This is a genomic window from Nocardia sp. JCM 38205, from assembly GCF_058222935.1.
The window spans coordinates 1-113,827 of record NZ_JBYHFL010000012.1 but is presented as its reverse complement, the minus strand read 5'-3'; the positions used below and the strand labels follow the sequence as shown (position 1 = coordinate 113,827).

Here is a 113,827-nt window from a genome sequence, read left to right as displayed (position 1 = left end):
GACGTGTGCGCGGCACCTCGATCTCGCTAGCATCCGCGCCATGATTCGACTGGCGGCGGTAGTGATCAGCGCGGGCATCCTGGTGACGGGATGTGGTTCGGACGAGGCCGAGACGCCGGCGGCGCCGTCGTGGGATCCGTGCACGGTCTCCGATCAGCTGATCACCGAGGCCGGGTTCGCCGCCGCGTCCAAACGCAAGGATGTCGCGGCGGATACCGGCGACGCCTGGACCGGCTGCGGATGGAGCAGCGCCGACGCCGCCGTGCGCATCCAGTTCGCCGACGACACCGAACTCGCGCAACTGCGCGAGGAGCCGGGCATCGCCGACGTCACCGACACCACCGTCGCCAACCGGCCCGCACTGCGCTTCCACCACTACGGCGACGGCCAGGACACCAACTGCTCGCTCGCGCTCGGCACCGCCGCCGGCGGGGTGGTGCGGATCCGGGTGGACCGCAGCGCCGATCCCGCGGGCGAGTCGAGCTGCACCCGGGTCGAGCACATCACCGCGGTCCTCGCGCCCGGCCTACCCGGCTGAGCGCCTTCGGCGTCACCAGGAAGAATTCAGCTGTGACCGCTCACAAACAATGTTGTTCACAGACCCGCGCCCGCCCAATCCACTCGGAAAACTCCCCGGTTGCGGTCATGGGCTGGCTAGCGTGTTACCGCACAGTCGCAATCGGGGGGTAGAAGGAGTCACCATGGCCGTCGACAGCGCGATGCGAGCAGCACTCACGGTTTCCGGGCAGCCGATGTCGGCGCCCCTGCAGGACGTTCGCAGCCTATCGCGGCAGATGGTCGGCCATTTCGTGGAGAACGTGGTGCCGTGTGGCACCCTGCCGGGCGACGCCATCTACGGCGACGTCACCACGATCACCCGGGTCTGTCTCGAGCTGGCCGTGAGCATGCTCGACGGACGAGATATCCCGGAGAAGACCCGGCGCCTGGAGAACGCCGCGGCCGGCTGGGCGCGTGAGGGCGTCCCGATCGACACCATCCACCACGCCATCCACGAGGGTTTCAAGCTCGGGTTCGACCTGGTGGTGTCGAACGCCTCGGTCACCGACTACTCCAACCTGGTCGACGGCGCCAAGCTGGTGGTGGAGATGCTGGACCGGATGACCTCGGCGATCTCGCTGGCCTATGTGCGGGAATTGCGCGCGGTCGTCAGCGAGCACCACACCGCGGTGCACACGCTCACCTCCGCGCTGCTGGGCGGGCACAGCACCTCGACCATGGCGCGCGAATGCGGGATCGAGATCGCCGAGTCCTACACAGTGCTGGCCATGGCGATACCGGCCCACCCCGACGAGGCGGACCCGACCCTGGACGGCAAGGTGGTGGCCCGGCGCAAGCTGCGCCGCGTGCAGGCGGAGCTGGCCACGCGCTGCGGGGAACGGGCGCTGTCGCTGTTGAGCGTGGACGGCGGCACCATCCTGATCCCGAGCTCGACCTTCGCCGATGACGAACTCGACGAGCTCGTCACCCAGCTGTCGCGCGCCGCCCAGGTACCGATCACCGCCGCGGTGGTGGAATCGCCGACCGCGAATATCCCCGGTGCCGCCGACCAGGCGCACGAACTGCTGGACATGGTGCAGCGGCTGCGCTGCGTGCGCGGGCTGTACCGCTTCGACGATATGGCGCTGGAGTATCAGCTCACCAGACCCGGGCCGGGCCGGGAGTATCTCGGCTCGCTGCTCGACCCGCTCGACGACCACCCGGAACTGCTGGAGACGTTGCAGCGCCACATCTCCAACAACCTGAACCGCCAGCGCACCGCACGGGTCATGCACATCCACACCAACACCATCGACTACCGGCTCAAGCGGATCGCACAGCTCACCGGCTTCGACCCGACCCAGCCCTCCGGTCTGTGGTACCTGCGTTCGGCCCTGGTGGCGCGCACCTACCGTTCGTCCTGATATCCGTCGAACACCGCATGCGCCCGGCTCAGCGAGAACCGGGCGCCGAGCGCAGCTGCGCCACGTAGGCGCGCGAGACGGCCGAGGTCAACGTATCGAGCAGGTCGACGATGAGGCATTCATCGCTGCCGCCCATCCCGAACCCGAGCCGCCGACGGCCCGGATCGCCGAGACCGAGCCCGGTCTTGACGCTGTCGTGGATCACGTGCTGGATCGCCTCCAGCGGCACCTGCTCCCTGGCGCAGCGCGCGGCGGCCCGTTCCAGCCTGGCCATCACCCGCCGCGACGATGGATCCGAGTCGTCGAGCAATACCAACGCCATATCGAGACCGAGTCCGAGCGCGGTACCGAAATCGCTTGCTGCGCGCCGCGCTACCGGGGAGTCCCGCGCCGCCGTGTCGTACGGGACGTCCTCGCTCATCGCATTCCCTCCACCGAATCACCATCGACACCGTCGAACGTATCCCGGTCTATCCGCCGATCCGGCCACATCCCCCGTACTTCGGCAATCCGCCGAATCGACGCGCCACGGAATTGTGAAACGTCCCATTCACACATATCTCGCTTCGTGGTGGCGACAGTGCGGCAACCATCGCTGCCCGGTCGCGGGCGGGCTGCGGGCTCCGGTCGCGTCGATTAGGGTGCGGCGGTGGATACAGCCGAATTGGTCGACCGTGGCAGCTCGATCGCGGATCGACTGACGACGACGCAGGCGGCGCCGCCGTCGTGGTTGGTGCTCGGCGCCGCCGCGGTGGCGCTGGTCCTGGTGGGATACGGGCCGCTGTGGCGGCTGACGCGCAACGTGGTGACGATCGCCCACGAGGGCGGGCACGCGCTGGTGGCGCTGCTGACCGGACGCAGGCTCACCAGCATCACCCTGCACTCGGATACCTCGGGGCTCACCGTCTCGAGCGGCAAGCCCTATGGCCTCGGCATGATCTGCACCGCGCTGGCGGGATATCCGGCTCCGGCATTGCTCGGTCTCGGCTTCGCCGCCCTGCTCGGCGCGAATCGGATCACGCTCATGTTGTGGATCGCGATCGCCGCGCTGGCCGCGATGCTGATCATGGTGCGCAACGTCTACGGCGTCGTGTCGGTATTCCTCACCGGCGCACTGGTTTTCGGCGTGTCCTGGTTCGGCTCGGACACCTTGCAGGCCGGGTTCGCCTATCTCGCGACCTGGTTGCTGCTGCTCGCAGGCATCCGGCCCGTCATCGAATTGCAGCGCACCCGGTCCGGGCGGCGGTCGGCCGAGCTCACCACCGACGCCGACCAGCTCGCGCGCCTGACCCGACTGCCAGGGCTGCTGTGGGTGCTGGTGTTCGCGGCGATCAGCCTCGGCGCGCTCGCGCTCGGGGCGGGATTGCTGCTGTCGGCCACCGCGGGCATCTGCCTGCCGGTGCCGTCGGGAGGCGCCTGCCCCGCCCGTTGATCAGGCGTTGTCCCCCGCTTCGGCGGCGGCGAGTTCGCGCTTCCAGACCCGGAAGCTCTCTTCGGTGCGGCCGCGCCGCCAATAGCCCGAGATCGAGGCGAACTCGGCGGGCACCCCGCGTTCCTTGCGGATGTAGCGGCGCAGATTGTGCATCACCGCCTGCGCCTCGCCGTGAATGAACACACCGGCCCGGCCCGGCAGCCACTCGGCGTCACGGACCGCTGCGATAATCGGGGCGTTATCGCCTGCCCGGTCCTCACCGACCTCGTGGGCCGCGCCACCGCGGTGGATCCAGTGCACCTCGAGCTGGGCCTTGGAAACGAAGGCGATCTCGTCGGCGGCGTCGGCGACCTCCACGAAAACCTTGGCGGTCGCGCCGTCGGGCAATGCCTCCACGGCCGCCGAGATGGCGGGCAGCGCCGATTCGTCGCCGGCGAGCAGGTGCCAGTCCGCATCGGCGCGCGGAGCATACGCGCCACTCGGACCGAACATCGTGATCTGTTCGCCCACAGTCACATTCGCCGCCCACGGGCCCGCGATGCCCTCGTCGCCGTGCACCACGAAATCGATCGCGATGCGGCGGGCGATCGGGTCCACCGAGCGCACGGTGTAGGTGCGCGCCACTTCGCCGTCGGGGCGGTCGAAGAGCAGTTTGACGTAGGCATCGGTGAATTCGATCGGGGTGAAATCATCGAAGCCGGGATCGCCGAGATGGACCCGGACGAAATGCGGGCCGATCTGCTCGGTCCCGACCACGGTCAAGGTCGTGCGCTTCCTGGCCATCCAGCCTCCCTCGACGAGTTAGGTTTACCTAACCGAACGATACACGAGCCGTCGATCGACCCCGATGTGACTGTATCGCGGCCGTGAAATTCCCGGCGACCACAGGGTTTTGGGATAGTCTCACAGCAGGTCACCGGGGAAGGCGTTGATATGACCGCAGCCACTGTTTTGCGTCCGTTGGCGCCGAGTGAGCAAATTTTCGCATTCGCGGAGGTTTTCGTCGGATATTCGGCGCGGGTGCGCGGCCGGCTGGATCCGGGTGCGCTCGCGGTGGCCTTCGAGGCGGTGCTGCGGGCGCATCCGATGCTCGGAGCGCGGCTGGCGCCGGTCGACGAGCTCGGTCACGTCCTGCTCGCCCCGGACGGCGACGCTCCCGAGCTCACGGTGGCCGACGGGGTGCCCGAGCAGTTGCTGACCGGCGCGGATCCGGATCAGCGGCGGGCAGCGGGCGCATTGTGCGTGGTGCGCGACGGCGAGCACGCGAGCGTCACGCTGCTGACCCATCACAGCATCGCCGACGCCGTGCATTCGCTGGCGATCTTCGCCGAGCTGTGGCGCTGTTACCGGGAGGCGGCCGCCGGGCGCACGCCGGTGCTGCCGGAACGGCCGTATCCGGCGTCGGTGGAAGGCCTGCTGACCGCGCGCGGGATCGTCAAACGTGCCGTGCCGGACGCATTGCTGCGTCCGCCCGCGCTCTCGGTCCCGACCTCGGCGGCCGACGACCCCTACCCCACGCTGATCACCACCCGATGCCGGCTCAGCCGCACCGCCACCGCGGCGCTCGTCGACCTGGGCCACCGCACCGGGGTCACCGTGCACGGGCTGGTGTCGGCGGCGCTGCTGCTCACCGAAGCCGCGACCCGCGGCGTGCCGGTCGAGCAGCTGCATTACGCGTATTCGGTCGATCTCCGGCGCCGGCTGAATCCCCCGGTGGGGGCCACCGAGGCGACCAACGTGCTCGGCTACACCTCCTACCGGGCCGGCCCCGGCACCGCACCCGGTCTGGTGGGGTTGGCCCGTGGAATCGGCGCCGCCTTGCGCGCGGGACTGGATTCGGGATTCATCCAGCAGACGCCGTTGCAGATCCCCGAGATGCCCCCGACTCCACAGGGCACGGTGATCGCCACCAACTGGGGCCGCATTCCACCCCTGGCCGCCCCGGACGGGCTGCGCATCACCGATTTTCGTTCCACCATGATCGCCAAACGCGACCGCACCGGGCGACGATTACCGCAGCCGGGTGGCGGCACCATCATCATCAGCACCTTCGATGATCAGCTGAGCGTCGAGGTCCATCACCCGCCGTCGTACCGCGAAGAGCAGTTGCCGCGCCTGGCGCGGATCGGCGCGCTGCTCAACGAGGCGACGGGTTGACCCGGTCCCGCACGGTGCGTAATTCGAGCACGGTGATGTCCGACGGCGCCGCCACCCGCACCGGCGGACCCCACGCGCCCGCGCCGCGGGTGACGTAGAGCTGGGTGTCGCCGTACCGTTCGAGACCGGCCAGCGTCGGATTGGCCAGATCGGCGATCAGGTTGCCGGGAAAGAGCTGGCCACCGTGGGTGTGGCCGGATAGTTGCAGGTCGACGCCGTGGTCGACGGCGTCGTGGATGACGACCGGCTGGTGGGCCAGCAGCACGCACGCGCGCGTGGCATCCCGGCCCGCCAGCGCCGCCGCCACATCGGGACCGCGACCCTCGGCCTCGCCTTCGACGTCGTCGACGCCGGCCAGGTCGAACCCCGGCAGCTCGACGCGACTGTTCATCAGCACCCGCATGCCCAGCTCCTGCACATGCTCGACCCATTCGTCGGCGCCGGAGTAGTACTCGTGGTTGCCGGTGACGTAGTAGGTACCGAGGCGCGAGCGCAGCTCGGCCAGCGGCGCGACCGTCGCGCGCAGGTCGGCGACCCTGCCGTCGACGAGGTCACCCGCGACGGCGATCAGATCCGGGTCGGTCCCGTTGACGGCCTCGACCACCCGCCGGGTGAACGAGCGGCCGAGCGCAGGGCCCACATGCAGATCGCTGACCAGGGTGATCCGGAATCCGTCGGCGTCGGCGGGCAGTTTCGGCAGCAGGACCGTCATCCGTTTCACGGCCGGTCCGCTGAGCACGTTGTAGGTGCCGAGCCCGACGGTGCCGACCGCCGCGGCCACCACCGCGCCACCGAGGACGCGGGAGACGAACAACCGCCGGGAGAGGGGATCAGCCGTATCCGTTCCGCTCTCGACGGCGGCCTGCGGGACCGCGGATTCCGCGGGCGCCGGCCCGGCTGCGCCCGCCGGCTCCCCGCCGTCGCCGCGTACCCCGTCGTACCAGCGCATCACCAGCGGCCGCAGCAGTTCCCCGATCAGCACACCGATCAGCAGATAGATCACCAGCGCGGCCCACAGGAAGCCGGGCCAGGACACGATTCGCACGACACTCATTGGGGCGCGGGCGAATTGCGCGACCAGCGCCGCCACCATCAACACCGCCCCGATGACGATGACGCCGGTGCCGAGCCACCAGCCCACCGATCCCGGCCGGGTGGTATCGCGAACCAGACGCCGCCACAGATACCAGTGCAGCGCACCGAGCACCGTCAGCGCGAGCAGACCCATGAGAACCGAGACGACGATCACTGGCGCCTTTCCAACATGCCGGGCATTCGCGTAGAAGAACCTACGCGATGGCGCCGCATGCTCGAAGGGGCACCTACCGCGCTTACATCGAACCCGGCAGCGCCAGCCCACCGATCGCAGGCGGGCGTCCGGGGCCACCGGCATCGGTCAGCAGGCGCTTGAGGATTTTGCCGGTCTCACCGCGCGGGAGCGCACTCAGGAAGGTGACGTCGCGTGGCACCGAGAATCGGCTGAGCCGGTGCCGGATGTAGGTGCGGATCATGTCCGGATCCAGGCCTGCGCCTTCGCGTTTGACCACGAAGGCCGCGAGCCGCTGGCCGAATTCGTCGTCGGGGACGCCGACCACGGCGACCTCGCTGATCTGCGGCAGGTGCGACAGTGCTTCTTCCACCGGACGGGGGAAGACGTTCTCGCCGCCGGAGATGATCATCTCGTCGTCGCGGCCCGCGATGAACAACCGACCGGAGACATCGAAATAGCCGAGGTCACCGGTGTCGAGCATGCCGTCGGCCTCATCGGGCGGTGCGGCGTTGACGTAGCCGTCGAAGAGCATGTGGTTGCCGACGAAGATGCGCCCGGCGGCACCGATCGGCACCGGTTTGCGATCCTCGCCGAGCACCGCCACCTTGGTACCGAGCGGCGGCCTGCCCGCGGTGGTCGGTGAGGTGCGCAAATCCTCCGGTGTGGCCACCGACGCCCAGCTGACCTCGGTGGATCCGTAGACGTTGTAGAGGATGTCGCCGTAGAGATCCATGAATCGCAGCACGGTGGCCCCTGCCAGTGGCGCACCGCAGCTGACCACGTGACGCAGGCTCGAGGTGTCGTATCGCGCGCGCACCTGCACCGGAAGATCCATGATGCGTTTGACCATCGTCGGCACCACGATCAGGGTGACGACGCGATGTTGTTCGATCCGGCGCAGACAGTCCTCGGCGTCGAACTTCTCCGGCAGCACCACCGTGGAACGCAGCGCGGTGCTCAATTGCAGACCGGCCAGACCCCAGGTGTGGAACAGCGGCGCGGGGATGAGCATGGCCTCGTCCATACCCAGCGGGATCCGCGACAGCAACGCGGCGATGGTGCCGAAGCCTTTCGGATGTGGGCGGCGCGCGCCCTTGGGGCGGCCGCTGGTGCCGGAGGTGAGCACGATCAGCCTGCCCGGTTGGCTCGGGCGACGGAACTCGTACTGCCCCATGGCGATCAGTTCTTCGATGGTGGTGCGATCGGGCACCGGCGGCCTGCCGTCGGTGTTGTAGCGCGGGACGTCGGTGTGCAGGTAGCGGACCAGTTCTTCGAGTTCACCGTCGACGAACAGCGCCGAGAGCCGATGCCGCTGCACGATCTCTTCGATGCGCCGCCCGGACAGTCCCGAATTGAGCAGGGCCACATCGACGCCGAGCTTGCCCGCGGCGACCATGGTTTCCACCATGCCCGCGTGGTTGTTCGACAGCAGCCCGATGGCGTCGCCGGAGGTGAGTCCGAGCGATCCCATGGCGCCGGCCAGGGCATTGGTGCGTGCGTGCATCTCGGCGAAGGTGCGGCTGCCGCGATCGTCGGCCACCGCGATGCGGTCGGGCGAATGGACCGCACCCGCGGCGTAGCCGCCGGCCAGATTAAAGCCCCACTTGCTCAGCGACCGAAGCTGTTTCATGGCCACGTCCGGGCGTCCGGTGTTCACCACGCCGGTGGTCATGACCTGGCGCAGCACGCCGACCTGACGCCGGACCGGCGAGTTCTCCCCGTTGACGACCACCGAGGTGCGCGCGCCGCGCACGATGTCTTCGATGCGACGCAGCCCGGCCTCGGTCCACGCGGTGATCGCACCGTTGGACAGCTTCGCCAGCTGCGGATGCATCCGTCCGGGGCTGAAGTAGGTGACCGAGACGCGGGTGCGCTCCCCCTCCCCGCTCAGCCGGACCGAGGCGAAACTGCCCTGCATCGGGCTGTGCAGCTCCATGCTCTCGTACCAGCGGCCGATCGCCACGCGGATCTGGTGGATGCGAATGCCGGTGTCGGGGGTGCCGACTCGCAGTTCCAACAGCGGGTTGCGGTCGGGCACGTCCAGGCGTTCGGCGGCGCCTATGCCCGCGAACACTCGTGGATAGGTTTGCGCGTCGAGCAGCAGATCCCATACGGCTGCCCGGCTTGCCGCCAATTCAGCGACCACATCGATGACGTCGGTAACCAACTGCGTACATCTTCTCGTCGGCCCGCAACGAACAACTCGGGTCGGCGGGTAGCTACTGTGTAACGTCAGTCACAATACAGCGGGGTTGTGGTTCCCACCACTACCTTTCGGCGCCACCGCAGCCGCCGGCGAGGGCCCCCGAAACCTGTTGCCCGAAGTTCACCACGGCTTTTACGCCGATCCCGGATCGCGCGCTTGGCCGTTCCCCCAAACCCGCCCGACCAGCCCTATGACAACTCCCAACCGAATCCGGTGTGACGCCAGCCACATTTTCGGCACACTGGACGTGCCGACCATCGACAAAGGAGAAGCGATGACGAAACCCGATCGCCGCGTGGCGATCACCCACACCGAGGAGATCCTCAACTACTTCGGCAAATGCGGCGCCTGTGGCTATCCCGCACGTGCCGCCACCACCAAGCACATTTTCGACAACGGCGACGAAGAGACCTGGGTGACGGCCACCTGTTCGCTGCCCTGCGGCTGGGCCGATCGGGTCCGGCCCACCACGATGACCGCCGGTCAACGCCGCGGCTGAGCACCCGGCGCGGTGCCGGCCGCGCCCGCCGCCCGCCGGTGCGGCACGATGACGATATGGAACTGCGTATCTTCACCGAGCCACAACAGGGCGCCGATTACGACACGCTACTGAGGGTCGCCAAGGCCGCCGAAGATCTCGGCTACGGGGCGTTCTTCCGATCCGATCACTATCTCGCGATGGGTGATGCCAGCGGTTTGCCCGGGCCGACCGACGCCTGGATCACCCTCGCCGGGCTGGCCAGGGAGACCGAGCGCATCCGCCTCGGCACCCTGGTCACCGCCGCGACGTTCCGTTTGCCCGGACCGCTGGCCATTCAGGTCGCACAGGTGGACCAGATGTCGGGTGGCCGGGTCGAGTTCGGGCTCGGTACCGGCTGGTTCGCCGAAGAGCATGCCGCGTATGGCATTCCGTTCCCCGACGACAAGTTCGCCCGGTTCGAGGAGCAGCTCGCCGTCATCACCGGTCTCTGGGAAACCAAGCTCGGTGACACCTTCAGCTTCGAGGGCGAGCACTACCAGCTCACCGATTCCCCCGCGCTGCCCAAACCCGCGCAGGACAGGGTGCCGGTGCTGATCGGCGGCAAGGGCGCGCGGCGGACGCCGCGCCTGGCGGCCCGCTATGCCTCCGAGTTCAATGTGCCGTTCTCCTCGCTCGAGGAGACCGCCACCCAATTCGAGCGGGTGCGCGCCGCGGTCGCCGAGCGCTGCCGCCCCGCCGACGACATGGTCTATTCCAGCGCGCTGGTAGCGTGCGTCGGCAGCAGCGACGCCGAGGTCGCGCGCCGGGCCGACGCGATCGGCCGCGAGGTCGACGAACTGAAGGCCAATGGTCTGGCGGGCTCCCCCGCCGAGGTGGCCGACAAGATCGGCCGCTACGCCGAGATCGGCGCCGAACGGATCTACCTGCAGATTCTCGACCTCGCCGATCTGGACCACCTCGAGCTCATCGCCCAGCAGGTGAGAACCCAGCTCTGAGTGCCGCCCGGCTCCTCATGGAACGCGGCTGCGCCGCAGGCTGAACGGATAGTAGTGACCGCAAGACCCTCCGGCTCGACCGTCGCGCCGACTCACCGCAAGGTCGCCGCGGCGACCCTTGTGGGCACCACCCTCGAGTGGTACGACTTCATGCTCTACGGCACCGCGTCGGCGCTCATCTTCGGCAAGCAGTTCTTTCCGTCGATGAGCCCGGCGGCCGGCACCCTGGCCGCGTTCACCACGTTCGCGGTCGGTTTCGGTGCGCGTCCACTCGGCGGGCTGCTGTTCGGGCACTTCGGTGACCGCATCGGCAGGCGCGCCACGCTGGTGGTCTCGCTGATCCTGATGGGTGTGAGCTCGACGCTGATCGGCGTGCTGCCCAACTACGACAGCATCGGCTTCTGGGCGCCGGTGCTGCTGGTGGTGCTGCGGCTGATCCAGGGCGTCGGCCTCGGCGGCGAGGGCGCGGGGGCGGTGGTGTTCTCGATGGAGCACGCTCCCGGTGGGCGGCTCAATCGCTACGCGAGCTTCCCGCAGATGGGCACGCCGGCCGGGCTGGTGCTGGCCAACGCGGTGTTCCTCGGTACCAGCGCGCTGATGCCGGAGGATGCGTTCCTGTCCTGGGGCTGGCGGATTCCGTTCCTGCTGAGTGCGACGCTGGTGGTGGTCGGGCTCGCGGTGCGGCTCACCATCACCGAATCGGCGCAGTACGCGGCTCTGGTGCGGCGCGGGGAGATCGCGGCGTTCCCGCTGCGCGAGGCGCTGCGGGTGGGCCCGGTGCGGCTGCTGCTGATCCTCGGCGCGGCGATCGCGACGTCGGCGGTGGTCTACATCTTCATGGTCTTCACGCTGACCTATGGCACGAAGTCGCTCGGCTTCAGCAGGGATTTCCTGCTGTCCGGGGTGATCGTGTCCTCGGTGCTGTGGTGTCTGACCATGCCGCTGTGGGGTGCGCTGGCCGACCGGGTCGGCACCGCGCGGGTGTTCCTCGCGGGGACGGCGGCGCTGGTGGTCTGGTCGGCGGTGTATTTCCCGCTGCTGAATACCGGCAATGCCGGGGTGGCGTGCGTGGCGCTGCTCGGCATGGGCCTGGCGCTGCCGGTCAGCCACAGCGTGGGCGGCATCATCGTGGCCGAGCTGTTCCCGCCCGGTGTCCGCTACTCCGGCACCTCGCTGATCGTCCAGGTGTCGGTGATCCTCGGTGGCGGGCTGGCTCCGATGATCGCCACCGCGTTGTGGACCGCCGGGTCCTCGTCACTGGCGGTCAGCGTCTACGCCGTCGGGATCTGTGCGCTGAGCCTGATCTGCACGTATGTGCTGTTCTGGATGGTGCCGGGGATGCGGGGCGACCGGGTCGGCGCGGCCGGCGAGGTCGGCGAGGATCGGCAGGCCGTGCACAGCTGACGCCGGATCGGCGAGTCACCGGCCGGACCTGGACGACGGCTCGGCGGCCCGGGTGTTCATCGGTGACCGATCGCCGACCCGGCGGTAGTCGACCGGGAGCGCGGCGACGGGCACGATCGAAAGGGACCGCTACCGACCCGGAGGTCAGCATGCGCAAGCATCAGACCGGACTCATCCCGCCAGTGCGGTCGTGCCGCACCACGGCGACCCGTGGGGCGGCGGCTCTGCTGCTGATGTGCGGCCTGGCGTCATGCGGTGATAACGAGTACGCCGACCGGCCCGGCACCCCACCACCGCCGCTCGCGTCCACGACCGACGTCAGCCGACCGGCGGGCGCTCCGGATCTGGCCGCGGGCGAAGAGGTGGTGCGCGGGATACGGACGCCGTGGGGGCTGGATTTCCTGCCCGACGGCGCCGCCCTGGTCTCCGAGCGCGACACCGGACGGATCCTGCGCGTCGTGCCGGGGCGGCCCGCCGAGCAGGTCTATCAGGTGCCGGGGGTGGTCGCGGGCGGTGAGGGCGGGCTGCTCGGGATCGCGGTGTCGCCGCGATACACCGAGGATCGTTACGTGTACGCCTATTTCACCGCCGACTCGGACAACCGCATCGTCCGGTTCCGGCTCGGGGAGGCGCCGCAGGTCGTGTTCGATGGAATCGCCAAGGCGGGCAACCACAATGGCGGCCGGATCGCGTTCGGGCCGGACGGCATGCTGTATGTGGGCACCGGTGATGCGGGCAGGCGCGCCGCATCGCAGGATCCCGGCAGCCCCAACGGGAAGATCCTGCGCCTCACCCCGGACGGCACCCCGGCACCCGGCAATCCGCGCCCCGGCTCCCCCGTGTACTCGCTCGGCCACCGCAATGTGCAGGGCCTGGCATGGGATTCGACAGGCCGGTTGTTCGCCGCCGAGTTCGGCCAGAACGACGTCGACGAGATCAACCTGATCGAACCCGGTCGCAACTACGGCTGGCCCGAGGTCGAAGGCACCGGCGGCGCGGGCCGCGGATTCACCGATCCACTGGTGACCTGGTCCACCACCGACGCCTCACCGTCCGGAATCGCCATCACCGCGAACACGCTGTACGCGGCCGCCTTACGGGGCGAGCGCCTGTGGACCGTTCCGGTGACCGCCACCGGAACCGGCGCACCGGCCGATCATTTCCGCGACGGTTACGGCCGCCTGCGCACCGTGGTGGTCGCGCCCGACGGTGCGCTGTGGCTCACCACCTCCAACACCGACGGCCGCGGCGATATCCGCACCGGCGACGACCGGATCGTGCGGTTCCCGGCGCGCTGACCGCGCCGGGTTCCGCGAGAAACGTGACGAGACAACACCTGCCGATCAGTTGTAGGAGTTCGCTACACCGTTGAGCAGGTTCTCGAGCGTTTCGTAGGCCGGAATGTCGACCACGTCGATGAGGTCGCGTGCGACCGGCACATCGTTGGCCTCGGCCACCGCGGTGAACTTCGCGGTATCGCCGGTGCGGAAACCGTGTTCGGCGGCCAGTGCCTGCAATTGCGGGTCGGTGGACAGCAGCTGCCCGACCCGGTCGCCGTCGTCGTTCAGCGGCACCAGCGCGTGCCGGGACAGCACCGTCGGCGACGGGTACAGCAGCACCATCTCCGGCGTGATCCGCTTGTCGACGGCGGCCGCCACATACTGCGCCTCATACGCCCACACCATCGGCGCGGGCCCCATGCCCGCGGCGAGGTACTCGCCGAACGGGCCCTCGGAGGAGTTCTCGGTGTAGCCCTGGGCCAGGAACAGCCGCGAAAGCAGCGGCAGCACATGCGCTTCGGCCGCACCGCCGCGCACCACCGCATCGCCGTTGGCGACATAACTGGCGACGGCCAGGTACATGGCGGCGGAGTTGGAGCTGCGCGGATCGGTGGTGGAGACCAGCACGTTCTTGCGCACCGCGTAGGTGGTGTTGCCCTCGATCTGATCCCATTGCACGCCGCGGGCGACCATGTCCAGGTAGGCCGACATATCGAAGGTCGGCACCGGGCCGGGCTTCACCACACCCGCGCGGGTGAGCAGGTCGACGATGGGCTGGAAGGTCGCGATCACCATCGGAGACGAGAACGGCGTGTACTGGCGGCTCGCGCCCGTTTCACGCTGAATACGTTCCGCCGCAGGAAGGCTCGATGGAAAGGCGAAATCCAGATTATCGAGTTCCACCGAGGTCGCGATCTGCCGGGAACCGGCGGGCCGCACATTCACGTCGATGCCGTGCTGGGCGAGCGCGTCCACCACCCGTGGGTCGTCGAAGAACGCCATTTTCTCCGAACCGACCACGCCTTCCACCACTGTCAGCGGTGCGGCGGCCGCGGTGGCCGGAGCAGGGTCGGAATCGCGGACCGCGGCGACCGCCACCGCCGCGACGACCAGCACGCCGACGGCACCGAGGACCGGCACCAGCCGTCCACGCGAGAACAGCGCGGCACGCAAGGTTTCCGGCAGATGACGAGAATCGGAATTCGAATCGACAATTTCGTTATCGGATTTCTCCGGCGCGGTTTCGATTCGCGTGACGACCTTTTCCACGACCGGTTCGGGATCGAGTTCGCGGCGTACGATCCGCTCCACCAGAATGGGCACGAAATCCCTGATCGGTAGTCCGTCGAATCGTTGGTGCGCATTCTGCACCGCACTGCCGACCTGCTCGGGCGTGGCCTCTGGCAGGCTGTCGACCAGGCGATTCTCCAAGTCCCGTATCGCTTTTTCCTCACGGACGGTATCGAGCTCCACCTGTTCTCCTCGGCGCCGGATCAACGGAACGGACGGCATCGGCGCCGCCACGGGCGCCAACCCTACCGCTATATTCGCAGACTCGACACTCGGGCCGAAACAATAGGAGGAAACCTCTTCCCACCGAATTATCTTCCGCCGCTGGTGGCTTCCAGCACCGCCATCGCCGCATTGTGACCGGGGATACCGCTGACTCCCCCACCGCGCTGCGCGCCTGCCCCGCAGAGCAGGACGTTGCGGTGTGCCGTGGCTACACCCCACCGGGCGGCCGGATAGTCGTGCTGAACGCCGTCGGCCAGGTACGGGAAGGCGAGGTCGCGGTGGAAGATGTGGCCGCGGGGAAGGCCGACCTCGGCCTCGAGGTCCAGGGGCGATTTCGCTTCCAGGCACGGTTTCCCGTCGGCGTCGGTGGCCAGGCAGTCCCGGATCGGTTCGGCGAAGACCTCGTCCAGCTGGGCGAGGGTGGCGGCCACCAGGTCGTCCTTGGCCGTCGGATCGTCGTCGAACAGTCGTGCGGGCGCATGCACACCGAACAGCGTGAGGGTGTGCAGGCCCGCGGCGCCGGACCCGAGAATGCTGGGGTCGGTGAGGGTGTGGCAGTAGATCTCGGCGGGCGGGGCCGCCGGGATGCGGCCCGCGGCGGCTTCGGTGTAGGCGTGCTCGAGCTGCGAATACGACTCGGCCACATGGAATGTCCCGGCGAATGCGTCGTGCGGATCGACGGCCGTATCGCGCAGCCGCGGCAGGGAGCGCAGCACCATGTTCACCTTCAGTTGCGCGCCTTCGGGTGGCGGCTCGGCCGGCTCAGCCAGCAACCGGGCCAGCTCGGCGGGAGCCGCGTTCACCAGCACATGCCGGGCACCGACCGCGCCCCCGTCCCACCGGATCTCGGCACGGTTGCCGTCGGTGTCGATGGCCGTCACTCGGCAGTCAGTGCGTAGCTGTGCACCCGCGGATCGGGCGGCGGTGGCCAATGCCGTGGTGAGCGCACCCATTCCGCCGATCGGGACGTCCCAGTCGCCGGTGCCGCCGCCGATCACGTGGTAGAGGAAGCAGCGGTTCTGGAGCAGGCTCGAATCGTGGGCGTGGGTGAAGGTGCCGATCAGCGCGTCGGTGAAGACGACACCGCGCACGGTGTCGTCGGCGAACCACGCCTCGATCGTTTCACCGAGCGGGCGCTCGAAAATCGCTTCCCACGTGCGGGGGTCATCGACCGCGCGTTGCAGTTCCGCCCTGGTGGGCAGCGGGCGGGTCAGGGTCGGGAAGACCCGGCGCGCGAGGGTGCCGGTCATCGCGTAGAACCGCTGCCACGCCTCGAATTCCCGGTCCGAACCGGTCAGGCGGGCGAAACTGTCCCTGGTGCGTGCCTGCGAGCCGGTGTCGACCAGCAGTCCGGAATCGCCGACCGGCGTATAGGAGGAGATCCGGCGTCGCCTGGTCTCGAATCGCAGGCCCAGATCGGTGACGATCTGGCGGGGCAGCAGGCTCACCAGATACGAGTACCGCGACAACCGCACATCGACGCCGGGGAAGACGCGCGCCGACACCGCCGCCCCGCCCACCTGAGCGCCCTGTTCGAGCAGCAGCACCGAACGGCCCGCTCGGGCCAGATAAGCGGCGGCGACCAGTCCGTTGTGGCCGCCGCCGACGATGACCACGTCATAGTCGGAGCGCGTCGATGTCATGGGTCACTCGATAGCACGGATAGGGCGTCGCGGGAAGCGTCACCGCACCGCGCGCCGGTTCCGGCGTTCGCGCCGAATCGGCCGCGCCGGAAAGTCCGGCACCTACAGTGAGACCGTCGGACCGCACCGGTCCGATCGGCACACGGTGCAGCGACGCACGGAATGCGTTGGCGCACTGCCTGTGTGCCGGCACTCGACGAAGGGGATACGCGTGACAGAAGGGCTCCGACAGCACCAGCTCGTGCCGATAGCCGTGGAGAGCCTGGTGATCACCGCGCGGTCGGCGCTGCCGGCGCATCTCGCGGCGATTCTGCTCGGGCCCGATGGCGCCATCCATGACGAGACCGATTTCGTGTTCGGCACCCAGTCCGAGGCACGGGGTCTGCGGCTGGCGGGTCCCGGCATGGCGCCGGCACCGACGCTGCACGTCGAGCTGTCGTCCATCCCGCACGCGGCGACCACCGTTCGGGTCGTGCTGGCATTGGACAATCCGCACCGCACCTTCGCCGAGGCGGACGCACCCGCGGTCACGGTCGCCGACAGCCTGGGTGGCGAGCTGTATCGCAACGACTTCGACGGATTGGGCGCGGTCTCGGCGGTGGTGACGATCGACATCGAACGCAGCGGCGCGGGCTGGGGCATCACCGCCGTCGGACGCGGTCATGCCGGCGGATTCGCCGCGGTGCTGGCCGAGAGTCACGTCCAGGTGGGTTCCCGTCCCGGTACCCGTGAGCAGGTCGACGCCACTGTGCTGTCCGAGGACCGCCCGCTCGGTCTCCTGCCGGGCCAGGTCGTGCGCCTGCGCACCGGCACCGGGCCCACCCTCGATATGGTGCGGCTCGGCCTCGGCTGGGATCCCGTGCCCGGCCACACCCTGGCCGGAGGTGCCGCCACCCCCGCCGACCTCGACGCCGCCGCGCTGATGTTCGACCGCGACCATCACCTGCTCGACGCCGTCTACTTCGCCCAGCTCAGCTCCAACGACGGCGCGGTGCGTCATCTCGGCGACAGCATGACCGGGGAAGGCGGCGGCGAGAACGAGATCATCACCGTCGACCTGTCCCGGATCCACCCGCAGGTGGCGACCGTGATCCTGGTCGTCACCAGCTACCACGGTCACAGCTTCGACAGCATCCGCAACGCCTTCTGCCGCCTGGTCGACGCGGGCACCGGCACCGAACTGGCCCATCTGGACCTGCACGGCGGCGGCCCGCACACCGGCATGGTGATGGCCAAGCTGTACCTGGCGGCCACCGGCTGGAAGATGCAGGCCATCGGCGAACCCGTCTACGCCACCCACCCGGGCGAGGCCGTCCACCAGCTCACCCATCACCTCGCCTGAGTGCTGGCTATCCGGTCACTGCCGCACCGGGCTGCCGGCGCCGGACCACACCGGTAACCGCTCGCCGGACCGGTCCGTCCGGAGCAGCGGCGACCGCCGTGAACGCGGCGGCGACGAACGCGATCTGCTCGGGGATGCGGAACCACAGCGGCGTCGCGGGATCACCGTTCAGCGGCACCGATTCCATCGCGGCATGCACATTCGCCGGGAGCATGACCACGAACAGCACCGCCAGCCCCACGCCCGCGGCCGCACGGGTGGGCGGGTACACCAGCGCCACGGCGCCCAGTAGTTCCAGCACGCCGGTCAGGTACACGAGGAAATCGGCGAACGGCAGGTAGGGCGGCACCATCGCGGTCAGGTCGGCATGGCTCGGCATCGCCTCGACGCTGTCGGGCAGGAAGTGCGCTACACCGGTGAACAGCAGCATCACCGCCAGCCCGTGCGCCAGGCACACGGCCCAGCCGGCGAACCGGGTGACGCCGAACCGGCCGAGCAGCCGGAACACCAGCGTCGGCACGAGCAGGAGCAGGAGGGTTTCGAACATGTCTTCCTCGCATGGGTTGGTGCAGGTACCTTGCCGATCCTGCGGAGCGCCCGGCGCCACGTCAGCGCCGCGCGGACGATGCGGCGGATTACGACATCCGCCTATGGTGTTGTGGTGGATTCGGTCACGCTCGATGCCGTCGACTTGGGCTTGGTGCACGCGCTCCAGGTGGACGGGCGGGCCCCGTTCAGCCGGATCGCCGAGGTCCTCGATATTTCCGACCGCACTGCCGCGCGCCGCTATGCCCGGCTGCGCGCGCACGGCGCGGTCCGGGTCACCGGTGTGGTCGACAGCCGGCGCACCGGCGACGCTGAATGGGTGGTGCGGATCCGGGTGCGGCCCAATGCGGCGGAGGCGGTTACCCAGATGTTGGTGCGCAGCCCCGATGCCGCGTGGGTGACGATCCTGTCCAGCGGCACCGAGATCGTCTGCGTGTTCCGCACCGACCCCGCCCACCCGGCGCCGATCCAGTCACTGGCCCGGCACCGCGACGTGCTCGACGTCGAGGCTCACCGGCTGCTGCGCAACCTCATGACGCAGGCGTGGCGCGGCCGCACCTCGGCGCTGTCACCGGATCAGGTCGCCGCCCTCGATCCACCGTCGGGTGAACGCTCGGGCCCGGTCACGCTGACGGAGCTGGATCGGCGGCTGCTTCCAGCGCTCGCCGTCGACGGCCGGGTGCCGTATCCGAGGCTGGCCGGTGCCTCGGGATGGTCGGAATCGGCGGTGCGCAGGCGTGTGGACGAACTCCGCCGCGCCGATATCGTGCGGTTCGACGTCGAGATCGATGCGGCCGTGCTCGGCTACACCTTTCAATGCCTGCTCTGGCTGACGGTGTCGCCCGCGCGGCTCACCGCGGTGGCCGGCGCACTGGCCGCCGACCCGGAAGTCGCGTTCATCGGCGCCATCACCGGCAGCCACAACCTGCTGGTCTTCGCGGTCTGCCGGGACGCGAGCGCCCTGTTCGACTACGTCGCCGAGCGGGTCGGCGGGCTGCCCGGGATCGACCGGGTGGACACCGCCGACGTCTCGCGAATCGTCAAGCGCGGCAGTTCGTCCCCGTGGCCGGGGCGTGTGCCACATCGCCCGTGATGTCGGTTCCCCACCCGTAATCGTGAAGGTGTCGGCGATCTCGAGCCCGAGCCGCCGCAACGTTGTCGCGGCGGGCATGGTCAGGCCAGCGACGGCGGGTGCTGTCCACGCACCCTGCGCGAACGCCGGGATCAGCAGGCCGGTGTGAAGAACAGTCCGGCCCCACACGCGTCGCGACCGGAGACGAAGAACCCCGCGCTGGTCGTGCGGGTTCGAGTTCTGCTGTCCTCGAAGAACTTTCGGGCGTGATCGAGGTCGCCGACGCGGATGGTCAACGCCGCCAGATATGAAGGCGCCGGCGCCGTTTCGCCCGGCAGCACGCGGGCCGCCGCCGAGGCGGGCACGATCTCGATCCGCGCGCGGCCCCCTTCCAGCACCGTCACCGGTCCGGCGGTCCGGGGCTCGGTGCCGAGGATGTCGCGGTAGCGCTGCGTGATCGCGTCCAGCCGCGTGTCCTCGGCGACGATCACGACCGCCGCCAGGCCGAGGGCGCCATTGGGGTGGTCGAGGTATCGCGGCTGGAGAACGTATTCACGGGTGAGGTGTTGTGCGACACCGACGTAGCCCTCGGCGGTCGAGCGCGGATCCAGGTGCACCGACCGGGCGCGCAGCGTCGCGGGACCGTTCTCCGTGTCGACGGGACGTTCCAGTTCCAGGACGCCGGAGGTCCGCAGTCCCGCCGCATCGAGCCTGGTATCCGTCGCCGCAGCATCGGCGGTATCCAGGCTCAGGATCCGCAGCCCTTCGAACCGCTCCACCATCTGCTTGGTGTGCCAGGGATCCGGCGCGGATTCATCGACGATGCCGAGTAGCTCGATATACGAGTCGCCGAACAGCACACACATATTCGCGGTGCAACCCGCCGTCAACGGCGCGCCGGGGCGCTCGCTGAGCATATGCCGCGACAGTGGGCTGAGGGTGAAGCCGAACGAGCGGTAGCGCGCCGCCATGGCATCCAGATCGCGGTTGACGATGCCGACGTGGTGGAATCCGGTGATGTCGTTTGCCATGGTCACCATGGTCGGAGCGGGCCGGTCCGCAGTCGCGGCGCCGGGGCACGGACGCCTCGATCCGACACCGAAGAGCCGTCGAGCGACGGAATCGGACGCCGCATCGTCGAACGCACTCACCGCCGCTCGAACGACAACTCACGACCGGAACCTACGGACGACACAGGCGAGTGCGACCACCGGTGCTCGCCGTCGGCATCGATCAGCGATGTGCGCGCAGATACTCGTCGTGCTGAAGATCCTCGCGGTAGAAGCGCCGCGTGAGCCCGGCCAATCGGGTGATCTCGTTGGTGAGGGCGGTGGGGCCCGCGGGTTTGGCGACGATGGGGTCGCCGGTGCGCACGTAGTAGCGGCCGTCCTCGTAGTCCATCCACCAGAAGCTGCGGCAAAAGGCCGGGCGGGCGTCGACGGCGGGGCCGGGGAAGATCATGATCTCGCCCAGTGAGCGGCGTTGCCGCTGGAATACGCGATCCAATTGCTGGGTGAGGCTGAGTTCGCCGACGTTGCGTACGTAGCGGGAGCGGTCGGCGCTCAGGTCCGCGCGGCGCACCTCGACGGCGGGTCGGGTGCCCGCCTTCGCGGGCGGCAAGGCGGCGACGGCCTGCGCGGGCACCTGGTTCGCCGCGCAGTTGGTGACGATCACGTCGCCGCCGATATCGGCGGACGTGCCCGGCAGCTGCACCAGCGTCGCGCCGGCGGTTCCGCGCATCGCGCCGTGAAAGCGGTAGGTGCGGGCCATATCCCGGCCGCCGTACCCCTTGACCTCGATGCGCACCTCGGGCTCGCGCAGGAGGGTGAGCACATCCACCAGTTCGGTGGAGTAGTACTTCTCCAGCAGTACGTCGACGGCGGCTTCGCGTTGGCGCCGCAGATCCTCGAAATCGTCGGCGACCGGTCGATAGCGCAGCGGGTACGGCAGCCGGTCGTGGCCGTATGCGGACCAGAGGATCTCGAACTCCAGGCCGGTGAACCGCCAGGTAGCCATGTGCTCACCTCCCCAGCTGACCTTCAGCGCACCCTACCGCCCGGTTCCGGGCGCGGCAACAGTCCCGCGTAGCCGCTGCCCCGTCACTCCTCCACCGGATCCGGGACCGGCTTGGGCCGTCCGGTAATGAGCCCGACCACCGGTTCCACCACCCGCGCGGCCACCGGGCCGAGCACCGCCATCAGCAGCACGTAGGTGGTAGCCAGCGCGGCGAAGCCGTCGGGCACCGCGCCCGCGGCGACCGCAAGTCCCGCGATGACGATGGAGAATTCACCGTGCGCGACCAGCGCGGCGCCCGCGCGGGCCCGGCCGAGTTCGGTGGCGCCGGAGCGCGCCGCCGCCCACCAGCCGGTCGCGATCTTGGTCGCGGTGGTGATCACCGCCAGCAGGACCGCCCAGCCCAGGACCGGCGGGATGCTGGCCGGGTCGGTGCTGAGCCCGAACAGCACGAAGAACATGGCCGCGAACAGGTCCCGCAGCGGTTCCAGGATCTTGGTGGCATTGTGCGCGGTGGAATCGGAGATGGCGATGCCGAGCAGGAAGGCGCCGACCGCCGCCGACACCTGCACCGCGGAGGCGACTCCCGCCACCAGGAGCGCGGCTCCGAGTAGCTTGAGCAGGAAGATCTCTCGATCGTCGCTGGCCACCACCGCGGAGACGTACCGGCCGTAGCGCAGCGCGACGACGAGCACGACGGTAATGGCGATCAACGCGATACCGAGGGTTTGCAGCCCCGCGACGAATCCGACGCCGGCGAGCACCGCGGTCAGCACCGGCAGGTATCCGGCCATGGCCAGGTCCTCGAACACCAGGATCGACAGCACGACCGGCGTTTCCCGGTTACCGAGGCGCCCGAGATCATTGAGCACCTTGGCGACGATCCCCGACGACGAAATGTAGGTGACGCCCGCCATCGCGATGGCGCCGGTGGCGCCGAGGTCGAGCAGCAGGGCCACGATCACGCCCGGTGTCGCGTTCAACGCGATGTCGAGCAGCCCGGCGGGCCAGGATTTGCGCATGCCGGTGACCAATTCCGCAGCGCTGTACTCGAGCCCGAGCAGCAACAACAGCAGCACCACACCGATCTCGCTGGCCAGGTGAATGAACTCGTCCACCTCATGGAGTTCGACCAGCCCGCCTTCGCCGAAGACCAGACCACCGATCAGATACAGCGGAATCGGCGACATGCCGATCTTCGCCGCGATCCGCCCGAGCACCCCGAGTCCGAAGAACACCGCCCCCAACTGGATCAAAGCCAGCGCGGTTGCACTCACCTGCACCGGTCAGCCGTCGGTCAGGATCCGGGCGGCGGCATCGAGCCCCTCACCGGTACCGACCACTACCAGCAGATCTCCCGCGGTCAACGCGAAATCCGGTCCGGGTGAGGGGATCACCTGACCGGCCCGCATCACCGCGACGATCGACGACTTGGTCCTGGTGCGCATCCCCGTCTCGCCCAACGTCCGCCCGTCATACGGCGAACCCTCCAGGATCGGTAGTTGCCGGGTGTTGACGCCGACCATTTCGCGGTGTTCTTCCCGCAACTGCGCCACCAACTGCGGCGCACCCAGCAGATTGGCCAGCACCCCCGCCTCGTTCTCGCTCAGCGGGATCTGCACCGTGGTATCGGGATCACCGACCTTGGTGAAGATCAGGTCGATACTGCCGTCTTTGTGGTCGATCACACCGATACGGCGACGGACACCCGTCAGCTGAAAATCTTTGCGCACACCGATTCCCGGCAGCGGGGTCACATCCACGTTCACACCATCAACCCTAACGGGCGCAATGCTTACGGAGCCGGGCCCGCCCACGCGCTCGGCCGCCGGGACGACGAACGACCTGACCAGCGCCGGCGGCGGCGGTCAGGTCATCGTCTACCCCGGTTTCACTCCAGGAGCGCGGCTCCGGCGATCACGACACACACGATGACGAAGTTGATCAGCATCAACGGCCAGATGAAGCGCAGATACTTGTCATAGCCGACCTTGGCCATCGCCAGTCCGCCGACGACCACCACATTGGTCGGTGCGATCAGCATGGTCAGACCGTGCCCCATCTGGAAGGCGGTGATCACCAGCGACCGGCTCACCCCCGCGAAATCGCCGAGCGGAGCCAGCAGCGGCATCGCCAGCGTCGCATGGCCGGACGAGGACGGGATCAAGATCGCCAGCGGGATGTTGACGATCACCACCAGAATCGCGAAGATCCCGGCCGACGCACCGCTGACCAATTCCTCCATCGCGTTGAGCACGGTGTCGAGGGTCTGGGTGTTGGTCATGATCACCGAGACGCCGCGCGCCAGCAGAATCACGATGGCAGGGCCGACCATATCGCCCGCGCCACGGCTGATCAGCGAGACGATCTCCTTCTCCCCCATCCTGGCCACCACACCGACCACGATGGCCGCGATGATGAACAGCATCGCCAGCTGCGGGAACCACCAGTTGAGTTCGAACCAGTAGGGCTCGGTGGTGGTTTCGTGGTAGACGTCGTACTCGGCGGGGGTGGTGGTGGCGCCGAAGATGGCCGACCACGGGATCACCGAGAAGATCATCAGTCCGAAGGTGAAGGCGGTGATGGCGAGCACCCATTTCTGGGTGCCGGTCAATCGCTCCTCGCCCTGGGGAGTGTCGGCGGCCTCGGTTCCCGCCTCGTCCTCGTCTCCGTCGAACCCGACCAGCGACCGCGACTTGTCCTGCTGCACGCGCCGGGCGTAGCGCACCACGAACACCACCGCGACCGCGGTCAGCACCACCCACAGCACGAACCGCAGCACGATGCCGTCACCGATCGACACCCCGGCCTCGCCGGAGGCCACACCGATCGAGAACGGATTGACCGTCGAGGCCATCGTTCCGGTGAGCGCGCCGACGATGATGGTCGCGGCCGCCACCATGCGGTCGTAACCCATCGCCAGCATCAACGGAATGATCAGGGCGTAGAAGCCGAAGGTCTCCACCGAAAAGCCCATGGCGGTGCCGAGAACCGAGAACAGCACCATGATGACGGCGATCAGCACCCAGCCCTTGTCCTGCAGCTTGGCGCCGAGACCACCGACGGCGACCTCGAGGCTGCGGGTGGCGAAGCTGACGGAGATGAACGCGCCGAGCGCCATGATGAACAGCACGACACCCACCGACCCGAACAGCCGGCCCATGTTCTCGGTGTCGACGAATCCGCTGGCGGTGTCCTGTATGCCGTAGAGGCCGTTGACCGGAGCCAGGATCAGCTGCTGAACTCGCTCCCAGAAGGTGAGCGGGGAATCCACCCGATCGAAGGACCCGGGGATCGGGGCGCCGTCGGGGTCGGTGCGGTAGGCGCCGGCCGGGATGAACAGCGCCGCCAGCCACACCAGCACCATGACGATGGCCAACACCGTGACGGCGCCGGGGAATTCGAACTTCGTGCGCTGCTTACCACCGGGCCCGGTGGTGGTCTGTGCCGTTTCACTCATCGCGAGATATCCGATCGACCGGCCGCGTATCTCGCGGCGTACTCCTGCAGGAACAGCGCCTTGGCCACGGTGGCCCTGCGCATTTCGTCGATGAGCACCCGCTCGTTCGGTCCGTGGATATTGGCGTAGCCGTCGGTGGCGCCGAACAGTAGCTTCTCCGCCTCGGGTATCCCGGTGTGCAGAGCCATGACCAGCGGAATCGAACCACCGCCTGCCATCTCGCCGGCCTCGGCGTCCCATGCCGCGCCCAGCGCCGCCTCGGCGGCTTCGAAGCCTGGACCGCTGGTTTCGGCGGCGAAACCGTTGCCGACCTCGCCCGCGGTGGCGGTCACCTCGAGGCCGAACGGCCGCTGCGCCTGTAGATGCCGGATCACCGCGGCCTGCGCTTCGGCGGCGTCCTGGGCCGGGTGCACCCGCACGTTCAGCACCGCGCGGGCCGAACCGGCGACCGCGTTGACCGGTCCCTCCACCGCGGGTGCGTCGAACCCGATGACGGTGATCGCCGGGCCGGACCAGATGCGCTCGCCGAGACCGCCTGTCCCCATCAGTGGCTTCCCCTCGAGCACCTCGGCCAGATCCCGGAACTCCTGGTCGGTGTAGGAGGTTCCGGTCCATTCCTCGCGGCGCAGACCCTCGACCGCGACGTCGCCGGCATCGTCGTGCAGCGAGGCGAGCGCGCGGATGAGCGCAAGCCGGGCATCAGGCGCGGCGCCGCCGTAGAGGCCGCTGTGCTTGTCCGCCTTCAGCGTCTGCACCGAGACGGTGACCTGCGCCGAACCACGCAGGGCCACGGTGAGCGTCGGCGCGCCCGGGCGCACATTGCCGACGTCGGCAATCACCATGGCATCGGCGCGGAAGGGCTCGGGATGAGTGGCCGGATAGAAGTCGAACGGGCTGCCGAATTCCTCCTGCCCCTCGAACACCAGCTTCACCGTCACGGGCGGACGCGCGTCGAAAACCCGTAGCGCACCGATGATGCCGACCAGATTGGCCTTCGAATCGGCGGTACCGCGGCCGTAGATCGCGCCGTCACGTTCCTGCGGTTCGAACGGCGGCGAATCCCAGAGTTCGACATCGTCGGCGGGGACGACGTCGTAGTGGGTGTAGAACAGCACGGTCGGCGCGCCGGGCGGCCCGGGAACGGTCGCCATCACCACCGGCGCCGTCTTGCCCGGAATGGTGAGCTCGTCGATCTGGGTTATCCCGCTGTCGCGCAACAGCTCCACCACGGCGTCGTGGGCGCGCATCAAGGGTTCGGTGGGGTAACCGTCCAACGCGATCGACGGGATGCTCACCAACCGGTTCAGGGCAGACTTCAAATCGGGCAGCAAGGCGGAGACTGCGTCCTCCACTTCGCCGACGGGTCGAATCACAGGCACGGACATCGCATTCCCTCGCCACTCGCTGGGTACCAGGTGGGCCTACATCTGCTTGCTCGATAGTTGCACAAACATCGTTGCCGCGAACCGAATTCGCGTGGTGACGCGCTGGCGGCCCACCTGGTTGAGCCGCGCACGCTGCCCGTCGGACCGCACGCCTTTGTTGCGACATGCGGTGACGGACCGAGTTTCGACTAGTCATCGCCGATCTTGCCGCACCCGGGGCCGGCAAGCCGGGTCTACAGCGGGAAATAGCCGATGTGATGTGAATCACTCTCGCTTCAAACGTGGCTGTGATCTAATGCGCGTAGCCAGCCGGATGCCGACCGCCGATCCAGCGACCTCAGGGGTGTCATGCGCACTGCCCTTTTCGAACCCGCAATCGCGTTCGACTCCCCCCGCCCTCCTCACTCCCCGGACCTCGACGGCGCGGCCTGCGTTACCGGCCGTATCTCTTGCCCGGGTAGAGCTTGCCGACGTATGAACCGCGCGGGTGAACCGCGCCCACATCCGCCCCGCCACCCCGCGGTGAGCTCCGGCACGGCGGAGGTTCCGTGATGGCCGAGTCGACCATCACCTTTGTGATCACCGGCGGCGCGGTCGTCCTGTTCGTGTGGAACCGGCTGCCCGTCGGCATCGTCGCGCTCGCGGTCGCGCTGAGCCTGTACGCGACCGGCATCCTGACCGTCGATCAGGCGCTGTCCGGGTTCGGTGATCCCACCGTCGTTTTCATCGCCGCACTGTTCGTGGTCAGCGAGGCCCTGGACGCGACCGGCGTCACCACCTGGGCCGGCCAGCAGTTGATGGCGCGCGTCGGGACCAGCCGCACCCGGCTACTGGTGTCGATGATGCTGCTGTGCGCGGTGCTGACCGCGGTGATCTCCGTCAACGGCGCGGTGGCGGCGCTGATCCCGATGGTCGTGGTGCTCGCGGTGCGGTTGGGCCGCTCGCCCGCACAGCTGCTGATGCCGCTGGCCTTCGCCGCGCACGCCGGATCGCTGCTGTTGCTCACCGGCACCCCGGTCAACATCATCATCTCCGAAACCGCCGCCGACTCGGGCGCCCGCGACATCGGCTTCGCCGAATTCGCGTGGGTGGGCGCGCCCTTGGTGATCGGCACCATCGCCATCGCGGTGCTGTTCGGCGGCAAGCTGCTGCCCGACCGCACCGCGGCCGTGATGCCACCGGATCTGAGCAGGCTGGCGACCACGCTGGCAAAGGAGTACACCATCCACAGCGGGCTCGTCCGGTTGCGGGTGTGCGCGGCATCGAGTTTCGACGGCGCCGCCCGCGGCGCGGTGGTCGATGCCCTGCCTACGGGCGCGGAACTGCGCGGTGTCGAACGCGACGGGCAGGATCCGGGCGATTCACCATTACGCGCCGGTGATGTACTGGTGGTCGACGCCGGGGACGCCCAGCTCGCCGACTTCGTCGACGACAACGCCGTGACCCCGTGCCGACGTCTCGATGGGCCGGACCCGGACGAGCTGATCGGGGCCGAATACGGTGTCGCCGAGGTGATCATCCCACCGCGCTCGGAATTCGTCGGGCATCTGGTCTTTCCCGGAATGGCCACCAGCAGTGGCGATCTGGTGGTGCTCGCGGCCCAGCGCGGCGGCCGCGATCTCGGTTCCCGCCCGCAGCAACTCCGGGTCGGTGACACGCTGCTGCTGCGCGGCACCTGGAGCGCACTCGATCAGCACATCGCCGCCCCGCAGGTGCGGGTGGTGCACGAACCGGAACTCATTCGCCGCCAAACGCTTCCGATGGGCCCCGGTTCCCGTCCGGCGCTGGTGATCCTCGCGGTGATGGTGCTGCTGCTCGCGACCGGATGGATTCCGGCGGCGGTGGCCGCGCTGCTCGCCGCGTGCGCGATGGTGGTGTGCCGAGTGCTCACCGTCGAGCAGGCGCACCGCTCGATTTCCTGGACCACCCTGATCCTGGTCGGCGCGATGATCCCGCTGTCGACCGCGATCCGGGAGACCGGCGCCGCCGACCGCCTGGCCTCGCTCTTCATGACCGTTCTCGGTGACGCCGACCGTCACCTGGTGCTCGTCGCCCTGTTCCTGGTGACGGTTACCCTCGGCCAGCTCATCAGCAACACCGCCACCACCCTGATCATCGCCCCGATCGCCGTCGTCATCGCCGCCGACCTCGGCGTCTCCCCGCTACCACTGCTGATGACGGTCTGCGTCGCCGCCGCCGCATCCTTCTTCACCCCCGTGGCCACCCCCGCCAACATGATGATCATGGGCCCCGGCGGCTACCACTTCGGCGACTACTGGAAACTCGGCTCCGCCATGATGCTGTGGTACCTGCTGATCACCGTACTGGTGGTGCCGGTGGTGTGGGGGTTCTGAGCGAATCGCCGGGCACGTTTCGGCATGCCTGCGGCGCACGTGAACTGCGTGCGCGTCGTTGCGCCCGGCCATGCGTCAGGTGAAGATCTCTTCCACGGCGCGGGCGGTAGCGGAGGTCGAGCCAGTGGTGGAGCGTTTCCAGATCTGTGCATGACCGGATCCGGGCTCGGGTCGAATCGGTGACAGGGAGACCGCGACGTTCCAGGACTCGGATGATGCTGCCGGCTGCCTCTTCCGCGCGGCCCTGGTCGCGGCCTTGCTCTCGGCCCTCCTCGCGCAGACGTTCGGTGGTGACAGTGCGGATCATCGAAGAGCTCGAGGTCAGGTGCCTTCAGGCGTCTCCGGCTTGTGTGGTTCCGAGGCCGGCTTCGGTGAGTATGCGACACCTCCCACAAGCGCAAGCTGGTTCCGTAGCCAGGCTCGATAGTCGTCGTCGGACCAGCCGCGTTCGATAACGAAGTGCTGGTACGCAGCGGAATCGGTGATAAAGGCAAGGACGTCGGAAACCATGGTCTCATCGCCGGGCTTCGCCAGCCCGTGAGCGCTGAACCATCCGGCCGCCTTCAGTAGTTCTCCGCTCCGGCGGTGTTCGAGCTCTGCGACCCGGTTCGCCACGGTGGCGTCGATCGCCGCGGCAGTGTGCACAACAGCCCATAGCCGCGCCGACCGGGCATGCGCTGCGGTGAGGAAGGTGGCTGCGGCATCGAGAGCGCGGCCGGTATTCGGGTCGGAGAATGCTGCCGACAGCTCGTCGGTGTCGAGAACCGCTCCACCGCCGGTGAATTCGCGCATCACCGCGTCGAGTAGGAGGGTGCCTTTCGTGCCGGCCGCATGGACGGTGGCTGCCGCGACACCGGCGTGGTCGGCAATGTCGGCCACGGTCGTGGCGACGAATCCTCGGGTTGTGAACAGATCGCGGGCGGCATCCAAAATTCGTGCGCGGGTACCGGCGGCCTGGGCAACGCGCCGGGTTGTGTCGTAGCGGCGTGGCATATGTCCTCACTTTGGATATAGTCGACTATATCGAAAAGGAGTGGGATGGCTCGTTACTTGTTGTGTGCTACTCCGGCGGGTGGACACGTACACCCGGTTCTGGATGTCGCGGGCGGCCTTCGACAGCGGGGCCACGATGTCACGGTTCTCACCGGATCGCGGTTCCGATCCGCTGTCGAAGAGGCGGGAATCGCCTTCCGCTCCTTAACCGGAGCCGCGGACATCAACGACCGCGAACCCGATTCCTTCCTGCCCGACCGCGGCCGATATCGCGGGCTGCGACTGGCCCGGTACCAGCTGCGGCGAATGTTCATCGATCCAATTCCGGCCCAGGCGAAGGACGTCGCCGACGCAGTCCGGGATATCGCGGCCGACGCTGTGATCGTCGATTCGATGTTCCTCGGGGCGCTTCCCATGCTGCACCGTCCCGAACGACCGCCCGTCGTCGCGTTGGGAGTGTCGCCGCTGTCGATGCCGGGACCGGAGGTCCCGCCGTACACTTCGGGCCTGATTCCTGTCGCCGGTGCCTTCGGACGCATCCGCAATCGCGCCCTGAACGCGGCCATGATGGCGGCATTCAAGGGCCTGGAGCGCGCAGTCGACGAGGCCGTCCGATCCGTGTCCGGTCAGGGGCTGGACGGCGGGCTCTTCGGGATCGCCCGGCATTACGACCGCTACCTACAGCTGGGGCCCGCGGAGTTCGAATATCCGCGCGGCGACTTGCCGGCAGGCTTCCGTTTCGCCGGTCCCCTCGGGCTGGACCGCACACGGCCCTCGACGGACCTGCCGCAGTGGTGGCCGGAGCTCGACGGGCGACGCGTCGTCCATGTCACTCAGGGAACCGCGGCGAACGCCGATCCGTCCGCATTGATTCGCCCGACCATCGACGCGCTCGCCGGAACCGATCTTCTCGTCGTCGTCTCGACCGGCGGCGAACCGGTCGAGCGTCTCGGCCGGCTGCCGCGCAATGTGCGGGCCGAACAGTTCATCCCGCACACGGCGTTGTTCGCCCATGTCGACGCGTTCGTCACCAACGGCGGGTACGGCGCGGTGACGAACGCGCTCTGCCACGGCATCCCGATCGTCATCGCGCCCGGTGGCGAGGACAAACGCGAGGTCGCGGCACACGTTCGCTACTTCGATGTGGGTATCGACTTACGCCGCGAACGCCCTCCCGCGGAGGCGATACGCGCAGCCGTCCATCGAGTCCTCGACGAGCCTCGGCACCGTGACGCCGCACGCGCCATCGCACAGGCGTGCGGCCGGTATCGTCCGCACGACATCATCGCCGACGAACTGAGGGCGGCGGTCTCGGAACGACGAACCAGCAGGCTCGGCTAGCGGGATCCAGGCCATCCACCGACGTGCAAGGGCGTAACGCCGGGCCTGGCGAGCGTCAGGTGAAGATCTCCTCCGCGGTGGCGGCGGTCGTTGCGAGGTCGAGCCAGTGGTGCAGCGTTTCCAGGTCCGTGCACGACCGGATCCGGGCGCGGGTCGAGTCGGTGACCGGGAGACCGCGACGCTCCAGGACCCGGATGACGCTGCCGGCCGCCTCCTCCGCGCGACCTTGATCGCGCAGGCGCTCGGTGGTGACAGTGCGGATCATCGATGAGCTCAGGGTCATCAGGTGCCTCCAGGTGTCTCCGGCTGGTGTGGTTCCGAGGCCGGCTTCGGTGAGCAGGGCGAAAACTTCGGCGTCGTTGTCGTCGATGCTCTGCAGCGCTGCGGCCAGCGCTTTCAGTATGGCACCGATGTCGGGGTCGTTCACATGGGTGATGGCGGAGAGCGCGGCCAATGGGACGTTGACGGCGGCTTCGGCCGGGTCGGTGACGATGGGGACGTTGTGCGGGCCGAGGACCAGCGGAAACGCGGCGAAGCTCGTGCGGCCATGTGTAGCGGCGGTGATCGGGTTATCGGCCCAGCGGGCGATCGTCTCGTCCTGGCAGATCACGAGTAGATGCGGGACCTGCTGATATCTGTTGTGCAGATACGTGAGGTAGTAGGGCCAAGAGGCAAGCTTGCCGCGGTCCTTGCTGCGCTGGGCTTCGACCACCAGCAGGAAGGTTTCCTCCCGCGTGGTGATACGCAGCAGGGTGTCGATGCGGCGTTCGAGCGGTTCGATCTCGGTGACGTCGGTCGGGAGTAGTTCAACCACGGTGGGCTCGCCGAACGGGAGGTCCAGGATCTGGATGGTTTGGGTGAAGACACCGGGTTGATTCTCGAAGATCCGGTGCATTGCCTCATGCTGTGCTCCGACCATGCGGCGACGCTATCGGCCGGGCGACGCGCGGCCATATCGCGCACGGCGTGTGCAGTGGATATCGGTGTGTCGGGGTGACGACGCGACTGCTGTGGGCGGTGTGCCGACCAGCACCGGCTCGATGCCATCACTTGGATCGGCCGGTCGACGCACCAAACGGAACGAGTAGTGCACTACTCGTGGCAATGCCGGTTTGCAACACCAGAATCGGCCCGTGTTACGCCGTTGTCTCACACGGCGATTCCATCGGATATCCATAGGTCGAGGGGTTGGTGTATGGCGCAAGGTCAGGAGCGGGAGACGGTTTCGACGCCTGGGGCGGTGACGCTGCTGGGCGGAGCGGGAGCTCGGAGGCGAGGGCTAGGGGACCTCAGGGCTGCGGGGTGCGGGACCCGGCGCGTCGGACCGCCGCGCTCCCGACGACCGATCCCCGCGACCCCGCCTCCTGACCGAACACCCGCCACCGCACAGAGATTCGCGGATCACGTGGTCCGTGCGACGCTCGAGATCCTCGACCGGCGCCGGCCGATTACTCAGCTCGACGCGGTGGCGAGTCCCGATGTCGTCGCCCGCATCCACACGCTGGCTGCCGGTGATCTGGCACCTGGTCGTCAGCTGGGACCTGCTGTGCCGATGCGGGTGACCGTTTCGATGGACGAAGGTCCCGATGCCGAGGTGTGCGCCCGCTATCGCCGGGGTCCCAGACTCCTCGCGCTGGCTGCCCGAATCACCTACACGCGACGCCATGGTTGGCGGTTGACGGCGCTACGAATCGGATAACGCGGTGTGGCGTCAGCCCGGCGGTCGGGACGGCACGCGGGCGAAATCGTGGCCGGTGCGGTGTGGCCAGCAGGCGTAGCAGCTCGGCTTTGAAGGGGCAGGGGGCGCAGGTGGTGTGGTAGGTGAGCATGGATTCGAGTTCGTCGCGGAAGAAGCCGGAGCCGGGTTTCGGGGCTTCATGATTGACGGGGATATCGTCGGGGAAGGCGCGGTCGGCGTTCGGGCCTGTCACCTACCACCGCCTGGGGTGCGCAGGGCCAGACGGGTGCCGCGGGGCAGGTAGCCGGCGGGGTGGACGACGAGCAGATCGCACCGGTCGAGGACGTCCTGGGCGCGGTGAGCGAGATGGTGCAGGCTCGGAGTCACGATGGCCGACACCTCGAGCTGCTTCACCTTCACCAGCAACCACGGCAGGATGTCGGACTCGGATTCGATGACGGTGCGCGCGACCGAATACCCGCGCCGGGCCGCGAAGGCCCGCGCCTCCATCTCGAAACCCGCCCGCCGCTTCGCGCAGCATGACTTGTTCAGATACACAACGGCTTTCATTGCTTCTCCCCTGCTGATATGCGATGGTGGGGCGCACGACGGCGAGGTTCAGGGATTCAGGGGCAGGAGAACCCGGCAGAACCATCCGCGGCCCGAGCGCTCCAGGCTCGGCAACGGATGTGCGGCGAGGCTTTCCCGCCGTCGTGCGCTGGGACCAGTAGACAGGGACCGCCCAGGTCACGGAAGCTTTCGCAGGGCCGATCGCCGGACTTTCTCGCAAGATTCCATGGCCGGAAGGTTCCGCATTCCAATCCGGTGCACGTTCGCATTCCAATCTGGAATCAACACCGCGTGAAGGGGACTCGATGGAGACAGGGGACAGTACTTTTGCCCGACGCCAGATCGGCAAACAGCTGCGGTACCTACGCGAGACGTCCGGGGTGAGCGTCGATGTGGTGAAGAAGGCGCTCGGGGTCTCCACCCAGACGATCTGGAGGATGGAGACCGGGCAGCCGACGAAGATCGGGCGGTTGCACATCAAGGAGCTGTGCAGGTTGTACGGCGCGCCGGAGAGCACGACGCTCGTGCTGTTGGAACTGTTGGAAGGCGCGGCCCGGAAATCGTGGTGGCACGCGTACGGCGATGCGGTGCCGCGACACTTCGACCTCTATCTCGGCTTAGAGTCAGCTGCCGCGAGGCTGGTCACACATCAACCATCAATGCTCCCGGGCCTCGTGCAGACCGAGGAGTACCGGCGTGCGTTGACCTGGGTTACGAATCCGGACATGCCTCCAGCGGAGGTCGAGCGTCGAATTGAGCTGGCCACGCGCAGGCAATCTCGCTTAGCCGATCCCCATTTCGCCGTCGAGATCCTGCTGAACGAAGCAGCCATCCGGCACCGTGTCGGCGGCGGTGCAGTTATGGCCGAGCAACTGCGTCACCTGGCTAAGGTCGCAGACCTTCCCAACGTGCAGGTACGGTTGCTTCCGCTGACCAAATGCCATCTCGGTTTAGTGGCAGGGGTTTTCAACCTGCTGGAATTCCCACCGTCTCCAACGGCGTGGCTGAGTGAGCCTCCCGTTGTGTACATTCAGGGACATGCTTCGGCGCAGTACCTCGAGCGACCGGCAGAGGTCGAACTTTACTCGTCGACGGCAAGCAGCATCCGAAAAGCTTCGCTGGACGTGCAGGCTAGTCGAAGCTTGATCGTTCAGATAGCGGAGGAACACCGGCATGAGCGCTGATCGAGTCTGGTTTAAGAGCAGCTACAGCAGCCCGTCGCAAGACTGTGTGGAAGTAGCTCACTTCGACGGTGGGCAGGTCGGCGTCCGCGACTCCAAGAACCCGAGCGGCCCGGCACTCGCCTTCACTCCCGCCGCATGGGACAGTTTCCTCACCCGCGCGCGCAGAGGAGAATTCACCCGCCCCTGACCACTTGAAAGCCCCCGCGGGCCGCCAACCGGCGGCAGCGGGGGCTTCCCGCTATCAGCGGACCGGAATGCACACCGAATGGCACATGAGGACGGCGAACATCGAAATAGCCCTACCTCATGTGCCACTCGGGAAGTCGGTCAGGCGGTGCGCGCCTTCTCGGCGGCGACGACCACGTGGCGCATCAGCAGGGCGGTGGTGACGGGGCCGACGCCGCCGGGCACGGGGCTGAGTCCTTCGGCTTTCCCGCGCACGGAGTCGGCGTCCACGTCGCCCACGATGCTGCCGTCGGCGGCTTCATTGGTACCGACGTCGATCACGACGGCACCCTTACGCACGTGCTCGCCGGTGACCAGCCCGATGCGGCCGGCGGCGGCGACGACGATGTCGGCGGCGGAGGTCACCGCGGGTAGGTCGGTGGTGCGGGAATGGCAGACGGTGACGGTGGCATTCTCCGCCAGCAGCAGCTGGGCCAGGGGTTTGCCGACGACGTTGGAGCGGCCGACGACCGCGACATGCCGACCGGACAGCGGGATCTGATGATGCTTCAGCAGCTCGACCACGGCTTCGGAGGTGGCGGGCACGAAACCTTCCAGGCCCGTGGCGAGCAGGCCGAGCGAGAGCGGGCTGACGCCGTCGACGTCTTTGGTGGCCGCGATGGCCGAGCTCACGTCGTCCAGGGTGACGCCCGAGGGCAGCGGGGTCTGCAACATGATGGCGTCGGTCGCGGCGTCGGCGCTGCGGTTCGACAGTTCGGCACGGATCTCGTCCGCGGTCGCCTCGGCACCGAGATCGACAGTGTCGCAAGCGATTCCGAGCCGCTCGGCGGCCTTGCGGAGCGAGTTGACATACCAGGCGCTGGCCGGGTCTGCGTTGGCGACGATCAGCGCGAGTTTCGCGGCGGCTCCGCTGTCGGCGAGTGCCGCGGCACGCTGCTTGGTATCGGCATTGATGGCGGCGGCAAGTTCCTTGCCGGTCAGCGAAACGGTCTCCACGGGGCCTCAGCATAACCGGGCAGCCGGGATCGGCTGCGCGCCGGAGGGCGGCGCCGCGCGGATCGGAGGGCACCGGCGGCGGATTTCGGCCGCAATTCCCGCGCTCGCGGGCTCACCGGCCGTATCGTGATGAGTGTTTGCCACCGGCTAACTGCCAGCTGACGTACCGAAAACCCGTGTCACACGTGGAAAGGTGTCGACTGTAGTGAAGATCTCGAGGCATATGAAGAACCTGGTCGCGGCGATGTTCGCCGCGACGACCATTGCCGGGCTGGCCGCCGCGCCCGCCCAGGCGAGCCCGGAAACCGACGCCCTCTACAACTCCGCCCAGCGCCACTTCACCGCCGGCAACGACGCCGCGGGCCGCGATGATCTGCGCAGGCTCATCGGCGCCGACCCCAACGATGCCGAGGCGTTGTCATTGCAGGCCATCTGGTCCCATTACGCGGGCGATGTGCCCGCGTTCGCCGATGCGATGGGCCGGTTGCGCGCGGTCGACGCGGGAATGGCCGCCGGTACCGATCAAGTGGTGAACGCGATCGGGGCGGCGGTGGCGACGCTGCCCAATCCGCTGCCCGCGCTGGTCGGCCCGCAGACCGGCATCGTGGTGCTCGGCTACGGCCTGCTGCCCGACGGCTCGCTGCGGCCCGAGCTGGTGAACCGGCTCACCGCCGCCTGGATCCAAGCCGTCGCCTCGCCCTTCTCGCCGGTGATCGTGACCGGCGGCAACCCGCAGAACGGGGTCGCCGAGGCCGATGCCATGTTCCACTGGCTGGTCGGGCGCGGCCTGCCCGCCTCGCGTATCCATGTGGAGAACCGGGCCGGGTCGACGGTGCAGAACGCGCTGTTCAGTTCGCGGATGCTGCGTGATCTCGGCGCCACCAGCGCGGTCGTGGTGACCTCGCCGAACCACATCCGCCGCGCCGTCGCCGACTTCATCGTGGCCGGAACCCATGTGGTCGGCGCGATGACGTCGCTGGAACAGCTGGTCTCGCAGCTGCCGCCGCCGAACCGCCAGGCCCAGCGCGGCATCTACCTCGACGCCACCCGCACCTTCCAGCTGGCCACCGCCCGCTGAGGGCGTTGGAAAAGGGGCGGAACGCATCGAGCCGCCGAGACCCTCCAGGCCGTCACATCACCTGGCCGGCAGGCACACTGAATTCCGCCCCGACCGCCGGCGGACAGTCGCGCTGTCCACCGGATAGCCGCCCTGCGCGGCGGATATTCGCGTGCAAGGTGATCGCCGGCCGAATAGAACTGGACCGGTGAACGATCTGACCTTCGACGCCGTCGTCGGCCGTTTGCGCGCGGCCGGGTGCGTGTTCGCCGAGGACGAGGCGCGGCTCCTGCTGGACGCGACCAGCTCCGCGGACGAGCTCGACCGGCTGGTCGACCAGCGGGCTTCGGGAGTTCCGCTGGAGCACCTGCTCGGCTGGGTCGAATTCCGCGGCATCAGGGTCGGGATCCGGGCGGGCGTGTTCGTGCCGCGGCAGCGCACGGCGTTCCTGGTGGACGAGGCGGCGGCCCGGGCGCGCGCCGAGGGCCGGACCGAACTCGTGGTGGTCGATCTGTGCTGCGGGTCGGGTGCGCTCGGGCTGGCGCTGGTCACCGAGCTGGCGGAGATGCGCATCGAGCTGGACGCCGCCGATATCGACCCGGTCGCGGTCGCGTGCGCGCGGGAGAACCTCGCGCCGATCGGCGGCCGCGCTCACGAAGGTGATCTGTTCGCGGCGCTACCGCCGGCTCTGCGCGGACACATCGACATCCTGCTGTGCAACACCCCGTACGTGCCCTCGGACGAGATCGCCCACATGCCACCCGAAGCTCGCGATCACGAACCCGCCACCGCGCTCGACGGCGGACAGGACGGACTCGACATCTTCCGCCGCGTCGCCGCCGAAGCCTCCGAATGGCTCGCTCCCGGCGGCCATCTGCTGGTCGAGATCAGCGAAGAACAACGATCCACCGCCACCGCGATCGCCACCGATGCCGGACTCACCCCGAGGATCGCCCACTCCCCCGACTTGTACGCGACGATCATCGTCAGTACTCGCTGAACCGCCGCAACTCAGGTCCCCCGGTCCGCGAGCGTTTCATCGGATGGTGTCGCGTCGACGTCGAATGGACGCCGTCTGCCGGGAGGGTAGACCGGATCCGGGTGGTGCCCGAACAGGTAATCGCGGAAGGTGCGCAGATATTCGGCGAACTGCGTGTGATCAAGGAACGCCGTCGTGTCCGGGTCGAACCAATCGCTCGGCATCGGCCGTCGGGCAATGACGTAGTCGAGCGCTTCGCGCACCATGTCCCCATAGCTCGGCACCTCGATGATGGCGCGGCGCAATTCTGGTGCGTAACGCCACATCTGATCGCCCAGGTAGGTGTAGGGCATGCGCCCGACCGGCCACAGTAGGCTATCGACATGCGGTATCTCGTCCCACCACTCCGGCAGCGGGTCGGGGCGCATGCAGGCCCCCGGCCGTTCGGGGGAATCGGTGAGGCGTTCCGGGGTGGAGCCGGGCGCAGCGGGGTTTCGGCCGACGCCGCGAGGACGCCATATCGGCCCGCGCCGGAGGTTGCTCGGCGGATACCAGACACCGCGCCACACAGAAACTCCCAGATGGCAAGGGTTCACCGAAAGTTTCTCCGCGAGCGAGATATCGACCGTGATGTGCCGCACCGGAGGTAGCTCTGCGCCCTCGGGAAGCAGATCCGCCACCATCGACAAGCAGTCCCGAACGTCGAATCCGGTCACGCCCACGCCTTGGCTCAGCGGCCAGGCAGGTCGTTCACTCCCCAGATCGAATTCGATCCAGAATCGCCGCACCGTGGACATTCGCCCACCGTGCCACATCACCGTGCCGAGAGCTAACCGACGATTCCCCTCGAATCGTCGGTCCCGAACCCGGCGATCGGACCGCTCCCGCCCCACATGGCTCAGCATGCGACTCGCCACCGGTGTTCAGCCCCGACCGGCGTCCCGCGCAGCCAGGGGCCACCGGCGGCGAGCGTCAGTCCGCCCACAAACGAGTGTCGTGGGCCTGGACCAGCGCTCGAATACGAGCGATCGCGTCGCCTACGGTGTAGCCCGGCAAGCGACGCCCGTCGCGCAGTCGAATTGCCACCTTCGCGTCGGAGACTTCGGCCGGGCCGAGGATGAACTGGTAGGGCACCAAACGGGTTTCGCGCACCCGCGCCGCCAGGCTCCCTGCCTCCGAATTCACCACCCGCACACGCAGATCCGCCTCGCGGCAGTGCTCCCGGAGCTCCGCGGCCGCGAGTTCCTGGCCCTCGGATACCGGCAGCACGACGACCTGAACAGGGGCCAACCACGCCGGGAAGGCCCCGCCGTGTCGCTCGATGAGATGCGCGACCGCACGCTCGACGCTGCCGATGATGCTGCGGTGCACCATCACCGGCCGGTGCTCGGCTCCGTCGGCGCCGATGTAGTGCAGATCGAACTGCTCGGGTTGATGGAAATCGACCTGCACGGTGGACAGGGTCGATTCGCGTCCGGCATGGTCGCTGACCTGGATATCGATCTTCGGGCCGTAGAACGCGGCTTCACCCTCCACCGCCTCATAAGGCACACCCGCCCGATCGAGCACCTCGCTCAGCATCTTGCTCGCACGCTGCCACATCTGTGGTGCCACCACATATTTCCCGCCCGCTCCGGGCAGGGAGAGCCGGTACCGAGCGCCGGTGATTCCCAGGGCCCGGTAGGCCGAACCGATCAGCGCCAACGCGGCACCGGCCTCGTCTGCGACCTGGTCGAGGGTGCAAAAGATGTGTGCGTCGTTGAGCTGGATGCATCGCACCCGGGTCAGCCCGCTGACCACACCGGACAGTTCCGACCGGTACATCGCGCCGAGCTCGGCCATGCGCAGGGGCAGGTCACGGTAGCTGCGCGAACGGGACCGGTACATCAGCGCGTGATGCGGGCACAAACTGGGGCGCAGCACCACCTGCTCACCACCGATGTCCATCGGCGGGTACATGTCGTCGTGGTAGTGCGCCCAATGGCCAGAGATTTCGTAGAGTTCCCGCTTGCCGAGCACGGGCGAGTACACATGCTGGTAACCCGCACTCCGTTCAACGGCGCGGATGTATTCCTCGAGGCTGTGGCGCACGATCGCGCCATCGGGCAGCCAGTACGGTAGTCCGGCCCCGATCAGCGGGTCGGTATCGAACAGGCTCAGTTCCCGGCCGAGTTTCCGATGGTCGTGCACGTGCGTCTTCCTTCCTTTCGGAGGCGGATGACCACGTGCGAAAGCCCCGGGCATCCGCCCGGGGCTTTGATCAGAACAACGGTCAGCGCGCCGGGACCTCGTCCGGCGTCGTGGTGCGGAAGGCGCGCTGCATGCCGAGCACCCTACACCCGCGCAATTGCCCAGCACAACAACACAACACGCTGGAAGGTACCTGCCGATCGCGACCCCACGCGGGCGAACTGCCCGGTCGACGCCGCGCCGCGGCGCGCGAGAACCCCGATGCGGCGCGCTCGAGCCAGACCGGGGAATCGCATCACTTGCGCCCGGTGAACTCCTCCATCGAGCGGTACACACCCACCGTGTCGAGGAACAGGTCGCGCAGTTTGATCGGCAGCAGGCCCGACAGTGCCTTGTTCAGTCGCGAGGTCCACGGCAGGATCACCAGGGCGCCACCGTTCTTCATCTCCTGCCAGGAGGTATCGACGACCTCTTCCTGCTTCAGGATCGGGGTGAGCAGGAAACCCTTGGCGCCGTCGAACATGCCGGTGTCGATGTAGGTCGGGCACACGGTGGTCACCTTGACGTGGTCGTGGCCGGCCTGTTCGAGTTCGATGCGCACCGAATCCGACCAGCCCAGCGCCGCCCACTTGGAGGCCGCGTAGACGCTCATCCGCGGGTTCGACACCAGACCGGCCGAGGACGCGATGGTCAGGACCCGGGCCTGTCCGGTGCCGGCCACCATGGCGGGCAGGAACTCGAGGGTGACATACATCGGCGCCAGCGAGTTGATCGCCATCGTCTTGTCGATGTCGGCGCGGTTGGTGGTCTCCCAGAAGTAGGTATTGCCGCGCACGATTCCGGCGTTGTTGACCAGGATGTCGATATCGCCGACCTCGTCACGCACCGCCTGTGCGGCCTCGCTGATCTGGTCCGGGGCGGAGACGTCGACGATGAAGTGGTGGATGGTGCCGCCGAGGGCGGTCAGCTCGGCGGCGGTGTCCTTCAGCGCGGCCTCGTTGATATCCCACAGCACCACCGCCGCGGCGCCCTCACGCACGGCGCGTTCGGCGAACAGCTTGCCCAGCCCCATGGCGGCACCGGTGACCAGGACCTTCTTGCCCGCGACCGTGTCCAGTTTCATGATTGTCGTCCCTTGTTCGATGGATGGTGGTCTGCGGTCACTTCTGGCGCAGCGTTTTCATGACGCCGAAGTACAGCGTCATGGTCTTGGCCCACAGCTCTTCCGACATTCCCGGCAGCGGGGCGACGGGCAGCATCCGCTGCACCGCGATGGTCTGGGTGTCGATGTATTTGAGCAGGCCCTCGGGGCCGTGGCGGCGGCCGGTGCCGGAGATCCCGAGCCCGCCCGAGGGCGCGTCGACACTGCCCCAGGCCGCGATGAAGCCTTCGTTGACGTTGACCGACCCGGCATTGATCCGCGCCGCCACCTCACGTCCACGGGCGGTGTCCCTGGTCCAGACACTGGCGTTGAGTCCGTAGGCGGTGTCGTTGGCCTGTTCGACGGCCTCGTCATCGCTGGCGACCCGGTACACCGACACCACCGGGCCGAAGGTTTCCTCGCGGTAGACCGTCATACCCGGCCGCACGCCGGCGAGCACGGTCGGCTCGAAGAAGTACGGGCCGAGATCGGGGCGGTGCTTACCGCCGGCAAGCACCGTCGCACCCTTGGCGACCGCGTCCTCGACGTGCGCGCGCACCGTGTCCAGCTGCCGCTGGAAGGTCAGCGAACCCATATCGGCGCGGTAGTCGAGATCGGCCCCGAGCTTCACGGCCTCGACATTGGCGACGAACTCGCGCACGAACCGGTCGTAGACGGCGTCGTGGACATAGATGCGTTCCATCGATTCGCACAGCTGACCGGCCGAGGCGAAGCAGGCGCGCACCGCGGTCTTGGCGGCGGCCGAGACGTCGGCGTCGGCCAGCACCAGCAGCGGGTTCTTGCCGCCGAGCTCGAGGGAGTAGCCGATGAGCCGCTCGCCCGCCTGGGTGGCGATGGTGCGGCCGGTGGCGCTGGAACCGGTGTAGTCGACGTAATCGGCGCGGCCGATCACCTCACCGCCGATCACCGCGCCGCGACCGAGCACGATCTGCCACAGGCCCGCGGGCAGGCCGGCGCGCTCGGCGGCATCGACGGCCCACAGGGCGGTGAGGGCGGTCTGGTTGTCCGGGCGGCCGACGACGGCGTTGCCGGCCACCAGGGCGGGCAGCGCATCCGAGACGGCCAGCGCCAGCGGGTAGTTCCACGGCGAGATGACCGCGACGACGCCCTTGGGCCGATGCCGCACGTCGACCTTGGTCAGCACCGGCAGCACACCGCGCGGCTTGCGGGTGGCCAGCAGCTTCTCCGCGACCGAGGCGTAGTAACGGGAGTTGACCGCGACGTCACCGACCTCGTCGAAGGCGTGTACCCGGGACTTGCCGGTCTCGGTCTGCACGATGTCGAGGATCGCGTCCTGTTCCTTCAGCACGATGTCGTGGAAGCGGCGCAGCACCGCGACCCGCTCCCGGATCGGGCGCGCCGCCCACTCGCGCTGGGCCTGCCGGGCACGGTCGAAGGCCGCGTCGATATCGGCGGTCGAGGACTGCGGTAGGTCGGCGATCTTGCGGCCGGTCGCCGGAGCGAAGACCTCCACCGATGGCGCACCGCCCGCGGCGGCACGAGCGAGCAGCGGTTTCACCAAAGCCGGGGACAGCGCTTCGGCGTCGGCGTGCCGGGCAGTCGTCATGAGCGGCCTTCTCCTGCGGATCGGTGGATTAATTTGAACAGTGGTGTTAGATTAATATGCGTGACGAGCTCCATGTCAAGCTCTCCGATGTGCAGCACAGCCGTGAACTGATCCGCGCGATGATGGCAGGCCATGTCTGAGACCACCGCACGGCGCGGCAGGCCGCCGCAGACCAAGCAGCAGGCCGAGCAGGTGCGGTCGCGGATCGTGCTCGCCACCGCCGAGGTGTTCAGCAGGACCGGCACGCGCGGATTGAGCGTCGCCCAGATCATCGAGCAGGCCGGTATCGCCCGGCCCACCTTCTACCGCTATTTCGCGAATGCCACCGAGCCGCTGCTGCTGGTGCTCGACGCCTCCAACGAGGGCTTGGTCGAGGGCATCCGCACTGCGCTCACCGTCACCGCCGAAGGCGTGGAACTCGGCATCCGCCTCATCGACGCGTTCCTGGATTGGGCCCGCGGCCACGGCCCCATGCTGCGCCCACTGTTCGCCGAACTGCACGATCCGGCCTCCCCGGTATCCGGCTACCGCGAGCGGGCCCTCGACGAGATCCGCGCGACCGTGCGGGAGAAGTTCAGCGAGCTCGGCCGCCCCGTGCCGTCACCGCTGGATCTGGACGCCGCACTGCACGTCTGCGAGTACGTGGTCTACCGCATTTCGGCCGGCGCCGAGCCCGGGTCCGAGCCCGACTCGGAGACCGTCGCCGCCGCCCGCGTCACCATGATCCGCGTCGTACTGGCAACTCTCGGCAATACCGACGATCTGAACTACGCGATGGAGTTGCCCGGCATATTTCCGGCCGCGCCACGGTGACCGGCGGGCCTTACCGCGCAGGCCCGGACCCGCACGCGCAGTGAAGTCACTCACAGCGGAGCACGAATCCGACGGCACCGCACGGCCTTCCGCGACGATAGCCACGTGTTAGCCGGAGCGCGATGAACGGCCAGTGAGGAACTGCGGCGTTCCCGTCAGCAGGGTGGCCGATCGCCAACGGGTCATAGCCACGGGGTGTCCAGATTAGTGATACCGCACGATACAGGAACTAGAAAGCGCTGAGCCGCAGCATCGTTCGTCACTTCGTCGGATTCCGGCGCTAGTTACCGTCGGGTAATGTCCGCGGCGTCGATCACCCAGGAACGATCCCGAACGCATTCGTCATCGATTTCAGGAGCCCACGTGCTGCATTCTCGATTCGAATCCATCGGCGCCTATCTGCCTTCACATACCGTCACCACCGATGAGGTGTTGTCCCGGTTGGCAATTCCGCCGTCATTCGATCTGGAGCGAATCACCGGCGTGAAAGAGCGCCGTGTCCGCGACACCCGCCCTGGCCACGAGGAGGATTCGTTCACCTTGGCCATGGCCGCCGCGAACGACTGTTTGTCCAGGTCACGTTATGCGGCAACAGAACTCGACGTCATCATCTCGACCTCGATCACGCGCAGCAAGAACGCGACCCGGATGTACATGGAGCCCTCGTTCGCCTCGGCGATCGGGCGCGCACTCGGCGCAACCAACGCCATCACATTCGATATCTCGAATGCCTGCGCCGGAATGCTCACCGGTACCTACATTCTCGACAGAATGATTCGGTCGGGCGCGGTCCGCAATGGTCTCGTGGTGAGCGGTGAAGCCATCACACCTATTTCCGATACCGCGGTGAACGAGATCTCGGAGAAATACGATCTGCAATTCGCCTCGCTCACCGTCGGCGATTCCGGCTGCGCGCTGGTGCTCGATCAGGCGGTCGACGATGCCGACAAGATTCATTACATCGAGATGATGACGGCCTCGGAGTACTCGCACCTGTGCCTCGGCATGCCGAGCGACAAGACCCAGGGCGTGGCCCTGTACACCGATAACCGCAAGATGCACAACGAGTCCCGGTTCCTGCTGTGGACCGACACCCAGCGCAACTTCCTGGCCGAGCGTGGTCGCAGCTTCGCCGACGAGGAATTCGACTACATCATCCACCACCAGTTCGGCGCCGCCGCCGTGCCGTACATGAACGCGATCGGTGAACGGGAGTTCGGCACCCCGATGCCGCCGGACCTCAATGTCATCCACAAGTACGGAAATACCTCCACCACATCGCATTTCATCGTGCTGCACGATCAGCTCGGCGAGGACAACATTCCGGCCGGGTCGAAGCTGCTGATGATTCCGGCGGCCTCGGGGGTCGTCACCGGTTTCCTGTCCACCACCATCTCCTCCCTGAAGGTGTGATCATGGGCGTACGTATCACCGCCACCGCTGTCAGCCGGGCCGAGGACACCCGCAGCGTCGTCGAGAACAGCGGCCGGGCCGCGCGGCACTGCCTGGAACGGGCCGGGGTGCGGCCCGAGCAGATCGGGGTGCTGATCAACGCGGGCATCTTCCGCGATTCGAACACCGTGGAGCCGGCCGTCTCCGCGCTGATCCAGAAGGCCGCCGGTATCGGGCTCGAGTACGGCGTCGACGACCCGCGCACCTTCTCCTTCGACCTGATGAACGGCGCGGTCGGGGTACTCGACGCGGTTCGGGTGGGCACCGCGATCCTGGAGACCGGCAGCGCGACGCACGTGCTGATCGTCTCCGGCGACACCCATCCCTCGCTGACCCGCACCGCCGCCACCGAGGACTTCCCGTACGCGAGCTCCGGCGCGGCGCTGCTGCTCGAATCCACCGGCGGCCCCGAAGGATTCGGCCGCGTGCACAGCCTCAGCGGCGCCGGCGGGCCCGGAATCGAGGCGTACGTCGATACCGCGACGATGGGCACGGTCGGCCGCACCCTGATGACCGTGGTGCGCGAACCCGACGTCGAGCAGCGGTTGCTGGCACTGGCGACGGAGGCGGCGCTGGCCGCACTGGCCGACTCCGGTCACGCCGATCTGGCCGGCACCGCGCTCATCGCTTCCACGCCGAGCCCGGACTTCCCCGCGCGGCTCGCCGAATCACTCGGCATCGCCGCTGATTCGGTGCTGCTGCCCGACCTCGCCGACGGCGATCCGCATACCGCGGCCCTCACCCACGCCTACGACCTGGCGGCCGCAGGCGATGGCCTCGACCGGCACACCCACGTGCTGTTCGTCGCCGCGGGTGCGGGCCCGTCGGCGGCCGCGGTGCTGTACCGGCTGCCCGATCGCGCGGCGAGCGCCGGAGCGGCGGCGTGAGCACGGCGACCTACTGGCAGGCCATCGATCGCTTCCGCGCGGTGGCGCAGACCGACCCGGAACGCGATGCGGTCATCTTCCCCGCGCACGTGCCCGAGGCCGGGCCGCCCACCTATCGGACGCTGAGCTACCGCGAGTTGGATCGCTGGTCCGACACCATCGCCGAGCGCCTCACCGCCGCCGGGGTCGCCGCGGGCACCCGCACGATCGTGCTTGTGCTGCCGAGCCCGCAGCTGTACGCGATCATGCTCGGGCTACTGAAGATCGGCGCGGTGCCCGTGGTCATCGATCCCGGGATGGGCCTGCGCAAGATGGTGCACTGTCTGCGCGCGGTCGAGGCCGAGGCGTTCATCGGGATACCGCAGGCGCATGCGGTCCGGATACTGTTCCGTCGTAGCTTCCGGCGGGTACGCACCAGCGTCACCGTCGGGCGGCGGTGGTGCTGGGGCGGCGACACGCTGGCCGAATGGGGTCGCGAGCCGAGTGGTGCGGTACCGGACCGGGCACCGGCGGATCCGGGCGAGGTCCTGCTCATCGCCTTCACCACCGGCAGCACCGGCCCGGCCAAGGCCGTCGAGCTCACCCACGGCAATCTGGCCGCGATGGTCGACCAGGTGCACGCCGCGCGCGGTGGCATCGCGCCGGACACCTCCTTGATCACCCTGCCGCTGGTCGGCATCCTCGATCTGCTGCTCGGCGCGCGCTGTGTGCTGCCGCCGCTGATTCCGAGCAAGGTCGGGTCCACCGATCCGGCGCATGTGGTCGACGCGATCACCCGGTTCGGGGTGCGCACCATGTTCGCCTCCCCCGCCGTGCTCATCCCGCTGCTTCGCCAACTGCGGCGGCGGCCGACGCCGTTGCCGACCCTCGACAGCGTCTTCTCCGGCGGCGCGCCGGTACCGCACTGGTGTATCGCGGGGCTGCGCGAGGTCCTGCACGACGAGGCCAGGGTCTACGCCGGATACGGGTCGACGGAAGCACTACCGATGTCCACCATCGAATCCCGGGAACTGCTGGACGGGCTCGTCGAGCGGACAGAGCGCGGGGCGGGCGTCTGCATCGGGCGGCCCGCCGAGGGCATCGCGGCGCGGATCGTCGCCATCACCGACGATCCCTTACCGACCTGGACCGAGGCCGAGAAACGCGCGCCGGAACTGAACGGCACGCGCGGAATCGGTGAGCTCGTGGTGGCGGGACCGAACGTCAGCACCCGGTACTACTGGCCCGAGCGGGCCAACACCGCGGGCAAGATCGACGACGGCGCCCGCATCTGGCATCGCACCGGCGATCTGGCCACCATCGACGAGCAGGGCCGGATCTGGTTCTGCGGACGCAAGTCTCAGCGCGTCGTCACCGCCGCGGGACCGATGTTCACCGTCCAGGTGGAGCAGATCTTCAACACCGTCGCGGGCGTCGCCAGGACCGCCCTGGTCGGGGTGGGCGAGCCGGGTGCGCAACGCCCGGTGCTGTGTGTGGAACCGGAAGCCGGCGCGGACACCGCATCGGTGGTGACGGCCCTGCGGGCGCTGGCCGCGCGGTCGGAACTCACCGCCGCGGTGGACCACTTCCTGATCCACCCGTCGTTCCCGGTCGATATCAGGCACAACGCCAAGATCGGCCGGGAGAAACTCGCGGTCTGGGCCGCGAAGCAGTTACGCGGAAGTGGGGCTCGATGAGAACGGCCGCCTTGCGCGCGATTCCCGTCATCGGCTGGTTGTACCTGGTCGCCGGGCTCATCGCCGCGTCCGCAGGCAGGGCGCCGGCGCATCGGCTACCGCGTGCGCTGTGGTGGATCGACGCGTTCCTGAGCGTCGTCGTGCACGCGGCGCAGATTCCGTTCGCGCTGCGCGCCGCCCGCGGCAGCGGCCGTTCGGCGGGCGAAATAGCGCTGATGACACAGATTTTCGGGCTCACCTGGTGGCGCACGATCGACCACGGGCAGCGGGAGGACACGCGATGACGATTCTGGTGACAGGCGCCTCCGGCTTCCTCGGCGGGGCGCTGGTGCGGCGACTGGTGCGCGAGGGCGGGCACGAGGTATCGATTCTGGTGCGCCGCACCAGCAGCCTCGGTGATCTGGGCGAGCTCGCCGGCGTCCGGGTGGTCACCGGCGATCTGACCGACGAAGCCTCGCTGCGGCGGGCCACCGAGGGCATCGATGTGGTGTTCCACAGCGCGGCCCGGGTCGACGAACGCGGCACCCGCCGCCAGTTCTGGGCCGAGAACGTGCGCGCCACCGAGGTTCTGCTCGACGCCGCCCGCGACCACGGCGCTTCGCGTTTCGTGTTCATCTCGAGCCCGAGCGCGCTGATGGATCGCGACGGCGGCGACCAGCTCGACGTGGACGAATCACTGCCGTATCCGCGCCGGTACCTGAACCTGTACTCCGAGACCAAGGCCGCCGCCGAGCGCGCGGTGCTGGCCGCCGACGCACCCGGATTCCGCACCTGCGCGCTGCGGCCGCGCGCGATCTGGGGTGCGGGCGACCGCTCCGGCCCCATCGTGCGGCTGCTCGGGCGCACCGCCGAGGGCGCGCTGCCCGATCTGTCGTTCGGGCGCACGGTGTATGCGTCGCTGTGCCATGTGGACAATATCGTCGACGCCTGCGTGAAAGCCGCGACCGTCGACGGCGCCGCGGTGGGCGGTAAGGCGTACTTCATCGCCGATGCCGAACGCACCGATGTGTGGGGGTTCCTCGCCGCCGTCGCCGGCGACCTCGGCTACGCCCCGCCGGCCCGCACCCCGAATCCACGGGTGGTGCGCGCCGCCGTCGCGGTGATCGAGGCGATCTGGCGGCTGCCACCGGTGGCCACCCGCTGGTCGCCACCGCTGTCGCGGTATGTGGTCGCGTTGCTCACCCGCTCGGCCACCTACGACACCGCTGCCGCGGCCCGGGATCTCGGCTACCGGCCGATCATCGACCGGGACACCGGTCTCGCGTCCTTCCTGACCTGGCTCGCCGCCAACGGCGGCGTCACCGAACTCACCCGGACGCTGCGCTAGCCCCGCGCACCCGTCCCACCGATCAGCGAGGTAGATATGGCTACCGGCACCGTGTTCCGCCGGATCTCACCGACCGAACGCATGTATTTCCCGATGCGTGATCTGGCGCCGCCGTTCCTCATGCAGCTCGTCTTCCCCGGTGAGGGCGAGATCGACCCGGAGCGGTTGCGGCAGGCGGTCGCGGTCGCTTCGGCCGCGTGCCCGGGATCGCGGTTGGTGCGCCGGGGCCGCGACTGGGTCGACAGCGGTGTGCCCGCCGCGGTGCGGGTGGTGCGGGACCGGATGATCGACTACGACTCGCTCGACGATGATCCGGTGGTGCACAGCCCGATCGGGCCCACCGACGAATCGACCTGCGAGGTGCTGCTGCTCACCGCGCAGCCGGTGACCCTGATCTTCCGGGCCTTCCACGGCGTGATGGACGGCATGGGCCTGGTGACGTGGGCGTTGGCCGTGCTGGCGGCCCTGCGCGGCGAGCAACCGCGGCCCATGCCCGATCCGGTCGCCGACCAGGAGCTGGTGCGGCGCGTCGGCGCCCCGGGCAAGCCGACGTTGATGCTGCCGCGATACCGCGCCGCCGTCGGACATGGTCGCCAGGTCTCCGGCCAACCACGACATCTGTTGCGCCGCCGCACCATCGCGTCGAGCGCACCCGGCGCAGTCGCCAAGATCGCGGCGATCCTGGCCGAGCAGACCCAGGGGACCTCGCGGATCATGATGCCGGTGGATCTGCGCCGTCACGATCCGCAGCTGCGCTCCACCGCGAATCTCGCGCTCCCCCTGTTCTTCGACATCACCGCGGGAACATCGTGGACCGAGATCAACGACATGAAGCGCGCGGGTCTGGCGCAACGGCGCGAGCTGAATCAGATGGACAACAGCGGGTTGGCGCAGATCCCGCAGCCCGCGGGCCGTGCTCTGCTGCGCACCCTGAACTGGCTCGGCGCCGGGTTCGGCCGCAATCTCGCCTCGGCCACCGTGTCGCATATGGGCCGATTCGATCTGGACGAACTCGCCACACCCGGGTTCCGGCCGGTGTCGGTGCTGATCCTGCCGCAGCACAGCGTGGCGATGCCGCTGCTGTTCGGGTTGATGGAATCGGGCGGGAAATCCGAGCTGACGGTCTCGGCCCGCAATGGACGCGGTATCGCCGAGCGGCTGGATGCGCTGCTCGACCGCATCGTGGCGGGCTTGGAAGCCGGAGTACCCGCCGATGACGAGAGCGCGCGATGAGGGCCTGGGCGCGATTGGTCATCGCCCGGCCGCGCACCGTCCTCGCGGTGGTGATCGGGCTGATGCTGCTGTGCGCGGCCTACGGCGCGAGCGCGGCGGAGAAGGTCGGCGCGGCCGGATTCACCGATCCGGGTAGTGAATCCAGTCGCGTGGACGCGCTGGTCCGGGCGCAGGTCGGGCCGACCAGCGCCGACGTCGTCGCCGTCTATACCGCGCCGGACGGGCAGAGCCTCGAGGCGATCGGGCCGCAGATCACCGCGGCCATCGAACGGATCGACCCCGCCCTGCTGGCGCGGCCGGTGGAAAGTTACTGGAACAGCACTCCGCCGCGCACCCAGTTCCTGCGCTCGGCCGACGGCCGCCAGGGACTCGCGGTGGTCTTCCTCGCAGGCAACGATAATCAGCGCATCACTGCCTTCGCATCCGTCGAAGCCGACCTCCAGGTCCCCGGAATCGACACCAGGCTGGCCGGTTTCAGTGCGCTGGCCGATGAGATCACCACCCGATCCCAGCGGGATCTGATCGTCGCCGAGTCCCTTTCTCTCCCGATCACCCTGCTCATCCTGGTGTTGGTGTTCGGCGGGCTGGCGGCTGCGTCGATGCCGGTGCTGGTCGGTGCGCTGGCGGTGGGCGGCTCCTTGGCGGCCATCCGGGCCTTGACCGAATTCACCGAGGTCACCACCTTCGCGGTCAATATCGCGTCGCTGATCGGGCTCGGCATGGCGATCGACTACGGGCTGTTCCTGGTCACCCGATTCCGGGAGGAGAGAGCCGGCGGATGCGACCTGCCCGCCGCGATCGAACGGACCTGCGCGACGGCCGGGCGCACCGTCGCGTTCTCGGCCGCACTGCTGATCTGTGCCTTCGCCGGCACGTTCGTCTTCCCGCAGCCGGTGCTGAGATCGCTCGGGTTCGGTGCGATCGCAGCGGTCGCGCTGGCGGCGGCACTCTCACTGACCGTGCTGCCCGCGATGCTCGCGCTGTTCGGGGCCAGGCTCGGTGCCTCGCGCGAACGCGGCCGTACCGAGCGGTTCTGGGGCCGCGTGGTCGATGCGGTGCTGCGCCGTCCGGGTGCGGTCGCCCTAGGGGTGATGGCGGTGCTGCTGGTACTGGCGACACCGCTGCTGGGAGCGCGGCTCGGCGATATCGACCATCGCGCACTGCCCACGGACAATCCCATGCGCACCACCGTCGAGGAACTCACCGACCGTTTCCCGGCCGCCAACAGCGGGGTGACCGCGCTGCTGCACGGCCTCGACGGTGCGGCTCCGCAGGACGCGGCCATCGCGCAGGTGATGCGCGAGATCGGTGCCGTGCCCGGGGTGGGTCCGGTGTTCCAGGCCGGGCGCGCAGCGGATTTCGTCGTCGTCCACGCGATGCTCGACAGCGCCGACCGCAGCGACGAGGCCATCGCCGTCGTCGAGGCGGTGCGGGCGCTCGAACCGCCCGCGGGCACCGGCCTGCGGGTCGGCGGCGATACCGCGGCGACCATGGACAGCGTGGATTCGATCACCGCCGCCCTGCCCTGGATGATCGCGGTCATGGTGCTGGCGACCCTGCTGCTGCTCGGGATCGCCTTCCGCTCGATCGTGCTGCCGATCAAGGCGGTGGTCATGGCCTTCATCAGCCTCGCCGCCACCTTCGGCATCCTGACCTGGATCTTCCACGACGGACATCTGGCAGGCGCGCTCGGTGTGACACCGGGGCCGCTCGCCGCGGGCATGGTGGTGCTGATCATCGCGGTGGTGTTCGGACTGTCCACCGACTACGAGGTGTTCCTGCTGTCGCGGATGGTCGAAGCCCATCACGCGGGCGCGAGCACCGCCGAAGCGGTGCGCACCGGAACCCTGCGCACCGCCCGCGTCATCACCGCGGCGGCCGTGCTGCTCATCATCGTCACCGGCGCGTTCACCCTCTCCCCGCTCACCCCGATGCGCTTCCTCGGGATCGGCATGATCCTCGCGCTGATCATCGACGCGACCCTGGTACGCATGTTGCTGGTACCGGCGCTGGTTCAGCTGATGGGGCCGGTGAACTGGTGGATGCCCGGATCTCGCCGGCGCGCGGAGCCGAACCCCGATCCGTCGAACACCGCTGCGCGCACACCGATCTCGAGTGCCACAGCAGGAGGCTGACCAGCGCCGAACCACAGCCCGAACGGGGGTCAGCGATCGCCGAGGTCGTGCACGGCGCCCTCGGCGATCGACTGCAGCTTGTCCGGGTTGGCGACGTTGTGGATGGCGATGATGCGGCCCTCGGGATCGAGAGTGACGGTGAGGGTGGCGATCACCCGGTCGGGGCCGCGGAACAGCACACCGGCGGCACCGTTGATCTCGACCAGCTCGACCCGCATGTCGGCCGGCGCCACACCCTGGTAGGGGCGGGTGCCGATGGCCGCGAACCAGCTGGCCACCCGGTCGGCGCCCACCACGGGACGCATCGCCTGACGGACCTTGCCACCGCCGTCGGTCCACAGCGTGACGTCCGGGGCCAGCAGGTCCATCAGCGTGTTGATATCGCCGCCGGTCGCGGCCGCGACGAACCGGGTGGTGACGTCGCGCTGCTTGCCGCGGTCGGCGCTGAACCTCGGCCGCCGCGCCTGCACATGCCCGCGGGCGCGGTGCGCGGCCTGGCGCACCGCCTCCTCGGAGCGGTCGACGGCCTCGGCGATCTCGGCATAGCTGAAATCGAAGACCTCCTTGAGCACGAACACCGCCCGCTCGATCGGACTGAGCGTTTCCAGCACCACCAGCATCGCCATCGACACCGATTCCGCACCGGTGACGTCGTCGACGATGTCACCGGTGGTCAGGATCGGCTCGGGCAGCCACGGACCGACATAGGTTTCGCGTTGATAGCGGGTGGAGCGCAGGCGATCCATGGCCAGGTTGGACACGATCCGAGCGAGATAGGCCTTGGCGTCGGTGACGCGCGAACGGTCCACCGTCGACCACTTCAACCAAGCATCCTGCACCGCGTCCTCGGCGTCGGCGGCGCTGCCGAGGATGCGGTAGGCGACGGCGAACAGCAGGTTGCGGTGTTCGTCGAAGAGCTGCTGAGCGTCATCGGACGCTGTCATCGCGCACCTGCGCGGCGGGTGTAGCGGCCACCGCTGGGCCAGATCGCACCCGATCGCGGGAACTTGGTCATGCGCTGGAAGGTCGGCCACGGCGAAGAACTCACCGTCTCCTTGTACCAGGTCGCACGCTTACCGGTCAGGTACCAGCGGCGCGGCGTGCTGTCCGGCTTGGTGAACTGCACGACGGCGTCGTTGCGGCCGAGGCTCACCGGCGTGTGGTAGTAGCCGAAGCGGAACGCCTTGGGCTGCTTGCCTTTCAGCTCGCGGGCCAGGCAGACCGCGGCGTGCACACCGGTCGGCATGCCGCTCTGGCAGGTGCCGTGCATGAGGCCATATCCCTGTTCGATGGCGGCGGCGTCGCCGACGGCGTAGATGTCGGGGTGCGAGATCGAGCGCAGGGTGGCATCGGTGACGATGCGCCCGCGCTCGTCCACGGCACACCCTGCCGCGGCCGCCACCGGGTTGGCCCGGACACCGCTGGTCAGGAGCACCGCGTCGGCGGCGATGCTCTCGCCGTCGGCCAACTCCACCGAATCGGCGAGCACCTTCACCACCTCGGCGTCGCTGCGCACCTCGACACCGAGCCGGTCCAGCGTCGCCCGCAGGTAGGCGCGCGGCTTATCGGCCATGGCGGCGCCGGGTTCGTCACGTCCCAGCAGCATTACCCGCAGCCGCGGATACTGTTCGGCGATTTCGGCGGCCGCCTCGATACCGGTGAGCCCGGCGCCGCCGACCACGACGGTCCCGGCCTCGAGCCGGTCCAGGCGCGCGGCGAGGGCCGCGGCGTCCGCGGCACCGTCGAGGGTGAAGGCGTGCTCGTCGGCGCCGGGCACCCGGCCGGTGTCGGCGAGGCCGCCCAGGGCGTAGACCAGGCTGTCATAGCGCAGCAGTCGCTGGTCATCGAGGCGAACCGTCTTCGCGTCGGGGTCGATCGCCGCCACCCGGCCCCGGACGAACCCGACGCCGATGCCGTCGAGCAGTTCCGGGATGTCGAACTCGGCCAGCCGCTGCCCGGTCGCCACCTGATGCAGTCGCAACCGCTCCACGAAACGCTCGTCCGCGTTGATCACGGTCACCCGCACATCGTCGCGCCGCTTCACCCGGGCACCCAGGTTCACCGCCGCCGACATGCCCGCGTATCCGGCGCCGAGGACCAGGATGTCCCGCCGCGCCGTTTCCTTGGTCTCGTTGTGCTCGCGCATCGTCGTATCCCTTCTGAACAATCGGTCGATGCACCCGAGACGTAAGGTGGGCCGCCGAACGTGACATCCAGAAAAGTGACGTGCGTCACATGAATTGCGAAGATCCGAAACCGAGAGCGCGGATGACAACGCCTGCTCGGGCATCGCCGTGCGCTGATACGGGGATGGCACGCGTCGAGCCGGGCCCGGCCGGCGTTCACTCCACTCGGTGGCTCAACCCGCTGGCCCGCAGCACCCGACGCGCGGTCGCGGCGCGGATGGCGGCATCGGTGCCGATGATGCGGACGTGGCCGCGGGCGCGGGTGATGGCGGTGTAGAGCAGCTCGCGGGTGAGCAGGGTGGATTCGGGTTCGGGCAGGACGATGGTGACGGCGTCGTACTGGCTGCCCTGGCTGCGGTGGATGGTCATGGCGAAAACGGTGACCACGGAGGGAAATTGGGTGGGATGCACGAGGTAGGGTTCGCTGCCGCGTTGCAGGGCGACTCGCAACGACCCGTCGGGTTGGCGGATGACGACGCCGGTATCGCCGTTGTAGATGCGGGCCTCGTGATCGTTGGCGGTGACCAGCAGCGGTTGTCCCGGATACCAGGTGTTCTGCCCGGATTCGGGGCCTGCCCCCGCGGCGGCGGCCCATTCGCCGGCCATTCGGTCCCAGCGTTCGACGCCGAACGGGCCCTGGCGGTGGGCGCACAGCAGCCGATGTGATTCCAGCGCCGTGAGCGCGGCGGCGGCGTCACCGGCCAGGGCGGCCTCGGTGACCCGACGGGCGGCGGTGATCACGTCGGCGCGGACGGCGGCCACGTCCTCCGGTTCGCACAACGACAGCGCATCGCCGCCTTCGCGCAGCAATCCCAAGGCGGTCTCGGAGTCACCGGCCCGCACCGCCACCGCCAGATCGGCGATCCGGCCGCCGAACCGCCGCCCGCGGGTGAGCCGGACGATGCCGCCGCGCAACCGGGCCTGCTCCAGCTCGGTCAACGCCTCCGGATCCGCCGATGGCTCGGCCGCCCGGCCGATGATCTGGTCGAGCACCGGATTCGGGGCGCCGACCACCGGGCCTGCCACCAGGTCGGCGAGCACCGCGCCCGCGTCGACCGAGGCGAGCTGATCCGGGTCGCCCACCAGCACCAGCCGGGTGTCCGGGCGCAGCGCCGCCATCAGCCTGCTCATCATGGTCAGCGACACCATCGAGGTCTCGTCGACCACGATGACGTCATAGGGCAGCCGATTGAATTCGTGATACCGGAAGCGGGTGCCGCGACCGCGCTGCCAGCCGAGCAGCCGGTGCAGGGTGGAGGCGCTCAGCTCCGGTAGTCCGAGGTCGGCGGCCTGATCACGCACCGCTTCCTGCAACCGTGCGGCCGCCTTCCCGGTGGGGGCGGCGAGCGCGACCCGCAGGGCCGGCGCCTTCGGGTTCGCACGCTGATGGGCGTCGAGCAAGGCGATGATGCGGGCGATGGTGTGGGTCTTGCCGGTGCCCGGCCCGCCCGCGACGACGGTGGTCCAGTGAGTCGCGGCGAGCGCGGCGGCCAACCGCTGCCGGTCCGGCGCTGTGGACCCCGATTCCGTTGCGGGAGTGGCGAACAGCCGGTCGAGTTCGCGACGCACCACGGCCGGGTCGACCACCGGATGCCGGTCCGAGCGTTCGGTCAGCACCCGACGGATGGTCTGTTCCTGCTGGTAGTAGCGATCCAGGTAGAGCAGCGGCCCGCCCGCACGGCGATCCTCGACCAGCCGCAGCGGGCGCAGCGGCCCGGCCGCGCCACCGATCACGAGGGGGCTGACCCGCAAAGCCGCGAGCACGTCGTCGAATTCCGGCCACGGCAGGGAGGCCGGATCGACGGTGGTGTCCCAGGTTTCGTCGGCGTCGATGCCGATCTCGCGCATCCGGGCCAGCTCGAGGCACACCGAACCCGAGCGCACTGCCCGCACCGCCAAAGCCGCCGCGAACAACGCCGATTCGGACTCCTCGCGCCCGAGCCGGCCCAACCGCACGGCGACGTGCACATCGGCGGCCGAGAGCACCCCGGCTTCGTTGAACGCCCGCAGCAGCCCGGTGCCGCGCTGCGCGATCTGGATCGAGGTCACTGCGGCACCTCCCGCATCGGCCCTGCGGCATACCCGGTTCGGGCAGCACCGAATGCTCGCGCACTCACCGCGCACCGCCTGCCAGCAGATCCGAGAGCTCGGTGATCAATGCCGGCGGCGGAGTCCAATCGAACACTCCGCGCCCGGGCGGGGTCTCCGGTCCGATCATGCCGCGCACGAACAGGTACGCCGCACCGCCGAGATGGCGCGCCGGCTCATATCCGGGCAGCCGCCACCGCAGATAGCGGTGCAACGCCACCGAATACAGCAGGGCCTGCAGCGGATAGTGCGAACGCATCATCTCCGCGGCCATCCGATCCCTGGTGTAGTGCTCGACGGTGAGCTCGCCGGTGCCGAGCCGGTTGGTCTTGTAGTCGACGATGACGAAACGGCCGTCCGCGATGCGCAGCACCGCGTCGATGCTGCCGGTCAGGTAGCCGCGCAACGGGTTGTCGTCGAGGGCCTCGAGGTGATCGGCGTAGGTGGCGAAGACGTCGGCGGCGGGCAGATGTGCCCGTAGCAGTGCGGCGATCGCACGCAGGGTCGCGGCGTGCTCGCCGGCCTCGTCACCGCCGGCCAGCGGCAGCTCGAATTCCAGCTCGCACAACCGGTCCCGGGTCGCGATATCGGCGAGGGCGCCGAAGGGGGTCGGCGTGCGCAGCACCGCCAGCAGCGCGGTGGCCAGCAGGCCCGGATCGGCGGCGGCCATCATCTCCTCGATGCTCTCCCGGCAACGCGTCGCGACCTCGGCCGCCAGATCGGCGGCATCGGTGTCGATCCGCTCCAGCACCGCGTGCACCAGGGTGCCGAACTCGGCGCCGTAGGGCAGCTCGTTCATCAGCGACGGCGCACCCGCTTCGGGTTCGGCGGCGAGCACCGGCACGCCGGTGGGCTCGTCGTCGGGTCCGCGGCCGTCCTCGGGTTCGCTGTCCGGGGCGACGGCGTGCGCGGCGGCGGTCAGCGCCGAGTAGGAGGTGCGCCGCCATTGCTGGTCGAGCGTGCGGTCGAAGACGGCGGCGGCGAGTTCGCCGGTCATCGTCTCGACCTGCACTCGCCGCGGCTGCACCTGCTGCTCACCGTCGACGATCTCCACCGCCACCGCCGGTCCGGCAGCGGCGGCCCACGCCGTAAGCCTTTCCGCGACAGCGGTATCCGACGGAACCGGCACCCGCGGCGCGACCTGTTCGGCTCCGCCGGAACGGCCGAGCAGCATCCGGTGCAACGGCGCGTTGTCGGTGGTGAACGCGGGCGCCCACCACGCCACCACCTGACACATGGCGCGGGTCAGCGCCACGTAGAGCAGCCGCAGTTCCTCACCCGATTCCTCGGCCTCGGCGCGGCGTTTGCGCTCGGCGTAGCCGGGTGCGTCGGGGCCGCCCACATCGAGGACGCGGACCTCGTCATCGTGGAACAGCAGCGTCGCGGCCTTGGGATTCCGCGCGCTGTCCCAGGCGAACGGCAGATAGACGACCGGGAATTCGAGCCCCTTGCTGGCGTGCACGGTGGCGATCTGCACCGCGGCCGCGTCCCGATCGAGCCGCCGGCTGCGATCGGTGACGGCACCGGAAGCGGGATCGCGTACCCGGTCGGCCAGCCAGCGGGTCAGCGCGGTCAGGCCGTAGCCCTCGGAGACGGCGAGCTGATCGAGCAGCTGGGCGATATGGCGCAGATCGGTGAGCCTGCGTTCGCCGTTCTCGATGCCGAGCAGGCGCGGCGCCAGCTCGGACTCCGCGGACAGCTTCTCGAAGACCGCCGCGAACCCGGCTCGGGTGAACAACCGGGCGGCTTCGCGCAACTGCGCGCTGACCCGCCCGACCAGATCCGCTCCCCCACTGTCGATCTCGGCGGCGGTGATGCCGAGCAACGGCGTGCAGGCCGCAAGTCGTACCCTGTCACTGCGATGCGGTTGTTCGAGGGCACGCATCACCCACAACCAGTCGGTGGCGCTCTCGGTCGCGAAGACGCTGGTACCGCCCGCCAGCACCGAGGCGACACCCACCCGGTCCAAGGCCTCGCGCACGACGTCGATCTGGGAGCGGGTGCGCACCAGCACCGCGATATCTCCCGGGTCGATCGGCCGCGGCTCCGCGTGCCCGCCGGCCGCGTCGATCGTCGTCCCCGATTCCAGCAACCGCACGATATCGGCCGCCAGATCGGTGGCGACCTTGGCTCGCATCCGGCCAACGGTCGGGAATCCGGTCTTGTTCAGCGGTCCGGCGCCGGTGCGCGGCAGCACCCGCAACCGGAAGGGCGTGGGGTCCTGGTGGGGCCCGGACAGCCGCGACCACGGCCGGGTCGGAGCCACCGGATAGACGGTGATGGCGTGGTGGCCGAGTGCCGCGCCGCCCATCACCTGGTCGACGGCGGCGAGCAGACCGGCATCACTGCGCCAGTTCACCGTCAGTTCTCTGCGGGTCTCGGCATGGCCGACGGCGTCGAGGTAGCTCAGTACCTCGGCACCGCGGAAGGCGTAGATGGCTTGTTTGGGGTCGCCGACCAGCACCATCGTGGTGTGGCCGTGGAAGACGCGGCGCAGGATGTCCCACTGCAACGGGTCGGTGTCCTGGAATTCGTCGACCAGGGCCACCCGGAACCGGTCCCGGATCCGCAGGCACGCGCGACGGCCGTGCTCGGGATCGGTCAGCACCTCGTGTAACAGCACCAGCAGGTCGTCGAAATCACGCAGTCCCGCGAGACGTTTGCGGCGCTCGGTCTCGGCGCGCACCGCCAGGGCGAATGCGACGCGCTCCCCGGCCAGGTCGTCGGTGTCGGGGGCCAGCCGGGCGTGCCGGTCCCGGACCGCGGCCAGGGCAAGCGTATGCGCCTCTTTGATGGTGAACGGCGGTGCGGTGCGTGCGTAGCGGTGCAGGTACAGATCGTCGGCGACGGTCTCGGCCAGCTCGTCGACGTTCTCGACCAGCCGCGAGCGCATATCGTGTTCACCCGCCAGGCCCAGCTCGTCGAGCATGCGCTGACAGAAGCTGTGCGTGGTCGCGATGGCGCCGGCGTCGAAATCCGACAGTGCCGCCAGCAGCCGGGCCCGGCGGCGCCAGACCTCGTCCTCGTCGGCGGCGGCGAGGTACTCGACCAGCTCGTCCCCGCTCGCGCGCGCGGCCACCGGGTCGGCCAGGGCCGCCGCGACCCCGACGAAGCGATTCCTGGTGCGTTCGCGCAGTTCCTGAGTGGCGGCGCGGCTGAAGGTCACCAGCAGCAGCTGCGAGATATCGATCCCGGCCTCGGCGACATAGCGGACCGCGAGCCCGACGATCGCGTAGGTCTTACCGGTCCCCGCGCTGGCCTCGAGCACGGTGGTGCCGGTGGGTAGCGGGCCGACCGGATCGAAGGCGGTGTCCAGCGACGGCGCGGCAGCGGGCGGGGTGTGAATGGTCATGGCTGCCCCTGTTCCTCGGCACGCAGCAGCGGCGCCCACAGCCGGCGCGACAACGCACCGAAGCGGGTGCTCTCACTCGGTTCGCCAGGCGGAGCGGGCGCCGCCGTGAGGTCCTCCAGGCGCGGCGCCGAGCCCCAGATGTAGCGCAGATGACGGTCGGTGTGCTCACCGTAGGGGCCGGGACCGTTGGGCCCGCCGAGGAATTCGCGTTCGGCGGCAGCCAGCGCCTCCTCCACCGTGCCGCCGCGGAACCGGCGCTCGGCGTAGGCGGCGGTGGCCGCGGTGGCGATCGGCAACGGCTCGGTGAGGCCGGCATCACGCAGGGCGACCAGCTCGCGCAGGATGGTCAGCGCTTCCGGAGCCGACGGCGCGGTCAACTCCGAACGCCATGCGGGACGGCGGAATTGGCCCCGGCCGATGGTCACCGCCCGCCAGGGCCGGTCCTCGCCAGCGGCCAGCGCCAGCAGCGACACCCACGCCGTGATCCGGTGCTTGGGCGCGAGCCGGGAGTAGGTGGTGCGCACCAGGGTGTCACCGCGTACTTCGGGCACCGTCCCGGTCAACCGGCGTCCACCGCCGAGATCGAGCGCGATGTCGACCGCCCGCGCGGGCCGCTCGTACTCCGGTTGCGCGATCCGCACCAGGGTGTCGACGGTGTGTTCCACCTCGTCCAGCACGGCGCCGCCGAGACCGAACGGCGGCAGCGTGCCGCGCCGCCATTCCGCAGCCCGCAGCCCGGCCGGATCGGCGCCGGTGAGCCGAGCGGCCAGCATCCGTTCGCCGAGATCCCATTTCGCCAGGCCGTCCAGCTCGATGGGCAGCCGGTCGGCGATGTCGTCTTCCTGGTCGGGCACCCGCAGACCCAGGCGCTGCCACAGGAACGCGCGCACCGGATGTTCGGCGAACGACAGCAATTCGGCCAACCCGATATCCACCGGCTCGGCCGGCGGCAGCGGCTCGGGCAGAAACGGCGGACGCGGCCGCGGCTTTCCACCCGCCGCCCTGGCACCGGCCAACGCCACGGTATCGAAGCTGAACGGGCGCTCGGCATGGAAATTGCGGCGGTCGAACGACTGCAGGGGATGGCGGGTCACCACCTCCGCCATGCCCGCGGGCCCGACGTGCGCGCGCAACACGTCAAGGAGTTCGGCCACCGGAATGGCCGGTGGCCGATGCGTACCGGAGACCGGATCGGACCCGGTGTGCAGCAGCACCAGCCGCTCACCGGCGGCCATGATCGCGTCCAGCAGCAGTTGACGGTCCTCGGCGCGGTGATCACGCTCGCCGAGCAGTGGGTTGCGGGCGAGTACATCGTCACCGTCCACGCCGCCCGCACGCGGGAACACATCGTCGTCGAGGCCGAGCAGCACCACCACCCGGTGCGGCACCGACCGCATCGGCACCATCGTGCACACCGTCAGTTCGCCGGTGCGGAAGTTGGCCCGGGTCGGGCGCGCCGCCAGGCGTCCGGCCAACAGCACCTCGACGTCGGCCAGCCGCAGCGGCACCGCACCGGCGAAGGCGAGCGCGGCGGCGAGTTCGCGGCGGGCCTCGGTGCGGATCCAGGCCTGGGACTCGGGGACGTCGGTCAGCAGATCCAGGGAGCGGGCCAGCGAGGCGGCCCAGTCGTCGGCCGGTCGGGGGCCGCGCAGATCGCGGAGCGCGACGGCGAGCCGGTCGACGAATTCGGCGAAGCGGCCCGCGAGGTCGACGTCGTTGCTGTCCACATCGTCCAGCGGCAACGCGAGGTCGAGCCAGTCCTCGGAGCTCTCGCCTGCGGTGACGCCGAGCAGGATCCGGTCGACCGCGCTGTTGAGGGTGTTCTGCTGGAAACCGGCCAGCCCGAAGCTCTGGCGCTGCCGCTGCCCGATGCCCCAGCGCGCGCCGGTCTCGGCGGCCCATTCGCGCAGCCGCTCGATATCGTCGTCATCGAAACCGCAACGGCGGCGCACGGTTTCGGAGGCGGCCAGATCCAGCACCTGGGTGACGGTGACGCGCCCGTCGGCCAGTTCGAGCAGCACCGAGATCACCCCGAGCAGCGGATTGGTGACCGCCCGTCCACGATCGGCCAACCGCACCCGCAACCGATGCGCCGGATGTCCGGGGCGACCCGAATCCCCCACCGGCTCAACCGATCCCGCAATCTTCTGCCCGAATGCCGCCCGCACCAGCGGAGCGTACGCCTCCACCTCCGGGCACATGATCAGCACATCGCGCGGCTCGAGGGTGGGATCGGCGGCGAACATGGCGAGCAGGCAATCGCGCAGCACCTCGACCTGCCGGGCCGGGCCGTGACAGGCGTGCACCTCGACGGTGCCATCGGCGACGGCGGGAGTCACGGGCCAGCGGTCGGCGCGGATCCCGTCCTGCAACGCGTGCAGCAGGCCCGGCCGGTCGGTCGCCGGCGCCCCACCGCCCTCATGCCGGTCGGTGGCCGCGGCAGGCAACCGCTGCTGCAATTCGCGCACATCGCGAGCCAGTCCCGTGAGCAATGGGTGGTGCACGGCGGCCGCGGTCCGGTCCTCGGCCCTGGTGAGTGCCGGGGCGATGCCGCCGAGCGTGTCCCACATCGCCGGGCTCGGATGCGTCAGCCACAGGTGCACCTCGCGGCCCTCGGCCAGCGCCGCGAGCACCGCGAGCTGATCGGCGGGCAACCGGGTGGGACCGAACAGCGACACCCGCTCCGGCAGCGCCACGATGCCGGGTTCGGCGCGCAGCACCGCGCAGGCGGGCGCGAGCCGCTCGGCCGGGCTCGGCGTGCCGATCTCGGCGCGCAGGCAGCGCCACAGCTGCGGCTGCCAGCGCAGATCCTCCGGCACCTGCGATCCCGCCCCGTCGGTGTCGGCACCGGCCGCCCAGTCGTTGATGAGCTGCGGACGTTGCGCGCCGTAACTGTCGAACAGGGCCGCCAGGTGCGCGGCGGTGGCGTAGCGGCGCCCGGCCCGATGGCTGGATTCGCCGTCGCGCAGACCGAGGTGGCGGGCCAGCACCGCACACCAGGGCTCGGTCACCGACGTATCGATCACCCGCAGCAACGTCCACACCACGCGGTCGTGCGCCCACGGATCATCGGCGGGCGCCACCCCGCCCGCGGCGGCCAGCGCCTCGGCCACCAGCGCGGCGGGAGAGGGAAATTCGATATTGGCCGCGATGCCGTCGCCGGAGGCCGCCGCGGAAACTCCGAGCACACCCGAAAGCCGCTGCGTCAGCCACCGTTCCACCCCCTTGGCCGGCACCGCGACCACTTCGGTGGCGAATGGATCGGGCAGCGGCTGCGCCAGCAGCGCGGCCAAGCCGTCGGCCAGCGCGTCGGCGCGTTCGCCGCGATGGATGTGCAGCGGCATGCGCGCCCTTTCCTCCGATGCGGTCCGCCTCGGCACACCCGGCCATCCTCACCGGCCCCGGGTCGAGCACCTCGGCGCTTCGTGCTCTCGTTATACGCCCAGCGACCGACGCGCAACCGCAGCGGCCCATCGCACCCCACGTGACATAGGCCACACACCCGATCGATATTCGGCCGTGTCGTCCCGGCATCCGGCGGGGGCTGTGCCACAGTCCTTCCCCGGGGAGGAACGGGAGACTGCACCGAAAGGCTGGTTCGCGTTTCATGGATGCGATGGTGATTCCCCTGGTACCGAGAGGCGGCTTCACTGTCCGCCGCATCGGCGACCGCTGGGAGCTCGTCAATTCGCGCTGCTACGGGCGCACCGTCGTTCTACACTCGTGGCCGCGCGATCAGCACGCCGAGGCCTTCGAGCACTGCCATCGCCTCAACGAGGGCGCCACCGCGGCGCGGCAGGTGCAGCACCGCTGATCCGCGCGAAAGTTCTTGCCACACAAGACCACCGCTGCCGTAGCACAGGTGGCCGCTGAGCTCAAGACGTGCGTCGAGCGCACGGATATGCCAATGTGGTCCCTCGTGCGTTTCCCCATGGCCGCTACCGGGGCCAAACCCCGCGTCGCCGCATCCGCCTGTGTCCTTGCCGCCGCCGCCATCGCGCTTCCCGGTGTGCCCGCCATCCTGCCGACCGCCGCTGCCGCGCCGCTGGCCCACAGCCAAGCGTGCCTGCCCGGTTTCGACTGCGATATGAGCAACCGGATCGCCAGTGTGAACGCCTACCTGAAGAACCGGCCCGGCGTCACCGGCTATGTGCTGCGCGACCGGGTGAGCGGCGGCGTGTACGCCAACGAGCACGCCGAGGATTCGGTGTGGACCGCTTCCACCATCAAGCTCGCCATCGCCGCCGACCTGCTCAACCGCGCGCGCGTCGGCGCCATCGGGCTCTCCCCCGAGGACCGCTCGCTGATGGAGTCGATGCTGGCCACCTCCAACGATCAGGCCACCGACGTGCTGTGGAACAAGTACGCGGGCCTGGACCGGATGGCCTACAACAACGCTTTCCGCGCCAACGGCATGACCGGCCTGGTTCCGCAGCCCACCAGCACCGCGCTGTTCCCCGACTGGTCGTTCCAGAAGTGCACCGCCGCCGATCTGGACCGGCTGATGTCGCATGTGCTGGACCGGATGCACCCCGACGACCGCAACTACCTGATCGACCGCATGCGCAAGGTCGACATGAACCAGCACTGGGGTGTGTGGGGCGCCGGTGCCGCGATGCGGCCGGGCCTGAAGAACGGCTGGTCGGCCGAGCAGGGCGGCTGGGTGGTCAACTCCGTCGGCTTCGCCGGCCCGGGTGAGCGCTACACCTTGTCGATCATGACGTCGATGGGCGATCAGGGCGGCTACACCGACGGTGCCGACACCGACACCAAGATCGCCGAGATGCTGCTGGCCGGACGCTGAGCCATGATCCGGCTCCGGGTGCGGTCACTCGGAGCCGGACCGGTCAGTTGATGCGCCGCAACCGCATCGGCGCGTCGTCGCGGGGGAACGGAATCGTGGTGAAACCCCACGGCATGCGGTACGGCTCGGGGATGGACCACTCGTAGTCGCGCACCAGTGCCGCGATCACCGTCTTCACCTCGAACGTGCCGAAGTGCATGCCGATGCACTTGTGCGAGCCAGCACCGAACGGCATCCAGGCCAGCCGATGCGATTTGTCCTCGCGCCGCGCTTCGCTGAAACGCTCCGGATCGAAGACCTCCGGGCTGGTCCACAGTTCCGGCAGCAGGTGATTCACCTGGTAGGCCAGATCGACCGGGGTGCCGGCGGGAATGTAGTGCCCGCAGATCTCGGTATCGCGCACCGCGCGCCGCACCAGCCCCGGCACCGGCGGCATCAACCGCAGGCTTTCCTTCACCACCAGATCCAGATCGCGCATGCGCTCGAGTTCGGCGATGGTCGGCGGGGCGCCGGCACGATCGGCCGCCCTGACCTCCTCCCGCACCCGCTGCTGCCAATCGGGATGTTTGCCGAGGTAGTAGGCCACCGCGGTGGCGGTGGTCGTGGTGGTGTCGTGGGCGGCCATGATCAGGAAGATCATGTGATTGACCACGTCGGCGTCGCTGAATACCGAGCCGTCGGCATCGCGGGCATGGCACAGGCCGGAGAAGAAATCGGCCTCCTCGCTGCGCCGCTTCTGCGGCAACATCGCCGTGAAGTACTCCTCGAGCACCTTGCGCCCGCGCAGCCCGGCCCGCCAGCGGCCGCCCGGCATGGGATGGCGCACGATGGCCAGGCCCGCGTGCGTGCAGTCGACGAATGCCTCGGTGAGCCGGCGCCGCTGCGGGCCGACGTCGGCGGCCATGAACGTCTCGCCGGCGATATCGAGAGTCAGTTCCTTGATGGTGGGAAACAGTTTGACCGTGCGACTGGCGCCGCGGCCGGGCGGCACCCAGCGGTCGACCACCTCGCGGACCACCGGCGTCAGCGCGGCCAGATGCGCCTCCAGCCGTTCTCTGGTGAAGGCCTGCTGCATGATCCGGCGATGGAACATGTGCTCGTCGAATTCCAGCAGCAGCAATCCGCGCCGGAAGAACGGGCCGATGAAATAGTCCCAGCCCTGGCCGAAATCGCGGCGACGCCGGCCGAGCACCTCATCGATGGCTTCCGGACCGGCGGCCAGCACCCGCTCCATCCCGAGCGAACTGTTGAGCGTGACCGGTCCGTAGCGGCGGTAACGATCCATCATCTCGGCCGGACCCCAGCGCATGTAGTGCAGCGCGCGGCCGAGGTACGGCAGCCCGGCGTCGCCGTCGACGGCGGTCGCGGTGCTGCCGGAGGGTGGGTTGGCGAGTACTCGGCGCCGGGCCGGGATCAGGCTCAATGCCCGATCGATCGGATGCGCGCGTGGGATCTCGATCAATGCCGAATTCTCGGATTCGATACGCACGCGGGCTTTTTCGACGGCGGCACGGTCGACGGTGACCATGGCAGACCTCCCTGGGCGAGGAACCTCCATGGTATTCGCTTTCGGGTGTTCTCCGGCGGCTTCGCCGGAATCCGGCCTCACTTCGTACAGTGAACAACGGTGCGCGATCGCACCGACACGCCCCGCCGACGGGGATCTCACCGTGACGATGCCGGGGCCGCCGACTACCGTGTGCCATGTCAGAAACGTTCGGCGGGGTCGACCCCCAGTCTGTCGAGGAGCAGCGACGATGAGCACTGAAACCGTGGAGAACCGTCGTCACCAGGTGGTGGTGATCGGTTCCGGCTTCGGCGGCTTGTTCGGGACCAAGCACCTCAAGAATGCCGATGTCGACGTCACCCTGATCTCCAAGACCTCGACCCACCTGTTCCAGCCCCTGCTCTACCAGGTCGCCACCGGCATCCTGTCGGTCGGCGAGATCGCGCCCGCCACCAGGCTGGTGCTGCGCAAGCAGAAGAACGCCCAGGTCCTGATGGGTGAGGTCATCGATATCGACCTGAAGGCCAAGACGGTCACCTCCCGGCTGCTCAACCAGGACACCGTCACCTCCTTCGACAGCCTGATCGTGGCCACCGGTGCCCAGCAGTCGTATTTCGGCAACGACCATTTCTCCACCTTCGCCCCCGGCATGAAGACCATCGACGACGCCCTCGAGCTACGCGGGCGCATCCTCGGCGCCTTCGAGCAGGCCGAACTGGCGAACACACAGGAAGAGCGCGATCGCCTGCTGACCTTCGTCGTGGTCGGCGCGGGCCCGACCGGTGTCGAACTGGCCGGGCAGATCGCCGAATTGGCCGACCGCACCCTGGAAGGCACCTTCCACAACATCGATCCGCGCGATGCGCGCGTGGTGCTGGTCGAAGGCGCGGGCGCGGTGCTCGGCCCGATGGGCCCCAAGCTGGGTGGTAAGGCGCAGCGGCGGCTGGAGAAGATGGGCGTGGAGATCCAGCTCAACGCCATGGTCACCGATGTGGACGCGCACGGCGTCACGGTGAAGGATCCCGACGGCACCATCCGCCGCATCGAATCCGCATGCAAGGTGTGGTCGGCCGGTGTGCAGGCCAGCCCGCTGGGCAAGATGCTCGCCGACCGCTCCGACGGCACCGAGGTGGACCGCGCCGGGCGCGTCATCGTCGAGCCGGACCTCACCATCAAGGGCCATCCGAACGTCTTCGTCGTCGGCGATCTGATGTCGGTGCCGAACGTGCCCGGCCAGGCGCAGGGCGCGATCCAGGGCTCCACCTACGCCGCCAAGCAGATCAAGGCGGGCCTGAAGGGTCACACCCCCGAAGAGCGCAAGCCGTTCAAGTACTTCAACAAGGGCAGCATGGCGACGGTGTCGCGGTTCAGCGCCGTCTGCCAGGTCGGCAAGCTGGAGTTCGGCGGGTTCATCGCCTGGCTGGCATGGCTGGCACTGCACCTGTACTACCTGGTCGGTTACCGCAGCCGGATCATCACCGTCATCCAGTGGTTCGTCACCTTCCTCGGCCGCACCCGCGGTCAGATGGCGGCCACCGAGCAGTGGGTGTTCGCCCGGTTGGCGCTGGAGGCGATGAACGGCGAGGACGAGGGCGAGGCCGAGGTGGTGATGTCGGCGCTCGGCGACCCCTCGGCGAACAGCTGGAAGGCCGCCACCAGCGGTGCGGGACCGACAACCGAGGTGGCCGCCGACGGAAAGCCGGAGAACGCGCCCGCCGAATCCGATAGGACTCGCGCTACCGGCTAACTTCGGGCAATCGCGGTGGCCCCGATCGGCCCGTGAAACCACCCATCCGGGTGTGCGCCGAGTCCGAATGTCGAACAGACATCGGACTCACTCCGGATGAAAGGCAATCATGGCCACAGCCAAGCACAGGATGATCCACCCGCAGCGGCAGAAGGTCGGGTCGATCGTTGTGGCGGGCGCGGTTCCACTCGTCATGGCGCTCGTCGGCACGGGCACCGCCACGGCCACCACGTCGCCGGCTCAGCCGACGACGATGAGCGGTCACGCACCGAGCACGGCACCACTCGGCGGTACCGCGGCGGCACCGATCGCCGAGCCGAACGCACCGCAGCAGGCCTCCGACGCGCCCGCCACGGCCCCGGAGGCGCTGACGGCGGCTCCGGGCACCGCACGGCAGTCGGCGGCCGAGCCCGGCGCGCACACCACGCTCACCTGGTCGCGCCCGGTCCCCGACAAGTCCTACCTCGCGCCCCTCGGCGATCTGCACGCCCCCACCCAGGTGCAGCCGGTCGCGCCCATCGCACCGCCGCCGGGCCAACTGCGTTTCGGTGACGTCGCCATCGAGTCGCCGGCCTGGCTCGACCCCCAGCAGGCCGCGCAGGTCAACGACGGCGCAGCCAACGCCGAGGCCGGCCTGGCGACCTTCCTCGACTCCGTCGGCATAGAACGCAGCCGCTCGGATCGGGTCGCGAGCCAGACCATCGGCGCGGCCGCGGTCGGCGCGGTGGCCGGGGCGAGCGCGAGCACTCCGCTGGCGGCCACCTCTGCCGTGGTCGGCGCGGTCGCCGGTCTGGTCGCCGGAGTGCCGTTCCTGCCCGCCGGGCTCGTCGCGGGCCCGATGCTCGGCGCCGCCATCGGCGCCGCGGTGATCGCGGTGCCCGCTGCCGCGATCGGTGCCGCTGCCGGCGCCGCCATCGGTGCCGTCGACGCGCTCGCGGCCCCGCCGCACGGTCAGCCGGTCGAGGCCCAGCCCGCGCCGCGCGGGGTCGTCACCTCCTGATCCGGGCGACAACGCCGGAAAGCGACATCCAGCCCCTGCCCGACAGTCGGATTCACCGAGCCGGAGCAACCACTCATCGACAGTGGTGCCCCGGCTGCCTGATCCCGGCTCCGGTCGGGGGCTGGATCGTCGATACCGTCAGCGACCTTTCGGTGTCGCCACCAGGACGATGATCGCCATCGCCACCAGGATGAGGGCGCCGACCGTCGTCGCGGCATGCATCCCGTTCACGAACGATTCCCGCGCGGCCTCGACGATCGCAGGCCGGTCGCCGTCGCGCGCGAGCGTCTCTCCCAGCGTCGACTCGAAGCTCCCGCCCGAGCGGAACACCACCGCCGCCAGTGAGCCGAGCAAGGCCAGACCCAACGCGTTGCCGAGTTCGAAGCTGGTCTCCGAGATCCCCACGGCCGATCCCGCGCGCTCGGGCGGCACCGACGACACGGCCACCTCCGACACCAGCGTGAAGGTGATGCCGTAGCCGATACCCGCGATCGCGGATCCAGCGATATACCAGGCCAATCCGCCGTCCACGCCGACGCCGAGCAACATCAGATTGCCGATCGCCGCGGCGAACAACGCCATGGCGAAGGTGATCCGCACCCCGAAGCGGTGCCCCACCGTCGCGCCCGTCATCGAGAAGATGAACACCGCGATCGCCATCGGAATCCCCAGCAGCGCCGCGACCAGCGGGTCCCTGCCGGTGACCGACTGCAAGTAGATGCTGGCCAGATAGCTCATCGCGGCCAGCGACATCATCCCGGCCAGGCTGGAGCCGATCGCCACCGAGAACTGGCCGCGACCGAACAGCGCCAGATCCAGCAAGGGCTCGTCGAGGTGGCGCTGCCTGCGTACGAACAACGTCAGCACGATCGCGCCGATCAACCCGATCACCGCGGCCTCGGCGTCGGGACCGTGTTCGGCGGCATGCTTGACCGCGTACACCAGCGGCAGGATGCCGCCGATGGACAAGGCCACACTCGGCAGATCCAGCGGGCCGAGCGAGTTGGCGCGATGTTCGGGCAGCAGCACCGGCGCGAGCGCGAGCAGGATCAGCAGCACCGGCACGTTGATCAGGAACACCGAACCCCACCAGAAGTGGTGCAGCAGCACCCCGCCGATGATCGGGCCCACCGCCGAGCCGCCGGCGAAGAACGCCGTCCACACCCCGATCGCGGTGGCGCGCTGTTTGGCGTCGGCGAACAGCGTCGAAATCAGTGACAAGCTCGACGGCAGCAACGTGGCACCACCGATGCCCATGAGCGCCCGCGCGGCGATGAGCACACCCGCGCTCGGGGCGAAGGCCGCCACGGCCGAGGCGATACCGAAGACGGTCGCGCCGGCCAGCAGGATGCGCCTGCGCCCGATCCGGTCGCCGAGATTGCCCATGGTGATGAGCAGGCCCGCGATCAGGAAGCCGTAGATGTCGAGAATCCAGAGTTGTTCAGAGGCCGAGGGGTCCAGGTCGACGGTCAGCGTGGGCAGCGCGAGGAACAGCACCGAGACGTCCATCGACACCAGCAGCACCGGCAATACCAGCACCCCGAGGCCGAGCCAGGCCCGCCGCGGGGCCACGCTCGAATCCGGGGCGGGCCGCACCGCCTCCACGTTCGTCATCCACCGATTCCTCTCGCTGACGCGTACGACGTACGCATGAAGTCCGGGTACAGTGTACGCATCCTGGCCGGACATCGAAAGGCAGTCATGGGATGACCGAGCCGAAGCTCACAAAAGCGGCCATCGTCGACGCGGCGATCGAACTCGCCGACAGCGACGGGCTCGAGGCGCTGTCGATGCGCCGGATCGCCGATCGTCTCGGCGTCGGCGCCATGTCGCTGTATCGGCACGTCACCAACAAGGACGAGCTGATCGCGGCGATGACCGACGAGGTCGCCGGCCGCTACCCGTATCCGTCGACCGCCGAACGCGACTTGACCTGGCGTGACCGCGTCCGGATCGCCGCCGAGATCGATTGGAATCTCTACCAGCAGCATCCGTGGGTGCTGCTGACCTTCGCGGTGCCGCGCTACAGCTTCGGCCCGAGCAGCATGGGGTGCCTGGCGTGGCTGGTCGAGGGCTTCCGCGAATTGAACGTCAGCACCCACGAGGCGACCCAGATGGCTTTCGCGGTCTGGAACTACATCTCGGGCGCGACCCTGCCGCATATCAGCTCGGCGCTGCTGACCAGCAAGGGCCTCGACTCCGATGACGAGAACGGTTTGCGCGCGCTGCTGGCAGGCCGTCCGCTGCATCCGGTGCCGCCCGCGCTGGCCGAGCTCGAGGGCGCCGACGACGGCCGCTTCGCCCAAGTCGACCTGCTCCAACTCGGTCTGGACGCGCTCTGCGACGGCTTCGCCGCACGCGCAGCGGCCCGGGCCGGCCACGCATCGGATTGACCTGAACAACACTTCAGGTTGCAAGCTGGGTTCCGACCCCGATCATCAGGAGCCGCCATGTATGCCATCCGCCTGCACGCTTTCGGTCCGGCCGAGAATCTGCGCTACGACACCGTCCCCGATCCGGTACCGGGCCCGGCCAGGTCCGCGTCGCGGTGGCAGCCGCCGGAGTCCATCTCGTCGACACCGCGCTGCGCCGCGGCGAGCCCGGCCCGTACCCGATTCCCGACCTGCCGACGATCCCCGGCCGGGAGGTGGCGGGCACCGTCGATCGCGTCGGCGCCGACGTCGATCCGGCGTGGCTCGGCAAGCCGGTGGTCGCGCATCTGGGCGCGGTACCGGGCGGCTACGCCGAGCTCGCGGTGACCGATGTCGCCCGGCTCCACGATATTCCGGCGAATCTCGACGCCGCGGCCGCGGTGGCGATCATCGGTACCGGGCGCACCACCATGGGCATTCTGCAATTCACCGATCTCGGCCCGGACGATGTCGCGATCGTGACGGCAGCGGCGGGCGGCATCGGCACCTTGCTGGTGCAGTACGCGAAGAACGCGGGCGCGACGGTGATCGGGCTGGCCGGTGGGCCGGCGAAAACCGAGCTCGTGCGCGCCAACGGCGCCGATATCGCGCTCGACTACCGGCAGGCGGACTGGCCCGATCGGGTGCGAGATCGTCTCGGCGGGCGGCAGGCGACGGTGCTGTTCGATTCGGTCGGTGGCTCGATCACCCCCGCCGCGCTCGACCTGCTCGGCCCCGGCGGAGACCACGTGATCTACGGGTGGTCCAGCGGCGAGCCGGCGCGGATCGGTGACGCGGAGGCCGAGCGGCGCGGTATCCGCTCCGAGACGGTGGTCGGCCCGCCGATGCTCGAACGGGTCGGCGGCGATATCCGGGTGCTGGAAAAGCGCGCGATGGCCGAGGCCGCCGCGGGAAGCTGGAAGCCCGCGGTGACCCGCTTCCCGCTGGCGGAGGCGGCCACCGCGCACCGCGCGCTGGAGAATCGCGAGACCACAGGGAAGGTCGTCCTCGAACCCTGACCGGCGTCGCGCTCCCGGCGGCTCAATAGGCTGCAGGCGTGGGCAGCGCGGCGACTACTGGGCCATCGGGTGGCATGACGGCACGAACGGACGTCGTCGTCTGCGGACTCGGCCCGGCAGGACGGGCGCTCGCCCATCGTTGTCTGGCGCACGGACTCTCGGTCGCGGTGGTGGATCCCGCACCCCGGCGGCACTGGACGGCTACCTACGCCGCGTGGGCGGACGAACTCCCCGAATGGCTCGATCCCGGGGTGATCGCGGCGACCGTCGATCGGCCCGTGGCCTGGGGCGCACGCGAGCACCGCATCGAGCGCCGATACGTGGTGCTCGACTCCGAGCGGCTGCGGTCGGCACTCGATATCACCGGCTCCCGCGTGCTCGCCGATCGTGCGGTGCGACTCACCGCTCACACCGTGACGCTGGCCTCGGGAACAGTGCTGCGAGCCGAGCGGGTCATCGATGCGCGCGGGCTGGCACGGGCCTCGTCGCGAGCCGAGCAGACCGCCTTCGGTGTGGTCGTCGCGGCCGAGCGGGCCGCCGGTGTCGAGCCCCTGTTCATGGACTGGCGTCCGGACAACGGCGCACCGGCCGAGGCGCCCCGATCCTTCCTCTACGCGGTACCGCTGGGCGCGGGCGCGATGCTGATGGAGGAAACCTGCCTCGCCGGGCGCCCGGCCCTCGGCCAGACCGAGCTGGCGGCCCGGTTGCATCGGCGTCTGCGTGCCCGCGGCATTCGCCTCGACGGCGGCGAGCGCGTCGAGCGGGTGCGGTTTCCCGTCACCGGTGCCAGGCCGGGCCGTTTCCGCTTCGGTGCCGCGGGCGGGTTCATTCATCAGGCCACCGGTTACAGCGTGGCCGCGGCACTGACCGCGGCCGACGCCGTGGTCGCGGGCGGTTCGCCCGCGCCGCCGGCAGCGCGCGTGGTCCACGGTTTACGCGAGGCGGGATTGCGGGCACTGCTGCGGCTCCCACCGGCCGATCTTCCGGTTTTCTTCGACACCTTTTTCGACCTGCCCGAGGAATGGCAACGCGCGTACCTGTCGGGCCGCACCGACGTGACCGGGACCGCCGCGGCCATGGGCACGCTGTTCGCGCGGCTACCGGCGCGGCTGCGGACCCGAATCGCGGCAGCGACACTCCGGTTACCGTTTGACGAGCGAGGTCGCCGAGATTCGTCCATGATGGGGTGATGCGGTCAATCTGGAAAGGCTCGATCGCGTTCGGGCTGGTGAACGTCCCGGTGAAGGTGTATACCGCCACCGAGGACCACGACATCCGCTTTCATCAGGTCCACGCCAAAGACGGCGGACGGATCAAATACGACCGGGTCTGCACGGTGTGCGGGAAATCGGTGCAGTACGCCGATATCGACAAGGCCTATGAATCGCCAGAGGGCGACAAGGTGATCCTGACCGACGAGGATTTCGCCAAGCTTCCGGTGGCCGAGAAACACGAGATCCCGGTCCTGCAATTCGTGCCGAGCGATCAGATCGACCCGATCCTGTTCGACAAGACCTACTACCTCGAACCCGATTCGAACACCCCCAAGGCCTACGTGCTGCTCGCGGCGACCTTGGAGCGCATCGAACGCACCGCCCTCGTGCACTTCACCTTGCGCCAGAAAACCCGGCTGGCCGCGCTGCGGGTCCGTGACGGCATGCTCGTCCTGCAGACGCTGCTGTGGCCCGACGAGGTGCGTTCGGTGTCGTTCGAATCGCTGGAGAACGCGACCAAACCGCGTCCGCAGGAAATCAAGATGGCCGAGACCCTGGTCGATTCCATGTCGGAGGATTTCGATCCGAGCGAATTCACCGACGAATACCAGATCGAACTCAAACGGGTGCTCGACGAGGCCATCGCCAGCGGCACCGGCAAGGTCCCCGAACAACCCGAGGCCGAACCCGTCGCCCAGGACGCCGAGGTCGTCGACCTGGTCGCCGCGTTGCAGCGCAGCCTGGAAGCCAGCGGGCGCCGCACCGAGGACGGCAAGAAGCGCGCGCCGGCGAAGAAGACCACCGCCAAGAAGACCGCGAGCAAACGCGCCCCCGCCAAGAAGACGGCGGCCAAGAAGACCTCCACCCGCAAAGGCGCCTGACTCGCGCATACTCCTGGCAAACTGATCGCATGGACCCCGCCATCGCGATCGTCCCCATGGGCCTCGGCCACCTCCGTCAGGTCCTCGACCTCGGACACGAGGTCTACGACACCTCGGTCAAGCCCTACACCTCCTGGTCGCTGACCTCGGTGGCCGAGCATCTGGACAGCCCGGACAACGCGTGCTGGGTGGCGGTCGACTCCGACCGGGTAGTCGGTTTCGTGCTCGGCTCGATGGAATTCGAGCTGCGCGACGACTGGGGCTATCTGGAATGGATCGCCGTGGCCCCGGATATGCAGGGCCACGGCATCGCGGGCAGGCTGGTCGACGCGTGCTGCACCGCGCTGTTCGCACGGGGTGCCCGCCGCATCGTCACCGATGTGGAATCGAGCAACGAGGCCTCGGCGAAACTCATGCAGCGCAACGGTTTCGACGCGGCGACCACCATCACCCTGTTCGTCCGCGCCGATCCCACCGCACCCGAGGTGGACGCCGACTCCCCCGGCCTGTCGCCGTCGACCAAACGCACCCTGGCCCGCACCGGCCGCCTGCGCCGCTGACACTCGGCCGCTGCGCCGCCGACACTCAGCCCTGCGCCGCCGCGCGGCGCTCATATCGCGCCCGCGCCCGCTCGTAGGCGTCGCGAAGCAGCTCGCGTACGGTCTCGCCGGTGCGCGGCCCCGGATTCACCACCGCCACCCAACCGGCGCCGGCGTAGACGGGGTGCGCGAGCACGGTATCGCCGGCGGCGAAGTCGGTATCGGGGTCGATCTCACGCGGCGAACCGCCGGTCCAGGCGGTGAAGGCCTCGCGGCTCACCGCGATATTGACCCGGAACGCCCCCGGCCGGTCCAGGTCCGATTTCTCGTCGCCCGGATAGTTCTTGGTGACGATCGTGGCGAACGGCTGGGTCGTGGCCGGGACTTCACCGCTGGGTGAGTAGTAGAAGAACAGGTCACCCCAGGCGATCTCGGGCGAGCCGTCGCCGGGCCCTGGCCGCAATGTCAGGACACCGTCCAGGCCCGCCACATAGTCGATGATCTCGTCGATGCTCATGCATTCCAGCGTTTCATTAAAGTGCTTGTGGAGACCTGGCCGAGCATCTGCGCTGTTGGACAAGGAACGCATCGTGGAAACCCTGCACTCGCCCTTGCGAACAGTCGACGTCGCGCGCCGCGCGGGCTACTCCGTTCAGCAGGTGCGCAAGCTCGAGCACCACGGCGTGCTGCCGCCGGCGGCTCGCACGGAATCGGGGTATCGCACCTACGACGAGATACACCTCCGCTCGGCGCTCGCGTATCGGGCACTGGCCGCGGGTGTCGGCCCGGTGGAGGCCAAACGGATCATGCGCGCGGTGCACCGCGCACCACTGCCGGAAGCCCTCGCCCTGCTCGACGACGCGCACGCCCGGCTCGCCCGCGAACGCACCGAGCTCCGGTTGGCCCGCGCCGCCGCCGAGGCGATCTCGGCCGAACCGATCGCCGAGGTCACGGAGTCGGATGCGATGTCGGTCGCGGAACTGGCCGATGCGCTCGGCGTCCGCAAGTCCGCCCTGCGCCACTGGGAGGCGGAAGGACTCATCAGTGCGGACCGGAGCACCGCTCGGGGCGCCCGCCGCTACTCGCCCGCTCAGGTCCGCGACGCGCGGATCATCCACCAGCTCCGCAACGCCGGATACCGCATCGACACCCTGCGAACGCTGGTGCCGAATCTGCCACGCGCCCATCACAACGACGCCATCGCCGCCGCGCTCGACGCCCGCGAGGCGAGCATCACAGCACGTTCCCGCGCCCTGCTCGACGCCGCCGCGGCCCTCGCCGACGTCATCGCCCTGGCATAATCCGGTTGACGCGGCAGCTTCGGTTGCTATCGTCGAGCGGAAGTCATCGCATTCAGGGAGTACCGGCATGGTAGGTGAACTCGACATCTCCGGGGTTACCCGGCTCTGACGGCCACCAGCAGGCGCGCGGCGCCGCTGACGTGGCCATGTCGCCGTTCGTCTACTCATCCCTTCACCCGAGGACTCGTACATGTCCGATGCGTTCATCGTCTGCTCCGGCCTGAGCTTCACCTGGCCCGACGACACCCCCGTCTTCACCGACCTGTCGTTCAGCATCCCCCGCGGCCGCACCGGCCTGGTCGCGCCCAACGGCTCGGGCAAGAGCACGCTGCTGCGCCTCATCGCCGGTGACCTGCGCCCGAGCAGCGGCACCATCGCCGTCGACGGCGTGCTCGGCTACCTGCCGCAGACCCTGCCACTGACCGGCGATCTCACCGTCGCCGAAATCCTCGGTATCGCACCGGTATTGGCGGCCCTGGAAGCCGTCGAATCCGGCGACGCCAGCGAGGAACACTTCACCACCATCGGCACCGACTGGGATATCGAGGAACGCACTCGCGCCCAGCTCGACCGCCTCGACCTCGGCGACGTCGCGTTCACCCGCCGCTCCGGCACGCTCAGCGGCGGCCAGATCGTCTCGCTCGGCCTCGCGGCCCAACTGCTGCGCAGACCCGACGTGCTGCTGCTGGACGAGCCGACCAACAACCTCGATCTCGCCGCGCGCCACAAGCTCTACGACGTGCTCGGCGACTGGGGCGGAACCCTGCTGCTGGTCAGCCATGACCGCGCCCTGCTCGACCGGATGGACCGCATCGCCGAACTCCATCGTGGCGACATCCATTTCTACGGCGGCACTTTCAGCGACTACGAGGCCGCCGTCCGCGCCGAGCGCGAGATCGCCGAGAAGAACATCCGCTCCGCCGAACAGGAGGTCAAACGGGAGAAGCGGGAATTGCAGCAGGCCAGGGAACGCGCCGCCCGCCGGGCGAGCACGGCCGCCAGGAATCTGGGTAACGCCGGGCTGCCCAAGATCTTCGCGGGCACCATGAAGCGCAATGCGCAGGAGTCGGCGGGCAAGGCCGACGGCACGCACAGCGCGCGCGTGGCGGCGGCCGAGAGCAGACTCGACGAAGCCGGCCGCGCCCTGCGCACCGAACAGAAGATCAGCCTCGAGCTGCCCGATACCGATGTTCCTGCCGGGCGCACCGTATTCAGCGGGCAAGGGCTGCGGCTGCGGTTGGGCGAGCGGGAGATCTTCGCCGGCGGCGGCATCGACCTGCTCATCCGCGGGCCGGAGCGGATCGCCTTGACCGGCCCCAATGGAGCGGGCAAATCCACAGTGCTGCGGATGATCCGCGGTGACGTGGATCCCGATGCCGGGTCGATCACCCGCGCCGATGGCCGCATCGCGTACCTGTCACAACGATTGGACCTGCTGGATCCGCACCGAAGCGTCGCCGAGAACCTGTCCGCGTTCGCCCCGGACCTGCCCGACGCGCGGCGCATGAACCTGCTGGCCCGCTTCCTGTTCCGCGGCTCGCGCGTGCACCTGCCGGTCGGTGCGCTCTCCGGCGGTGAACGGCTACGCGCCACCCTCGCGTGCGTGCTGTTCGCCGAGCCGGCGCCGCAATTGCTGCTGCTGGACGAGCCGACCAACAACCTCGATCTGGTGAGCGTCGGCCAACTGGTCAGCGCGCTGGACGCCTATCGCGGCGCGTTCGTCGTGGTCAGTCACGACGAACGCTTCCTCACCGATATCCGGGCCCAGCGCAGGCTGCACCTGTCCGACGGCCTGCTGCGCGAAGGCGCCGTCTCCGATTGATCGCTGCCGGGGGCGCGAGGCCGCCGCGCCCCCGGCCACCGGCAGGCGGTCGGAGGTCTGCGACATCCCGCACCACCGGATATCGAGACGTTCGTAAGTGCGCCCATAGGACGGCGACAGTTTGGGAACGCAACGATCCGGGTACTCGTGTGAATGGCGGCAATACGGAGGGTAGGTCCATGAATCCAGCCCCCAGAACGGGTTTCGATCACGCACGCGGCCTTCCCCTCACCAGTGCAGATGAGGATGCCGGCCGACGAGAGAACCAGGCGAACAGGGCGCGCACACTTCTGAACAGGCAGAACACGTCTGCCGGAGGTCGCTGCCGGAGCCGAGAAACGGCCGAGAGATCAACCGATCTCGCACGGCCAAGAGGGGACGAGATTTGTCGATTGCAGCACAGGAACCGAAAGGCCGAAATACCGACAAGGGATACGTTGCCCTGCTGGGCTGGAGTTTGAACGCCGTCGAGGCGGTCGACCGCTTCGACCGGCGATACGTGGTGGTCGCTCCGGAATGGATCGAAGACTACTGCGCAGAAAACGGAATACCGTACATTCCGTGGAACTTCGAACGTCTCAACGACCGTTCGATGGAGATCGCCGAGACGCTGCGCGATATGGGTGTGGACGTGGCGATCCCGATCTTCGAGGAAACCGTCGAATGGGCGGGCGCGATCAACGCGGTGCTGATGGACAATCCGCGGCTGTTCGGCCAGGCCATGCTGCTGCGCGACAAGGCGCTGATGAAGCGTCGCGCCCAGCTCGGCGGCATCCGGGTCGGCATCTTCGAGGAGGCCCATGAGCGCGACGACGTCGTCCGCTTCCTCAAGCGCGTCAACCAGACCCTGCTCAAGCTCGACGGCGATCCGAACGACCCGATCCACATCAAGGCCTTCGACAAGGCAGGCTGCCTCGGCCATCGGGTGATCAGGACACCCGACGAGATCGACACGATTCCCGACGAGGATTTCCCGCTACTGATGGAGTCGCACCTGGACGGGTGGGAGTTCGCGGTGGAGGCATGGATCCACAACGGCAAGATCCGCTTCCTCAATATCTCCGAGTACGTCACGCTCGGCTATTCGGTGTTCGTGCCCGCAACGCCGGAGCTCGAGCGATACCGGCCGGAGATCACCCGGCAGGTCGAAAAACTGATCAAGACCTTCGATATCGAATTCGGCTTCGTGCACCCCGAATACTTCGTCACCAGCGACGGCGAAATGTACTTCGGTGAGGTCGCCTACCGTCCGCCCGGATTCAAGGTCTTCGAACTTCTCGAACGCACCTACGGCTTCAACGCCTACCATGCCCTGGTCCTCGCCTTCGACCCCAAGACCACCGAGGAAGAGATCGAGGCCTTCTTCCCCCGCGAAGTGGTTGATGCCAAAGGGCATGCCGGATGCTTCGGCGTGTATCCGCGACGGCGCGTGGTGAGCCATCTGTCCATGCCCGAGGAAACCGAGGATCATGATTACTTCGAATCACACGAGCTCACCTCCCCGCTGTCGGAGAAGGTCACCAAGCGCACGGCGTTCGGGAACCATTGGGGCCTGTTGTATTTCTTCGGCGACGACCCGTACACCCTGCGGGACCTGCTGAAGCGACAGGAAGAGCTCGACTTCTATATCTGATCCCGGCCTCGGCCCGGATCACGGGAGGATCCTGATTGAATCAGCTCAGCAGCGACGGGGCATCCTTGGAACGGCGTCTGGCCACCTTGGACCATGCCATCCGATCGCTCACCGACGCAGGCGATTTCGGCAAGCAGGTCAAGTTGCCGCGGACCTTCGACGCGCTGCGGCGAGTGCTCGCACTGCCGGGCGGCTGCGCCGCGGTGCGCGCGCGGGCAGCCGAGTTGGAGAACGCGGGCCTGTTCCTCGGCACCGACTGGGCCTCGCCGCAGATCTTGATCCCCTCACTGAGCACCGGCTCGCTGCGCAGCCCGAACGCCGACACCGCGGTGCTGGAGACGGTGAGCAACCTGCGCCTGCTCGCCGTGGCCAAGGGTGACTACTCACACCCGCTGATCACCGCCGAACAGGCCGACAGCCACCTCTCGCAGGTACTGGCGATCAACCTGTCGCTGCTGTTCACCCCGCCCACCGAAGCCGAACGGACCCAACAGGGCCGGATGGCACAGGTGACGCGAGAACTGCTGCACCATCTCGTGGCCGAGGTCGGCTACGAGAAGGTGCTCGAGCATCTGGTCGACGAGATCTGGCGGATCCTGCGCCAACGGCCCATTCAGGTCGACGCGGTCAAACGCATGATCACCCAGATCGCGGTCGCGCGCGCCAACCCCGATATCGACCTCGGCGCCGGCGCGCTCGGCGCGGACCGGCTGATCAGCAGCCTCTACGGAACCACCGACGCGTGCCGGGAAGATCCTGGCGTCGACATCTATCGCGAACGCCTGGAAACGATGGATGACAGCGCTCTGCAGTACGAAGCCTCGGGGTTCGCGCGCTCGATGCACGACACCGGACTCGTCTCGCCCTATCACGCCGTGCTACTGCGTCATCTGCTGGAGAAGGGCGACTATCTCCTCGCCGAGGCGATGGGATTGTCCAGCACCGGCCGCGACTGCCTGCTCTGCTATCACGAACTCGTGCACAGCCTGATCGACGAAGCGGTGCAGGTCGAGACCGCGCAGTGCATCTACGGGCTGGCACTGCTGCTCGAGCGCGGCATCCTCTATCAGCCGCCGGTCGCCCCCGCGCTGTGGCGCCAGATCGGCCTACAGCTCTCACCGACGTCCCGGCAACGGTTGAGCCGGGTGTTCGGGCCCACCCCCGACGCGCGGGTGTGGCTGTTGGCGGGAGTGCTGTCGATGCTCGGCCTGCCGCTGGGCATCGGGCAGGGCGACAACCCCACCTGCCAGTCGGCGCGCGCACTGTCCATGTGGGCCTACAACGATCCCGACTATCTGCTGCACGCGGTGACGTGGGCGGCCCGCGACGACGAGATCGTCATGCACTTCGAGGGCACCCCGATCTCCTCCCGCGACGACAGTGCCGGTGCCGCCGCGGGGCCGCCGATCGACCTCGATCCGGTCTCGGTGCTGGTGGTCCCGCATCTGGACCGCATCTACGCCGAGATGGGCAGGCACTGCCTTGGCCGTGACGGCGATCCGCACCGGTGGATCAATCCCGAGTTCCACGGCTGGTGGTCCGGACGCGGTTTCCGCATCAATGTCGACGTCGCCACCGGCAATCTGACCGACCTCGATGATTTCCTGCGCCACTTCTATGCCAGCTACCACCCCTTCTACAACGGCAACCAGCCCTTGATCCACCCGCAACCGGCCGGCATCGCGGTGACCGACAGCGCGGCCCGGTTCGTCGGCTGGCATGCCATCACGGTGCTACGGGTGAATCTGGATCCGCAGGAACAAATGCGGGTCTATTTCTTCAACCCCAACAATGACAGCGGCCAGGACTGGGGCGACGGCGTCATCGTCGGCACCGCTGGCCACGGTGAGCGTTTCGGGGAAGCATCGCTGCCGTTCGAACAATTCGCCTCGCGGCTCTACATCTTCCACTTCGACCCGCTGGAACCGGGCGAATCCGCCTCCGTCGATCGCGACGAACTGGACCGGGTGATCGGCTATGTCCATCGCAGTTGGGGCGCGGACCGGATCTAGGGCCATAGACAACGCGGGCGAGCCCGTCGACTCACCGCGATTGCCGATCGTGTGCTGATCACCCGGCGCACCCCCGAGACCGGCCCGGGCGGAGAACTCGTGCTCACAGTGCCCCTCGCGGCCTCGGGAGGGTCACCACCGATGGGGAGACCACGCGCCCGAAACCGTGCTATGCGCAAGGCTTCTCGCCCAACACACCGATACGGCTAATCGCCGATCTCCGTCGTTATGCCGGATTTGCCGGTATGTTACTTACAGCAACTAGACGGTCGGGAGCGTTGACGTGGGTGCTGTGTCGGATTCCTATTTCAATGGTCCGTGCCCAGGGGCGGCACAGGCGCAACTCGTCGGCGAATTCTCCGACCCGCATTTCCGGCGGCTGATGCGGCTGACCGTCGACCTGTCCCCGGAATCGCAGGAACTGCTCGCGGGTTTCGCCCGTCGCTTTCGCGCCTCCGAGGGCCTGCTACCCGACCCGCTGGGGGAATAGGCGCGCTCACCCCGCGATCGAGCGCGCCACGTGCTTCATCGTTCGTCGAGTACCTCGCGCAGCTTCTTCGCGAACGCCTCCGGCTGCCCGGCGTAGCCGTACTGACCGCCCATGAAGCCACCGTGATGGCTCGGGAACACCGTCGCCTGCTGGCCGAGCAGTTCGGCCGTCGCCACCGCGGTGCGGCCGGTCATGACTCCGAGCGACTCCTCGCCGACGGCTATCACGATGCGGGTCGGCGCGGCGGCGAGGGCCTCGACGTCGGGACGGTAGCTCGACACCGCCCAGGACCGGTCCGACAGCAGCGGATCCTCGCGCGCACCGTCGTCGTCGGTGGGCAGCCCGAACTGCGCGGGATCGGCAGCGGGTTGCGCGAAATAGTCCTCGGTGAATTCACCCCGCCACGACGTCATCGCGAGGAAATCGGCCATCCCCGCGCCGAAACCCCGCGCCCGGTACGCCTCGAACGTCCGGGCTCGCGCCCGTTCGGCGGCAGCGGCATCGGGCAGCACCGCCAGCAGCGGCGGCTCGTGCGCGACCAGCGTCGACACATCGCCGGGATGGGCGGTCACCAGCGCGAGCGCGGTGATCGCCCCGCCGCTGCTGGCGAAGAGCTCGACCGGGCCGGCGCCGAGGCTCTCGATCAGCGCGTGCACGTCCTCGGCTTGCACCGTCGGCGAATGGTCGATCCGGCCATCCCTGCGGGTACTGCGGCCGAGACCGCGCGGGTCGTAGGTGATCACGGTGCGATCGGGAAACTGTTCGACCAAGGCTGCGAAGCCGGTGGCATCCATCGGCTGAGCGATCAAGACCAGTGGCGCGCGGCCGTCGGCCGTGGGCAGCGGGCCGTGCACTTCATAGGCGATGTCGGCGTCACCGGTGTCGAGAAAACGTGTCGTCATACCGATAGTGACGGCCTGGACCGGGCGAATTCATCGCGGGCCGGCAGCCGAAATCGCGCGTGCACGCCTCAGCGTTCGAACTGCGCTCGCTTGTGGTCGCCGAACGGCTCGTCGCGCTCGCGCACCGCCTCCCGGAACCCGACGGTGGCGGCACGCAACTGAAAGGCGTAGCCCTCACGGGTGTGCCGGGAGATACCGTCGAACACCGTGCTGATCATGCCGGAGTTGGCCACACCCTGCGCGTACAGCGCCGAGTTCAACGCCAGCTTCGCCATCATCAGCTGGTTGACCGGCATCCGGGCGATCCGCTCCACCAGCGCCTCGGTGCGTTCGTCGAGCTCGTCGGCCGGGCAGGATTCCACCGCGAGACCCCATTCCTCGGCCTGCTTGCCGCTGAGGGAATCGCCGGTGAACAGCAACCGCTTGGCCCGCTGGTCACCGAGCCGATGCGCCCACATGCCGCCGGCCGGAATGCCCCAGGTGCGGGTGGGCGGATAACCGATCTTGGTGTCGTCGGCGCAGATGATCTGATCGGCGTACAGCGCGATATCGGTGCCGCCGGCGATGGCGAAACCGTGCAGCTTCGCCACCGTCGGCTTGTTCGCCTGCATGAGGCTGGCGAAGCCCCGGTTGAACCGGCTCATCATCGCGTAGTCGATCATCGGATCCCAGGTGCCCCACGGGTTGTGGTTGACTCCGTTGACCACCGGATCCACCACCGTGCCCGCCACCTCATCGCGCCCGCCGGCCGGTGAGAAGCCCTGTTCGGCGAACATATCGAGGTCATAGCCGCCGCAAAAGCCCTTTCCGCGCCCCGACAGCAGGATGACGTGCACGCGGGGATCCAGATCCGCGCGTTCCACCGCGTCCGCGAGATCACGTGGGGTATCGGGGGTGATGGTGTTGCCCTTCTCGGGCCGGTTGAAGGTGAGCCGGGCGATGCGGCCGTCGCGCTGATAGGTCAGCGTCGGATACTCGTGCTCATCGGCGGGTTCGGGCCTATCCCGCCAGGGTGAGTCCGGCCCTTCGGTCCAGTTCTCGTACCATGCCGCCGGCCGGGTGCCGGAATGTGATTGCTTGTCGGACAAGGCTTTTCCTTTCACAGGCGCGAAACGCTGGCGCCGAGGACGGAGCGTCGAGCATCGGTGTGGGCGATTCGCCGTCACCGAGCAGCCTGACGCACGACCGGGTTGACAGTCAATAGTGACCGTGAAATTCTTGCGTCGACCACCGCACCGAGGGGATACCGCGATGCCCACCCGCGAGCAGCAGCGCAGCGCCACCCGCGCACGCATTTTGGAGGCCGCGACCCGGCTGCTGGTCGAGCGCGGTTACGCGGGTTGGTCCACGCTGGCGGTGCAGCACGCGGCCGGGTTGAGCCGCGGCGCCCTGCTGCACCACTTCCCCACCCTCGACACCCTCACCGCCGCGCTGGTGGAGCATCTGGTCGAGCTCAATGAACACGCCGCGCAACAGGCCGCCGCAGCACCCGGCGCGAGCGCCGACCCCATCGAACGCACGCTGACCGCGCTGCTCGAGACGATGACTCGACCGGCGGCTCGAGCCGAACAAGAACTCTGGGCGGCTGCGCGCACCGACCCCACCCTCGCAGCCGTCCTGCGTGAATCCGAACGGCGCGCCGGGCGCGATCTGCACCGCGTCATCGACACCCTGTTCGGTCCCGAGCTCACCGCGCACCCCCGCTACCCCGCCATCCGCGACCTCACCATCACCCTGCTGCGCGGCGTGACTGCCGCGCGTCCGCTACGGACCGGCGCCCATGGCGAGACCCGCACCCTCGGGTATTGGGCGGACACGATCCGCACCCTGATCGAGGCCGACGCCGGCCCCGGCTGACCAGCCCTACACCGCCTGCAAGAACCAGTCCAGCGTGCCCTCATCCGGATCGTCGGTGGTGTGGTGGTAGGCGAAACCGACCCGGTGCGCGACCGCCACCGATGCCTTGTTGGCCGGGTCGATCCGCAGCACGGCCTCATCGGCCAGATCGCGCGCGGCGATATAGCGGCAGGCCAATACCACCGCGCGGGCGGCAAGGCCGCGGCGGCGGAACTGCGGATAGATGCCGTAGGACACGTTCGCCTGCCGGTCTGCCAGGAAATCCTGATCGACCTGGATGTCGAGCGTCCCCACCAGCACACCGTCGTCCAGTGCCGCGATCGCGAAGGTCTTGTTCGGGCCGTCGGCCTCCCATTCGGCCGCACAACGCCGGAAGTGTTCGGTCACGGTGGCGAGTGTGCCCTGACCACCGTCACGCCATCGGGCCGACTCCGCGTCCTCCCCCGCCAGATGCGCCTGCGCATCGGCCACCGTGATCGGCCGGAGCCCGATCACCCCATCAGATATCAACACGTGATCATGATCAGCGCAGACACGCCGCTCGGACAAGTGCCGAGACGGCGCGCCGCCTCGAGAAGTGCCGAAAGTCCCTTACGGTTTGCGCGCCAGACCGGCGACGATCAACTGATCCCATACCGTCAGTTCTCTTTCCGGCGTACCGATGGTGGAGACCGAGGTGTCGGATTCGCCCGGCGCATCGGGCCGCCACAGCACCGCGGGCACGATGCCCGGCTCCAGGATCTCGAGATCGCCGAACAGGGCACCGATCTCGTCGTCGGTGCGCCAGCGGCCGCGGCCGAACGTCGATTGCAGCTTCTGCTCAGCGGCTTCGGTCTCGGCATTGCCGCCGGATCGGAAGTGCGAGATGAAAATCTGGCTACCGGAGGGGATCTGGTCGCGCCAGTACGACACCACCCCGGTGGGATCCTCATCGTCGTTGAGGTGGTGCAGGATCGCGCTGAACACGACCGCGACCGGTTCGTCGAAATCGATCAGCTGCGCCACCTCGTCGCTGTCGCGGATCCGCTCCGGCTCACGCACATCCGCTTGCACCACGGTCGTGTTGTCATCGGTGGCAAGCAGGGCGCGCCCGTGGGCGAGCACGATGGGATCGTTGTCGACGTAGACCACCTTGGCGCCGTCGGTGTAGCGGGCCGCGATCTGATGCACATTGTCGGCGGTCGGGAGCCCGCTGCCCAGATCGATGAATTGCCGCACACCGCTGCGCGCGATATCGCGCACCGCGCGCACCAGGGCCTGCCGGTTACCGAAGGCGATGGACACCGAGCCAGGCAGATTGATCTTGAAATGGTCGCCGATCTCCTGATCGACGGGGTAATTGTCCTTCCCGCCCAGCAGGTAGTCGTACACCCGCGCGATGCTGGGCGTGTTCGGATCCACCACGCTCGCACTGTCGTTCATCACGCTCTCCCATCAACGGAGATCTCTCCCGTGCGCACATCGTAGGCGCTCGGGAAATCTCGTGCAGCCACAACCCTTTACGCGGTTGCGGGCACCGGATCCGATTGCGGGGCGGGCTCGTCCCGAAATCCGGGCAGCCACCGATCGGCCACCGGAATCAGCACCTGGATCAACGGCCCGATGCCGAAGGCGTAGACCAGGGTGCCGAGACCGACCGAGCCGCCGAGCAGCCATCCGGTGACCAGCACCGTGACCTCGATCGTGGTGCGCACCGCCCGGACCGACAGCCCGGTGCGCCGGACCAGGCCCGTCATCAGGCCGTCACGCGGGCCCGGCCCCATACCCGCTCCGATGTAGAGCACCGTGGCGACGGCGTTGAGCACGACCGCCGCGACCATGGCACCCGCCTGCACGGGCAGTGATTCCCATTCCGGCAGCATCCACAACCCGGCGTCGACCGACACCGCGAGCACCACGACATTGCTCACCGTGCCCAGCCCGGGCCGCTGCCGCAACGGAATCCATGCCAGCAGGACCGCGATCCCCGTCAGCGCGGTGACCATCCCGAAGCTCAGCGGCACGTGCTCGGCCACGCCCTGATGAAACACATCCCAGGGATCCAAGCCGAGCCCTGCCCGCACCATCACGGCCATGGAGAACCCGTACAACCACAAACCCGCGTACAACGCGATCAGCCGACGCACCATCGGTCCAGCTTGACCCACAACTGGACCTATGCCCAATAGCCAGATCTCGGCCACTGGCCCGCCAACTGGATACTTACGAAAGGGCCAGTCCGCCGGCCCCGAGTTGCTACGACGCTACCGGGAATCGACCGACCGCATCGGCACAGGCCGCGGCGCACGCACGCAAACTAGGCTCGCTGCGGTGTCGACTATTCCTGATCCCACGACCCGCTTCCCGCTGCCGCACACCGACCGCACGGTCTTCCTCGCACCGCACATCACCTCCGACAGCATCGAAGTCGGCGACTACACCTATTTCGACGATCCGCACGCGGCCACCGAGTTCGAAACGAACAACGTGCTCTATCCGTTCGGCCCGGAGAAACTGATCATCGGCCGCTACTGCGCCATCGCCACCGGCACCCGCTTCATCATGGCCGGCGCCAACCATCCGACCCATGGGGTGTCCACCTTCCCGTTCACCATCTTCGGCGGCACCTGGGCCGAGCAGACCATGGACATCATCACCTCGATCCCCAGCCGCGGCGACACCGTGGTCGGCAACGACGTCTGGTTCGGCTACAACAGCCTGGTGATGCCCGGCGTGCGGATCGGTGACGGCGCCATCATCGCCACGGGTGCCGTCGTCACCGGCGACGTCGCCCCGTACACCATCGTCGGCGGCAACCCGGCACGCACCGTCAAGCAGCGCTTCCCCGACGACGACATCGACCGATTGCTGCGTGCGGCCTGGTGGAACTGGCCGGTCGAGCTGGTCACCGAGCACGTGCGCACGATCATGGCGGGCACACCCGAGCAGATCGAGAAGATCGCCCGCGAGAACGGGCTCCTGGCCGCAACGGCGAGCTGAACATCCGGATCCGGCGTCCGCCGCTGATCAGGGAGCCTGCAACGGGTCGTGGCCCAGGGACATCAGCCGGTGCCGGAACTGGGCGTCACCCGCGACCGGTTCCAGATCGGCGCGGCGCGCAGCGGTGACTTCATCCACCACGTATCGCATGGTCGCGACGTCGTCGGCGGTGAGGTCGGTCCGGCGTTTACCGAGGATGGCGAGTACCTGCCTGCCGATCTCGGGGCCGGACCGGTCCGGTTCCCGTTCGGCATGCGCACCCGACGCCTCGGTGCGTAGCCAGTCGCGCAGGGCGTGCGACGACATGTTGACCACGCGGTGGAATTCGTTCCAGAGTTCGTCGTCGACCTGAGTCTCGGCCATCGGTCTCACCTCGCTGCTCGGCCTGGCTGAACTTCCGCGGTTGATGCTGCGGCGGTACCCGGTGGAGCGCGCGTGAAACCGCCGGTCCGCATCGAGGCAGCGGTGTCCGGGCGATCACAGCGGCGGCGGCGCGGCCGGTGCGGTGCCCAGATGGCGGAGGAACCAGGCAGCGGCGAGTTCGGCCGCCTGGTCGAGCGTTCCTGGTTCTTCGAACAGATGGGTGGCGCCCGCCACGATCTCCAGTCGCGGTGTGATCGTCATGTGACGCATCGCTTGCCGGTTGAGGTCGAGGACCTGATCGTCGGCGCCGCCGACGATCAGCAGCGTCGGTGCCCGCACTCGGGTGAGCGCATCGCCGGCCAGATCCGGTCGCCCACCCCTGGAGACGACGGCGTGGATGATGGCGGGCCGTTCGGCGGCGGTGAGCAGCGCGGCCGCCGCGCCGATACTCGCACCGAACAGCCCGATCCGGTGCCGGCAGGTGGCCGGCTGCCCCGTCAGCCAGTCGACGGCTCCGGCCAGGCGCCCGGCGAGCAGCGGCATATCGAACCGCAGCGCACGGGTGCGCCGATCGAGGTCGTCCTCCGCCGCGGTCAGCAGATCGAGCAACACCGTGCCGAGGCCTGCCCGCCGCAGTACCGCGGCGACCTGCCGGTTGCGCGGGCTGTGCCGTCCGCTGCCGCTGCCGTGCGCGAAAACCACCACGCCGCCATCGCGTCTCGGCAGCCAGACATGTCCGTCCAGCCCGACCTCGTCGATCGGAATCCGCACCTCTTCGTCGACGAACACGTTTCCTCCTGCGCTGAAGGCCGCCATGCGACGTCGTCATGGCCGCATCCGGGCGCAAAGACCTCCTACCCGCAGCACTACCCGCGATCGTCGGGTCCATGCCGCGGCGGTCATCGCATCCACGGTCTCGTCCGCGGGCGCCGCCAGCCCCGGTTAGCCGCGGGCGGAGAAGGCGGTAGCAGCGGGAACACGCCGTAGCGGGTCGCGAGTTCCTCGGCGGTACGGCCGGCGTTGCCGTGCAGGATCCCGTCGATGCCTGCCCGCCCGGCGCCGTCGATATTGTGCGGCAGGTCATCGATCAGCAGGGCGTCGGCCGGTTCGACACCGAGTTCGCGACAGGCCAGTCGAAAGATCTCGCGACTGGGTTTGCGCAGTCCGACTTCGGTGGACACGACTACCACATCGACGAGGTCGTCCAAGTCATAGCCGTCGAAACAACCGCGGCCTAGGGAATTCGACACCAGCGCGACCGGATGCCCTGCGGCTCGCAGGCCCGCGACGAGCTCGAACATCTCATGGTCGGGGGCGAGTTCGGCCCGGATCCTCCGCAGCAGCCCATCGGGTTCGACTCGGCCCCCGTGCCGGATCAGCGCACCGGCCAGTATCAGTTCGAACTGTTGATCGCTGCACGCGCCCGCCTCGAATGCCGCACAGCTCGAGCGAACCACCGGATCGCCGACGATCAGCCGGATCGGTAGGTCCGGATCGACGCCGATGCGTGCCCCGAAGGCCCGGAAGGCGGCCGCCACACTGGTGGTGAGGACGCCGCCGAAGTCGACGAGAATCGCCTTGCGCCGCTGCGGTTTCGGCATGTGCTGATGAGCTGTCGACAAATCGGTGTTCCTTCCTCGGCGCCCGGCGGGCTCGCCACACACCATCTCCGCGGCTCGCCCGCGCCGAACTGCTCGACGGATTCCGGCGTGCGCGCACGGGGGTTCCTGCCTGCGCGCAGGCGCAGGCGCCGTATCAGCCGACCGCGAGTAGTGATGCCTGGTAGCGGCGCATACCCCCGAGCCAGCGGTCGTAGTCGGAGGCCTTCTGCCGATGCATCTCGCCGACCTCGGGGTGCGGCAGGATCAGGAAACGTTCGTCGCCGATGGCGTCGAGCACCTGAGCGGCGACGTCTTCGGGCCGCAGCACCGCGCCGGCCTCGGTGACCGCGCGCGCGGCCGCCGCTCCCCAGCGGTCCCCGGATTCCACTCCGGCCTGCAACATCGCGGTGTCCACACCCATCGGGCACAGACAGCTCACCCGGATTCCCTTGTCGCCGTAGGTCACACTGAGCCATTCGGCGAAGGCGACCGCGGCATGTTTGGTCACCGAGTAGTCGGCGGCCCCGATCTGGGTCAGCAGGCCTGCGGCGGATGCGGTCGAGACGAAGTACCCCTCGCCACGTGCGACCCATCCCTCGACCAGCAACCGCGCGGCCCGGACATGAGCCTGGACGTGGACGTCGAAGGCCAGCCGCCAGCCCTCGTCATCACCGAGGCCGGCACGGCCGGGGATGCCCGCATTGGCGAAATACAACTGGACCGGGCCGAAGCGGTGCTCGGCGGCGGCGATGAGTTCGCGCAGGTAGTTCTCGTCGGCGACGTCGCCCGCCACCGCTACCGCGGCGTCCGGCCGGATCGCGCACAGCTCGTCCGCCACCTGTCCTGCGGCGTCGCCGTCGAGATCCGCGGCGACGACGTGTGCGCCGGCATCCACCAGGCGCGCGCAGATCGCGGCGCCGATGCCACGGCCGGCGCCGGTCACGATGGCGGTCTTTCCGTTGACCTTCACTTGGGTTCCTTTGTGAGAAGACGAATGCCGGCAGACCGGCGGGGATCGTGGGCGCATCGCAACGAGGTGCCGACGACAGCGAGTCGCGATCACCTGGCGCCAGCTGTGTGAACATGACGTCAGCTTCAAAGAAAGTAGCCGCTCACCCCCTCACGGTCAAGACTTCACCACGCAATGCGGTCCATTACAGCTCAATCAACTCAAAGTCAAGTATTGTGAATCATCTGTGAGCGATGTTTCATGACTGTGGCGCCACCATAGCCCAGTCGTCTGGGTCCATCGTTCGGGTTCGCCCGTGTCGCGTCGAACCCGTTCTCAGCCAGAAACATTCGAGGAGAATCCATGACACGCACCCGCCGCCGAGCGCGGTCCGCACTTGCCGGGCGGCTGGCGAAGCTCACCGCCGCTATCGCGCTCGCCGCGAGCACGCTCGCGGGGATCGGCGCGGCGAGCGCCGAGGAGCAGCCTGCCGACAGCACTCCCCCCGCGGGCGCCACATCCGGCGGCGCCCCCGGTGACGTAGTCAGCGCGGAACCCTATTCCTTCAAGGTGGTGCCCGGCCTGCCGACGCCGACCAAGGCGTGGAAGATCTTCTACCACTCGACCGACGCCCTCGGGCGGCCCAACGTGGTGTCCGGCACCGTCATCGTGCCCGAGGACGGCAAGACCGGAACCCGGCCGCTGGTGACCTACGCGGTCGGGACCGTCGGCATGGGCGATCAGTGCGCGCCGTCCGCCACGTTCATCCAGGGCAAGAACCTGGAAGGAATGTCGGTCGGCGAGCTGCTGACGCGCGGCTGGGCGGTGGCCGTCACCGACTACCCAGGCCTCGGCACGCCCGGAGATCACCCCTATCTCGTCGGCCGTTCCGAAGGCACCGCCGTCCTCGACGCCGCGCGCGCCGCCCAGCGCCTGCCGGAAGTGCAGCAGGGGGGCGTGAGCTCGGCCTCGCCGGTCGGCATCCTCGGCTATTCACAAGGTGGTCAGGCCAGCGCGTGGGCCGCCGAACTCGCCGGCGAATACGCCCCTGAGCTTCAGGTGAAAGCCGCGGCGAGCGGCGGCGTTCCCGCCGATGTGCTCAAAGACGCCCTCGACAAGGACGGCAGCGGCGGTAACCCGGCGGCCTCGCTCATGGTCGCGATCGGCCACGACACTGCCTACCCCGAGCTCGACCTCGACTCGTACCTGACGCCGCAGGGCCGCGATCTCGTGCAGCAGCTGCGTGGCGGCTGCGTGCTCGACAATATCCGGGCCGGCGAAGGACATTCCATGGACGAGGTACTGGCACGTAATCCGCTCGACAATCCCCAGTGGCGGCAACGGCTCGGTGAGAACCGTCTGGGTGGCCGCACTACCGGTTTCCCGCTCTACCTGTTCCACGGAACCACCGACCAGGTCGTTTCCTACGGTCTCGGCGAACAACTGCGCAGCGATTGGTGCGCCAGCGGAAATACCGTCGAATGGCATTCCTACCCGTTGGCCGATCACGCGGGCGCGGTCCTGATCGGCGGCGACGACGCCGTGAACTGGCTCGGCGACCGCTTGGACGGTAGAGCCGCCCACGGCAATTGCGGTTCCTGATCAGCTGAGCAGACCATCCGGCCCGGGGGCAAGGGGCTGTCACGACATCGTGGCAGCCCCTTCGGCATGCCCGCCGCGCGGCCTCAGCGCGCGGGCAGAACGCCGGTGATCAACGCACCGACCAGGGTGTTGGCATTCTCGACATGGGGACGGCGCCCGGCCAGGATATCGGCGTACAGCATCGACTCCCCCAGGCGCACAACGGCATACGACAGATCGTCGAGTTCGACCAGCGGCCGCAGCGTGGCGTCGCGCACATCGTCGGCGATGAGCTGCTGGACCCGTGCGATGGTCCGCGGCTGGACCGCACCGAACGGGTCGGTCAATACCCGCATCGCTATCTTCGGCTCCTCGTCGAGCAGCCGGCGCACACCGCGGTCGGCCGCGATCGCGGCGCCGTGATCGGTGATGATGCGTACGCAGCGCAATGTCCCCGACCCATCGCGGACCGCACCGCCGTAGGCGCGGCGCCACCGGGCGCTCGCGGCGCCGAAGCTGTGGTCGGCCATCATCCAGATCGCCTCGCCGAGGATCTGTTCGCGGTTGCCTGCCTTACGGAACAGCGTGGCCCGCGAGACATGCAATTGGTCGATCAGCGCATTCACTTCGAGCCGCTGCCCGTGCGCGATCGCCCGCGCGGCCCGACGATAGACGTCCTCGGGAGTAATGGACATACGTGTCACCGTATGCGGTCGTCGCGGCAGGTCGGCAGCATGCCCCGTGCCCGCATCGGCGCTCCCCGTTCCGGACATATGCGAGCGCCCTACGGCCATCGACCGTAGGGCGCTCGAACAGCGTGCCGGGGCGCTATTTCACCGGCGCCGGAAACGGCTCGTTGATGGTGGTGAAGTACTGGATCACCGCGGCCGTCATCACCGGCGCGCCGACGACCAGCGCGCCGGCGATGGCGCCGACCGGGGCGAGGGCGCCCGCGCCGATGAGGCATCCGGCGACCGGTCCGGCGCCGAACATCATCGCCACCGGGCTGGTCGCCGCGGCCAGCGTGACACCACCGACGAGGCAGCCGATGACGCCGGCGCCGATAGCTCCGACGACACCGCCTGCCACACCGGCCATCGTGATGGTGCCCGCCATCCGGGAGAAGGCGGCGACCTCACGGTCGTACGGGGTCTTCCACGGCGCATGCTCCTGGAACGGCAGAGCTACCGGCTTCTCCACGGCGCGAGCCGGATCCAGCGAGGGGGTGAGACGGGCGGTGTGGCCGTCGATCTCGGCGTCGATCGGGAAGGCCACGTTATTGACGTTGAATTCGAGCGGTACCCCGGCGAGCACCGTGCCGTCATCGGCGCGGATCTGGAACTTGCCGTCGTGGATGATCAATTGTCCGGCGTCGACGGTGATCACCGCGGCGTTGCCGTCCTGATAAGCGGTGTAGTTGACGTTCGGCGCGATGTCCACGCTCAATGGCTCGGCCGTAGCGGTGGCGCAGCACATCGTCAACGCGGCCAGGCCTGCCGCCGTCGACACCGCGAGTTCACGTACCTTCATGGAGATCTTCTTTCGGTTCGAATTCTGCTCGGATGGATTGCTACTCGACGACCCGGGCCACGGTTTCCGCGACGAGCACCGGCTTGTCACTGCCCTCGCGTTCCACCACCTGGCGCATGACGATCTGGATCCCGCCCGCCACCTGTTCTGCGGAAACGATGGTGGCGCGCATACGAATTCGCGATCCCACCGGTACCGGGGCGGGGAAGCGCACCTTGTTGTAGCCGTAGTTCAGGCTGTGGGTGAACCCATCGAAGGCGAGCAGCGTGTAGGACAGTGCGGGTCCAAGCGACAGGCTGTAGAGCCCGTGCGCGATGGTGCCGCCGAGCGGGCTCGCCGCGGCGCGCTCGGGATCGACGTGGATCCATTGGTGATCGCCGGTGACGTCGGCGAAGGCATCGACCCGGCCCTGGGTCACCTCATGCCATTCGGTCGGGCCGAGTTCGTGCCCGATGAGTTCGGTGAGTTCGGCATAACTCCGGGGACGGACCGGAAGGGTGTTCGTGTCGACCATTGTCTCTCCTGGCATTTCAATATTGACATCAGTTCTAATTTCAGGGATATGCGCGTTCGGTGGATTTCCGGCGCACGTCGGGGTCAGGCCAGGTCGAAAAGCCCCGCCGCACCCATCCCACCGCCGACGCACATGGTGATCACGACATATCGCACCCCACGCCGGCGACCCTCGATCAGGGCATGCCCGACCAGCCGCGCACCGGTCATTCCATACGGATGTCCGATGGAGATGCCGCCACCGTTGACGTTGAACACCTCCGGATCGATTCCGAGCTTGTCGCGGCAGTAGACGGCTTGCGAGGCGAACGCCTCGTTGAGCTCCCATAATCCGATGTCGTCAACGCTCAGGCCGTGCGCGTCGAGCAGTTTCGGGATCGCGAAGACCGGGCCGATGCCCATCTCGTCGGGCGCGCAGCCCGCCACCGCCATGCCGCGATAGATCCCGAGCGGGGTCAGGCCGCGCCGTTCGGCTTCCCTCGCCTTCATCAGTACCGATGCCGACGCCCCGTCGGAGAGCTGGGATGCGTTGCCCGCGGTGACGGTGGAGACCCGGGTGATCCGCCCGTCCGGCAGCACCGGGGCGAGACCGGCCAGCTTGTCGAGGGTCGTACCGGGACGGTTGCCCTCGTCGTGGGTGAGCGTGAGGTGCTGTTCGACGACCTCGCCGGTCGACGGATCGACGGCGCGCAGCACCGAGGGCAGCGCGACGATCTCGGCGTCGAAACGACCCGCCTGCTGGGCCGCGGCGGTGCGCTGCTGAGACAGCAGGGCGAACTCGTCCTGCCGCTCGCGGCTCACACCGTAGCGTTCGGCGACGATCTCCGCGGTATGCAGCATCGGCATATAGATCGATGGCACCTGCTCTTGCAGCCACGGATCAGTGGTGCGATAGGTGTTGGCGTGATCGTTCTGCACCAGCGAGATCGATTCCACGCCGCCACCGACGGTGATCCGCATGCCGTCGGCGATGATCTGCTTGGCCGCGGTGGCAATCGCCATCAGGCCCGAGGAGCACTGCCGGTCGATGGTCATGCCGGAGACGCTGTCGGGCAGCCCCGCCCGCAGTGCCGCCTGACGGGCGACGTTGTTACCGGTCGAGCCCTGCTGCAGGGCGCAACCCAGTACCACGTCGTCGATCTCCGCGCCCTCGATCCCGGCGCGGTGCACCGCGTGTTCGATGGCGTGGGCGGCCAGTTCCTGCCCCTGGGTGTCGCTGAACGCGCCCCGATAGGCCTTGCCGATCGGCGTTCTCGCCGTCGACACGATCACTGCTTGTCTCATTACCGGTGGGGGTCCTCTCTTTTTCTCATCCGATCGAATGCGCCGGGGCGGGCCGGTCAGCGGTAGAGCTGTTCGCCGGGCACGGCTTGCGGGTCGGCACGGACGGCGGCGCTATTGGTCTCCTGCAAGACCCATGCGCTGAAGACGGTCACCAGTCCCATCGCCGCCAGATACACCGAAACCAGCACAGTGCTACCGGTATTCGCGATCAGTGCCGTCATGATGAACGGGGTACCGCCGCTGACGGTGATCGCGGCCAGCTGGTAGGCAAGCGAGGCGCCCGAGTACCGCAGTCGCGGCTCGAACAGCTCGCCCATGAACGCCGCCAGCGGACCGTAGGTCATGGATTGGAAGACGGTGCCGACGGCGAGGGCGATGAAGAACATCGGCAGCTTCGCGGTGTCGACCAGCCAGAAGTAGGGGAACGCCCAGACCGCCAGCCCGATACCGCCGATCAGGATCAGCGGCCTGCGCCCGACCCGGTCCGAGGCCGCACCCGACCACAGGATGACGCCGCCGCCGAGCAGCGAGACCACCAGCGAGATGGCCAGGATGTCGTTGTGCTTCATGCCGAGTTCTTGGGTCCCGTAGCTGAGCACACCCGCGATGCTGATATAGAAGGCGGTGTTGGTGGCGGCAAGTAGTCCGCAGCCGAGCAGGATCTTGCGCCAGTGCAGCCGGATCGCCTCGGCCAGCGGCGCCTGAGCGACCGCGGCGCTGCGCTTGTCGGCGACTTCCTTGTGCAGGTCACGGAATTCGGGGGTGTCCTCGACCTTGGTCTGGATATACAGCACGACCGGAAACAGCAGCGCGCTACAGAAGAACGGCACCCGCCAACCCCAGCTCAGGAAGGCCTCCTCGGAGATGGTCTTCGCGGCGATGAGGAACACCAGGTTGCCGAGGATCACTCCGAGCGGCACACCCATTTGACCGAAGGTGCCGGCGAACCCGCGCCGCTTCGGGCTCGCGGATTCGGTCAGTAGCAGCACGATTCCGCCCCACTGACCGCCGCAGGCCATGCCCTGCAGGAACCGCAGCGTGACCAGCAGGATCGGCGCGGCGACACCGATCGCGTGCGCGCCGGGCAGGCAGCCGATGAGGAAGGTGGCCAGGCCCATGCCCAGCAGACAGGTCACCACCGCCGGCTTGCGGCCGTATTTGTCGCCGAAATGCCCGGCGAGCACACCACCGAGCGGGCGGGCCACGAAGCCCGCCCAGAACGTGCTGAACGAGAGCAGGGTGCCCATCAGCGCGGAACTGTCGGGGAAGAACACCGCCGGAAAGACCAGCGCGGCAGCGGTTCCGTAGAGGAAGAAGTCGTACCACTCGATCGAGCTGCCGATGAGACCGGCGGCGAGGAGTTTGCGGTGGGCGCGCCTGCGTTGCCCATCGTCGTGGGCCGCATCGGCGGCCGGGCCTGCTGGTTCCACTGGGGGTGCGGTCATGCGTGTACTCCTCGGGCCGGATCGCCCGGTCATCGACCTGACGGAAATAGAAGTTGACACCAAGTTCAAATTGGTGGCACCAGTGTGGGGTAGGCCCGGAGTAATGTCAATCACACTTCGCGAGGCGAACGAACCCAGAACTCCCCTGCGGCGCGGCACCGCTCCACCGTCGGCTTCGACATCCATCGAGCTCAGAGCCCATTTTCCGATTTCGACAGCGGTGAGACGGACGGATTCTCGCCAATCGAATAAACATGACGTCATCTTCAGTTACGCTCGGCGTGCTCTCGCTCACCGTTGCCGTCGAAGGACCCTCCATGGCCAACGTCTTCGATCCCGTCCGCACCCATGCCGAGACCGCGCCCGACAGCGTCGCGCTGCGATCCGAACGCGGCGAATGGACCTATCGCCAGCTGCACCGGCTCGCCTCTCGCTATGCCGGAGCGCTCGCCGCCGCAGGCCTGTCCCCTGGCGACCGGGTCTTGCTGGCCGCGCCGTCGGTCCCCGAGTTCGTGGTGGCCTACTTGGGAATTCAGGCCGCGGGCTGCGTGGCCGTACCGGTGAACACCATGTCGACGCGCGCCGAGGTCGAGTACTTCCTCACCGACGCCGGCTGCGCGCTCGCCATCGCCTGGCACGAGCTCGGACCCGCCGTCGCCGACGCCGCACAGCACACCCGCACACCGTTCTGGTCGCTCCCGCCGGGCGCGCAAACCGCCGCCGAACCCGCGGCCCGCGTCGACCGCGACCGCACCGACACCGCCGCCATCCTCTACACCTCGGGCACCACCGGCCGCCCGAAGGGCGCTCAGCTTACGGTCGGCAACCTGCTCGCAGGCGGTGAGATCGGCGCGGCGTGCAGCCGCGGCACCGCCGCCGACCGCACCGGGACCGGCCTGCCGCTGTTCCACGTCTTCGGCCAGGCCGCGGTCATGATGTCGTGTTTCACCAGCGGCGGATCACTGTCACTGCTGGCCCGCTTCGACCCCGTCGCCATGCTCGAACTGCTGCGCCGCGACCGGCTGACCATCATGGCGGGCGTACCCACCATGTGGAATGCCATGCTGCGGGCCGCCGATGCCGCCGATCCGGCCGATTTCGAGCAACTGCGGGTGGCCATCTCCGGCGGTGCGTCGCTGCCCGGTGACATCGCCCGCGAGTTCCAGAAGACGTTCGGCTGCACCATCCTCGAAGGCTACGGGCTCACCGAGACCACCGGATTCGGCACCTTCAACGATCTCGATCGCGGCGCCAAGATCGGCTACACCGGACGCGCGGTCCCCCGCACCCGGGTCGACGTCCGCGACCACGATTCGAGGCCGTGCCCGCCCGGTCAGGTGGGTGAGGTGTTCGTGCAGGGCGAGACGGTCATGAAGGGCTACTGGCGCAGGCCGGAGGCCACGGCCGAGGTGCTGTCCCCCGACGGCTGGCTCCGCACCGGCGACCTGGGTGGATTCGACGCCGACGGCGATCTGCGCATCGTCGACCGGGTCAAGGATCTGATCATCCGGGGCGGCTACAACGTCTATCCGGGCGAGGTCGAGGAGGTGCTCTACGAGCATCCCGAGATCGTCGAAGCGGCTGTGGTCGGTGTGCCCGACGACCATTACGGCGAGGAGGTCGCTGCGGTCATCGTCACCGCGCCGGATTCGTCATTGGATGCCGAGGCGGTATCGCGGTGGAGCCGAGAACGACTGTCGGCCTACAAGATTCCGCGCATCATCGGTTTCGCTGACGCGCTGCCCAAAGGGGCCACCGGCAAGATTCTCAAGCGCGCCATCGACCGCGACGCGCTGCGGCGGTAAATCTTCGGCTCAGACCGGCGGAGCGCCGTGGACCACCCCGATGCCACGCACCCACAGGGTCGACAGGGTGTCCGCGGCCGCGTCGGCGTCGATATCGGTGCCGGCTTTCGCCTGCTGAATGCAGAATTCGCGCACCATCCCGCACAGGGCCGTCGCGGCATAGCGGGCGTCGATATCGCGGGCGGCGAGGCGATCGGCTTGCAGCCGGGTGATCATGGATTCCGCGCGATCGATGAACAGCTCGATCTCGGTCTGTGCCAGCTCGCCGATGTCAGGGTTCATGCCGGCGACCTCACCCCACATCAGCATCAGGCGCTGATGCTCCCGAAAGGCCAGAACGTAAGCGCGAACCGCCGATTCGATGGCTTCGACCGCGGTCGCGGGCTGGGTGCCCATCCGTGCGCGCACCTTGTCGCGCATATCGGTGATCAGGTTCAGCACGACCGCGTGGAAGATCGCTTCTTTGGAGTCGAAATACACATAGAACGTGCCGTGCGCTACTCCGGCTTCGGCGACGATGTCGGCCACCCTGGTCTCGAGGAATCCGAGGCGTGCGAAAACGAGCTCGGCGGCATCGATCAGTTTCGTGCGCGTCCGCTCTCCCCGTGGGGTCAATGCCGGTGCTTGTTTACCGGCTCGCGTATTCACAGAGTGCGACACCACACCATCGTCGCAAATCGCTGAGTACGACAGCGGCGACGGGCCCGCCGAACGGCTCGACGGCCGCTCGGAGGGCCCGCGCCGCACGATGTCAGATGCCGATGCCGTGCCGTTCGGCCAATAGCCGGCGGGTATCGGCAGCGGCGGTATGCAGTACTCCGGCAATGCCGAGCCTGGCAGCACCGTCGAGGTTGTGCCGCAGATCGTCGACCATCACCGCCTGCGCCGGCTGAATACCCAGCCGATCACAGGCGATCTGATAGATCCGACGTGACGGCTTCCGTATCCCGACCTCCGAGGAGATCACAACGACGTCGGCGAGTTCGGCCAGATCGAATCCCGCGTAACAGTCCCGGCCGAACGCATTCGATACCAGCGCGACGGGAATACCCGCACCGCGAAGTTCGCGGATCAGTTCGATACTGTCCTCGTCCCGGCGCAGACCGCTCTGCATGCGGGCGCTCAACCCGTCCGCATCCACCTCGGCGCCGTGCGCGCGCAGCCGTTCGGCGAATCCGGCGTCGAAGGCATCGGCGTCGATGCGACCGGATTCGTGGTCGGCCAGCAGCGTACGCGCGATGTCATCCGTGCTGAGCAGGGTGATCGGCAGCTCCGGGTGCCCGAGCGAGGCGCCGAATTCGCGGAACCCGTCGAGCACGCTTGTGGTCATGACGCCGCCGAAATCGACCAGGATCGCCTCGCGGGGGTCGAGCGCGGTGCCGGTCATGGCTGGAACACGATTCGCCCGGCGGTGCTGCCCTCCCCGAGGCGGCCGAGCCCGTCGGCGACGTCGGTGAGTGCCAGCCGTTCACTGACCAGCGGCTTGATCGCGCCGGCGGCGGCGAGCCGGGTGAGCTCGTCGTGGCAGTCCTGGATGGCCTGGTTGTTGTACTGCTTGTACAGGCCCCAGTGCAATCCGATGATCGAATAGTTCTTGATCAGCGCGTGGTTGAGCGCCGGCTGCGGGATGGTGCCGCCGGCGAACCCGATCACCAGGATGCGGCCTTCGAAGGCGATGCATTTGGTGGATTTGGCGTAGGCGTCGCCGCCCACCGGGTCGTAGACGACGTCGACGCCACGTCCGCCGGTGAACTCCTTGACGATCGGCAAGAAGTCCTCGCGCTGCCGGTCGATCACCAGGTCGGCGCCCAGTGCCCGGCAGTACTCGGCCTTGTCCGCACCGCCGACGACGCCGATCACGGTGGCGCCAGCGGCTTTGCCGAGTTGCACCGCCGCGCTGCCGACACCGCCCGCGGCGGCGTGCACCAGCAGCGTCTCCCCTGGTCGGAGAGTGGTGCGCCGGTGCAGGGCGAACCAGCTGGTCTGATAGCCGATACTCAGAGCGGAGGCCTCCGCGTCATCGAGCGCGGCGGGCGCGGCGAAGGCGTTGGCTTCATCGACAACAGTCATGTCGGCGAACGCGCCGCCGGGCAGGTTCGGATTGCCGATCACGCGATCGCCGACCGCGAACCGGGTGACACCGTCACCGACTGCCACGACCTCGCCGCACAGCTCGACCCCCGGGGTGAACGGAAGCGGTGGGGTGATCTGGTATTTGCCGCGGCACAGCAGCACATCCGGAAAATTGGCCGGCGCGGCCAGCACGCGCACCAACAGCTGTCCCGGTCCGGGTTCGGGGTCGGCGATCTCCTCGAGCCGCAGCACCTCGCGCGGTTCGCCGAGTTCGTTCACTCGCCATGCTTTCACCGTCAGCTCCTCGTGGTCGTAGCCGGATCCGCCGCCACCGGCAGATCGATGAGTTCGGCGAGCCGGGCCCGATGCCGGTAGCCGGTGCCGAACGCCAATTGCGAACTCTTGGCGCGCTTCAGATACAGATGCGCGGGATATTCCCAGGTCATGCCGATGCCGCCGTGTAGTTGCAGGCATTCCTCTGCGGCTTGCACGGCCACGTCGCCGCAGTAGGATTGGGCGAGCGCGGCGGCGATCTCGGCGTCGTCGTCACCGCGGGCGTAGGTGTCGGCGGCATAGCGGGCCGCCGACGCCACCGATCCCAGTGCCAGCCACAATTCGGCGAGGCGATGCTTGATCGCCTGGTACGAGCCGATGGCGCGGCCGAATTGCTTGCGGTCCTTGACGTAGGCGAGCGTGGTGTCGAAGCACCAGCTCGCCACCCCGTACTGCTCGGAGGCCAGCAGCGCGGCACCACAGCGCAGGGCTTCGGCGACCGCGCCCGCGGCGTCGCTGCTCACCTGGGTCGACGGTGTGGCGCCGAACGAGACGTCGGCCAGCGGCCGGGTCATATCGAGGGCGAGCACCGGCGTCACCGTGAGACCGCGGGCCTGCCGGTCGACCACATGCAGTTCCAGGCCGTGCGGCCCACTCGCGGCGACGACGAGCAGATCGGCCTCCAGCGCACCCGCGACGCTGGTGACGGTGCCCGTCAACGCACCGTCGGCGGCCAGTACCCCGGTGGCCGGGTCGCCCGGAGCGATCGACAGCGGAACGACAAGGGCGGCTGTGCGAGTGCCCGCAGCCAGCTCGCGCACCACCCCGGTGTCACCGGCCCGCAGCAGTGCGATCGTCGCCACCACCGCGCTGGTGAGGAACGGTACCGGAGCGACAGCGCGACCGATCGCTTCGAGCACCACCGCTGCCTCGCGGGTGGTCGCGCCCGCACCGCCGAGTTCCTCGGGCACCAGCAGGCCCGCGACGCCGAGGTCGACGGCGAGCGTCTTCCACACCTGGGTGAAATCCTGGGCGTCGCCGTCGTAGACGCCCAGCACGGCCTCGGGTGGGCAGCGATCGGCGAGGAGCCGTCGCACACTGTCGCGCAACGCTTCCTCGGTATCGGAATACAGCAGGTCCGCGGTGCTCAACGGGCCAGGTCCTTCCAGGCGGCGGTCTTGTCGACGCGATGTTCCGGTGGCAGGCCGAGCACCCGCTCGGCGATGACGTTGCGCAGGATCTCCGAGGTGCCGCCCTCGATCGAATTGCCCTTCGCGCGCAGGTAGCGGTAACCCGGTCCGCGGCCGGTGAATTCGACCCGCTCGGGCCTGCGCAGCGTCCAATCGTCATAGCGCAGACCCGCTTCGCCGTGTAGTTCGATCCCGAACCCGGAGACGCGCTGGGCGAGCCGGGCGAAGGCCAGCTTCATCGCCGAACCCTCAGGCCCCGGCTGCCCGCCGGCCAGCTGCTGGCGCAACCGTTCCCCGGTCAGGCGGGTCACTTCGGCCTCCACCCATAGCCGCAGCAGCTCATCGTGCATGGCCGGATCTCGCAGCTGCGGCTGCGCACGCCAGGCCTCGGCGACCTTGCCGATCTGGCCGCCTTCCCGCGGCGCCCCCGAGCCGATGGCAACCCGCTCATTGTTGAGCGTGGTGGTGGCGACCCGCCAGCCCTGCCCCACCCCGCCCAGCCGGTTCTCGTCCGGGATGCGCACGCCGGACAGGAAGACCTCGTTGAACTCGGCCTCGCCGGTGATCTGGCGCAACGGCCGGATATCGATGCCGGGATCGCTCATATCGCACAGGAAATAGGTGAGCCCGGCATGTTTGGGCACCGACGGGTCGGTGCGCGCGACGAGAATCGCCATCTGGGCGTTCTGCGCACCGGAGGTCCACACCTTTTGCCCGTCCACCACCCAGTCCGCGCCGTCACGCACCGCGCGGGTGGCCACCGCCGCCAGATCCGAACCCGCACCGGGTTCGCTGAACAGCTGGCAGTAAATGTGTTCGCCGGTGAACAATGGCCGCAAGAACTTTCGCCGCTGCTCCGGTGTGCCGAAGGCAGCGATCGTCGGCGCGGCCATGCCGAGCCCGATTCCGTTGTGTTCGACCGCCGGGCCGGGTGCGCCCGCGGCGGCGAGCGCGGCATCGACCCTGGCCTGATAGATCTGCGGCAGGTCGAGGCCACCGTCGCCGACGGGGAAATGCACCCATGCCAGGCCGTCATCGAAACGGGCGCCGAGGAATTCGCGGGTATCGGTTGTCGCCGGATCGTGGGCGGCGAGCAGCTCGGCGATGCGCGCGTCGAGATCGGCGGCGATCGCGCTATCGATCGTCATAACGTTGTCCTGATTTCTGCCCGCGGATCAGTCCGTCGGTCCGCCCGCGACATAGATGACCTGCCCGGAAACGAACCCTGCGCCGGCACTGACCAGGAATGACGCGGTGTGCGCGATGTCGTCGGGTTTGCCGGTGCGCTGCACCGGGATCTGCGCGGCCATGGCCTTGGTGAACTCGTCGAAGGGCACGCCGACACGTTCGGCGGTCGCGGCGGTCATCTCGGTTTCGATGAAACCGGGCGCGATGGCGTTGGCGGTCACCCCGAACTTGCCGAGTTCGACGGCGAGGGTTTTGGTCAGGCCCTGCATGCCCGCCTTGGCCGCCGAATAGTTGGCCTGGCCGCGGTTGCCGAGTGCGGAGGTGCTCGACAAGTTGACGATGCGACCGAACCGGGCCTCGACCATGTGCTGCTGCACCGCACGCGTCATCAGGAACGCACCACGCAAATGCACGTTCATGACCGCGTCCCAGTCGTCGACGGTCATCTTGAACAGCAGGTTGTCGCGGATGATCCCGGCATTGTTGACCAGCACTGTCGGTGCGCCGAGCGTTTCGGTGATCTGCTCGATGGCCGCGGCGACCGCCGCTTCGTCGGCGACATCCGCGCCGACCGCGAGCGCGCGACCACCGGCCGCGGTGATCGCGTCGACGGTGCCGGCGCACGCGGCGGCATCGAGATCGAGCACCGCCACCACCATGCCATCGGCGGCGAGGCGCTCGGCCACCGCTGCCCCGATGCCGCGCGCGGCGCCGGTGACGATGGCGGTCCTGGTTTCCTGAGTCATATCGTTCTCCTGAAGATGTGGTCAGAGTCCGGCGGCGTCGGCGACTTCGGTGGCCTTGCGCACCACCGCGTCGATCCGCTCGACGGTCGGGGTGCCCGCCGCGGCCCGGTTCTGTGGTTCGTCCATCGCTCGACGCATCACGCCCTCGGCGATCACCGCCAGCTTCCACAGGCCGAGCACGTGCCAGTACTGCAGAGCGGCCGGGTCGCGCCCGGTTTCGGACAGGTACATCCGTGCCAGTTCGGCGCGGGACGGGAAGCCCGGCAGGGTCGAGGCCGGGAAATCGCCGCCGAGTTCCTCTTCGCCGGGTTCGGGCCAGTAGGCCAGCAGGCTGCCCATATCGGCCAGTGGTTCGCCGAGCGTGGAAAGCTCCCAGTCCAGCGCCGCTTTCAGCGCGCCGGTTCCGGGGTCGGCGATGACGTTGCGCAGGTGGAAATCGCCGTGCACCAGGGTGATCTCGTGCTGTTCCGGCACGGCGGCGACGAGTCTGCGGGTGAGGTCGTCGAGTTCGGGAAGCTCCCGGGTCTTCGAGTGCTCCCACTGCCCGGCCCAGCGCTTGAGCTGACGCTGCGCGTACGGCTTGTGCGAGGCCAGATCGGCGAGCCCGACGGCCTCGATATCGACGGCGTGGATCTTCGCGAGGGTGCGCGGCAATGCCGAGGCGATCTCGCCGCGCCGCTGCGGCGTGAGCGAGCGCGCGACGTCCATGGTGTCGATCACCAGCCCGTCGACGAACTCCATCAGCACCAGCGGCACCTCCGACACCGACTCATCGGTGCAGACCCCGAGGATGCGCGGTGCGGGCACCGCGGTGTCTTCCAGGGCCGCGATGATGCGGGCTTCGCGAACCACATCATGCGCGGACGCCAGCAGATGGCCCAGCGGCGGACGGCGCAGCACCCACCGTCGCCCGGCGGCGTCGGTGAGCAGATAGGTCAGGTTCGATTGGCCGAGCCCGATGCGGGTGAAACGCAGCGGGGCATCGGATTCGATGCCGAGTGCGTCGAGCCAGCCGGCGATCGCGTCCGGGTCCACCGCGACGTGCTCACCCATCCGCGACCGGGCCCTGACGGAACTGGGTCGCGTCACCGAGCCGCTGTCCACCGTCGATCACCATGGTTTCGCCGGTCACCCAGCTCGCGGCGTCGGAGGCGAGGAAGGCGATGGCCGAGCCGATGTCGGCGGGTTCGCCGATCCGGTTCAGCGCCGTCGCCTCGTTGAGCAGCTGCTCGTGTTCCTGCCACAGCGCGGCGGCCAGCTTGGTGCGCACCACGCCGGGCGCGACCGCGTTGACCCGGATCCGCGGCGACAGTTCCAGCGCCATCTGTTTGGTGAGATGGATCAGCGCTGCCTTGCTCGCGTTGTAGAGGCCGAGGTTGGCCTCGAAACCCATGCCGCCGATGGAGGCGGTGTTGACGACCGCGCCGCCGTGCTCGCCCATCCAGGCGCGGGTGGCCAGCGACGTCCACAGGATCGGCGCCCACAGGTTCACGTCGAAGGTCTTCTGGAACCGGCCGTGGTCCTGATCGATCACCGGGCCGTAGGCCGGGTTGGTGCCCGCGTTGTTGACGAGAATGTCGAGGCTGCCGAACTTTTCGAGCGTCAGGTCGATGCACCGGCGCGCGGCATCCTCGTCGACGGCGTGCGCGGCGACACCGAGGGCGTTGCCGCCGACCTCGGCCGCCGCCGCGTCCGCCGACTCCTGCGACCGCGAGGTGAGCACGACATTGCCACCGGCAGCCGCGATGGCCTGTGCCGCGGCGAGCCCGATGCCGCGCGAGGCGCCGGTGATGACGGCGGTGCGCCCGCTCAGATCGATGCCCGTCATGCCTTGACCTGCTGCCCGTTGTTCGCGGCGAGATCGGCGGTGCGGTACTTGCCGAGTTCCTGGCGGGCGATGGCACGCTTGTGCACCTCGTCCGGACCATCGGCAAGGCGCAGCGTCCGCAGATGCGCCCATGCCATGGCCAGCGGGAAATCGTCGGTGACCCCGCCACCGCCGTGCACCTGAATCGCCCGGTCCACCACCTTCAACGCGATATTCGGTGCTGCGACCTTGATCGCCGCGATCTCGGTGCGCGCCTCCTTGTTGCCAACGGTGTCCATCAGGTAGGCGGCCTTGAGGGTGAGCAGCCGGATCATCTCGATGTCGATCCGCGATTCGGCGATCCAGTCCTGGATGTTGGCGTTGTCGCTGATCGGTTTGCCGAACGTGCTGCGCGAACGCGCCCGCGTGCACATCAATTCCAGTGCGCGTTCGGCCATCCCGATCGACCGCATGCAGTGGTGGATGCGGCCGGGGCCGAGCCGGGCCTGGCTGATCGCGAAGCCCTCGCCCTCCCCCTTCAGCACATCCTTGGCCGGCACCCGGACATTGTCGAAATCGATTTCGGCGTGGCCTTCGCGGTCCTGGTAGCCGAAGACGGGAAGGTTGCGCATCACCGTGATGCCGGGTGCGTCGATCGGCACCACCATCATCGACTGCTGGCGATGCGGGGCCGCGTTCGGATCGGTCTTGCCCATCACGATCAGCACCTTGCAGTTCTTGTGCATCGCGTTGGAGGCGAACCACTTCCGCCCGTTGAGCAGGTAGTCATCACCGTCGCGGACCATCGACAACTCGACATTGGTCGCGTCCGAGCTGGCCACCCGCGGCTCGGTCATCGCGAACGCCGACCTGATCGTGCCCTCCAACAGCGGCTTCAGGTACTTCTCCTTGTGCTCGTCGGTGCCGAAGAGCGTCAAGACCTCCATATTGCCGGTGTCGGGAGCGTTGCAGTTGCAGGCTTCCGGAGCGATGAAGCTGCGGCCCATGATCTCGGCCAGCGGCGCGTACTCCAGGTTGGTCAGTCCCGGGCCCCACTCCGGATGCGGATGGAAGAGGTTCCACAGCCCACGCCGCCGAGCCTCGGCCTTGAGTTCCTCCATGATCGGCGGATGGAAGTGCGGATCACCGGACTCACGCATCTGCTGGTCGTACACGGCCTCGGCCGGGTAGACGTGCGCATCCATGAAGTCGAGCAGTTCCGCCCGGTACTTCTCGGCACGTTCGGAGGTGTCGAACAGGGACATCCTGGCTCCTGACGGGTAAGACGGGGTTGTCGGCGATCAGCGGTGCGGTCGAGCCGACGGTGGGATCTCGACCTGTGAACCAACCGCACAAACGGTATATTGAACTCGGCGTCAATTTCAAGTGCGGTGAAGGTTCGCTGATCGACGACCCTGCCGCAGTCATAGGCGTGCCGCGTCGAGACAGTCGCGCTTCCGTGGCGGGCACGCAGCGTGCTGAACCAGAGTGTGCTCGCGGTGTCGCGCTCTCGCCGATGAATCTGGCGTTCGGGCGATCCCGGCCGCCCTCCGGCCGATCGGCTCGATATCGCGATCGCGGTGTGCACGCTGCCGCTTCACCGTGGTGCTCCTCTGCTCGCGGCGCACCCGCAGCGATGACCACTATCGATAGACGCCTCCGCCCCGGCCCGAAGCTCGGAGACTCTTCCCGCGCGCGGCGCGGTCAGGGAGCCACGGAAGGGTCGGGAAGGTCGGCGGGGCCCAGGACCGTACGCAGCGTGTCAGCGAGCACGTCGAGTTGTCCGGTGGACAGGCCGGCGAAACGGCGCTCGATACCGGCGAGGTAGTGCGGCATCGCCGCATGCAGCCGGGCGCGCCCCTGCTCGGTGATGCCGACGAAAGCCGAACGGCCGTCGTCCGGGTTGGCCTCGCGCCGCACCAACCCCTGCGCCTCGAGTTCGGTCACCAGACGGCTGATCCTGGTGCGGCTCAACACCACCCGCTCACCCAGATCGCTCATCCGCAGTGGCTGCCGATCGTCGAGTTCGAGCAGCACGTCGTACCAGCCCAGCGGCAAGCCTGCAGCGCGGCGCAGCTCGGCGTCGAGTTCGGGGACCAGCCGCGCGTGCACCTGCAGCAGGGCGGCCCAGGCGCGGACAGCGGGGATCGAGCGAGGCGACGAATTGGGCACAACCCAGCTTAACCCTATTGCGTGCGTGCGCACGCAAATAGTAGCGTGCACACGCACATACTTTTCCCTTCACGAGAAAGCAGTGGGAAATGACCGAACTGATCACCCGGGAACAACTGGCAGCGGAGGTCGAGGCGGGCGCGGTGACCGTCATCGACGCACTCGGCGGCGATTACTACGCCAAGCAGCACCTCCCCGGAGCCATCGCACTCCTGGCCGCGGATGTGGACGCCGACGCCGCGCGCCTGCTGCCCGACAAGCACGCCGCGATCGTCACGTACTGCTCGAACGCCGCCTGCCCGAACAGCCAGCAGGTCGCAGGCAAGCTGGAGAAGCTCGGATACACCAACGTCCGCAAGTACCGTGACGGGATCGAGGACTGGACCGCGGCGGGCCTGCCGGTCGAGCCGTGACGATCACCGTGGGCGCGGAATCGTCCCGCGCCCACGGTTTCCCGCATGCTCAGTCTGCGAGCAGCCGTGCGGCGATGCGACCCGCCCGCTCGGCTGCCGCAGGCGAACTCTCGCGTAGCGCGGTGACAATAGCGCCGTCGATGAGCAGCGCGAACTCCCCGGCCAGCTCTTCGGCATCGGCACGGCCCGCGGCAGTCAGCAGTTCACCCAGATACTCGATGACCCGGCGCTTGTGCCGATCGGCTACCCGGTGCGCCGGCGCGTCCGGATCGGCCACCTCGATCATGGTGTTGATGAATGCACATCCACGAAAATCCTTGCGCGCGAACCGCTGCGCGAGCGCATCGAACACCGCGAGCGGACGGTCGGCCGGCTCGTCCACCGCTTCGACCGCTTCGCGTAGCCAGGCCAGCCAGCGCTCGTCCCGCTCGGTGAGCACGGCGACCACCAGGTCGTCCTTGCTCGCGAAGTGCCGGTAGAACGAGGCCCGACCCACGCCGGATTCACTCAGCAGTCGCTCCAAGCCGACGGCGCGGACCCCCTCGGCATAGAAGAGATCCTCCGCGGTGGCCAGCAGCCGCTGCCGTGCTCGGGTCGCCATGACCTCACTGTAGCAGCACGGAACCGATCGGTACCGAAACGCTTGACCAAAACGGAACCGATCAGTACCGTTCATTTCGGCACCAATCGGTGCCGTTTTTGAGCGAGCATGGAGTCGATCAATGTCACGACTGCCCCTTGTCACCCCGGAAACCGCCGACGCCGACCAGGCCGAACTCCTGGCCGACGTGCAACGCCAGCTGGGCCGGGTGCCGAATCTGTACGCGACACTGGCCAACAGCCCCGCCACCCTGCGTGGCTATCTCGCGCTGCGTTCGGCACTGACCGGCGGCACCCTCGATGTGCGCACCCGGGAGCGGCTCGCGCTGCTGGTCGCCGCCGATAACGGCTGCGACTACTGCGTGGCCGCCCACACCATGCGGGCAGGCCGGATGGGGCTCTCGGAGCAGGAGATCGCCGATACCCGGCTGGCGCGCGCCGAGGACCCGCACACTGACGCCGTGCTTCGTTTCGCACACGTGGTGCTGCGCGAACGCGGCCGGGTCGACGATGTGCTGCTCGCCGAGGTCCGCGCGCAGGGCGTCACGGACGCCGAACTGAGCGAGATCGTCGGGCACGTCGCGCTGAACATCCTGTCCAACTACTTCAACCATGTCGCGCGGCCCGAGCTGGACTTCCCACCCGTCGCGCCCACAGAAGGCACAACCATGACCCAGAAATGGCGAACCGCCACCCGCATCGAACTCGTCGCCGGCTACACCCTGTTCGACCGACATGGCACGCCGGTCGCCGTCGTCGACGACGTCCGCATCGCGATCGAAGGCGGCTTCCTGCACGTCCAGGTCGCCGACGGGGCCGCGGTGCAGGTCGTGTCCGCGCCCGCAGTCGCGCGCGTCGACTACCTGCCCAGCGCGGCCTGATCCCGGCCTGTCCCGCTCATCCGAGCGGGACAACCCACAACGCTCGAGGAGCACGATGTCCACGGCATTCGACCCGATCGACGTCGCAGACGTCGCGATGGTGCCGATGACCCGCAACCGTGCCTTCGGGCCGGGCGCCACCCAGATGCCGGCGATGGTCACCTGATTCGCGCCCGGTCTGCACTCGGCGGCGCAGGTCCTGGCCTGGCGGCCGATGACCGAGGCCGTGCAGGCCGCGGCGCAGACGTTCACACCCGAGGGCCTGCGGGACTTCCTGACCCCGAGGAGCCGACCCGAACCGGGATCACGACACCATCGCCGATTGCGCGCGTGAGGCGACCAGCGCGGGCTTCGACGGCGTGGAGCGACACGACGCCAACGGCTACCTGCTGCACCAATTTCTGTCCAGCAACGCCGATCTGCGCACCGACGGCCGGGCGGCTCGACGACATCGTCGAGACCGGCCACCGCGAGGTGTACCGGGCGCTGACCGATGCGATCGAACCGCTGGGCCCGGCCTACCTGCACGTCGCGGAGATGGACCCACACGCTGACCGTGCCATCGAAATCGACTGTTCGAAAAGGCGATGGTCGGTGGAGAACTGATTGCCAAGTCCGACACCGGCAACTGCCGCACCTGGCGTTTGGCTATTTCGGTAGGCCGGGCAGTGTTTCCCGTGCTGGGGATGCTCAGGTCCCCGTCGGTTGCGGTTGGCGGCTCTGCACCTCGGCTAGGTAGTCCGTGACGGCGTCGCGGTTGCGCTGCAGGCATTCGATGCGCTGGGTCATAGCGTCGCGTTGCTGTTCCAAGATGGCGAGCATCTCGGGGGTGGGGTTGTAGAAGTGAATGGTCTCGGGGCGTGTGAGGCAGGGCAGGATCAGTTTGATGATTCGGATGGGGAGACCGGCTTCCAGCAAACCGCGGATCTGGAGTACCCGGTCGACGTATTCCTCGTCGTAGGTGCGGTAACCGTTGGTCTCGCGGTCGGCGGTGATCAGGCCCTGATCCTCGTAGTAGCGCAGCAAGCGGCGTGAAGTGCCGGTGCGCTCGGATAATTCCCCGATTCGCATGTGACTAAGGTCCTTTCCCATCCTGATTGACCCTCACATTAGTGGCAAGGTTTGACGATAACGACATGGCGAAAAACACGACACAGCATGATCTGACCGGCAAGGTCGCACTGGTGACCGGAGGTAGCCGTGGAATCGGCGCCGCCATCGCGAAGCGCTTGGCCGCTGATGGCGCCGCGGTTGCACTGACCTACGTCACGGCCATCGAGCAGGCGCAACAGGTGGCAAAGGAGATCGAGGCGCACGGCGGCAGGGCCGTGGTCATCCGGGCGGATCTGACCGAACCCGATGCTGCTGGGGCCGCGGTGGAGCAGACGGTGCGGGAATTGGGCGGTCTCGACATTCTTGTGAACAACGCGGGCTTCCTCACCTATGGCCCGCTGCTCGAGGTCTCGGCCCACGAACTGGATCGTGTGCTCGCGGTGGACATCCGATCTATTTTCCTGGCCTCGCAGGCTGCGGCCAGGCATCTGGGCGCCGGTGGCCGGATCATCAGCATCGGATCGTGCTTCAACGGCCGGGTGCCCGGTGACAACTTCGTCCTGCAGGCCACTGCCAAGTCGGCGCTGGTGGGCTTGACCAAGGGTTTGGCGCGTGAACTGGGTCCGCGCGGGATCACCGCCACCATCGTGGATCCTGGCCCGATCGACACCGACATGAACCCGGCCACCGGCGACACCGCCGACTTCCAGCGGGGTCTCACCGCGCTCGGGCGCTACGGCGAGGCCGAGGACATCGCCAACGCGGTTGCGTATTTGGCCGGTCCGGGCGGGCGCTTCATAACCGGTACGGCACTGGCCGTGGACGGCGGCTATACCGCCTGACGGTCTCGCCGCTGCGGCGTCCATCAATGGGAGATCGCGGGCGGACTGCCCGGGGTGCGGATTCTGTTGGTGACTGCGCAAACACTGCCGCCCCTGCGCGAGGAGCTGTTCCGGTTCTTCACGCTCTCGCCGGCGGATCTGGCGTTCGTCTTTAGCCAGGTTGGCCGAGCAGCTGCGGGTCGACGGTAGCGAGATCCGTTCCTAGGGTCGCCGTGCTCAAACCTGTACTGGCATCCTGTAATGCCGATGAGGTGGCAGTTGGCAGTGGCCGCTCCTTCCCGGGGTCCTGACCAGGATCCGATCAAGCTCGACAGGATGCGGGTCGCGCAGTTGGATCAGGGCATGATGCGGATCCCATTCGAGCTGGTGTCGCTGGACGAGGTCGCCCCATGGGGGGAACGTCCGACGCTGCACTGGTTTGGACTCACGCAGGGCTGGTACGGCTTGGAAGTCGGTGGTGTCGAGTTGCTCCGGTATACCGAGCAGACCCTGGGCTCGACACGCGCGAACCCGGCTGCGGAGCCGCCCTGGCCGGACTATTACGTGGTCCGGCTATGGGAGGACCTGCTTGAAGTTTTACCTTCGGCTCTCGAGCCGGTCCCGGATGACTTGGCGAGGTTTTTCGCCGCTGAAGCCGAAGGATGGGTTGTCGATGCTGGCGATCCGGACGTCCTCGACGATTCCGCGGTCGCCGCCGCCTCGGAGGCTTACAGCCGGCGATGGACCGACACCTCGTACCTTCGATTCGGGCCCGCGTTTCGGTGGTGGCGCACCCTCTACCCTGAGGACACGATCACCGTAGCGTGGCGGTTCACACCCGATCCCGACGGTGAGATCACATTTTCCGCCCCGCTGTCGGGCCGCAGGACACTCAGCACCCAGATATTCGTGGCCGCTGTAACCGATTTCGATCATCGGCTGCTGCAAGCCATGCAGGAGCGGGTGGACCGCCTGGCTGCGGCAGGTGGCGCCCCGGGGATCGATCTCGATATTCCCGGGCTGATTCAGGAACAGGCGCAGCGCCGGACATGGTTGCCGCGGGCGTTGGCGCGACACGACGACACCGACTGGGCCGCCGTACGTGCCGGGGCGGCGATCCTTGCTCCCCATCCGGCGTGAACACGCGGGAATGCCGCTGATCGCGCTATGTGGATAGGCCAGCCACTCGGCGGAACGCGCGATCATGCGCCGTTTATTGCCCGCGCGTTCCGGGGGCTGGCCTGCGGAATCTCCTCACCCGGACGATGGGCTGTTATCCGGGGGATCGTGAGACTCGATCTGCGGCGAACCCGCCCCGGCACATACGCGAAGCGGCCCCGTTATCCGGGGCAAGCCGGAAAGGTGGACGCCGATGCCCGCGAAGGTGACCCGGCTACGCACCGCGCCGACGCGCCCCTGCGCGCCGCCGCCGAAGCCGGCCGTGCTCGACGTCGCCGTCCCGACCGACCCCGGCAACGCCCAACCCACCCTCTCCAGCACAGTCGAGTAGGAACGAGAAAACCCCTTCCGGCCGAGGTCGGAAGGAGTTTTTCTGGTCGGGCTGACAGGATTTGAACCTGCGACCACTTGACCCCCAGGTCGGACCGGAAGCCAAACCTGCTGGCCAGTAGGTGTTTTTGGTAGTGGCCGATTGATCGCCGACGTGGCGATTGTTTACCAGCGTTCGTAGCGTGTGGTCCCGTTCTGGTCCCGCTTCGGTCCCGTGGAATCGCCGCCCAACTCGGGCGGATTTGGCCCTGGTGGGTGGTGGGCTGCGCATGTCGGGGGCTGGCTTCACCGCCTGCCCCGTAGGGCCTGCCTTTCGCGCGTAGAGGCTCCGGGGTCAAGGGTGGGCTTGCCCATCACGCAGTGACGCGCAGCGCCCTTGACGC

The 113,827-nt window shown here is 68.4% G+C and carries 104 protein-coding genes; 49 read left to right on the top strand and 55 right to left on the bottom strand.

Annotated features, from left to right (window positions below):
* Positions 1 to 40: 40 nt before the first annotated feature.
* Both AC4HOU_RS28375 and AC4HOU_RS28370 read left to right on the top strand, forming a co-directional pair.
* Positions 41 to 538 carry a DUF3558 family protein gene (locus AC4HOU_RS28375; RefSeq protein ID WP_195021683.1) on the top strand — a complete coding sequence of 166 codons (498 nt, stop codon included), beginning with the start codon at positions 41 to 43 and terminating at the stop codon, positions 536 to 538.
* A 163-nt stretch (positions 539 to 701) separates the two neighbouring features.
* Positions 702 to 1,922: a PucR family transcriptional regulator gene (locus AC4HOU_RS28370; RefSeq protein ID WP_163812863.1), complete on the top strand. Its 1,221-nt coding sequence runs from the start codon at positions 702 to 704 to the stop codon at positions 1,920 to 1,922.
* A 28-nt stretch (positions 1,923 to 1,950) separates the two neighbouring features.
* On the opposite strand, the gene AC4HOU_RS28365 is transcribed toward AC4HOU_RS28370, so the two are convergent.
* Positions 1,951 to 2,343: a hypothetical protein gene (locus AC4HOU_RS28365; RefSeq protein WP_195021682.1), complete on the bottom strand. Its 393-nt coding sequence runs from the start codon at positions 2,341 to 2,343 to the stop codon at positions 1,951 to 1,953.
* A 228-nt stretch (positions 2,344 to 2,571) separates the two neighbouring features.
* On the opposite strand from AC4HOU_RS28365, the gene AC4HOU_RS28360 reads away from it, so the two are divergent.
* A complete protein-coding gene (locus tag AC4HOU_RS28360; RefSeq protein ID WP_195021681.1) occupies positions 2,572 to 3,354 on the top strand; it encodes a M50 family metallopeptidase in 783 nt (260 codons plus the stop codon).
* Here AC4HOU_RS28360 and AC4HOU_RS28355 read toward each other — a convergent pair whose 3' ends face one another.
* Positions 3,355 to 4,137: a siderophore-interacting protein gene (locus tag AC4HOU_RS28355; RefSeq protein WP_163812858.1), complete on the bottom strand. Its 783-nt coding sequence runs from the start codon at positions 4,135 to 4,137 to the stop codon at positions 3,355 to 3,357. It lies immediately after the preceding gene.
* A 150-nt stretch (positions 4,138 to 4,287) separates the two neighbouring features.
* On the opposite strand from AC4HOU_RS28355, the gene AC4HOU_RS28350 reads away from it, so the two are divergent.
* Positions 4,288 to 5,511 (top strand): phthiocerol/phthiodiolone dimycocerosyl transferase family protein, encoded by a 1,224-nt coding sequence (locus AC4HOU_RS28350; protein ID WP_490725588.1) that lies wholly within the window; start codon positions 4,288 to 4,290, stop codon positions 5,509 to 5,511.
* Here the strand turns inward: AC4HOU_RS28350 and AC4HOU_RS28345 are convergent.
* Positions 5,492 to 6,760 carry a metallophosphoesterase gene (locus AC4HOU_RS28345; RefSeq protein WP_195021679.1) on the bottom strand — a complete coding sequence of 423 codons (1,269 nt, stop codon included), beginning with the start codon at positions 6,758 to 6,760 and terminating at the stop codon, positions 5,492 to 5,494. The two genes, AC4HOU_RS28350 and AC4HOU_RS28345, sit on opposite strands and share 20 nt — an antisense overlap.
* A gap of 82 nt (positions 6,761 to 6,842) precedes the next feature.
* Positions 6,843 to 8,948: an AMP-binding protein gene (locus tag AC4HOU_RS28340; protein ID WP_195021678.1), complete on the bottom strand. Its 2,106-nt coding sequence runs from the start codon at positions 8,946 to 8,948 to the stop codon at positions 6,843 to 6,845.
* A gap of 313 nt (positions 8,949 to 9,261) precedes the next feature.
* Between AC4HOU_RS28340 and AC4HOU_RS28335 the strand changes: the two genes are divergently transcribed.
* From AC4HOU_RS28335 to AC4HOU_RS28320, 4 genes are all read left to right on the top strand, one after another.
* Complete coding sequence (locus AC4HOU_RS28335) at positions 9,262 to 9,486, top strand: hypothetical protein (RefSeq protein ID WP_014350624.1); 225 nt, start codon at positions 9,262 to 9,264, stop codon at positions 9,484 to 9,486.
* Between the two features lie 56 nt (positions 9,487 to 9,542).
* Entirely contained in the window at positions 9,543 to 10,463 is a 921-nt protein-coding gene (locus tag AC4HOU_RS28330; protein ID WP_195021677.1) for an LLM class F420-dependent oxidoreductase, read from the top strand.
* 54 nt (positions 10,464 to 10,517) lie between these two features.
* On the top strand, positions 10,518 to 11,867 hold the full coding sequence (locus tag AC4HOU_RS28325) for an MFS transporter (protein ID WP_490725587.1): 1,350 nt from the start codon (positions 10,518 to 10,520) through the stop codon (positions 11,865 to 11,867).
* Positions 11,868 to 12,100: 233 nt separating this feature from the next.
* A complete protein-coding gene (locus AC4HOU_RS28320; protein WP_195021708.1) occupies positions 12,101 to 13,165 on the top strand; it encodes a PQQ-dependent sugar dehydrogenase in 1,065 nt (354 codons plus the stop codon).
* 45 nt (positions 13,166 to 13,210) lie between these two features.
* Here the strand turns inward: AC4HOU_RS28320 and AC4HOU_RS28315 are convergent, their stop codons facing one another.
* Together AC4HOU_RS28315 and AC4HOU_RS28310 are read right to left on the bottom strand one after the other, a co-directional pair.
* Entirely contained in the window at positions 13,211 to 14,620 is a 1,410-nt protein-coding gene (locus tag AC4HOU_RS28315) for a three-helix bundle dimerization domain-containing protein (RefSeq protein WP_195021675.1), read from the bottom strand.
* Between the two features lie 128 nt (positions 14,621 to 14,748).
* A complete protein-coding gene (locus AC4HOU_RS28310; RefSeq protein WP_195021674.1) occupies positions 14,749 to 16,305 on the bottom strand; it encodes a phytoene desaturase family protein in 1,557 nt (518 codons plus the stop codon).
* A gap of 211 nt (positions 16,306 to 16,516) precedes the next feature.
* On the opposite strand from AC4HOU_RS28310, the gene AC4HOU_RS28305 reads away from it, so the two are divergent.
* The gene (locus AC4HOU_RS28305; RefSeq protein ID WP_195021673.1) at positions 16,517 to 17,647 is read left to right on the top strand and encodes a TerD family protein; all 1,131 of its coding nucleotides are present in this window, start codon (positions 16,517 to 16,519) and stop codon (positions 17,645 to 17,647) included.
* Positions 17,648 to 17,654: 7 nt separating this feature from the next.
* On the opposite strand, the gene AC4HOU_RS28300 is transcribed toward AC4HOU_RS28305, so the two are convergent.
* Entirely contained in the window at positions 17,655 to 18,194 is a 540-nt protein-coding gene (locus AC4HOU_RS28300; protein ID WP_195021672.1) for a DoxX family protein, read from the bottom strand.
* A 114-nt stretch (positions 18,195 to 18,308) separates the two neighbouring features.
* On the opposite strand from AC4HOU_RS28300, the gene AC4HOU_RS28295 reads away from it, so the two are divergent.
* On the top strand, positions 18,309 to 19,286 hold the full coding sequence (locus AC4HOU_RS28295; RefSeq protein ID WP_195021671.1) for an Lrp/AsnC family transcriptional regulator: 978 nt from the start codon (positions 18,309 to 18,311) through the stop codon (positions 19,284 to 19,286).
* 131 nt (positions 19,287 to 19,417) lie between these two features.
* Here the strand turns inward: AC4HOU_RS28295 and AC4HOU_RS28290 are convergent, their stop codons facing one another.
* From AC4HOU_RS28290 to AC4HOU_RS28265, 6 genes are all read right to left on the bottom strand, one after another.
* On the bottom strand, positions 19,418 to 20,296 hold the full coding sequence (locus tag AC4HOU_RS28290; protein WP_228816219.1) for a VOC family protein: 879 nt from the start codon (positions 20,294 to 20,296) through the stop codon (positions 19,418 to 19,420).
* 202 nt (positions 20,297 to 20,498) lie between these two features.
* A complete protein-coding gene (locus AC4HOU_RS28285) occupies positions 20,499 to 21,281 on the bottom strand; it encodes an ESX secretion-associated protein EspG (RefSeq protein WP_195021669.1) in 783 nt (260 codons plus the stop codon).
* A gap of 83 nt (positions 21,282 to 21,364) precedes the next feature.
* Positions 21,365 to 22,555, bottom strand: a complete 1,191-nt coding sequence (locus tag AC4HOU_RS28280) for a cation:proton antiporter (RefSeq protein WP_195021668.1) — start codon at positions 22,553 to 22,555, stop codon at positions 21,365 to 21,367.
* A gap of 9 nt (positions 22,556 to 22,564) precedes the next feature.
* Positions 22,565 to 23,047 carry a cation:proton antiporter regulatory subunit gene (locus AC4HOU_RS28275; RefSeq protein ID WP_163812838.1) on the bottom strand — a complete coding sequence of 161 codons (483 nt, stop codon included), beginning with the start codon at positions 23,045 to 23,047 and terminating at the stop codon, positions 22,565 to 22,567.
* Positions 23,048 to 23,169: 122 nt separating this feature from the next.
* A complete protein-coding gene (locus tag AC4HOU_RS28270) occupies positions 23,170 to 24,738 on the bottom strand; it encodes a YfcC family protein (protein WP_195021667.1) in 1,569 nt (522 codons plus the stop codon).
* Positions 24,735 to 26,123 (bottom strand): M20/M25/M40 family metallo-hydrolase, encoded by a 1,389-nt coding sequence (locus AC4HOU_RS28265; protein ID WP_195021666.1) that lies wholly within the window; start codon positions 26,121 to 26,123, stop codon positions 24,735 to 24,737. The genes AC4HOU_RS28270 and AC4HOU_RS28265 overlap by 4 nt, the downstream gene beginning before the upstream one ends.
* A 551-nt stretch (positions 26,124 to 26,674) precedes the next feature.
* On the opposite strand from AC4HOU_RS28265, the gene AC4HOU_RS28260 reads away from it, so the two are divergent.
* Positions 26,675 to 28,477 carry an SLC13 family permease gene (locus AC4HOU_RS28260; protein WP_195021665.1) on the top strand — a complete coding sequence of 601 codons (1,803 nt, stop codon included), beginning with the start codon at positions 26,675 to 26,677 and terminating at the stop codon, positions 28,475 to 28,477.
* Between the two features lie 321 nt (positions 28,478 to 28,798).
* On the opposite strand, the gene AC4HOU_RS28255 is transcribed toward AC4HOU_RS28260, so the two are convergent.
* Entirely contained in the window at positions 28,799 to 29,470 is a 672-nt protein-coding gene (locus AC4HOU_RS28255) for a TetR/AcrR family transcriptional regulator (protein WP_195021664.1), read from the bottom strand.
* Between the two features lie 45 nt (positions 29,471 to 29,515).
* On the opposite strand from AC4HOU_RS28255, the gene AC4HOU_RS28250 reads away from it, so the two are divergent.
* Positions 29,516 to 30,811 carry a nucleotide disphospho-sugar-binding domain-containing protein gene (locus tag AC4HOU_RS28250; RefSeq protein ID WP_490725586.1) on the top strand — a complete coding sequence of 432 codons (1,296 nt, stop codon included), beginning with the start codon at positions 29,516 to 29,518 and terminating at the stop codon, positions 30,809 to 30,811.
* A 55-nt stretch (positions 30,812 to 30,866) separates the two neighbouring features.
* Here the strand turns inward: AC4HOU_RS28250 and AC4HOU_RS28245 are convergent, their stop codons facing one another.
* Entirely contained in the window at positions 30,867 to 31,730 is an 864-nt protein-coding gene (locus tag AC4HOU_RS28245; RefSeq protein WP_163812830.1) for a hypothetical protein, read from the bottom strand.
* A gap of 276 nt (positions 31,731 to 32,006) precedes the next feature.
* On the opposite strand from AC4HOU_RS28245, the gene AC4HOU_RS28240 reads away from it, so the two are divergent.
* Positions 32,007 to 32,510, top strand: a complete 504-nt coding sequence (locus AC4HOU_RS28240; protein WP_228816218.1) for an Rv3235 family protein — start codon at positions 32,007 to 32,009, stop codon at positions 32,508 to 32,510.
* Between the two features lie 228 nt (positions 32,511 to 32,738).
* Here the strand turns inward: AC4HOU_RS28240 and AC4HOU_RS28235 are convergent, their stop codons facing one another.
* Entirely contained in the window at positions 32,739 to 33,059 is a 321-nt protein-coding gene (locus AC4HOU_RS28235) for a hypothetical protein (RefSeq protein WP_163812826.1), read from the bottom strand.
* Between the two features lie 305 nt (positions 33,060 to 33,364).
* Here AC4HOU_RS28235 and AC4HOU_RS28230 point away from each other — a divergent pair, with 305 nt between their 5' ends.
* Both AC4HOU_RS28230 and AC4HOU_RS28225 read left to right on the top strand, forming a co-directional pair.
* Positions 33,365 to 34,243: a helix-turn-helix domain-containing protein gene (locus AC4HOU_RS28230; protein ID WP_195021662.1), complete on the top strand. Its 879-nt coding sequence runs from the start codon at positions 33,365 to 33,367 to the stop codon at positions 34,241 to 34,243.
* Complete coding sequence (locus AC4HOU_RS28225; protein ID WP_195021661.1) at positions 34,233 to 34,430, top strand: DUF397 domain-containing protein; 198 nt, start codon at positions 34,233 to 34,235, stop codon at positions 34,428 to 34,430. Before AC4HOU_RS28230 ends, AC4HOU_RS28225 begins: the two co-directional genes overlap by 11 nt.
* Before the next feature lie 140 nt (positions 34,431 to 34,570).
* Here the strand turns inward: AC4HOU_RS28225 and AC4HOU_RS28220 are convergent, their stop codons facing one another.
* Positions 34,571 to 35,425, bottom strand: coding sequence for a bifunctional 5,10-methylenetetrahydrofolate dehydrogenase/5,10-methenyltetrahydrofolate cyclohydrolase (locus tag AC4HOU_RS28220; protein WP_195021660.1), 855 nt, complete (start codon positions 35,423 to 35,425; stop codon positions 34,571 to 34,573).
* A 223-nt stretch (positions 35,426 to 35,648) separates the two neighbouring features.
* On the opposite strand from AC4HOU_RS28220, the gene AC4HOU_RS28215 reads away from it, so the two are divergent.
* Positions 35,649 to 36,503, top strand: a complete 855-nt coding sequence (locus AC4HOU_RS28215) for a YdcF family protein (protein ID WP_194990809.1) — start codon at positions 35,649 to 35,651, stop codon at positions 36,501 to 36,503.
* A 187-nt stretch (positions 36,504 to 36,690) separates the two neighbouring features.
* Complete coding sequence (locus tag AC4HOU_RS28210; protein WP_194990801.1) at positions 36,691 to 37,482, top strand: putative protein N(5)-glutamine methyltransferase; 792 nt, start codon at positions 36,691 to 36,693, stop codon at positions 37,480 to 37,482.
* An 11-nt stretch (positions 37,483 to 37,493) separates the two neighbouring features.
* Here AC4HOU_RS28210 and AC4HOU_RS28205 read toward each other — a convergent pair whose 3' ends face one another.
* The 4 genes from AC4HOU_RS28205 to AC4HOU_RS28190 form a co-directional block, all read right to left on the bottom strand.
* Complete coding sequence (locus AC4HOU_RS28205) at positions 37,494 to 38,258, bottom strand: hypothetical protein (RefSeq protein WP_490725585.1); 765 nt, start codon at positions 38,256 to 38,258, stop codon at positions 37,494 to 37,496.
* Positions 38,259 to 38,433: 175 nt separating this feature from the next.
* Positions 38,434 to 39,651 carry a threonine--tRNA ligase gene (gene thrS, locus AC4HOU_RS28200; protein ID WP_194990803.1) on the bottom strand — a complete coding sequence of 406 codons (1,218 nt, stop codon included), beginning with the start codon at positions 39,649 to 39,651 and terminating at the stop codon, positions 38,434 to 38,436.
* Between the two features lie 295 nt (positions 39,652 to 39,946).
* Entirely contained in the window at positions 39,947 to 40,774 is an 828-nt protein-coding gene (locus tag AC4HOU_RS28195) for an SDR family oxidoreductase (protein WP_194990804.1), read from the bottom strand.
* Positions 40,775 to 40,811: 37 nt separating this feature from the next.
* Positions 40,812 to 42,380, bottom strand: coding sequence for a succinic semialdehyde dehydrogenase (locus tag AC4HOU_RS28190; protein WP_195021658.1), 1,569 nt, complete (start codon positions 42,378 to 42,380; stop codon positions 40,812 to 40,814).
* A 132-nt stretch (positions 42,381 to 42,512) separates the two neighbouring features.
* Here AC4HOU_RS28190 and AC4HOU_RS28185 point away from each other — a divergent pair, with 132 nt between their 5' ends.
* From AC4HOU_RS28185 to AC4HOU_RS28150, 8 genes are all read left to right on the top strand, one after another.
* Positions 42,513 to 43,193, top strand: coding sequence for a TetR/AcrR family transcriptional regulator (locus AC4HOU_RS28185; protein ID WP_195021657.1), 681 nt, complete (start codon positions 42,513 to 42,515; stop codon positions 43,191 to 43,193).
* Between the two features lie 363 nt (positions 43,194 to 43,556).
* Complete coding sequence (locus AC4HOU_RS28180) at positions 43,557 to 44,606, top strand: 3-oxoacyl-ACP synthase III family protein (RefSeq protein WP_163812807.1); 1,050 nt, start codon at positions 43,557 to 43,559, stop codon at positions 44,604 to 44,606.
* 2 nt (positions 44,607 to 44,608) lie between these two features.
* Positions 44,609 to 45,532 (top strand): beta-ketoacyl-[acyl-carrier-protein] synthase family protein, encoded by a 924-nt coding sequence (locus AC4HOU_RS28175; RefSeq protein ID WP_194990805.1) that lies wholly within the window; start codon positions 44,609 to 44,611, stop codon positions 45,530 to 45,532.
* Positions 45,529 to 47,208 carry a fatty acid CoA ligase family protein gene (locus tag AC4HOU_RS28170; RefSeq protein WP_194990806.1) on the top strand — a complete coding sequence of 560 codons (1,680 nt, stop codon included), beginning with the start codon at positions 45,529 to 45,531 and terminating at the stop codon, positions 47,206 to 47,208. Before AC4HOU_RS28175 ends, AC4HOU_RS28170 begins: the two co-directional genes overlap by 4 nt.
* A complete protein-coding gene (locus AC4HOU_RS28165) occupies positions 47,205 to 47,492 on the top strand; it encodes a hypothetical protein (RefSeq protein ID WP_194990807.1) in 288 nt (95 codons plus the stop codon). The genes AC4HOU_RS28170 and AC4HOU_RS28165 overlap by 4 nt, the downstream gene beginning before the upstream one ends.
* Positions 47,489 to 48,535 carry an NAD-dependent epimerase/dehydratase family protein gene (locus AC4HOU_RS28160; RefSeq protein WP_195007384.1) on the top strand — a complete coding sequence of 349 codons (1,047 nt, stop codon included), beginning with the start codon at positions 47,489 to 47,491 and terminating at the stop codon, positions 48,533 to 48,535. The genes AC4HOU_RS28165 and AC4HOU_RS28160 overlap by 4 nt, the downstream gene beginning before the upstream one ends.
* A 36-nt stretch (positions 48,536 to 48,571) precedes the next feature.
* Positions 48,572 to 49,768 carry a peptide synthetase gene (locus tag AC4HOU_RS28155; RefSeq protein WP_195021656.1) on the top strand — a complete coding sequence of 399 codons (1,197 nt, stop codon included), beginning with the start codon at positions 48,572 to 48,574 and terminating at the stop codon, positions 49,766 to 49,768.
* Positions 49,765 to 51,903 (top strand): MMPL family transporter, encoded by a 2,139-nt coding sequence (locus AC4HOU_RS28150; protein ID WP_194991981.1) that lies wholly within the window; start codon positions 49,765 to 49,767, stop codon positions 51,901 to 51,903. The genes AC4HOU_RS28155 and AC4HOU_RS28150 overlap by 4 nt, the downstream gene beginning before the upstream one ends.
* 29 nt (positions 51,904 to 51,932) lie before the next feature.
* Here AC4HOU_RS28150 and AC4HOU_RS28145 read toward each other — a convergent pair whose 3' ends face one another.
* The 5 genes from AC4HOU_RS28145 to recC all read right to left on the bottom strand — a co-directional run bounded on the left by AC4HOU_RS28145 (position 51,933) and on the right by recC (position 62,873).
* Positions 51,933 to 52,847 (bottom strand): RNA polymerase sigma-70 factor, encoded by a 915-nt coding sequence (locus tag AC4HOU_RS28145; RefSeq protein WP_195021655.1) that lies wholly within the window; start codon positions 52,845 to 52,847, stop codon positions 51,933 to 51,935.
* A complete protein-coding gene (locus AC4HOU_RS28140) occupies positions 52,844 to 54,049 on the bottom strand; it encodes an NAD(P)/FAD-dependent oxidoreductase (RefSeq protein WP_194991979.1) in 1,206 nt (401 codons plus the stop codon). Before AC4HOU_RS28140 ends, AC4HOU_RS28145 begins: the two co-directional genes overlap by 4 nt.
* Positions 54,050 to 54,245: 196 nt before the next feature.
* Positions 54,246 to 56,138 (bottom strand): exodeoxyribonuclease V subunit alpha, encoded by a 1,893-nt coding sequence (gene recD, locus AC4HOU_RS28135; RefSeq protein WP_195007385.1) that lies wholly within the window; start codon positions 56,136 to 56,138, stop codon positions 54,246 to 54,248.
* 64 nt (positions 56,139 to 56,202) lie between these two features.
* On the bottom strand, positions 56,203 to 59,529 hold the full coding sequence (locus AC4HOU_RS28130) for a UvrD-helicase domain-containing protein (RefSeq protein ID WP_195021654.1): 3,327 nt from the start codon (positions 59,527 to 59,529) through the stop codon (positions 56,203 to 56,205).
* Positions 59,526 to 62,873: an exodeoxyribonuclease V subunit gamma gene (recC, locus tag AC4HOU_RS28125; protein WP_194991813.1), complete on the bottom strand. Its 3,348-nt coding sequence runs from the start codon at positions 62,871 to 62,873 to the stop codon at positions 59,526 to 59,528. The genes AC4HOU_RS28130 and recC overlap by 4 nt, the downstream gene beginning before the upstream one ends.
* A 272-nt stretch (positions 62,874 to 63,145) precedes the next feature.
* On the opposite strand from recC, the gene AC4HOU_RS28120 reads away from it, so the two are divergent.
* Positions 63,146 to 63,343 (top strand): hypothetical protein, encoded by a 198-nt coding sequence (locus tag AC4HOU_RS28120; protein ID WP_228798118.1) that lies wholly within the window; start codon positions 63,146 to 63,148, stop codon positions 63,341 to 63,343.
* 117 nt (positions 63,344 to 63,460) lie between these two features.
* The gene (locus AC4HOU_RS28115) at positions 63,461 to 64,333 is read left to right on the top strand and encodes a serine hydrolase (protein ID WP_228816217.1); all 873 of its coding nucleotides are present in this window, start codon (positions 63,461 to 63,463) and stop codon (positions 64,331 to 64,333) included.
* Between the two features lie 43 nt (positions 64,334 to 64,376).
* On the opposite strand, the gene AC4HOU_RS28110 is transcribed toward AC4HOU_RS28115, so the two are convergent.
* Positions 64,377 to 65,861, bottom strand: coding sequence for a cytochrome P450 (locus tag AC4HOU_RS28110; RefSeq protein WP_163812783.1), 1,485 nt, complete (start codon positions 65,859 to 65,861; stop codon positions 64,377 to 64,379).
* Positions 65,862 to 66,090: 229 nt separating this feature from the next.
* Between AC4HOU_RS28110 and AC4HOU_RS28105 the strand changes: the two genes are divergently transcribed.
* Together AC4HOU_RS28105 and AC4HOU_RS28100 are read left to right on the top strand one after the other, a co-directional pair.
* Positions 66,091 to 67,587 carry an NAD(P)/FAD-dependent oxidoreductase gene (locus tag AC4HOU_RS28105; RefSeq protein ID WP_163812781.1) on the top strand — a complete coding sequence of 499 codons (1,497 nt, stop codon included), beginning with the start codon at positions 66,091 to 66,093 and terminating at the stop codon, positions 67,585 to 67,587.
* A gap of 109 nt (positions 67,588 to 67,696) precedes the next feature.
* Positions 67,697 to 68,587, top strand: a complete 891-nt coding sequence (locus AC4HOU_RS28100; protein ID WP_228806431.1) for a hypothetical protein — start codon at positions 67,697 to 67,699, stop codon at positions 68,585 to 68,587.
* Between the two features lie 138 nt (positions 68,588 to 68,725).
* Here the strand turns inward: AC4HOU_RS28100 and AC4HOU_RS28095 are convergent, their stop codons facing one another.
* Positions 68,726 to 70,201, bottom strand: a complete 1,476-nt coding sequence (locus tag AC4HOU_RS28095; protein WP_163812779.1) for an MFS transporter — start codon at positions 70,199 to 70,201, stop codon at positions 68,726 to 68,728.
* Between the two features lie 92 nt (positions 70,202 to 70,293).
* On the opposite strand from AC4HOU_RS28095, the gene AC4HOU_RS28090 reads away from it, so the two are divergent.
* The 5 genes from AC4HOU_RS28090 to AC4HOU_RS28070 all read left to right on the top strand — a co-directional run bounded on the left by AC4HOU_RS28090 (position 70,294) and on the right by AC4HOU_RS28070 (position 74,672).
* Positions 70,294 to 70,980 carry a TetR/AcrR family transcriptional regulator gene (locus AC4HOU_RS28090; RefSeq protein ID WP_194990556.1) on the top strand — a complete coding sequence of 229 codons (687 nt, stop codon included), beginning with the start codon at positions 70,294 to 70,296 and terminating at the stop codon, positions 70,978 to 70,980.
* Between the two features lie 155 nt (positions 70,981 to 71,135).
* A complete protein-coding gene (locus tag AC4HOU_RS28085; protein WP_490725584.1) occupies positions 71,136 to 72,017 on the top strand; it encodes a zinc-binding dehydrogenase in 882 nt (293 codons plus the stop codon).
* Positions 72,018 to 72,091: 74 nt separating this feature from the next.
* Complete coding sequence (locus AC4HOU_RS28080; RefSeq protein WP_194990554.1) at positions 72,092 to 73,207, top strand: lycopene cyclase family protein; 1,116 nt, start codon at positions 72,092 to 72,094, stop codon at positions 73,205 to 73,207.
* Entirely contained in the window at positions 73,207 to 74,112 is a 906-nt protein-coding gene (gene ku, locus AC4HOU_RS28075) for a non-homologous end joining protein Ku (protein ID WP_194990553.1), read from the top strand. Before AC4HOU_RS28080 ends, ku begins: the two co-directional genes overlap by 1 nt.
* 29 nt (positions 74,113 to 74,141) lie before the next feature.
* Positions 74,142 to 74,672, top strand: coding sequence for a GNAT family N-acetyltransferase (locus AC4HOU_RS28070; RefSeq protein WP_194990552.1), 531 nt, complete (start codon positions 74,142 to 74,144; stop codon positions 74,670 to 74,672).
* A gap of 25 nt (positions 74,673 to 74,697) precedes the next feature.
* Here the strand turns inward: AC4HOU_RS28070 and AC4HOU_RS28065 are convergent, their stop codons facing one another.
* The gene (locus AC4HOU_RS28065) at positions 74,698 to 75,168 is read right to left on the bottom strand and encodes a DUF6194 family protein (RefSeq protein WP_163812766.1); all 471 of its coding nucleotides are present in this window, start codon (positions 75,166 to 75,168) and stop codon (positions 74,698 to 74,700) included.
* 73 nt (positions 75,169 to 75,241) lie between these two features.
* On the opposite strand from AC4HOU_RS28065, the gene AC4HOU_RS28060 reads away from it, so the two are divergent.
* The 5 genes from AC4HOU_RS28060 to AC4HOU_RS28040 all read left to right on the top strand — a co-directional run bounded on the left by AC4HOU_RS28060 (position 75,242) and on the right by AC4HOU_RS28040 (position 81,909).
* Positions 75,242 to 75,952, top strand: a complete 711-nt coding sequence (locus AC4HOU_RS28060) for a MerR family transcriptional regulator (protein ID WP_280498718.1) — start codon at positions 75,242 to 75,244, stop codon at positions 75,950 to 75,952.
* Between the two features lie 190 nt (positions 75,953 to 76,142).
* Positions 76,143 to 77,774 carry an ABC-F family ATP-binding cassette domain-containing protein gene (locus AC4HOU_RS28055; protein ID WP_194990551.1) on the top strand — a complete coding sequence of 544 codons (1,632 nt, stop codon included), beginning with the start codon at positions 76,143 to 76,145 and terminating at the stop codon, positions 77,772 to 77,774.
* Between the two features lie 385 nt (positions 77,775 to 78,159).
* Entirely contained in the window at positions 78,160 to 79,407 is a 1,248-nt protein-coding gene (locus AC4HOU_RS28050; protein WP_175585842.1) for an ATP-grasp domain-containing protein, read from the top strand.
* Between the two features lie 35 nt (positions 79,408 to 79,442).
* A complete protein-coding gene (locus AC4HOU_RS28045) occupies positions 79,443 to 81,419 on the top strand; it encodes a hypothetical protein (protein ID WP_194990550.1) in 1,977 nt (658 codons plus the stop codon).
* Positions 81,420 to 81,702: 283 nt separating this feature from the next.
* Positions 81,703 to 81,909 (top strand): hypothetical protein, encoded by a 207-nt coding sequence (locus tag AC4HOU_RS28040; protein WP_163812760.1) that lies wholly within the window; start codon positions 81,703 to 81,705, stop codon positions 81,907 to 81,909.
* Between the two features lie 35 nt (positions 81,910 to 81,944).
* On the opposite strand, the gene AC4HOU_RS28035 is transcribed toward AC4HOU_RS28040, so the two are convergent.
* Complete coding sequence (locus AC4HOU_RS28035) at positions 81,945 to 82,811, bottom strand: alpha/beta fold hydrolase (protein ID WP_195007386.1); 867 nt, start codon at positions 82,809 to 82,811, stop codon at positions 81,945 to 81,947.
* 68 nt (positions 82,812 to 82,879) lie between these two features.
* The gene (locus AC4HOU_RS28030; RefSeq protein WP_163812756.1) at positions 82,880 to 83,899 is read right to left on the bottom strand and encodes a crotonase/enoyl-CoA hydratase family protein; all 1,020 of its coding nucleotides are present in this window, start codon (positions 83,897 to 83,899) and stop codon (positions 82,880 to 82,882) included.
* A gap of 163 nt (positions 83,900 to 84,062) precedes the next feature.
* Between AC4HOU_RS28030 and AC4HOU_RS28025 the strand changes: the two genes are divergently transcribed.
* A complete protein-coding gene (locus tag AC4HOU_RS28025) occupies positions 84,063 to 84,668 on the top strand; it encodes a TetR/AcrR family transcriptional regulator (RefSeq protein WP_194992050.1) in 606 nt (201 codons plus the stop codon).
* Between the two features lie 6 nt (positions 84,669 to 84,674).
* Here AC4HOU_RS28025 and AC4HOU_RS28020 read toward each other — a convergent pair whose 3' ends face one another.
* From AC4HOU_RS28020 to yczE, 3 genes are all read right to left on the bottom strand, one after another.
* Complete coding sequence (locus AC4HOU_RS28020) at positions 84,675 to 85,181, bottom strand: GNAT family N-acetyltransferase (protein WP_280211778.1); 507 nt, start codon at positions 85,179 to 85,181, stop codon at positions 84,675 to 84,677.
* Between the two features lie 78 nt (positions 85,182 to 85,259).
* On the bottom strand, positions 85,260 to 86,090 hold the full coding sequence (locus AC4HOU_RS28015; RefSeq protein WP_194992051.1) for an SAM-dependent methyltransferase: 831 nt from the start codon (positions 86,088 to 86,090) through the stop codon (positions 85,260 to 85,262).
* Positions 86,091 to 86,167: 77 nt separating this feature from the next.
* Positions 86,168 to 86,797 (bottom strand): membrane protein YczE, encoded by a 630-nt coding sequence (gene yczE, locus AC4HOU_RS28010; protein ID WP_194992052.1) that lies wholly within the window; start codon positions 86,795 to 86,797, stop codon positions 86,168 to 86,170.
* Between the two features lie 181 nt (positions 86,798 to 86,978).
* Between yczE and AC4HOU_RS28005 the strand changes: the two genes are divergently transcribed.
* Positions 86,979 to 87,647, top strand: a complete 669-nt coding sequence (locus AC4HOU_RS28005; protein ID WP_163812749.1) for a CatB-related O-acetyltransferase — start codon at positions 86,979 to 86,981, stop codon at positions 87,645 to 87,647.
* 27 nt (positions 87,648 to 87,674) lie between these two features.
* On the opposite strand, the gene AC4HOU_RS28000 is transcribed toward AC4HOU_RS28005, so the two are convergent.
* The 4 genes from AC4HOU_RS28000 to AC4HOU_RS27985 form a co-directional block, all read right to left on the bottom strand.
* Positions 87,675 to 88,010, bottom strand: a complete 336-nt coding sequence (locus AC4HOU_RS28000) for a DUF3140 domain-containing protein (RefSeq protein ID WP_163812747.1) — start codon at positions 88,008 to 88,010, stop codon at positions 87,675 to 87,677.
* A gap of 114 nt (positions 88,011 to 88,124) precedes the next feature.
* Positions 88,125 to 88,799 (bottom strand): dienelactone hydrolase family protein, encoded by a 675-nt coding sequence (locus AC4HOU_RS27995; protein WP_324197467.1) that lies wholly within the window; start codon positions 88,797 to 88,799, stop codon positions 88,125 to 88,127.
* Between the two features lie 110 nt (positions 88,800 to 88,909).
* A complete protein-coding gene (locus AC4HOU_RS27990) occupies positions 88,910 to 89,632 on the bottom strand; it encodes an HAD-IA family hydrolase (RefSeq protein ID WP_228806909.1) in 723 nt (240 codons plus the stop codon).
* A 133-nt stretch (positions 89,633 to 89,765) separates the two neighbouring features.
* A complete protein-coding gene (locus AC4HOU_RS27985) occupies positions 89,766 to 90,581 on the bottom strand; it encodes an SDR family oxidoreductase (RefSeq protein ID WP_194992489.1) in 816 nt (271 codons plus the stop codon).
* A gap of 342 nt (positions 90,582 to 90,923) precedes the next feature.
* On the opposite strand from AC4HOU_RS27985, the gene AC4HOU_RS27980 reads away from it, so the two are divergent.
* Complete coding sequence (locus AC4HOU_RS27980; protein WP_194992488.1) at positions 90,924 to 92,162, top strand: lipase family protein; 1,239 nt, start codon at positions 90,924 to 90,926, stop codon at positions 92,160 to 92,162.
* Positions 92,163 to 92,245: 83 nt separating this feature from the next.
* On the opposite strand, the gene AC4HOU_RS27975 is transcribed toward AC4HOU_RS27980, so the two are convergent.
* The 5 genes from AC4HOU_RS27975 to AC4HOU_RS27955 form a co-directional block, all read right to left on the bottom strand.
* Entirely contained in the window at positions 92,246 to 92,836 is a 591-nt protein-coding gene (locus tag AC4HOU_RS27975) for a QsdR family transcriptional regulator (protein WP_194992487.1), read from the bottom strand.
* A 133-nt stretch (positions 92,837 to 92,969) separates the two neighbouring features.
* On the bottom strand, positions 92,970 to 93,671 hold the full coding sequence (locus AC4HOU_RS27970; RefSeq protein ID WP_194992486.1) for a DUF8020 domain-containing protein: 702 nt from the start codon (positions 93,669 to 93,671) through the stop codon (positions 92,970 to 92,972).
* Positions 93,672 to 93,711: 40 nt separating this feature from the next.
* Positions 93,712 to 94,185 (bottom strand): MaoC family dehydratase, encoded by a 474-nt coding sequence (locus tag AC4HOU_RS27965; RefSeq protein WP_194992485.1) that lies wholly within the window; start codon positions 94,183 to 94,185, stop codon positions 93,712 to 93,714.
* Between the two features lie 83 nt (positions 94,186 to 94,268).
* The gene (locus AC4HOU_RS27960) at positions 94,269 to 95,468 is read right to left on the bottom strand and encodes an acetyl-CoA C-acyltransferase (protein WP_490725583.1); all 1,200 of its coding nucleotides are present in this window, start codon (positions 95,466 to 95,468) and stop codon (positions 94,269 to 94,271) included.
* Positions 95,469 to 95,524: 56 nt separating this feature from the next.
* The gene (locus AC4HOU_RS27955) at positions 95,525 to 96,913 is read right to left on the bottom strand and encodes an MFS transporter (RefSeq protein WP_194991881.1); all 1,389 of its coding nucleotides are present in this window, start codon (positions 96,911 to 96,913) and stop codon (positions 95,525 to 95,527) included.
* A gap of 317 nt (positions 96,914 to 97,230) precedes the next feature.
* Between AC4HOU_RS27955 and AC4HOU_RS27950 the strand changes: the two genes are divergently transcribed.
* On the top strand, positions 97,231 to 98,718 hold the full coding sequence (locus AC4HOU_RS27950) for an AMP-binding protein (protein WP_195021706.1): 1,488 nt from the start codon (positions 97,231 to 97,233) through the stop codon (positions 98,716 to 98,718).
* A 9-nt stretch (positions 98,719 to 98,727) separates the two neighbouring features.
* Here AC4HOU_RS27950 and AC4HOU_RS27945 read toward each other — a convergent pair whose 3' ends face one another.
* The 10 genes from AC4HOU_RS27945 to AC4HOU_RS27900 all read right to left on the bottom strand — a co-directional run bounded on the left by AC4HOU_RS27945 (position 98,728) and on the right by AC4HOU_RS27900 (position 108,167).
* Positions 98,728 to 99,333: a TetR/AcrR family transcriptional regulator gene (locus tag AC4HOU_RS27945; protein ID WP_228816239.1), complete on the bottom strand. Its 606-nt coding sequence runs from the start codon at positions 99,331 to 99,333 to the stop codon at positions 98,728 to 98,730.
* A 136-nt stretch (positions 99,334 to 99,469) separates the two neighbouring features.
* On the bottom strand, positions 99,470 to 100,105 hold the full coding sequence (locus AC4HOU_RS27940; protein WP_194991879.1) for an HAD family hydrolase: 636 nt from the start codon (positions 100,103 to 100,105) through the stop codon (positions 99,470 to 99,472).
* Positions 100,102 to 101,085: an NADPH:quinone oxidoreductase family protein gene (locus AC4HOU_RS27935; RefSeq protein ID WP_194991878.1), complete on the bottom strand. Its 984-nt coding sequence runs from the start codon at positions 101,083 to 101,085 to the stop codon at positions 100,102 to 100,104. Before AC4HOU_RS27935 ends, AC4HOU_RS27940 begins: the two co-directional genes overlap by 4 nt.
* Before the next feature lie 2 nt (positions 101,086 to 101,087).
* Positions 101,088 to 102,215: an acyl-CoA dehydrogenase family protein gene (locus AC4HOU_RS27930; RefSeq protein ID WP_194991877.1), complete on the bottom strand. Its 1,128-nt coding sequence runs from the start codon at positions 102,213 to 102,215 to the stop codon at positions 101,088 to 101,090.
* On the bottom strand, positions 102,212 to 103,402 hold the full coding sequence (locus AC4HOU_RS27925) for an acyl-CoA dehydrogenase family protein (RefSeq protein WP_195007389.1): 1,191 nt from the start codon (positions 103,400 to 103,402) through the stop codon (positions 102,212 to 102,214). The genes AC4HOU_RS27930 and AC4HOU_RS27925 overlap by 4 nt, the downstream gene beginning before the upstream one ends.
* Before the next feature lie 27 nt (positions 103,403 to 103,429).
* Complete coding sequence (gene fabG, locus AC4HOU_RS27920; protein ID WP_194992035.1) at positions 103,430 to 104,188, bottom strand: 3-oxoacyl-ACP reductase FabG; 759 nt, start codon at positions 104,186 to 104,188, stop codon at positions 103,430 to 103,432.
* Positions 104,189 to 104,209: 21 nt separating this feature from the next.
* Entirely contained in the window at positions 104,210 to 105,241 is a 1,032-nt protein-coding gene (locus AC4HOU_RS27915; protein ID WP_194992036.1) for a phosphotransferase family protein, read from the bottom strand.
* The gene (locus AC4HOU_RS27910) at positions 105,234 to 106,016 is read right to left on the bottom strand and encodes an SDR family oxidoreductase (RefSeq protein WP_163812739.1); all 783 of its coding nucleotides are present in this window, start codon (positions 106,014 to 106,016) and stop codon (positions 105,234 to 105,236) included. Before AC4HOU_RS27910 ends, AC4HOU_RS27915 begins: the two co-directional genes overlap by 8 nt.
* Entirely contained in the window at positions 106,013 to 107,260 is a 1,248-nt protein-coding gene (locus AC4HOU_RS27905) for an acyl-CoA dehydrogenase family protein (protein ID WP_194992037.1), read from the bottom strand. Before AC4HOU_RS27905 ends, AC4HOU_RS27910 begins: the two co-directional genes overlap by 4 nt.
* 439 nt (positions 107,261 to 107,699) lie before the next feature.
* Complete coding sequence (locus tag AC4HOU_RS27900; protein WP_163812735.1) at positions 107,700 to 108,167, bottom strand: MarR family winged helix-turn-helix transcriptional regulator; 468 nt, start codon at positions 108,165 to 108,167, stop codon at positions 107,700 to 107,702.
* 89 nt (positions 108,168 to 108,256) lie between these two features.
* On the opposite strand from AC4HOU_RS27900, the gene AC4HOU_RS27895 reads away from it, so the two are divergent.
* Positions 108,257 to 108,580 carry a rhodanese-like domain-containing protein gene (locus AC4HOU_RS27895; RefSeq protein ID WP_194992038.1) on the top strand — a complete coding sequence of 108 codons (324 nt, stop codon included), beginning with the start codon at positions 108,257 to 108,259 and terminating at the stop codon, positions 108,578 to 108,580.
* Positions 108,581 to 108,629: 49 nt separating this feature from the next.
* Here the strand turns inward: AC4HOU_RS27895 and AC4HOU_RS27890 are convergent, their stop codons facing one another.
* Positions 108,630 to 109,181 (bottom strand): TetR/AcrR family transcriptional regulator, encoded by a 552-nt coding sequence (locus AC4HOU_RS27890; protein WP_163812733.1) that lies wholly within the window; start codon positions 109,179 to 109,181, stop codon positions 108,630 to 108,632.
* Positions 109,182 to 109,302: 121 nt separating this feature from the next.
* Here AC4HOU_RS27890 and AC4HOU_RS27885 point away from each other — a divergent pair, with 121 nt between their 5' ends.
* Positions 109,303 to 110,061 carry a carboxymuconolactone decarboxylase family protein gene (locus AC4HOU_RS27885; RefSeq protein ID WP_163812731.1) on the top strand — a complete coding sequence of 253 codons (759 nt, stop codon included), beginning with the start codon at positions 109,303 to 109,305 and terminating at the stop codon, positions 110,059 to 110,061.
* Between the two features lie 314 nt (positions 110,062 to 110,375).
* Positions 110,376 to 110,615, top strand: a complete 240-nt coding sequence (locus AC4HOU_RS27880) for an oxidoreductase (protein WP_194989379.1) — start codon at positions 110,376 to 110,378, stop codon at positions 110,613 to 110,615.
* Positions 110,616 to 110,751: 136 nt separating this feature from the next.
* On the opposite strand, the gene AC4HOU_RS27875 is transcribed toward AC4HOU_RS27880, so the two are convergent.
* Positions 110,752 to 111,132, bottom strand: a complete 381-nt coding sequence (locus tag AC4HOU_RS27875; protein WP_163812729.1) for a MerR family transcriptional regulator — start codon at positions 111,130 to 111,132, stop codon at positions 110,752 to 110,754.
* A 65-nt stretch (positions 111,133 to 111,197) separates the two neighbouring features.
* Between AC4HOU_RS27875 and AC4HOU_RS27870 the strand changes: the two genes are divergently transcribed.
* From AC4HOU_RS27870 to AC4HOU_RS27860, 3 genes are all read left to right on the top strand, one after another.
* Positions 111,198 to 111,956 carry an SDR family NAD(P)-dependent oxidoreductase gene (locus AC4HOU_RS27870; protein WP_194989353.1) on the top strand — a complete coding sequence of 253 codons (759 nt, stop codon included), beginning with the start codon at positions 111,198 to 111,200 and terminating at the stop codon, positions 111,954 to 111,956.
* 315 nt (positions 111,957 to 112,271) lie between these two features.
* Entirely contained in the window at positions 112,272 to 113,075 is an 804-nt protein-coding gene (locus AC4HOU_RS27865; protein WP_228805906.1) for a DUF5984 family protein, read from the top strand.
* A 232-nt stretch (positions 113,076 to 113,307) separates the two neighbouring features.
* Positions 113,308 to 113,445: a hypothetical protein gene (locus tag AC4HOU_RS27860; protein WP_163812726.1), complete on the top strand. Its 138-nt coding sequence runs from the start codon at positions 113,308 to 113,310 to the stop codon at positions 113,443 to 113,445.
* Positions 113,446 to 113,827: the final 382 nt, after the last annotated feature.

Bases quoted from the DNA above. Each gene is read 5' to 3' on its own strand.
- AC4HOU_RS28375 (WP_195021683.1), top strand. From the start codon at position 41: ATGATTCGACTGGCGGCGGTAGTGATCAGCGCGGGCATCCTGGTGACG.
- AC4HOU_RS28370 (WP_163812863.1), top strand. From the start codon at position 702: ATGGCCGTCGACAGCGCGATGCGAGCAGCACTCACGGTTTCCGGGCAG.
- AC4HOU_RS28365 (WP_195021682.1), bottom strand. From the start codon at position 2,343: ATGAGCGAGGACGTCCCGTACGACACGGCGGCGCGGGACTCCCCGGTA.
- AC4HOU_RS28355 (WP_163812858.1), bottom strand. From the start codon at position 4,137: ATGGCCAGGAAGCGCACGACCTTGACCGTGGTCGGGACCGAGCAGATC.
- AC4HOU_RS28350 (WP_490725588.1), top strand. From the start codon at position 4,288: ATGACCGCAGCCACTGTTTTGCGTCCGTTGGCGCCGAGTGAGCAAATT.
- AC4HOU_RS28335 (WP_014350624.1), top strand. From the start codon at position 9,262: ATGACGAAACCCGATCGCCGCGTGGCGATCACCCACACCGAGGAGATC.
- AC4HOU_RS28330 (WP_195021677.1), top strand. From the start codon at position 9,543: ATGGAACTGCGTATCTTCACCGAGCCACAACAGGGCGCCGATTACGAC.
- AC4HOU_RS28320 (WP_195021708.1), top strand. From the start codon at position 12,101: ATGTGCGGCCTGGCGTCATGCGGTGATAACGAGTACGCCGACCGGCCC.
- AC4HOU_RS28310 (WP_195021674.1), bottom strand. From the start codon at position 16,305: ATGACATCGACGCGCTCCGACTATGACGTGGTCATCGTCGGCGGCGGC.
- AC4HOU_RS28300 (WP_195021672.1), bottom strand. From the start codon at position 18,194: ATGTTCGAAACCCTCCTGCTCCTGCTCGTGCCGACGCTGGTGTTCCGG.
- AC4HOU_RS28290 (WP_228816219.1), bottom strand. From the start codon at position 20,296: ATGGCAAACGACATCACCGGATTCCACCACGTCGGCATCGTCAACCGC.
- AC4HOU_RS28285 (WP_195021669.1), bottom strand. From the start codon at position 21,281: ATGGCTACCTGGCGGTTCACCGGCCTGGAGTTCGAGATCCTCTGGTCC.
- AC4HOU_RS28270 (WP_195021667.1), bottom strand. From the start codon at position 24,738: ATGAGTGAAACGGCACAGACCACCACCGGGCCCGGTGGTAAGCAGCGC.
- AC4HOU_RS28265 (WP_195021666.1), bottom strand. From the start codon at position 26,123: ATGTCCGTGCCTGTGATTCGACCCGTCGGCGAAGTGGAGGACGCAGTC.
- AC4HOU_RS28260 (WP_195021665.1), top strand. From the start codon at position 26,675: ATGGCCGAGTCGACCATCACCTTTGTGATCACCGGCGGCGCGGTCGTC.
- AC4HOU_RS28255 (WP_195021664.1), bottom strand. From the start codon at position 29,470: ATGCCACGCCGCTACGACACAACCCGGCGCGTTGCCCAGGCCGCCGGT.
- AC4HOU_RS28250 (WP_490725586.1), top strand. From the start codon at position 29,516: ATGGCTCGTTACTTGTTGTGTGCTACTCCGGCGGGTGGACACGTACAC.
- AC4HOU_RS28245 (WP_163812830.1), bottom strand. From the start codon at position 31,730: ATGGTCGGAGCACAGCATGAGGCAATGCACCGGATCTTCGAGAATCAA.
- AC4HOU_RS28240 (WP_228816218.1), top strand. From the start codon at position 32,007: ATGGCGCAAGGTCAGGAGCGGGAGACGGTTTCGACGCCTGGGGCGGTG.
- AC4HOU_RS28235 (WP_163812826.1), bottom strand. From the start codon at position 33,059: ATGAAAGCCGTTGTGTATCTGAACAAGTCATGCTGCGCGAAGCGGCGG.
- AC4HOU_RS28230 (WP_195021662.1), top strand. From the start codon at position 33,365: ATGGAGACAGGGGACAGTACTTTTGCCCGACGCCAGATCGGCAAACAG.
- AC4HOU_RS28225 (WP_195021661.1), top strand. From the start codon at position 34,233: ATGAGCGCTGATCGAGTCTGGTTTAAGAGCAGCTACAGCAGCCCGTCG.
- AC4HOU_RS28215 (WP_194990809.1), top strand. From the start codon at position 35,649: ATGAAGAACCTGGTCGCGGCGATGTTCGCCGCGACGACCATTGCCGGG.
- AC4HOU_RS28205 (WP_490725585.1), bottom strand. From the start codon at position 38,258: ATGTCCACGGTGCGGCGATTCTGGATCGAATTCGATCTGGGGAGTGAA.
- AC4HOU_RS28195 (WP_194990804.1), bottom strand. From the start codon at position 40,774: ATGAAACTGGACACGGTCGCGGGCAAGAAGGTCCTGGTCACCGGTGCC.
- AC4HOU_RS28190 (WP_195021658.1), bottom strand. From the start codon at position 42,380: ATGACGACTGCCCGGCACGCCGACGCCGAAGCGCTGTCCCCGGCTTTG.
- AC4HOU_RS28185 (WP_195021657.1), top strand. From the start codon at position 42,513: ATGTCTGAGACCACCGCACGGCGCGGCAGGCCGCCGCAGACCAAGCAG.
- AC4HOU_RS28175 (WP_194990805.1), top strand. From the start codon at position 44,609: ATGGGCGTACGTATCACCGCCACCGCTGTCAGCCGGGCCGAGGACACC.
- AC4HOU_RS28165 (WP_194990807.1), top strand. From the start codon at position 47,205: ATGAGAACGGCCGCCTTGCGCGCGATTCCCGTCATCGGCTGGTTGTAC.
- AC4HOU_RS28160 (WP_195007384.1), top strand. From the start codon at position 47,489: ATGACGATTCTGGTGACAGGCGCCTCCGGCTTCCTCGGCGGGGCGCTG.
- AC4HOU_RS28155 (WP_195021656.1), top strand. From the start codon at position 48,572: ATGGCTACCGGCACCGTGTTCCGCCGGATCTCACCGACCGAACGCATG.
- AC4HOU_RS28150 (WP_194991981.1), top strand. From the start codon at position 49,765: ATGAGGGCCTGGGCGCGATTGGTCATCGCCCGGCCGCGCACCGTCCTC.
- AC4HOU_RS28145 (WP_195021655.1), bottom strand. From the start codon at position 52,847: ATGACAGCGTCCGATGACGCTCAGCAGCTCTTCGACGAACACCGCAAC.
- AC4HOU_RS28140 (WP_194991979.1), bottom strand. From the start codon at position 54,049: ATGCGCGAGCACAACGAGACCAAGGAAACGGCGCGGCGGGACATCCTG.
- AC4HOU_RS28130 (WP_195021654.1), bottom strand. From the start codon at position 59,529: ATGACCATTCACACCCCGCCCGCTGCCGCGCCGTCGCTGGACACCGCC.
- recC (WP_194991813.1), bottom strand. From the start codon at position 62,873: ATGCCGCTGCACATCCATCGCGGCGAACGCGCCGACGCGCTGGCCGAC.
- AC4HOU_RS28120 (WP_228798118.1), top strand. From the start codon at position 63,146: ATGGTGATTCCCCTGGTACCGAGAGGCGGCTTCACTGTCCGCCGCATC.
- AC4HOU_RS28115 (WP_228816217.1), top strand. From the start codon at position 63,461: ATGGCCGCTACCGGGGCCAAACCCCGCGTCGCCGCATCCGCCTGTGTC.
- AC4HOU_RS28110 (WP_163812783.1), bottom strand. From the start codon at position 65,861: ATGGTCACCGTCGACCGTGCCGCCGTCGAAAAAGCCCGCGTGCGTATC.
- AC4HOU_RS28105 (WP_163812781.1), top strand. From the start codon at position 66,091: ATGAGCACTGAAACCGTGGAGAACCGTCGTCACCAGGTGGTGGTGATC.
- AC4HOU_RS28100 (WP_228806431.1), top strand. From the start codon at position 67,697: ATGGCCACAGCCAAGCACAGGATGATCCACCCGCAGCGGCAGAAGGTC.
- AC4HOU_RS28095 (WP_163812779.1), bottom strand. From the start codon at position 70,201: ATGACGAACGTGGAGGCGGTGCGGCCCGCCCCGGATTCGAGCGTGGCC.
- AC4HOU_RS28090 (WP_194990556.1), top strand. From the start codon at position 70,294: ATGACCGAGCCGAAGCTCACAAAAGCGGCCATCGTCGACGCGGCGATC.
- AC4HOU_RS28080 (WP_194990554.1), top strand. From the start codon at position 72,092: ATGACGGCACGAACGGACGTCGTCGTCTGCGGACTCGGCCCGGCAGGA.
- ku (WP_194990553.1), top strand. From the start codon at position 73,207: ATGCGGTCAATCTGGAAAGGCTCGATCGCGTTCGGGCTGGTGAACGTC.
- AC4HOU_RS28070 (WP_194990552.1), top strand. From the start codon at position 74,142: ATGGACCCCGCCATCGCGATCGTCCCCATGGGCCTCGGCCACCTCCGT.
- AC4HOU_RS28065 (WP_163812766.1), bottom strand. From the start codon at position 75,168: ATGAGCATCGACGAGATCATCGACTATGTGGCGGGCCTGGACGGTGTC.
- AC4HOU_RS28055 (WP_194990551.1), top strand. From the start codon at position 76,143: ATGTCCGATGCGTTCATCGTCTGCTCCGGCCTGAGCTTCACCTGGCCC.
- AC4HOU_RS28035 (WP_195007386.1), bottom strand. From the start codon at position 82,811: ATGACGACACGTTTTCTCGACACCGGTGACGCCGACATCGCCTATGAA.
- AC4HOU_RS28025 (WP_194992050.1), top strand. From the start codon at position 84,063: ATGCCCACCCGCGAGCAGCAGCGCAGCGCCACCCGCGCACGCATTTTG.
- AC4HOU_RS28015 (WP_194992051.1), bottom strand. From the start codon at position 86,090: ATGAACGACAGTGCGAGCGTGGTGGATCCGAACACGCCCAGCATCGCG.
- yczE (WP_194992052.1), bottom strand. From the start codon at position 86,797: ATGGTGCGTCGGCTGATCGCGTTGTACGCGGGTTTGTGGTTGTACGGG.
- AC4HOU_RS28000 (WP_163812747.1), bottom strand. From the start codon at position 88,010: ATGGCCGAGACTCAGGTCGACGACGAACTCTGGAACGAATTCCACCGC.
- AC4HOU_RS27980 (WP_194992488.1), top strand. From the start codon at position 90,924: ATGACACGCACCCGCCGCCGAGCGCGGTCCGCACTTGCCGGGCGGCTG.
- AC4HOU_RS27975 (WP_194992487.1), bottom strand. From the start codon at position 92,836: ATGTCCATTACTCCCGAGGACGTCTATCGTCGGGCCGCGCGGGCGATC.
- AC4HOU_RS27970 (WP_194992486.1), bottom strand. From the start codon at position 93,671: ATGAAGGTACGTGAACTCGCGGTGTCGACGGCGGCAGGCCTGGCCGCG.
- AC4HOU_RS27965 (WP_194992485.1), bottom strand. From the start codon at position 94,185: ATGGTCGACACGAACACCCTTCCGGTCCGTCCCCGGAGTTATGCCGAA.
- AC4HOU_RS27960 (WP_490725583.1), bottom strand. From the start codon at position 95,468: ATGAGACAAGCAGTGATCGTGTCGACGGCGAGAACGCCGATCGGCAAG.
- AC4HOU_RS27955 (WP_194991881.1), bottom strand. From the start codon at position 96,913: ATGACCGCACCCCCAGTGGAACCAGCAGGCCCGGCCGCCGATGCGGCC.
- AC4HOU_RS27950 (WP_195021706.1), top strand. From the start codon at position 97,231: ATGGCCAACGTCTTCGATCCCGTCCGCACCCATGCCGAGACCGCGCCC.
- AC4HOU_RS27940 (WP_194991879.1), bottom strand. From the start codon at position 100,105: ATGACCGGCACCGCGCTCGACCCCCGCGAGGCGATCCTGGTCGATTTC.
- AC4HOU_RS27925 (WP_195007389.1), bottom strand. From the start codon at position 103,402: ATGACGATCGATAGCGCGATCGCCGCCGATCTCGACGCGCGCATCGCC.
- fabG (WP_194992035.1), bottom strand. From the start codon at position 104,188: ATGACTCAGGAAACCAGGACCGCCATCGTCACCGGCGCCGCGCGCGGC.
- AC4HOU_RS27915 (WP_194992036.1), bottom strand. From the start codon at position 105,241: ATGGGTGAGCACGTCGCGGTGGACCCGGACGCGATCGCCGGCTGGCTC.
- AC4HOU_RS27910 (WP_163812739.1), bottom strand. From the start codon at position 106,016: ATGACGGGCATCGATCTGAGCGGGCGCACCGCCGTCATCACCGGCGCC.
- AC4HOU_RS27905 (WP_194992037.1), bottom strand. From the start codon at position 107,260: ATGTCCCTGTTCGACACCTCCGAACGTGCCGAGAAGTACCGGGCGGAA.
- AC4HOU_RS27895 (WP_194992038.1), top strand. From the start codon at position 108,257: ATGACCGAACTGATCACCCGGGAACAACTGGCAGCGGAGGTCGAGGCG.
- AC4HOU_RS27890 (WP_163812733.1), bottom strand. From the start codon at position 109,181: ATGGCGACCCGAGCACGGCAGCGGCTGCTGGCCACCGCGGAGGATCTC.
- AC4HOU_RS27885 (WP_163812731.1), top strand. From the start codon at position 109,303: ATGTCACGACTGCCCCTTGTCACCCCGGAAACCGCCGACGCCGACCAG.
- AC4HOU_RS27875 (WP_163812729.1), bottom strand. From the start codon at position 111,132: ATGCGAATCGGGGAATTATCCGAGCGCACCGGCACTTCACGCCGCTTG.
- AC4HOU_RS27870 (WP_194989353.1), top strand. From the start codon at position 111,198: ATGGCGAAAAACACGACACAGCATGATCTGACCGGCAAGGTCGCACTG.
- AC4HOU_RS27865 (WP_228805906.1), top strand. From the start codon at position 112,272: ATGCGGGTCGCGCAGTTGGATCAGGGCATGATGCGGATCCCATTCGAG.
- AC4HOU_RS27860 (WP_163812726.1), top strand. From the start codon at position 113,308: ATGCCCGCGAAGGTGACCCGGCTACGCACCGCGCCGACGCGCCCCTGC.